Genomic DNA, 115343 nt, shown 5'->3' with positions numbered 1-115343 from the left:
GCAGAGATTGACGTTAAAATGATTGAGCAAAAAGATCGTACAGATGATGCGAATGTGTATGCTGCGAAAATCAAACGTAAACTTGAAAAAGTATTAGTTGGAGCAAAAGTAAAAACAGTTCCTGTAGGTATTTTAGGTACTGCTGAGGATGCAACTTTAGGATTGATCGTAACTGGTCCATCAACAGAAGCTGCAATGGCTTTTGCAAAACAAGCCGAGGCTTTATTACGTACAATTCCTGGAACAACGGAGATCAAATTAACAGTTGAAGACGGTAATCCTGAAATCAACGTAAAAGTAGATCGTGATAAAATGGCTGCCTTAGGATTGACGCTTCAAACCGTTGGTTTAACCATGCAAACTGCTTTTAGTGGAAATACAGATGGTAAATTCAGAGCTGGAGAATACGAGTACGATATCAATATCAGATACAATTCTTTTGATAGAAAAAGTATTGCTGACGTAAGTAATTTGATTTTCATCAATGCTGCAGGACAACAAATCAAATTATCTCAATTTGCCGATATTACTGAAGGTTCTGGACCTTCTCAATTAGAGCGTAGAGATAAATCAGCTTCTGTAACTGTAAAAGGACAAAACGTTGGGGTTCCATCTGGAACAATCGTTCAACAATGGCAAGCAAAATTAGATAAATTGAAAAAACCAGCTGGAGTTAACTACATCTGGGGTGGTGACCAAGAGAACCAATCGGAAGGTTTTGGTACTTTAGGAATTGCATTATTAGCCGCTATTATTTTGGTTTACCTTGTAATGGTGAGTTTGTATGACAGTTTCGCTCACCCATTCGTAGTATTGTTTGCTATCCCGCTTTCGTTCATTGGAGCGATGCTGGCACTGGCGTTGACAAACAACTCATTAAATATCTTTACTATTTTAGGTATCATTATGTTGATTGGTCTGGTGTGTAAGAATGCGATCATGCTTGTCGATTATACGAACCAAAGAAGAGCTGCGGGAGAATCGATCAGAACAGCATTGATTCAAGCAAACCATGCTCGTTTACGTCCGATCTTGATGACAACAATTGCGATGGTATTTGGTATGTTCCCAATTGCATTGGCGAAAGGAGCTGGAGCTGAGTGGAAAAACGGTTTGGCTTGGGTAATTATTGGAGGTTTGATTTCTTCTTTATTCTTAACCTTGATTGTGGTTCCTGTAATTTATAATATCATGGAGAAATTGATTCAGAAATTCTCTAAAGGAGAAAAAATCGATTACGAAGCTGAAATGGTGGCTGATTATGAGGCAACAGAATTAAGCGAAGACGGTTTTAATCCGAAACATACGCATTAATAGTTTTTAATTTTTGATTTGTAAATCCCAAATTCCTTAATTGGAATTTGGGATTTTTTTTGAATTGAGAAGAAAGTATTTCACGCAGATTTTGCAGATTTAAAAAAGATTTTTCTTCTATATTAAAATATATCCCGTGGTTTCAACCACGGGTACACAATGCATATGATACGTATCCCGTGGTTGAAACCACGGGCTATGTTGAGTAAAAGGATAAAAAATTCAGCAAATCAAATGAAAATATATCTGCGTTTATCGGCATAAATCTGTTTAAAATCTGCGTGAAAAAACGAAAGACAGTTTTCATTATAATTAATTCAAAAATCTGTTTATTTGCATCAACTTATTAAAAGTATTATGCTACAAAAAGATAAATCGGCGGCGATTGGTTTTATTTTCATAACCATGTTAATTGATATTACAGGATGGGGAATCATTATTCCTGTAATTCCTAAATTGATCGAAGAATTGATTCACGGAGATATCAGTGAAGCGGCAAAAATTGGCGGTTGGCTGACTTTTGCGTATGCGATAACACAGTTTGTTTTTGCTCCAGTAATTGGGAATCTGAGTGATAAATTCGGAAGAAGACCTATCATTTTGATTTCTCTTTTCGGTTTTTCATTAGATTATCTTTTGTTGGCTTTTTCGCCAACGATTATTTGGCTTTTCATCGGAAGAATTATAGCCGGAGTTACTGGCGCAAGTATTACAACTGCATCAGCTTATATTGCAGATGTCAGTACCGCCGAAAATAGAGCTAAAAACTTTGGTTTAGTTGGAGCTGCTTTTGGATTAGGATTTATAATCGGACCAGTTATTGGTGGCTTGTTAGGACAATATGGCTCACGAGTTCCGTTCTATGCTGCCGCGATTTTGTGTATGGTGAATTTTCTTTACGGATTTTTTATTTTGCCAGAATCTCTTAAAAAAGAAAACCGTCGACCTTTTGACTGGAAACGCGCTAATCCAGTTGGAGCGATTTTAGGTTTAAGAAAACATCCAGAATTAATTGGATTAATTTCGGCAATTTTCCTTTTATATGTTGGGTCGCATGCGGTTCAAAGCAATTGGAGCTTCTTTACCATTTATCAATTCAATTGGGACGAAAGAATGATCGGAATTTCATTAGGAATAATTGGATTGTTGGTGGGAGTAGTTCAAGGGGGATTAGTTCGTTATATCAATCCGAAAATAGGAAATGAAAAAAGCATATATATCGGTTTGGCTTTATATACAATCGGAATGTTGTTGTTCGCTTTTGCAACCCAAAGCTGGATGATGTTTGTGTTTTTGATTCCGTATTGTCTTGGCGGTATTGCTGGGCCGGCTTTGCAGTCAGTCGTAGCAAGTAAAGTATCGCCAAGTGAGCAAGGAGAAATTCAAGGAACATTAACGAGTTTGATGAGTGCTTCTTCAATTATTGGTCCGCCTATGATGGCCAATACTTTTTACTTTTTCACGCATAATGATGCTCCATTTAAATTTGCTGGATCGCCATTTATTTTGGGTGGCTTTTTAATGTTATTGAGTACGGTTGTTGCTTATTTTTCATTAAAAAAACATTCCACTCCCAAAACTGAAATCGAACAAGAAATAGAGTAATGAAAAAGCCTTCATTTTCACAAATGAAGGCTTTTTTTATGGTTTTTGAAAAATTAATCTTTGATGAATTTTACAGTTTTTTGTTTATTTTCAGCTTTTACTTTTAAGATGTAAACACCGCTTGAAAGATTTGATAAATCTATTTCAGAATACAGCTCATTTATTTTTTTGAATAAAACCGATTTTCCAGAAACGGCGATTATTTCAATTTCGTCAATTATCGATGCATTCTTGATAGTTAAAAGCTGTTTCACAGGATTTGGATAAAATTGGAAAGAAGTCAAATTAAAATCAGGTGTTGCAAGTGAACCATTTACTTTGGCTGTTACCGCAAGACGATTTTTGCTTTCAATTCCGTTTATAGTCTGCGAAGCATAATAAGTTACACCGTCAACTAAAATCGTTGTCAATGGCAAAGGAGTTTCATTTGTTTTGGTTGTTTTTCCAGCTGGTGAAGTCCCTGGGGTACTGTACCATTTAATATCTTGTCCGTCAACAGTTAAATCGGCTAAGGTTTGTCCCGGTTTGAAATCGACAACTATTTCGGTTTTTCCTGCTGCCAAAGGAGCTGGCGGATTAATATCAAATTTAAGGGTCACAAAACACCCATTTGCATCTTGAATAATTACAGTATAGTTACCAACTTCTAAATTGGTAAAGGTATTAACTGTCGAAAATACAGCAAAATTAGGTGAAAGCGCATAAACATAATTACCGGCACCACCAGTTGCATTTACGGTAACAGAATTATCTTTAATGGCAACAGTTGCTACTAAGGCTGCAGGCTCCGTTAAAGTAATAGCCATTGTTGACGAACATCCATTACTATCTTTTACCAATACAGTATAAGTACCAGCAACTAAATTAGTAAAGGTATTGCTGGCTTGAAAAATGCTTCCATTTAATGAATAAAGATACGGAGCTTTTCCTCCAGAAACTGTTGTCTGAATCGCTCCATCATTTCCGCCATTGCAATGTATAGAAGAAGTGATTGCTGTTGTAACCAGTAAAGGAGCGACCTCAGTTAGCGTAGTAGAAAGCGTAAGTATATCACCTCCTGCATCTTTAACTTTTATAGTGTAATTTCCTGCTTGTAAATTTGAAGCAATATTAGATGAGCCGTAAGTAGCACCATTATCAAAAGAATATTGATGCGGGTATTTGCCTCCCGCCGCGTTAATAGTAATTTTTCCTAAAGTTGTGCAAGTAGGCTGCGTTATCATAAGCGTGCCAAAAAGTTTTTGCGATGTGATTGTTATTCCAGATTTATTGACACTGCAACCTCTTGAATCGATTACTTCAATAGTATATTGCCCAACCGATAAACCTTCAAAAACTGGAGAAGTCTGCGGAATAGTGATATTGTCATATTTTAATAGATATTGATAAGGAGCTGTTCCGCCCTCAGCCATCATGGTAATCTTTCCATCATTACTAGTAACAGTTGTACTATTTGTAGCAGTATTTGTTAAAGATAAAATTGCTGGCTGTGTCAATTCTACCGTTAAGGCGACACCACATCCAAGCACATCTTTTACCCAAATAATATATTGTCCGGCTGTTAAACCAGTAAAAATATTTGCAGAAGTATAGATTTTATTGTCTATTGAATAGGTGTAAGGTGCTTTTCCGCCATTGGCAATTACAGTTATAGATCCGTTGCTATCATTAAAACAATATGGAGTTACTAGTGTAGTAGCAGCAGTCACTACAGAATAAGATTCGATCGTCACTGATACAATAACTTGACAGCCATTACTGTCTTTTACATATAAATTATGTGTTCCCGCAGTTAATTCATTAAAAGTATTTACGGATGAAAAAATAATTCCGTCAGCAGAATACATGTACGGTGCTTTTCCTTGAGTAGCGTTGATTGTGACAATATCATTTTCATTACAGCTCGTTGCTTTGGTAATAGTTGCCGTTGCAAATACTGGAGTCGACACTATTAAGTCTACAGTATTCTCCGAATTTATAGTGCCTGCTGCATCTTTTACCCAAACGGTATAAGTACCAGCTGTCAGATTGTTAAAAACAGCATTTGTTTGGTATGTTATTCCTCCATTAATAGAATATTCATAAGGAGCTTTGCCTCCAGAAGCAACAACAGAAATAGTTCCGGCATTGGTTGAACAATCCATTGTTTTGTTGATTTGAGCAGTCAGAGCAACAGGCTCTTCAATAGAGAATGAAATTGCAAATCCAAAACAGCCAAAAGAATCATAAACAGATATGAAACCTGATCCATTCAGATTAGTAAAAACATTACTGGACTGTAATTCACCATCATTAAGAGAATAAAAATAAGTACCGCTTCCGCCTCTTACATTCACAATGCTTGCTGTTTTTCCTTCTACAACTAATCGTCCTATCATATTTGCTGGCTCAGTTATGGTATAAGGCAAAATGAAGATACAATCATTGGCATCTTTCACTTTGATGGTATATATTCCGGATCCAACTTCGTTAAAAGTGTTGCCAGTCGTATAAACATCGTCTTTAAGGGAGTATTGGTAAGGAGCTCTTCCTCCTGATGCAGTAATGGTTACCGATCCATATTCCGATCTACAAAATACAGTATTTGTTGCAGTTGCAGTTAAGGGAACAAGCGGTTCTATTGCTAGAGTATTTGTAAGTGAAACGCAACTACCGCTGTCTTTTACAGAAAATTGATATGTTCCCGCACCTAAATCAGTAAAAATATTGCTAGATGAATATACGCTTCCATTGATAGAATATTGGTAAGCTCCCGTTCCGCCCACGGCATTTATTATTACTGTTGCATTGCTTGTGCAATCTATTGCTTTTATAAGTGTTGCTGTTGTAGCTACAGGTGGAGGGACAATTAAATTAATTGTTGTAGTTGCCTCAATATTTTGGGCATCTTTAACCTTGATCGAATAAGTTCCTGGAAATGCAGTATAAGTATTCAAAGCGCTGTACGTGTTTCCATTATCAAAAGAATAAATATAAGGAGGTGTTCCACCTGTTGCATTAGCTGTTATGATTCCATAAGGGTTAGTACACGTTATTGCAGTTGCAGTTGCAGTTGCTAAAAGTGCTGGAGGTCCTTCAATAATTGAAACTGTTTTTATGGCAACACATCCATTGGCATCCTTAACCTGAACGTCATATGATCCTGCTTGTAAGCCGTCAAAAATATTTGAAGATTGGAAAGCAATGCTTGTAACTCCATTGGTTGATAATGCGTAGATATAAGGAGCCATTCCTCCTGTAGTAGCAACGGTTATTTTTCCGTTAGTACCATTATTCGGATTTGATGTACTCAAAGTTACTTGTATAGGATCAGGTCCATCAATTGTTATAAAATAAGAACTCATACATCCATTGGCATCTTTTACAGCTACATCATAAACACCGACGCTCAAATTTGAAAAAACATTTGTAGAAACAAAAGCGCTGTTGTTTATAGAATAAACATAAGGAGCTTTACCACCTTGCACTTGTATGTCGATACTTCCGTCATTGGCTTGGTAACAGCTTACATTTATTTTTGAAGCCGTTATTGTTGGATAATTTAAAGGCGAAATAGTGACACTATTCGAAGCAACTATTCTATTCTCGGCATCTTTAGTAATTATAGCATAGATTCCCGCTGTAACGTTGGTGAAAACAGTACTAGACTGAAAAGTTACTGCTCCATCTATAGAATATAAATATGGGGCTGTTCCTCCTAAGGTAGTCACAGTTATTGTTCCATTGCTATTGCAATCAATTTCTTTAGTAAGGTGCGCAACTGTGCTTAACTTATTTGAGGCATCAATATATACATTAAAACCATTATTGATACATCCTCTCGAATCTTTTAGAGTAATATAGTGTAGACCATCACTTAAATTTGTAAAAACATTATTGGTCTGCAATAGACCATTGTCAATAGCATATAGGTAAGGTGGTGTTCCAGCCATTCCGTAAATGGTAATAGTTGATCCATCGATAGTAAAATCAGGATAAATAGGCGGTAGTGGATCAATTGTTATCGATTGTGTATATACTTTATTAAAAGGATCTTTTACTGTAATACTATAATTTCCAGCTGCGACGTTAGTAAAAATGTTACTAGGTTGAAAACTTTTTCCACCATTTATAGAATAGATATAGGGAGCAAACCCTCCTGTTGCTGTAATCGTAATTTCTGCGCCACTAGTGCAATCTAGTTCTTTAGTAAGTGAAACTACTGCTGTAATTGGACTTGCAACTTCAGCTGAAAAAACACCAGGTTCGCAATTATTCGAGTCTTTCAGCCTAACGGTGTGTAAACCAGGATTAATATTTGTAAAAATATTTGTGTTTTGAAATGTTCCATTGTCAATAGCATATTGATAAGGTGCCGTTCCTCCGGTTACATCAATGACAGATATGGTTTGGCCTTCAATTAAAATTTCTCCGTTTACAACCGCTGGTTCAATAATAGTATACGGAAGTGTGTTCACACATCCTGCAGCATCCTTAACTTTAATGATATAATTTCCTGCTGTAAGGTTTGCAAATACATTATTGCTCGAATAAATATCATTATTTATCGAATATTGATAAGGCGCTTGTCCTCCTGTTGCTGCAATAGTCAAAGTTGCTTTTTCACCCCAGCACAATATTGGCGTAGCAGCAACATTTGCCATTAATGGTGGTGGCGGTGCCTGTACAGTATTAAATAATGGTGCTGAAACACAACCTTTACTGTCTTTGATCAGGAAAGTGTAATCGCCAGGAGTCAAATTATTGAAAATATTACTGTTGGTATAAGTCTGGCCATTGTCTATCGAATAATAAAATGGAGCCTGACCAGAAGTTGCCTGAACCATAATTGATGCATTACTGCAGTTTGTAGCATTGGTAACAAGTGCAACACCTGTAACATTAACGAGCGGTGTGATAGTCAGTGCATATGGATTTGAAACCGAATTTAAAGCATCTTTAACCGTTATAGTATATGTACCAGCTGTTAGATTATTAAAAACATTAGAGGTTTGATAAACAAATCCATTAATTGAATACGTATAAGGTGCTTGACCACCTGTAGCATTTGCAGTTATAATTCCGTTATTGCCGTTGCCCGAACAATCTAAATCTTTGGTTATAAATGCAGTTGCGTTTAAGAAAGGAATAACAGTTGCGTTTACATTTGTCCCGCATCCTTCGGCATCGTGTACTCGTATATTATAATTTCCAGGAGCTGCAGCTGTAAACCTATTACTAGGCTGATAATTTATTCCATCTAATGAATATTGATACGGTGCTGTTCCGCCATGAGCAGTAATAATTATAATGTTTTGGTCAGTAACCGTTGATGTTGCTACAACTGGAGAAGGCTCTGTAATCGTATAACTAATTGAAGTTTTACAGCTGTTTGCATTGTCTAGAACAGTTATAGTATAAATACCCGCAGCCAAAACGGGATAATAATCTTGATTTGTAAACGAACTGCCATTTAACGAATATAAATAGGAACCACTTCCTCCAGACACATTTATGGATAATGACGCGGTATCTCCTTTACATAAAATAGGTTTGTTTGAAGCAGAAACATTTAAAGATGGAAATGTAGTCAGATTAAAATAATTGGAAGTAATAGTACCATTATTATCAATTCTTCCATAGATTTTTATTGTTCCTGTAGTTCCATAATAAGTTGTTGGATTAGCAATTACATTAGTATTATTTAATGCATCAGCCTCGCTTAAAAAATAAGTTACAGTAGTTGTGGCTGGATTCAAATTGCCAATAAAATCTGCTTTAGTTGTGTTTAAATCAAGAGATTCATTTGGACAAATTGCTATAGAAGTTACTTGAGCATAAAAAAAGTTGGTAAATAATAATAGAAAACAAAGTAGAGTTTTTTTCATAGTATTAGATTTGTTAAAATGGCCTAACAAATATAATAATATAAATATTGTTAAAATTACGGTTTCTCGTAAAAGGGTAAGTTTTAATATTCTATTTTAAATATACATAATGATTATAGTAATCAATTATTGCTTTTCCTTCAAGCAAAACATCAGCGCCAATAATGCCATGAACAGGTTTTGCTTTATGCGATTCCAATGCCTCATTTACGTGAGAAAGATCAAAAATAACGATGCTGAAATCTTTGCTTTTCCAGCTTCCTAATTGCAAAATGTTTTCAGATGAAATTTGCGTTTTCATTCCTGTTGCGCCCGCTCCCGACGCTTTTGTTTTTGATTTTTTTGCCTTTAGTTCAAAACGCTCAATGCTTTCAAATCCAACGCAAGAATTTGATGCTCCTGTATCTAAAATGAAGTCTCCCGAAATGCCGTTAATCTTGGCTTTTATAGCAAGATGCTGTGTTTTGGTAAGCTTGAATTTTATTTTTTTGTATTTCTCTTTTTTGAGGTATTCGTGAAGATTTTCCATTTTCGATTTCGATTGAATATCAAAAATAACGTAATTACAGTCAATAAACTAACAATATAATACATATAATTTCCTGATTTTTCTTCTGCCGAAATAGAGCCATAATAAACAAACGAACTCCAATAATAAGGCGATTTTTTGGCATTCGAAATGGATTTGTCGTTTAAATAATTTCGTTTTGCATTTACATTGGCTTCAAAATAAGAGACATCATTTTTGATGTTTTTATAAAAATCAGCCATAAATACAGAAGTAGTAAAATCATTTACTTTCCATAACGAAAACAGTAAATTTTGTGCGCCGGCAAATTGAAAACCTCTTGCAATGCTCATAGCGCCTTCGGCTTTGTAGAGTTTTCCAATTCCGGTTTCACAGGCGCTTAAAACTACTAAATCGGGATTGATATGCAAATTATACAATTCAGAATAGAAGATTTCCTGATCATAAAATTTAATGCTCGCCGGAGTTTCAATATCGCCCGAAGAAGCATGCGTGCTCAAATGCAGAATGGAATAATTTGATGCATTATTTTTAAAATTGGCAAAACTTGCATCAGCGTTTTCTAAATATTTCCCCTTAAAATTACTTCGAATGGATTCTAATTCTTTCTTGGAATAAGTCAGTTCAAAAGCAGTTTTTTCGAAAACTGGAAACACGCCTAAAACTGTTTTTTCCGATTTCTGAACTGGTTTTGAGTTCAAATAAAAAGTAGCCGAAGTATTATAAGCCATTTTGAAATCATTAAGTAAATAATGCATTTTGGCAAAATTTGTTGTATTGGATTCCTTTGTAATCAAAGCTTCGAAAGGAAGGAAATTCAAAATGCCGTCAGGGACAATTATGAGGTTTTTATAGTTTAAATTTGGCGGTAATTTTAATAAATCATATGCATTTTTTCCATAATAATTGTATCCTGCAATATCATTTGTAATAGCATCTGAGCTTCTAAAATAGTCGAGGAATCTTAAAATTTTAGAAATTGCTGCATCCGTAACATCAAAATAATTTAAGCTAATTCGGTTATTTTGCACAGTAAAGTAATATAGATTTTTAGCACCCATAAAATAATAAACCATAATTGCTTTCTCTTTTTCTAACTTCGAAAATAATGCTTTTACATCAAAATTATCGGGAGTTGAATTTGGATTTTCAGATTGAATTCGCTTTAATGAAAGCATCAATTCATTTTGCTTTTTTATAGCCGAATTTATAGTTGAGATCTTGGCCGAATTCCCTTTTTGCTGTTCTTTTAAAATCGAATTATTGGCATTTTGAAATGCTTGTAAAAGTTGTTTTTCTGCTGTTGAGGCGGTTTTAATATTTGAAAGATGACGCTTCAAAATTCCCGATTTTGTTTTTTCTGCTAATTGAAAAGCTTCTTCTAAATATTCGATTTTATTTTCTTTCTTGTACAATTGATCATAAAGTAAAAGGCATTTCTCAACACGATTTCTAGCGCGGATTTGTGAAATAATTTTAGAGTTTTCATATACTAAGCCACTCATCAATAAGTTTTCAATATGAAAAGAAAGTTTATAACCTTCAAGCGCTTTTTTAGGTTGGTTTTGATTGGCAAAAATTGCCGCCTGTAAATCCAAAATATCCATTAAAACAGTTTCGGCATATATTTCATTTTCAGCAGGAAGAATGTTCTTTACAGTATGATTTGGAAGTAAGATTTTAAAAGCTCCAGTAATTTGTTTGGTGCTTTCTGCATATTTTTTTTCATCAAAAAGCAATAATGCTTTTTCATAATACAGTTTTGCAATTTTTCTCGGTTGTTGATTTGGGATTTTTAGAAAAAGTTCGGTTGCTTTTTCGAAATACGAATCTGCAATTTTAAATCGGTGTGTTTGTCGGCTTACATTTGCAAGATTTCGATAAGAATTAGATAAATTTTCTAAATGATCTTTATCATTTTCTAAATATTTTACCGCGGCTTTAAAAGCATTTTCGGCTTTTTTGTAAAGCTCCTGCGTCATCAGATTTCCTTTAAAAAGCAAATAATTATTGCCTAAATTATTCAGCAAAATCCCTTTTTCTGACTTCGATAATTTCTCTGTTTTTAGAGTGTTTTCCAAAAGTTCAATTGCTCCAATGATTCTGCCTGTATTTTGATAAACATTCGATAAATTCAGAATCGCCGCAAACTTTTGCTTTTCCGCATCAGGATAATTTTTAGAAGTATTTGCAATAAAAAAATACTGTTTTATAGTGTTTTCTGCACTGTCATAATCGCCCAAAACCGTATATAAATTTCCTAAAGGTTTTAGACAAAATTCAATAATATCATAATTGGAAAGTTTCTGTTTCTGATAAATTTGCCAAGCTTTTTCGTAACTTGAAATGGCGTTTTGAGTTTGCCCAAATTGATTTTCATAATACGCTTTATTGCAGTTCAAAACCACAATGGCCAGCAATTCATCTTTGGTTTTTGGTTTCGGATTTTTCCAAAAATCACTTTCTGTATTTTCTAAATTTTGCAACGCTTTCGCGGATGGATGAGCAATAAAACTATCAATGGCATTATATATTTTATCTTCCTGATGCTGTCCAAAAACATTCAGATTTATGAAGAAGAAAATTAAACCATATAAGTGATATAAGTTCATATTAAATTGTTGCGCATAGTTTTAAAGTTAAATTATTAAAAGCAATATAAGCTTATTTGAACTTTAGTTTTTTTAGAGAAACAAACAAAAATCCAGCTTCTTAATATGAACTTATATCACTTATATGGTGAAAAAAAACTAAAACTTCCATATCCCATAAAGCTGAATATAATTGAAATTCTGTTCAAAATTAATCACATAACGCGCACCCAAACTCGGACCAATTCTCGCGAAACCAGCTGTTAAATCAAACAATAAACCCGTTTTAAAATCAGTAAAAGAGTTTTTGATTGTGTTTGATGTTGTTTTGGAATCAATTAAAAAGTTTTCTTTGTCACCTTCATAAAGATCCACTTGTATATTCTGATTTTGTTCAGAAGAAACATTTACATTGAACTGAACTCCGGCGCCAACTCCAATGTAATTATTAATATTATACCGAATCAAAACAGGAATTTCCCAATTGATGTTTTTGTTTTCCGTTGTAGTAGTCGTGCGTTGTAATTGCCTTGTTCCATTGGCGTTGGTCAAAAATTCTTCTTCAATCTTAACCTCGCTGTTGTATTGATTCAAAGCATTCAGCCATTCGGCCTGCCAATAAAAACGATACGATTTAAAAGGCGAAATTGTCGCGCCAACAAAATAACTTGTCGATTTATCCAAATCCGGATAAATATTGTAACCCGCTTTTGCACCAATCGAAATTCCAGGCAAGAATCGGGTAGTGGCGTAGTTCGTGATTATAGGTTCGTTTTTATCAAAAATAATAGCCGTTCGGCTTTTGGTTTTTACTTTATGAAAGTCTTCGGCAAACTTCATTGAATATTTTACAAAACCTTTCGTAGAATCTTTTTCGTGTACATTTTTCTGTTCGCTTCCTGGCAAATAAATGTTTTTGAAAGTAAAAATAATCTGTTTTTGTTTGATAATCGTATCCAGACAACTCACTGTTGGTTCTTCGCCTTTTGGGCAAATCGGGCATTCGGGATACATGCTTTCAATCTGGAAAGTTTTTTTGTCAAACATATCCGGAACATCGGTTTCTAAACGAATTTTTCGCGCTGGTCCTTCGCCGTTGTTCTGAAAACGGGTTTTAAAATTCACTCTTTTAAAACGCACCAATCTGTAATTCATAAAACTTCCGTTCGATCCCATTTTGTTAGGATCGTGAGAAGTTACAATCTCCATTTCGAGATTTTTGATTTTGTGGTTTTTATAACTTCGATTTGGAACAAAAATTCCACGCATCGTAACCGTTGCGCTCGTATCTTTAATCATTTCCGGAGTAGTTTTGAAGGTATAAAAAACATTGCGCGTTTCACCCGGATTCGCATCATCAAATTCTAAAATCGAAACATTATGATAGGTTTTGTTAGCATCTAAAAGTGATGCGTCAAGATCTTCTTCAGTTGTGGTATTTCGGTATTTTTTCTGATTGAAATTCCCTTCAGCGGAAGCCACAAAATTATTTGAATCGTCAATGTCATCAACCGAAGCTACCAGATTTTCTTTTACTTCGCGCTCATTCGCATACGTTCTAAAATCGCTTAATTCGAAATTATTATTCTTGAATTGCTTTTCATTGTAAAACAAATACAGTTTGCCGTTTGAAACATAATTCTCCAGATTTTGATAACTCACTACGACTACCATTTCCTGATCTGGAATAGGATCGCAATTCTTGATTATGGCAAAACCATTTTGATCTGCAATTGATGCAATGTCTTTATAATTGTTGTCTGTTATGTCATTAACAGCTACTTTTTTTGGACGTGTTGCTGGAGGTTTTCCGTTGTCGTAATTGTTGGTAACAGCAAGACGAGTGGTGTACGTACCTTTGTTTTTATAAACATGTTTAGGTTGGGCTTCTTTGCTGTAATGGCCGTCGCCAAGTTCCCACAAATACGAATAGCTTGGTTTTGGCGCACCCGCAATTGGAATCAAAGGTGGTGTTTCGGGTTTAAAAGTAACGGCATTTCCATTTTGGATAAAACCAATATTGGCGCGTCGGGTTATGGTGTCTTTTACTTTGGTTTGTCCTATTGAGAAAATAGAAAATAGAATAAACAAAACAGACAATTGTGGTTTCATAACGAGATAGTTTTGGGTTCTAAAATCTTAATAATCAATTTTAAAACTGGTTTAAATGTAAAAAAAAGTGATGAGCAAATCATCACTTTTTCTTAAAAAAGCATTTCTAACTTATTGAATAGCATTAATTGCTGCTACCAATTGCGCCTCAGTACCGACTACGGTTTCGGCAAGAGTAAAAGTGTAAATATCGTTGGCAGCGACGGTTACAGCTTTGATCGCATAGCGCCATTGACCATTGTCTTCGGTAACAAAAATCACATGGCATTTCAGACCAATCGGGATTTGGCCATAATGTTCGCTGAATAATCCAGCGGCAGTATAAGTATCTAATTTTGCAAGCGCATTTGTTCCTTCGCCATCATAAGACAAATAAATTGCGCTATTGTTGTTGTCATAACCATCAGGAGCATCAACAAGAATGGTTGTTTTTGGTCTTGGATCACTATAAAAACGATCTACATTTGTCCATCCAAAGTTTCCAAAAGTAACATAATAATTGTTTCCTTCACCTTGTACGCCACCTTTTCCGTTAGCGCCGTCAGCACCTGCTTTTGCTTCTCTCCAAGCCAATTCGCCTGCTTCATCAATTACGCCAGTCCATAAAGTCATTGCATTATCTAAACCATTCGTCAAAGCCGTTGGAACAATCATGCTCATTTGACAAGAAGTTTGAAGTTCAACACCACCTTGTGTCGCTTTGATAAAGAATTCTCCTCCCGAAATCAGTAAGTTTTTCTTTCCGTCAGCAGTAATCCCCATTGTTGGTTTGTTGGTAATCAACATATTTCCTTTATCAAAAAGTTCGATATATTCAATGTCAATTTGGCCTGTTACAGCAGTTCCGTTTTTGGTCAAGCAGTTCCCGTTGATGTTCAATTTTACTCCTTTAGCTGATGTTAGGGTAATCATGCCGTTTCCGGCAGTTGCAGTAAATTTTTGCGTGTTTCCTTTAAGGCCTTTTTCACTAATGCTTTTAAAAGCGGCAGAAGTTGGAGGCATAATTTGAATATCATCGCCGTCGCTGTTGTCGCAACTTGTAATCGAAATTAGCAATAAAAATAATAGACTGATAGTTTTAAAATTTGTGTTCATGATTTCTAGTTTTTATAAATCTGTCTTGAAGTTTTCAAGCGGTTTTCAGATTTTGGTTGTTATTTACATTTTTATATCAATTTGGGTTCGATATTGTTACCCTTGTTATCAAATTATTTTTCAGGCTTGTATAACACTATATCAATTCGCTTTAAAATTTGTTACCCCTGCTCTTAATTTTTTATGCTGACAAGCATTTGTCTTCAAAAAGATTTCCGTCTTCATCGACAGCCACCAAAATGTTTGTCTTCTGCGAAAGCACAACGATCAAATACAGCCACACACATGACCAAAGCCCAAATGTGATGCAGGTAAGAAAGAGATGAAAAGAATGATTGAGAGTCTTTTTTTCTTTGGACAAAACTACATACGGCAATTTTTCATTATGTTCGACAACTACAAAACCATTTCTTTTTTTGGCCGAAATCATTTCATAAAATTGATCGAGACTTTTTTCAGGAGTAAATTGATACGTTTCCATTTCTTTTAAGTTTTAGGTTTCAAAAGCGTATTTCAGTTCTATATCAATTTGATTTTGTAATTGTTACCCTAGATTTAAAATTATTTGAGATTTTTTTTAACTTTAGCTTATCAAAAGTTTTTTTATGGAGAAAATTAAAATACATCGTGACCAAATGTATATTGACGGACTTGCAGCAAATGATTCGGAAATTATCGAGTCTATTTACAAAAAGTTCGTGCCTAAGGTTATCTTTTTTGTTCTGAATAATTCGGGCGACAGAGATCAGGCGCAGGATATTGTACAAGAAGTCATGATTTTGCTTTACAATCAGGCCAAAGCGGGTACATTGAAGCTGACTTGTCCATTTGATGCTTACTTTTTTTTATTATGTAAAAGAAAGTGGCTGAATGAATTCAAAAAAATCTCGAACAAAGGGGTAACAATTCATGAAGATGTGGTATCTATCAATGAATCTGCATTAGAATTAATTGCTCAAAATGAGGAATTTGACGAAAAACAACAGCTTTTTGACGCCATGTTTCAAAAATTAGGCGAAAAGTGTCAAGAGTTGTTGAAGTTAAGTTTTTCAATTAAATCAATGGAAGAAGTTGCTGAAAAACTAAACGTAACGTATGGTTATGTGCGCAAAAAGAAATCCTTGTGCATTGGTCAGCTTACAGAGTGGATTCAGGGAGCAAAAAATTTTAATTCTCTAAAAAAATAATTAGTCATGAACGAAGAACGCTACATATTATTCGACCAATATCTGGAAGGCGAACTGACGATCGATCAAAAAAGCGATTTTGAAAAGCAATTGGCTGAAGATGGACAATTTGCTTCAGAATTTGAAACTTTCAAATCAGTGCAGCTGCAACTTCAGAATAAATTTGGATTTGAAGAGGAGAGAGAAGCATTCAAACAAAACCTTAATCAGATCTCCGAAGAATATTTCAATAAAAAACCAAAAGTAATTGGCCTGAAACCTTGGTATTTGGCAGTTGCAGCATCAGTTGCGGTATTGTTTGGATTGTTCTTTTTTAATTACAATCAATATCCGGCTTTTGTCGATTATAATAATCCGGAACAAGCTTCTTTTGCTGAAAGAGGAAGTGAAGATGGCCCTTTGAAAAATGCTGAAAAAGAATTTAACGCTAAAAGATATTCATTGGCAATTCCGTATTTTGAGGAAGTTTTGGAAAAAGGAAAAACACCAGAAATTCAATATTTTTATGGGATTTCACTATTGGAACAAAGTCAGTTTTTAAAAGCAGAAGCTGTTTTAAATGAATTGAGATCAGGAAATTCAGCCTACAAAGAAAAAGCGACTTGGTATTTGGCATTGTCTAAATTGAAACAACGCGATTACAAATCTTGTAAGGAGATCTTGCAAACCATTTCTCAGGATTATGAAGATTATGACGAAGTACAATTGCTTCTTGATGATTTAGAATAAGTTGTTTTTTAGAAAATATTTTTCCCTTTACGGAAAACCGCAATCGAATTTGGAATTTTAATTCTAAATTCGATTTTCTTTTTATGAGAATTAGCCCAAAAACTACTAAACCTAACCGAATTTTTAATAATGAAAAAAATTACACTGTTTCTTTTTATCATTTTTTCTCAAACCATTTTTAGCGCAACCAAAATTACAGAGACTGAAAAACTTGTTGCAACCTGCAAAGTTTGGGGTTTCTTAAAATATTATCATCCAAAAGTAGCTGCTGGAGAATTCAATTGGGATCAGCAGTTGATCGATATTTTACCTAAAATTGAAAAAGCGCAGACCAGAAAAGAATATTCCTTAATAATTTCAAACTGGATAGATTCTTTGGGAGAAGTACCGCTTATTGCGCCAATTGCAGCCCCGAAAGGCGTAGTTTTTTTTGATAAAAATTTTGATTTATCTTGGATAAATTCAAATGCTTTATTTTCTAAAAATCTTTCTGCAAAATTAAAATTTATAGAAGAAAATAGATTTCAAGGCAAGCAGTTTTATATAGAAGCGGCAGAGGGAGTTGGAAATGTTCACCAGATACATGAAAGCGGTTCAAACCCAGATTTTGAGGATAAAAATTCGAAACTGAGAATGGTTTTCATGTATTGGAATTTAATCGAATATTTTTTTCCATATCAATATTTAATGGATGAAAACTGGGATACAGCACTAGAAAAAGCTATCCCTGAAGTTGTCAATTCCAAAGGCGATGTTGCATTTTTTAAGGCAATGAAAAAATTAGCATTTAAGCTAAATGATAGTCACGTGGAGTTTTTTACCTATCAATCTTCGGCACCCAAAAAAGATTGGAAATATTTCCCCGCTGATGGAAGAATAATTGATGAGAAATTCGTGGTTACAGAAATTTTGGGAGACAGTCTTGCTCAAGCTTATAACATTAAAATAGGGACTGTAGTTACCAAGATAGGCCATAAAACAATAAAAGAAATTATTGAAGAATACAGAGGCTTGGTTGGCGCTTCAAACGAGCCAAAGTTTTTAGACAAAATTAAAAATGCTGTATTGTCGGGCGAATCAGAGATTGTTGAAGTCGAGTTTCTGGAAGATGGAAAATATGTTTCAAAAACGATGTATTGGGGCAATTATCACGATTCACACCGAAATGAATTTAAAAAAGGAGCAAAGAAAAAGAGAGAAAAATTCAAGCTTTTAGACGATAATATAGGCTATGTAGATATGGGAATCTTGAAATCTCAAAATGTTCCTGATATGATCAATATGATGAAATCTACAAAAGCGATTGTTTTTGATATGAGAAATTATCCGCAAGGAACGATTAGAGAAATTTCAGATTTCATAGACCCACAAGAAAAATCATTTGCCACATATACTGTTCCAGATTTGACGTATCCGGGAAGATTTAGATGGGGCGAAGTATCGAAAAGTGGTTTTGAAAACAAGGATAATTACAAAGGAAAAGTAGTTGTTTTGCTTAATGAAAAATCGATAAGCCATTCAGAATGGTCGGCTATGTGTTTTCGCGCAGCAGGAAGAGCAACAATCATAGGCAGTCAAACTGCAGGAGCAGATGGCAATGTGTCTCAATTTTATTTTGACTCGTTTAGTACGCTTATTACAGGAATTGGCGTTTATTATCCAGATAAAACGGAAACGCAGAGAATCGGAATTGTTCCAGATATTGAAGTAAAACCAACAATTGAAGGAATTAAGGAAGGAAAAGATGAGGTTCTGGACCGCGCTTTGCTTTTTATTGAAACAGGTAAATAAAACTAGGTTATCGCTCTGAAGAACGAGGGATCGCACGAGCTGATCGAGAGAAAAATTGGGGATTTTCTTCTCGAAGCTTCTTGTGAGGTCCTTTGTTCCTCAGGATGATAAAAATATCGGTAAAACGAAGAAAATGTGCAGAGACCTTTGTCAAAGTTTCAAACTTTGACAAAGGTTTTTTTATTCGAAGCATTATTTCTAAAAAAGAAAAAATCCGTTTTAGTCCGCGTCATCCGCGTGCCATTCCATACAGAATTGCTATTCTTTTAATATTGTCGTAATTTTGACAGCTTTAAAAAATAGACAATTGAATTCAACACCTATTATTACCGATACACATACGCATTTATATTCTGAAGAATTTGATCAGGATCGTGACGCCATGATACAGCGTGCCATTGATGCCGGAATTACACGTTTTTTCATTCCTGCTATCGACGCAGCTGCGACGCAATCCATGTACGATTTAGAGAAAAATTATCCAGAAAATATATTCCTAATGATGGGACTTCATCCCACTTACGTTAAAGATAATTATTTAGAAGAATTGGCGCATGTTGAAACCGAATTGTCAAAGCGAAAATTCTACGCAGTTGGCGAAATAGGGATTGATTTGTATTGGGATAAAACCCATTTAAAAGAACAGCAAATAGCTTTTAAAAGACAAATTCAGTTGGCAAAACAACACAAATTGCCAATTGTAATTCATTGTCGAGAAGCGTTTGATGAAATCTTTGAAGTATTAGAAGAAGAAAAATCTGAAGATTTATTTGGGATTTTTCATTGTTTTTCCGGAACTTTAGAACAAGCTCAGCGTGCGATTTCTTACAAAATGAAATTAGGAATTGGCGGAGTAGTAACGTTTAAAAATGGAAAAATCGATCAGTTTATGGATCAAATCGATTTAAAACATATTGTATTGGAAACAGATTCGCCTTATTTAGCGCCGATTCCGTATCGAGGAAAACGAAATGAAAGCAGTTATTTAGTCAATGTTATTGCCAAATTAAGCGACATTTATGGAGTTTCTGGAGAAGAAATTGCCAAGATTACGACTCAAAATTCAAAGGATGTTTTTGGGATTTAACCCAGACCTTACAAAACTTTAATTTTTTTTTTGTTCTTTTGCCCACTTAAACCCAAATAAATAATGCAGAGATTTGATGCCATTCGACCGTTTTATGATTCCGAAATAAATGAAGCACTTCATGGTGTTGTCAATCATCCGATGATGAAAACCATGATGAACTTTACTTTTCCGGATGTAGAAGATGAGGTTTGGAAGGAACAATTAAAGAAAACACATTCTATTCGTGATTTTCAATGCAACTTTATTTACAATACCATTCAGAAAGTTTTAGAAAAAAGTTCTGAAGGCTTAACTACTTCAGGTTTTGATAAACTGGAGCCAAACACTTCTTATTTGTTTATCTCAAATCATAGAGATATTCTTTTAGATACTACTTTATTGAATGTTTGTTTATTCGAACACGGTTTGGTAATGACTGCTTCTGCAATTGGAGACAATTTGGTGAAAAAAGCGTTCTTGTCAACTTTAGCAAAATTGAATAGAAACTTTTTGGTTTTAAGAGGATTAACGCCTCGTGAAATGTTGCAAAGTTCAAAATTATTGTCTGAATATATGGGACAATTATTGCTTCGCGAAAATCGTTCGGTTTGGATTGCGCAACGAGAAGGAAGAACAAAAGACGGAAATGACGAAACTAATCCAGGCGTTTTAAAAATGATCGGAATGGCTTCTGATGAAGAAGATTTGATGAATTATTTCAAGAAATTGAAAATCGTTCCGGTTTCGATTTCATATGAATATGATCCAACTGATGTTTTGAAAATGCCACAATTAATGGCAGAAGCAAACAACGAAGTTTATGTAAAAGACAAAAATGAGGATTTCATGACCATTATTAGCGGTGTCATGGGAACTAAAAAAAGAATACACATTTCTGTTGGCGATGTTTTAGATTCAGAAATTGATCAGATTGTGGCCGAAAATGATAATGCAAACAAGCAGGTTCAAGCTTTGGCACAAACTATCGATGATGTGATTTTGAAAAACTACCAATTATGGCCAACAAATTTTATTGCTTACGATATTTTAAACGAAACAGACAAATTCGCTCACAAATACAAAGAGAGCGAAAAACAGCTTTTTGAGCGTCGTTTAGAAATGAGAATCGGAAGCGATAATCCTGTGACAAGACAAGGATTTTTAGCAATGTATGCAAATCCTGTTGTCAACAAATTAAAATACCAAGATGTCATCTAAAGCAAAAATATTATTGATTTATACCGGAGGAACCATCGGTATGAGCAAAGACTTTGAAACTGGAGCGCTTAAAGCCTTCAATTTTGGTAAATTAATTCAGAAAATTCCAGAAATCAAGCAATTGGACTGTGAAATCGAATCAATTTCATTCGAACACCCAATTGATTCTTCGAATATGAATCCTCAAATGTGGACCAAAATCGCCACAATGATTGAGGAAAACTACACTTCTTTCGACGGATTTGTAGTTTTACACGGATCAGATACGATGTCGTATTCAGCTTCAGCGTTGAGTTTTATGCTAGAGAATTTGGCAAAACCGGTTGTGTTTACAGGTTCACAATTGCCAATTGGAGATTTGCGTACCGATGCTAAAGAAAATCTGATTACAGCGATTCAGATTGCTTCACTTTTAGAAGATGGAAAACCGGTTATTACCGAAGTTTGTTTGTATTTTGAATACAAATTGTACCGAGGAAACAGAACTTCAAAAGTAAATGCAGAACATTTCAGAGCTTTTACAGCGCCAAATTATCCAGAATTAGTAGAATCGGGAGTACATTTAAAATTGAACCGACATTTATTTCTTCCTTTAAACAAAGATTCAAAACTGATCGTCCATAAAAACTTAGATAATCATGTAGTTATCATCAAAATGTTTCCAGGAATGAGCGAAATTGTTCTGGCTTCAATCCTTGCAACTCAAGGTTTGCGAGGTATAGTTTTAGAAACATACGGTTCAGGAAATGCTCCAACTGAAGATTGGTTTTTAAATTTAATCGAAAAAGCCATCAAATCTGGAATGCATATTGTAAATGTAACGCAATGTTCCGGCGGAAGCGTCAATATGGGGCAATACGAAACCAGTACGGCCTTAAAATCGCTGGGAGTTATTTCAGGAAAAGATATTACTACAGAAGCCGCAATAACCAAATTGATGTATTTATTGGGGCACAATATCCCGCAAAACGAGTTTAAAGATATTTTTGAGACGGCACTCCGCGGGGAAATATCTTAAATTTAAATTCCAAATTTCAATTTGAATACTCATTCATTATGGAATTTGGAATTTTTTATTGTGAGTCATTCCAGATTGTTTGTCATTTCACAAACATAGCCCGTGGTTTCAACCACGGGAAACGTATTCATGCATTGTATTCCTATGGTTGAAACCACGGGTTATGTTTTGAGATTTGTTAAAGGAAAATCTTTGTCGAATATCTAAACAGGATTTCTCTCCCGTAGTTTGGGCATCGATATGACAAAACTGCAGATAATTGGAATTAGGAATTTAAAACTTAGAATTTTTATAAGTAACCGGACAACTTTCCAAATCTTCCTCAGAAGCTTTATGTTTTCTATAATAGACATAAACAATTACCGAAATAATACAAATAATTCCCTGAATGGCAACTGTATTTCTGGTTCCGATAATGTGTGAAACATACCCAACAATCAAACTTCCCACAGGAATCATTCCTTGATACGCCATTAAATAATAACTAATACTTCTGGATCTCATATTTACAGCACTCTGTGTTTGAACATAAATGTTTATAGATGAGGTTTGAGCCATCATTCCCACGCCGCTCAGAGCCATACAAATAAGCGCTATAGTCAAACTATTTGAGTAAGCAAGTATGATAACACTAAAGCCCAATAAAAGACTCGCAGCGACCATTATTTTGCTCATGTTGTCTGATCTTTTCAAATTAGCTAAATAAATTGCTGAAAGGATTGAGCCAATTCCGGCAGCACTTTCAAACCAGCTGAAAGTCTGTGCATTTCCGCTAAAGATATCTTTGGCAAAAACGGGCATCAAAGTATTGAAAGAAATCACGAACAAACTGCTGCACATTAGCATTAAAAGCATTCTTGCCATTTCGGTTTCTTTTTTGACATAATCAAAACCTTCAAGAAAATCGTCAAGCATTTTAAATTTGTCTTCTGCTTTAATGTGTGGTGTGATTCTCATCATTAATAGTGAAATCAAAACCGGAATGTAGCTTAAGAAGTTTCCAATAAAACAAATGTCTTCACCATAATTGTGTAGAATAATTCCGGCTAAGGCAGGTCCGGCAATTCGAGCAAAATTATTCAAAGTAGAATTTAAGGCAACGGCATTTGACAAATCTTCTTTATCATCTACAATGTCTATCATCATGGTTTGTCTGCAAGTCATATCAAACGCATTGATAATTCCCTGAAAAAGACTTAGAGCCAAAATAAAATTGATATTGTAAATTTTTAGGTAAATCAACAAGGCTAAAAGTCCAGCCTGAAGCATTGCCATTGATTGCAAAAAGATCATTGCTTTATGACGATCATATCTTCCAATAATGCTTCCGGCTAAAGGCGCTAGAAATAAGGACGGAATCATACTCAAAAAAGTCGCTAGTCCAAGCAAAAATACAGATCCGGTTACGCTATAAACCATCCAGCTTACGGCTGTTTTTTGCAACCACGTTCCAATTACAGAAACTGATTGCCCGTAAAAGAATAACTTGAAATTTCTTGATTTTAACGCCTTAAACATAACCTTAAATATTTTTTACAAAGGTCGGAATTATGATTACATTAGAAAAATTAATAATTTTACTTATAATAAGTATCAAAACTTATCAATATGGAAATCTATCAATTAGAATATTTTATAAAAACGGCTGAGGTATTGCATTTTACCAAAGCCGCCGAATTGTGTTTTGTAACACAATCTGGACTTTCACAGCAGATTAAAAAGTTAGAAGAAGAACTTGGTTTGCCGTTATTTAAGCGAATTGGAAAAAAAGTACAATTGACAGAAGCGGGCTCAGTTTTTTTGATTCACGCTAAAAAAGTAATCGAAAATGTAGAAAACGGAAAACAGGCAATCGAAGATTTAAATGAAATGATTGGTGGTGAATTGCGAATTGGTGTTACTTATATTTTTGGTTTATTGATTCTTCCGGTTGTCAATACATTTGCTAAAAAATATCAAAACCTTAAAATTGTTGTTGAATACGGGACAACAGAATCTTTAGAGCAAAAACTTCTTGACAACCAGTTAGATGTCGTTTTGGTTATTTCCTCGCATGAAATCGAATCGCCCATTCAGAAAATTCCTTTGTTTACTTCTCATATGGTTTTGGCAGTCTCTAGAACACACGCTTTAGCCGCTTTAAATAAAATAGCTTTTAAAAAGATAGAAGAAATTCCGTTGGTATTGCCCGGAAAAGGATCAAATTCAAGAGAATTTGTTGAGGAATTATTTCAAAAGTTTAATATGAAACCTAAAATTTCAATAGAACTGCATTCAATACACGCCTTATTGCAAATGGTAGAGAATAGTGATTGGGCGACAATTGTCGCAGATATGGCGCTAAAAGGCTGGGATCAGCTAAAAGCATTGCAGATTACAGGCGTTGCCACAAAAAGAGAAGCTTTTATGCTGACGATTGGCGGTTACCAAAAAAAAGCGGTAAAGCTCTTTATGGAAGAATTTAGAAAAAGCATTTAAGTTTGCAGATTTTGTTTTTAAAAACCATTTTTTTTTGTGTTCTTTGCAGACCAACAAAGAAAGGTGTCCGAGTGGTTTAAGGAGCTAGCCTGGAAAGCTAGTATATGGGTAACTGTATCGAGGGTTCGAATCCCTTCCTTTCTGCAGATTTAATTTAAAATATTATGAAACCTCGGAATCGTTATTTCGAGGTTTTTTTATGAATTTGATCAAATTTTTTTTGACTCTTCTAAGTAATTCATATGTGTTTAATTGTTTATAGCGAAAAAAAGAGACCTTGCCGAGATCTCTTTTTGGGTTTCAGAACTTGCTTTCTGTAGAAAAAATTCTACAGAAAGTGGTTAGTATGTTACAAAATACTAGTATTGTCTGAGGTATCTTTGTAAGTGGATATAGAAACAAATTGACTGTTGAAATAAAAACAGGACGATTTAAAAGTTTTTAATTCTGCTGGTTTTTTATAGGTGTTTAATTATAAAGAGACAACAATGATAAAGAAAAAAGTACTTTTATGTGGAAATCAAAAAAGCTTTTCAAGACTCTTAAAACACAAGTTTGAGGATGTTTTAAATATTGAGCTTTGTAGAGATTTTAAAGAAGCAGATGTTCAGTTAAATGTTTATCAGGCAATAGTAATTGTTACGTATAGAGAAGAAGACTTTCTTGATTTTTTTAAGGTTTACGAAAGAAAAATTCCTCTTGCTGTTTGTTGTTTCAATAAACCAGCATCTGATACTTTGAAGAATGACAAAAATGTTTTTTTTATTGACACTTCAAAAGTTAAATCACAAATAGTAAGTCAGTTAAGTGTTTATTTTGAAAAAAACGTGCTCAATTCTCAAAACCTTATTGCAAGTTAAAATCCCACAATTTGACATAGTGAAATTAGGGATTTTTTATTTTTTTTAGTCTCAAAAAAGTTTAATCCTGCAATGCCATTTTTACCTTAGGCAACATTTTCTCAACAAAAATTTTATAAGCAGTTTCAGAAGGATGAAGGCCATCTGAGGCAACTAAACTAGGATTGTTTAAACCTTGTCTTGTAATATCGGTAATGGAAATAAAAGCAACTTGTTTTGTGATGCAATAACTCTCGGCAAAAGAATTATAATGATCTAATTCGGTTGAAATTTTCATTCGGTTTTCACTCGTATAATTCTTAGTGAAGGGCGTGTAAGCATAATCTGGAATCGAAAGTACGATGACATTTTTATTGTCGCCTTTTGCCAATGTAATAGCTTTGTTTAGTAATTGCGGAAATTCTTTTTCATAAACCGAAAAATCTGCATGCTGATATTGATTGTTTACACCGATTAATAGCGTAACCAAATCATAATTAGAATCTGGATTTTGTGAATTTATTGTTGTAATAAGGTCGCTTGTCGTCCAGCCAGTTCTGGCAATTACTTTTAATGAAAAAGCAGTTTCGGGATAAATTGTTTGTAGTTTGGTTTTGAGCTGTTCCGGATATCGGCAAGTTTCACAAACACTTTGTCCAATAGTATAACTGTCACCTAAAGCGAGATAATTAATGGATTTTGATATAGGAGTGGTTGGAACTTCTGTAGTCGGTGGCGTTGTTGCCGGCGGAACAGTATTGTTCTCTGAATCTGATTGATCAGCACTGCAACTCACGAATATGGAGAAGATAACAATAACTATTTGTTTGAAATGCGGTTTCATAATTTGGGAAAATTAGGTTTGTGAACATCTTAAACAAATAGTTACGTTAAATATTTGAATTCGGTTTTAGACCATTTCGGCTTTTAAAAGAATTTCTTCCTCAATGGCATTCCAAAGTCCAATTCGTTTTTCTAAAGCTAAAATGGAAACTTCTTCCACTTCTTTCCATTTTTGAGCGTCATCTTCACATAAATCAGTGATCATTTGCATTGCCATTGGCCCATGTTCGTCAGCATCAAGTTCAATATGTCTTTCGAAGTAATAAAGTAATTTTGCCAAATCGACTTCAGGAAGATTTTTTTGAAAGTTTTTCAGGATTTCGGTAAACATACTCGGAATCAAATCTTCTCTTCCAAAAGTAAAAGCAGCTGCGATTTCGTGTGGTTTTCCTTCTTCAATAACTCTGAAAGTAAAATCCAAGAAAGCTTTTATTTCAGGATGAAGCGAACTTTGTTTGATCGCTACAAAAATATTGTGAAGCGAATTTACTTCAGATAAAAAGGTATTAATTCCTGTTGTATCTGCCCCGCAACCTTCCATTGCTTCAAGATACATTTCGTAATGGCTTTGTCTTCTTCCGTCGATTGTTAAATCTGTTTCTTCAGCAAGAACAATTTCGTTGATCAAATATCTTGTTTCTGGGTTTTTTGTGGCGAACCAAGGCGTTGTTGTACACGTAAGTTTGGCTTGTAAAGCTTTTAACAATGACATAAAATCCCAAACAGCAAAAACATGATTTTCAAGGAAACTGTGCAAGTCATCAATGTTTTGAATTTTGTTGTATAAAGAGTGGTTTAAAAGCTGGTCTTTTTGAGGTTGAATGCTATTGTTTATAGTTTCAATATTCATTTATGTAAATTTTGTGCAAAGATAAAAAGCTTCCCGTTTAGAAGAAGCTTTTTAAATTGATTTTGTATATTCTTTAATAATTGTTTATGATTTAAATGCTGGAATTCCAGTTACATCCATTCCGGTAATCAATAAATGAATGTCGTGTGTTCCTTCATAAGTAATTACGCTTTCTAGGTTCATCATGTGGCGCATAATTGAATATTCGCCTGTAATTCCCATTCCGCCTAACATTTGTCTAGCTTCGCGTGCAATTTCAATTGCCATATTGACATTATTTCGTTTTGCCATGGAAATTTGAGCCGTTGTTGCTTTTCCTTCGTTTCTCAAAACGCCTAAACGCCAAGTCAATAATTGTGCTTTTGTGATTTCGGTAATCATTTCAGCCAATTTTTTCTGTTGTAATTGTGTTCCTCCAATTGGTTTTCCAAATTGAATTCTTTCTTTAGCATAACGTAAAGCGGTATCGTAACAGTCCATCGCTGCGCCGATCGCGCCCCATGCAATTCCGTAGCGAGCTGAATCCAAACAACCTAGCGGAGCACCTAAACCTGATTTGTTTGGTAATAAATTTTCTTTAGGAACTTTAACATTATCAAAAATCAATTCGCCAGTTGATGATGCACGAAGCGACCATTTATTGTGCGTTTCAGGTGTTGTGAAGCCTTGCATGCCACGTTCAACAATTAGACCGTGAATTCTTCCTTCTTCATTTTTAGCCCAAACTACAGCAATGTCAGCAAACGGCGCATTTGAAATCCACATTTTAGCACCATTTAAAAGATAATGATCTCCCATATCTTTAAAATTGGTAATCATGCTTCCAGGATCAGAACCGTGATCAGGTTCGGTTAAACCAAAACAACCCATCCATTCTCCTGTTGCTAGTTTTGGCAAATATTTCATGCGTTGTTCTTCGTTTCCGTATTTCCAAATTGGATACATTACTAAAGATGATTGCACAGATGAGGTTGATCGTACGCCAGAGTCACCTCTTTCGATTTCCTGCATAATCAAACCGTATGAAATTTGGTCTAAACCAGCACCTCCATATTCGACTGGAATATAAGGTCCGAAACCGCCAATTTCTCCAAGTCCTTTTATAATTTGTTTTGGAAATTCTGCTTTTTGAGCATATTCTTCTATGATAGGAGAAACTTCTCTCTTAACCCATGCACGAGCAGATTCGCGAACTAATTTATGTTCGTCAGTTAATAAATCGTCAAGGTTATAATAATCTGGTGCTTGAAATAAATCTGGTTTCATTTTTGATGTGTTTTACGAAAACAAATTTACGTAATAAAAATATAACAAAACAAAGCTAAATTGTTATATTTTTTTAATTTTGTTGTAAAATTAACAAGACTATGGCAAATAAATTTTAGTATATTGAAAATTTATGCGTTATTTTTGGAATCCAAAAACAAATTAATGAGGCTAATCATCTCTTTTTTATTTTTTCTTGTTTTTAATGCGAGTTTTGCTCAACAAACTCAAATTACTGAACAGGAATACTTAGTCCTGCAAGATAAAATTCGATTCAGTTTTAATGACAATGTCGATAATGGTCTTGCATATACTAAGGAATTGATGAAATCGAACAATAATGCACACCTAGCATTTGCTAATGGTGCAGCTTCTTATTTGTATCAAATGAAAGACAATCGTAAAAAATCTGAAGAAACATACAAAAAAGGTTTTCAGTATTTAGAGAAATTGCCTCAATCATCAGAAAAAACAAAACTCACAGCTTATCTTTATAATTTTAGAGGATTAACGGAATGGAGAAGAGGTAATTTGAGTGCTGCACTTGAAAATTATCAAAAAGGGATTAAGTTTTCTTTGGATGTTCAAGATGTTATTCAGGTCGTTAAGTTTAAAAGTAATATTGCCCTTATTAATGAGGAAGTTGGGAATTATCAACTTTCAATCAAGAATTTGAGGCAAAATAATGACTTCATTGACAAAAATGAAAGAGTTTATTCGAAAGAGCAGTTTCAAAATAGCAAAAGCAATATTAATCTAGATTTAGGTGGTTCTTATGAAGGCTATTTCATGAAAAACCGAGACAAGAAATATTTGCTTGACTCGGCGGAATATTTTTACAAAAAATCAGTTACGTATTCTCAAAATTTTGTACGCAATCAAATTACAGCGAAAATGAGTTTGGGGAATATTTACCTGCTGAAAAATGATCAGAAGAACGCTGAAAAAACCTATTATGATATTTTGTTTTTAGCGAAGCAAAATAATTCTGAACAGCTGTATCAAACTGCTAATTATAATTTAGGAGATTTATATTACTCTACTAAAAAATATGATAAGGCATTGGTTTGCTTAAAGAAAGTAGATTCTATTTCACTAAAAAATAAATCCTTGAATGGAAATTATTTAAAGTCAAACTATCTTCAAGCTAAGATTTATAGCGCTATGAATAAGCCAAATGAGGCCTATACGCATTCTAAAATCTACTTGAATACTTATGAAAAGTCTGAAGCAAAATTAAGAGACGAAGCTCAAGAAGTCAATTATAAATTAGGAGTGGAAGATTTGAGCACAGAAATGCTTAATATTCAAGAAAAATATAAATATGATGTTTTAATAAATAAGGCATTAAAGATATTTTACGTACTTCTGGTATTAGGAATTGTATTTTTTCTGATCAAGAACATTCGAGATAAGAATAAGGCGCATAAAAAAATGAATGCTTTAATTGAAGAGTTTAAAGCTAATTTGGAGAAAAAAGAAAATCCTCCAGTTGTGGCCGAAGCTTTAGAAACTTTTGAGACAGAAGAAGTTCATCTCAAAAAGGAAAATGCCAATTTAAGTATCGATGAAGCCAAAGAAAATAAAATCGTTGAGAAATTATTGGCTCTGGAAAACAAACTCGAATATCTCAATGCCGATTTTACTTTGCCGTATGTGGCTAAGAAAATCAAAACTAACACGACATATTTGTCTTATGTCGTAAATAAACGATTTGGCAAATCGTTTGGAGAATATTCAAATGAGTTAAAAATTAATTATGTAATCAATGAAATGATTACAAATCATATGTACCGAAAATATTCTACACAAGCTATTGCTGAAAGTGTTGGTTTTAAAAATGCTGTTTCATTTGCAAAATCATTCCGCAAAAGAACTGGTGTTTCGCCGGCTCAATTTGCTAGCAATATTTAGAGTGCATTAAGAACTGTTTAGGAGTTTCGTGTTCTCTTTTTTTTTAGGAAAAGAATAGCTTGACAAATAGCACTAAAAAAAAACAGCTAAACTTGAATTCTCAGTTTAGCTGTATCATTAGTTTTCAAAATGGTTTTATCCATTTCCTCCTTTATCTTTATTTGGATCATTTTTAGGATCGATTGGATCATCGCCACCGCGTACTGCTTTTTGCTGATTTTTTGATAATTTGTCAGCTTCAAAATCTTCGAATTTTGTTTTTATAGTTTTCATAATCTGATGTATTTAGGTTTATATTTTTATTGATATAGATAATTGTAAAATTCTTTGAACTTGTGCCTCATCTCCGTTTCCTCCTTTATCTTTGTTTGGATCATTTGTTCCGTTTCCGTTTCCATCTCCATCTCCGCCACGAACTATTTTTTGTTCATTTTTTGATAATTTTTCGGCTTCAAAATTTTCGAAGTTTAATGTCTTTTTTGCCATCACTTTAATAATTAGGTTTCTAATATGTCAAAGCTAGAGAAAAAGGAAAACGCTTGGTCGAGATTTGGGTTTTGGCAATTTTTGAATAAAATAAATTGATGTAATTTATTGATTTACAGTTAATTGTAAGTATGTCTTTGACTGGTATAATTTATAAATTGTATGTAGTATAATTGATAAAATGTCTACCAAAGGTCACTTTTTCTCGATAAAAACCACAATCTTTGTACTGTAATTATGATTTAATCGCAATCGAACAGATGTTAAAACTAGTCCAAAAATTTCTACAAATAAATAGATACTCAGAAATCAAAAATGAGTTCAAGGATTTGTTTTTGTCTCATCCTAATTATCCAAGTTTATTTGCGATAACAGATTCGTTAGATTTATTGTCAATAGAGAATGCGGCCATCAGAGTTCCGAAAGAACAAATAGTAGATTTGCCTTCAAATTTTCTAGCTTACTTTAAAGAAGAACTTGCTTTAGTAGAAAGAGCTAAAAACTATGTTCGTATTACTACTATTAAAAAAGGAGTGCAAAAATTAGCTTACGAAAAATTCCTTTTAGATTGGAATGGTGTAATTGTAGCAATTGAGCCTAATAATGTTATTGCGAGAGAAAATCTTAAAGTTGAATTTAGCTGGTTAAAATATTGCCTGCCATTTTTACTAGTAATAGGATTGTCTGTCTTTTATAATTCGTATGATCTTTTTAGCTCGGTTTTCTTGACGACATCGGCATTAGGATTTATAGTTAGTGTTTTTATCGCTCAAGAAAAATTAGGCTTTAAAAACAGCGTTATATCAAAGTTTTGCAATCTGAGTTCAAATTCATCTTGCAATTCTGTAATCAATTCTAATGAAGGAGCAGAAAATAAAGTATTTAATTTTTCTGATTTGCCATTAATGTTCTTTGCTTCAAGTTTTATAGCAATATTGATACAGCCTTTAAGCTCGGCGATTTTTGTTGGCTTTTTAAGTTTGCTTGCAATTCCTATTATAGTATCCTCTATTTGGATTCAAAAGTTTGAACTTCAAAAGTGGTGCGTAATGTGCTTGGTAGTTTCATTTCTGATTTTTGTTCAGAGCTTTATTTGGTTTTCATCGGATTTATTCACTTTGACATTTAGTTTTGAGAGTGTTTTTCCATTTGTTTTTTCATTAGCGCTTCTTGTACCAATTTGGTTAGCAGTAAAACCTATGATTAAAAACGTTTTAAGTAGTGAAAATTCATTAAAAGAGCTGAAAAAATTCAAAAGAAATTATTCTTTGCTAAACTTCCTTGCTAAAAAAGTGCCTTATGTTGATGGATTGGAAGAATTAAGAGGCTTGAATTTTGGTAGCCGAAACGCAGCTGTAAAATTGTCAATTATCATAAGTCCAAGCTGTGAACATTGCCACAAAACATTTCATGAAGCATTTGATCTTGTTTTAAGATTTCCAGATAAAGTTTACTTGAATGTTTTGTTCAATATTAATCCAGAAAATACTGAAAATCCATATAAAATAATTGTTGAAAGAATTTTGACAATTAACAGAGCTACACCAGGAAAAACAGTTGAAGCAATTTCAGATTGGCATATTAAAAAAATGAGCCTTAAAAAATGGCTTAAAAAATGGCACGTTGAGCCTGTCAGCATAATGATAAGCCAAGAAATCAACAAGCAGTACGAATGGTGTTCTAAGAATAATTTTAATTACACTCCAGTTAAAATTGTAAACGAAAAATTGTTTCCAAACGAATATGAACTGAGCGAATTGAAATATTTCTTGAATGATTTTGCTGAAGAAGTAGAAATATTCGAAAAAACAGCATAAGAAATAATTGAGACCGAATTCAAATGTCTTTAAAAACGATTGAATAATACCCCAAAACGAAAAAAAAAGAGTTATGTTAAAAAATATTTTGAACCTAGAAGGAACGCAAGAAATAAGTGCAAGCGAACAAAAATTGATTGTTGGCATTTATGCAAAAGAAATGGCATCAAAATGTAATGCATGGGATTATGTGTCAGCAATGTCATATGAGGACTGTACAGACTATTTTGCGCTAGAAATGAATTATTCTGACGCAATGGCAATCGGATAAATTTTTGGCTCGTAGAGAGGCTTAAATAAAACGTGATTGATTGGGATGTTCTAGAAATAAAAATCAAAATTAATTTGAAAAAGTTATGATAAAGAAAATTTTAAACCTAGAACATGCTCACAAAATCAGCAAAAGTGAGCAAAAAGCAATTAAGGGAGGTATTCCTGAATGTTGGGTTAATGCTCTTGAGGCAGGATGTGTTTTAATACCGGCTGGCGGAGTTTGTCCAATGGATACTTTCCCAGGTATTTGCAACACAAGCCGTTTATGCTGCTAAATATTAATTTTTTTATAGCAAACAATATAAAGCCTTATCAAAAATTTAGTCATGTTTTTTTTTGAACTTGTAGGCGCTCGATCGTGGAACATTGAGCAAATATCCCAACATTGATGATTGGTGTCGGGATTCTCAGGAAATTGGCCGCTGCGTTAATTTTATTTGGTTAGGTTAACCAGTGGCAGATCCTAGAGAAATATGGTTTTACTGAAATTTCATTTTTTTTTAATAGTAACAGAGTCGATTTATTTCTTCTCTGTTTTTTTTTATGAAGAAATATAATGTTTAAATTGCTTTTTATTAAACCAAATAAAAATTGAAAAAATTCACCAACTATAAACAAGCAGATTTTAAAGATTGTGGTCCTACATGTTTAAAAATTATTGCTAAGCATTACGGAAAAACAATCAATATTCAGGAGTTGCGCGATACTAGCGAAACAACTCGTGAAGGAAGCAATTTGCTTTTTTTGAGTGATGCTGCCGAGAAGATTGGTTTTAGGACATTGGGTGTGAAATTAAGCGTTGAACGATTAGAAGAAGCTCCTTTGCCGTGTATATTGCATTGGAACAAAAACCATTATGTAGTTCTTTATAAAATAAAAAAAGAAACTTTTTATATTTCAGACCCAGGTTTTGGTTTGCTTGAATACAATAAGAAGGATTTTTTAAAATTTTGGATTGGAAATAATGCCGATGAGCATACGAAAGAAGGTGTCGCATTATTGATGGAAGCGACCCCAAAATTCTTCCAGTCAGATTTCGATAAAGAAGATAATAAAGGAATAGGATTTGGCTTGTTGGCACAATATGTACTGCGTTATAAATCATATTTGGCACAATTAAGCATTGGCTTGTTTGCCAGCAGTTTGATTATGGCCATTGCACCATTTTTGACGCAAAGTATTGTTGATGTCGGAATTCAGAATCAAAACCTTCATTTTATTTATCTCATTCTTTTTGCACAATTATTTCTTTTCGCTGGAAGAACAGGTTTAGAGCTTATCAGAAGTTGGATTTTGCTGCATCTTTCAACACGAATCAATATTTCACTTATTTCAGATTTTTTTATCAAATTGATGAATCTGCCTATTTCCTTTTTTGATGTCCGAATGACGGGAGATATTCTGCAGCGTATAAATGATCATCGCCGAATTGAAAAAATCCTCACAACATCTTCTTTGAGTGTTTTGTTTTCAATAATAAATATGTTCGTTTTAGGAGCCGTTCTGGCTTACTTTAACTGGAAAATATTTTTAGTTTTTTTTGCTGGAAGTCTGTTGTACTTCGGCTGGATAACGCTTTTCTTAAAACGCCGTGAAGTTTTGGATTACAAGCGATTTGCTGAGGTTTCGCAAGAGCAGAGCAAAGTAATCGAACTCATCAACGGAATGCAGGAAATCAAGCTTCATAATGCCGAAAAGCAAAAACGTTGGGGATGGGAATATGTGCAGGCAAGATTGTTCAGGGTTTCAATTAAAGGTTTGGTTTTAGAGCAAAGCCAGACAATTGGTTCATCGGTAATTAATGAATTGAAGAATATTTTCATTATTTTTCTTTCTGCAAAATTAGTAATCGATGGTTCAATCACACTTGGAGTAATGTTGGCAATCAGTACAATTGTGGGGAGTTTAAACGGACCTATTACTCAACTTATAGAGTTTGTCAGAGAGCTCCAAGATGCAAAAATATCATTGGCGCGATTATCTGAAATTCATGAAAAAGAAGATGAAACGCAACAAGAAGATCACCAGTCAAATGAAGTGCCTTATGATGCCAATATCGAAATCAAAAATGTAAGTTATCGTTATTTAGGATCAGATATTCCAGTTTTAAAAGATTTGAATTTGGTTATTCCGGCAAATAAAGTAACTGCAATTGTAGGTACAAGCGGTAGCGGAAAAACGACTTTGATGAAGTTGCTCTTGAAATTTTATGAACCCGAAAAAGGTGAAATTTCAATAGGAAATTCACAGCTTAGAAATATTTCACAAAAAGCTTGGCGATCAAATATTGGCGCGGTTATGCAGGAAGGTTTTATTTTTAGTGACACAATTGCAAATAATATAGCTTTTGGTGTTGATAAAATTGACAAAAAAAGACTGGTTTATGCTGCTGATGTCGCGAATATTAAAGATTATATTAGCGAACTTCCGTTGGGCTACAATACAAAAGTTGGTGCAGAAGGAACAGGAATGAGTACGGGACAAAAACAGCGATTATTGATTGCAAGAGCAGTTTATAAAAACCCAGAAATTTTGTTTTTTGATGAAGCAACATCGGCTTTAGATGCCAATAATGAAAAGGAGATTATGCAAAAGCTGGATGGTTTTTTTAAAGACAAAACCGTAATCGTTATAGCGCATCGATTGAGCACAGTAATGAACGCAGATCAGATTGTCGTGCTGGATAAAGGGAAAATTATTGAAATTGGAAATCATTCTGCGCTTGTTGAGCAAAAAGGGAATTATTTTGAACTGGTTAAAAACCAATTGCAATTAGGAAATTAAATCATGGCAGAAGATTACAATGCATTAGAATTAAGAAGCGAGGAAGTTCAAGACATTCTCACTAAAGTGCCACACTGGATGATCAGATGGGGGACAGTGCTCATTTTTTTCATTATCTTGATGTTGTTTTTTATATCCTGGTTTGTAAAATATCCAGATGTCGTAAACACTGAAATTGTGATTACAACCAATATTCCGCCAGAGAAAATTGTTTCTAAATCCTCGGGGCGTATTGAAGCTATTTTAGTCAAAAACAAAGCTATAGTTTCTAAAAATACAACGCTTGCTATTATCGAGAATACGGCAAATTATAAAGATGTTTTTTTGCTGAAAAGTATTGTGGATAATTATAACATAAATGATCCTAATAAAGCATTTCCGTTTGCTAAGTTGAAAAATGTCCAGCTTGGCGAAATCGAAAGTGCTTTTGGCGTTTTTCAAAAAGATTATGAGGCGGAAAAATTAAACGAAAATTTAAAGCCTTTTGAAGTTGAAAACAGAGCGCAAATTTCTGAAAAAGTACAGATCAAGGAAAGATTGGAAATTCTGCAACAACAAAAAATAATCAATGAAAGCGAGCTTCAGCTTCAAAAGAATGAGATCGCCCGTTTTGAGACTCTATATAATAAAGGAATTATCTCTGCTCAAGAAATGGAAGCCAAAAAACTGAGCTATTTGCAAGCGCAAAAGAGTTATAAAGGGCTTTTGTCTTCAATTTCACAGTTGAAATCGGCTTTGATTGACAATACAAAATTGAGCCAGACTTCTCAAATTAGTGGTACTAAGGAAGAAGTAAACTTGGGCCGAAACATGGCGCAGTCTTTTTATCAGCTCAAAAAAGTAATCAAAGACTGGGAATTGGCTTATACGTTGAAATCATCGATAAGCGGTGTTGTAACTTTTTTGCAGGTTTGGAATGAAAGTCAGACCATTAATGTTGGGGATAATGTATTTTCTATTATTCCCGATGCAAAAAATGGTTTTATTGGGAAAGTAAAAGCGCCGGCCTTAAATTCAGGTAAAATAAAAGTCGGGCAACGTGTAAATATTCGGCTAGCAAATTATCCTGATCGTGAATTCGGAGTTTTGAAAGGAGAAATTAGAAACATTTCATTAGTTCCGGACAAAGACGGCAATTTATTACTCGACGTTGCAATTCCAAACGGATTAAGAACATCTTATAACAAACAAATTGTTTTTCAGCAAGAAATGAAAGGAAGGGCAGAAATTGTAACCGAAGATTTGCGCTTGATTGAGCGAATTTTGTACCAATTCAAAAGTGTTTTTGAGCAGGTCTAGAATTTCAAATAAAACTCTTTTGTCAATTTAATATATTCAGGAGTATAAACATGACGATCAATTTCGATAATTAATTCGTCGATTTCAATTTCAGAAACTTCATTTCGCCTAAAAGCTAATAAACTTCTTTTAATATCTGATTTTGGGGTTCCTTTTACGCGGGTAATTTTGATTGGAAATAATTCAGCTTCTTTTGCTAAAGCAATAAATTTTTCTTCTTCTTTAAAAGGAATAATAACAGCTAGAATTCCGTTTTCTGAAAGTAATAGATCGGCTGCTTCAACAATTTCTTCAAAAGGCATTGCGTCTTGAAAACGTGCTAAATCACGTTGTTCGTTGTCTGTTTTATAATCTTCAGCATAAAATGGAGGATTAGACACTATCAGGTCATATTCGTCTTCTGGCTCTTCAATAAATTCATCTAAACCAGCATGAAAACAAAATAAACGATCGCCCCAAGGAGAAGCTTCAAAATTTTCGACGGCCTGTTCGTAGGCATCTTCGTCGATTTCAAGCGCATCAATTTGTTCTGCATGACTTCTTTGTGCAAGCATCAAAGCAATAATTCCAGTTCCTGCACCAATATCTAAAACGCTAAAAGGATTATGATGAACGGGAGTCCACGCACCAAGTAAAACACCGTCTGTGCCTACTTTCATAGCGCAACGATCTTGGTTGATGGAAAATTGTTTAAACTTAAACATGATGAATTATTTTGAGTTCAGTTGGAAAACTGAATACAGAAAATTGTGACTGAATACTAAAGATACATTTCAATAAGGCCTTCAGGAAGATCCATGATTACTTTTTTATTCTCGCGATCGATTTTTACAAGAAAGTGATCAATCATTGGAACTAAGATTTCTACTTCGCCATTTAAAACTTCAAAAAGCGGTTGAGCAGTAGAATCATTAATAGAAGTAATTTTTCCGAAGACACCCAAACGTTTGTCTTCAATTTCGAAACCGATAACTTCGTGGTAATAGAATTTGTTGCCAGAAAGTTTTGGCAACATGGATAAAGGAAGATAAATGCCGTTTCCTACTAGAGCATCAGCATCTTCTTCTGTATTTACATCTTCAAAACGAACCCTAAGAAAGTCGTTTTTGTGCAAAGAACTTGTTTCAATAAAAAAAGGAACCAAGTGTTTGTTGTGTTCAACAAACACTGATTCCAGATTTTCGTATAACTCAGGTTCGTCTGTATCTAAATAGATCAGAACTTCACCTTTGAAACTAAATTTTTTAGCGATTTTACCTAAATAAAAACATTCTTCTTTACGCATTATCGCTAAGTAAAATTATGCTTCAGTTGTTTCGTTATTCTCTTCAGCAGCAGGAGCTTCTTCAGTTGCAGCTTCAACTTCAGCAACTTCTTCAGTAGCCTCAGCAGCTTGTGCAGCAGCGATAGCGTCAGCTTCAGCCTGAGCTGCAGCAGCTAAACGCTTAGCGTTAACTTCTTGTTCTGCTTTTAAAGCTTTTGCTTTAGCATCAGCTTGCGCTTTAGATAAACCATCTTTTTTAGCATCAACTTTACCAGCTTTTGCCTCTAACCAAGCTGCTAATTTAGCGTCTGCTTGCTCTTGAGTTAAAGCTCCTTTGCGGATACCTCCATCAAGGTGGTGTTTCAATAAAGCACCTTTGTAAGAAAGGATAGCTCTTGCAGTATCAGTTGGTTGAGCACCATTGTGCAACCATTTAACTGCGCTGTCAAGGTCTAACTCAACAGTTGCTGGGTTAGTGTTTGGATTGTAAGTACCGATTTTCTCTAAGTATCTACCATCTCTTTTTGAGCGTGCATCTGCAGCTACTACCCAGTAAAAAGGTTTTCCTTTTTTACCGTGTCTTTGTAATCTAATTTTTACTGACATAATCTAGTGATTAAATTTTGAGGTACTCGACCTCTGTTAATTAAGGGCGCAAAGATATAATTTTTTTATGAAATATGCGTTCCAAATACTATTAAATGTCATTAGTTTAGATTTTGGCCGTTTTTTTATTGTTTTTAAGTCGAAATTTTAGATATTTATTTCAAATGCAATACTTTTGCATCAAATCCACGAAACATGAAAAAATATTTTTATTTTTTATTACTTCTTTTTGTTGTCGTTTCATGCACTGAAGATGTAAAATTTAATAATCCCGCATTTCAAGGCTTAAAAGACAATGTTTTCTGGAGGGCTAATGCCTATAAATCTGCCGTTTCTATCGAAGGTAATTTTGTGATCGAAGGCTCTTTAGGTTATGAAAATGTGACACTTCAAATTGATAATGTTGCCGAGAAAACCTATATTTTAGGTGTTAATGATATTGTAAAAGCATCTTATGCAAATACTTTTTCTGGGAAAGAAAGCGAATTTTCTACAGGTACAAAAAAAGGAAGCGGGCAAATTGTAATTACAGATTATGATCTTGAAAACAATACCATTTCTGGTACATTTAAATTTAATGCTGTAAATAGCAATACAGCGGATTTAGACAATCCCAAAGTTACTTTTACAGAAGGCGTTTTCTATAAAATTCCAATTACACCAAGAGCTTTATTTTAGTTTTTTCTTTTGCTACATGTTTTTTAAAGGTTTGGTTTTAAATCTAAATAAAAACATAAATAAACTTAGTTATAGTAGATTAGAAAAAAATAAGATTACATTTGCTATATTATTATAAATAAATATCTATGAATATTTTCGTTGGAAGCCTTCCATTCAGTATTGAGGAAGCAGATTTAAGAGAGTCTTTTGAGGCTTATGGAACAGTTGACTCTGTTAAAATTATTACTGATAAATTTACTGGAAGAAGTAAAGGCTTTGGTTTTGTTGAAATGCCAAATGATGCAGAAGCTCAAAAAGCAATCGACGAATTGAACGGTGCAGTAGTTTCTGGACGTACAATTGTTGTAAACAAATCTGAACCAAAACCAGAAGGTGAAAGAAGAAGTTTTAATAACAACCGCGGAGGAAACAATCGTGGTGGTTACGGAAACAACCGTGGCGGAGATCGCGGAAACAGAGGAGATTACTAAAAAGATTTTTTCTAAAATATAAAAGGGATCAACGAAAGTTGATCCCTTTTTTTGTTGTTTAAAATTGTTTCAAGTTTCAGGATTCACGTTCCAACAACTTGAAACTTGAAACTTGAAACTTGAAACCTGAAACAAAATAAACTATTATACATTCGCAGCTAACCAGTCACCAACTTCTTTGGTGCCGTATGCTTTTCCTCCATTAGCTAAATCTTCAGTAACTACTCCAGCTTCTAAAGCTTTGTTTACTGCATCTCTCATTGCTTTTCCTTCTTCCATCAATCCAAAGTTTTCGAACATCATCGCAGCAGATAAAATAGTAGCCATCGGGTTGGCAATGTTTAATCCAGTTGCTTGTGGATATGAACCGTGAATAGGTTCAAATAAAGATACTTCAGCTCCCATAGATGCAGAAGGCATTAATCCCATTGAACCTGAAATTACTGAAGCTTCATCTGTTAAGATGTCTCCAAATAAGTTCTCTGTAATTAATACATCATAAGAGTTTGGCCATTGAACTAAACGCATTGCTACAGCGTCAACAAATTCATAGCTCACTTCAACCTCTGGATAATCTTTTTCCATTGCCTGAACTGTTTCTCTCCACAAACGAGAAGTTTCCAAAACGTTTGCTTTATCAACGCAGCATAATTTTTTAGAACGTGTCATCGCTAATTCGAAACCTTTTTTAGCTAAACGCTGTACTTCAGCTCTTGTGTAAACACAGTTGTCGTAAGCTGTATCTCCGTTGTCTTTTCTTCCTTTTTCTCCAAAGTAAATTCCGCCAGTTAATTCTCTTAAGAAAACCAGGTCAGTTCCTTCGATTCTTTCTCTTTTTAGCGGCGATTTATCTAATAATGAAGGGAATGTAAAAGTTGGTCTTACGTTTGCAAACAAACCTAATGCTTTACGCATTTTTAGCAAACCTTGTTCTGGTCGTACTGGTGCAGAAGGATCGTTGTCGTATTTAGGATGTCCAATTGCTCCAAAAAGAACGGCATCGGCATTTTTACAAACTTCGTGTGTTGAATCTGGATAAGGCTCTCCTACTGCATCAATCGCAGCCGCACCGGTTAAAGCTGGTTTCCAAGTGATTTCATGTCCGAATTTTTTTGCAATAGCATCAGATACTTTTACAGCTTCATTGATTACTTCTGGTCCGATTCCGTCTCCGGCTAAAAGGGCTATGTTTAATTTCATTCTATATGTGTTTTTATAAGGTTCAAAGTGACAAAGTGACAAAGGTTCAAAGTTTTTTAAAGCAGACTGAAATCTTTGTCACTTTGTTACTTTGAAACTTTGCAACTATATTAAGTTATAATATTAAGCATTTTTTGTGTTGCAATAATCGCTGCAACAGTTTGATCCGAGTCTAATCCGCGGGTTTTGAATTCTTTTCCATTGTTTGTCCATGTAATAATGGTTTCACACAACGCATCAGAACTACTTCCCGGCGGGATTCTCACGGCGTAATCAATTAATTTCGGAAGTGTAAGTTTTTTGCTTTTGTAAATCTTTGATAAAGCATTCATAAAAGCATCAAACTGACCGTCTCCTTGAGCATTTTCTTCGATTATTTCTCCGTTTAAATTTAGCGATAAAGTCGTCGACGGGCGCATTCCTTTAGAATGAACCAGCATATAAGAATTGATTGTGATTTTTTCTTCGTAAGTATGACTGTCCAAAACATCTGAAATAATGTATGGAAGATCTTCTTTTGTTACAGTTTCTTTTTTGTCGCCCAATTCGATGATTCTTTGCGTAACCAATTTCAAATCTTCGTTGTTTAATTTTAAACCTAGTTCCTGAAGATTCTTTTCGATATTGGCTTTTCCAGAAGTTTTTCCTAGAGCATATTTTCTTTTTCTTCCAAAACGTTCTGGAAGTAAATCATTAAAATAAAGATTGTTTTTGTTGTCTCCGTCAGCGTGAATTCCAGCTGTTTGTGTAAAAACATTGTCGCCGACAATTGGCTTGTTGGCTGGAATTCTATATCCAGTAAATGTTTCCACTAACTTGCTTACAGAATATAACGAAGTTTCTTTAATGTTGATGCTGACTTCTGGCAGATAATCATTTATAACGGCAACTGTACTTTCTAGAGGCGCATTTCCTGCGCGTTCTCCCATTCCGTTTACCGTTACGTGAAGTCCGTTTATACCGGCTTTGATGGCTTCCATAACATTGGCAACACTTAAGTCGTAATCGTTATGTGCGTGAAAATCGAAATGAATGTTTGGATATTTTGCTCTGATTTCTGAAATAAATTCAAAAGCCAAAGACGGAATCAAAACCCCCAACGTATCAGGAAGTAAAATCCTTTTTATTGGCTGTGTAGATAAGAAATCCAAAAATTGAAAAACATAATCTGGAGAATTTCGCATTCCGTTGCTCCAATCTTCTAGATAAACATTGGTTTCGATATTATTTTCTTTTGCTAAAGCAATAATTTGAGCGATTTCAGAAAAATGCTGTTCAGGCGTTTTTTTCAATTGATGCGTTAAGTGATTCATTGAGCCTTTGGTCAACAAATTCTGCACTTTGGCGCCGGCTTTTTTCATCCAGTCAATTGAAACACCTCCATCAACAAACGTCAGAACTTCGATTCTGTCAATATAGCCGCGTTCTTCAGCCCATGAAGTAATGCCTTTTACAGCTTGAAATTCTCCTTCGCTCACACGCGCCGAAGCAATTTCGATTCTATCAATATTTAATTCCTCCAGCAACAATTGCGCAATGGTTAGTTTTTCTGCAGCAGAAAATGATACTCCTGATGTTTGTTCACCATCACGAAGCGTCGTATCCATTATTTCAATTTTTCTTTTTTCCATTATTATATTGTTAGCTTTTGAATGCTTACTGTTTTATTTTTTTGTAATCAGAATTAAACCAGTTGACCAGCAAATTTTTGTCAATTGGATGTCTTTTCTTTCTTCAAGATTTTGAATCAGAATTTCGACATTTTTGTCATGATTTTGAGGCCAATTTGGTTGAGGAAGCATATCATCAATTAGATAAATTCCACCAGAGTTTAATAAGTTTAATGTTTCGTTTAAAACAACATATTTTCCCGGCCAGGCATCAGCAAAAATCAAATCGAATTTTTCTTCTTTATAATTTAAAATCCATTTTTCAGCATCTTCACAAACAAATGAAACATTTGATTCTTGAAAATACTTTTTTGCAATGTTTTGATATTCTGCAGCATTGTCAATCGAAATCAAATTCGAATTTTCGCTCATTCCTTCAACCATCCATGCAAGTGACAATCCGGTTCCGGTTCCTAATTCTAAAAAACGCCCCTCTTTTTTTGTTGCAACCAATGTTCTAAGAAGACTTCCTGTTTGCAGATCAGAAGGCATTGAAAATGAAATTCTTTCTGAGTCAGTTTTGATCTCTGAATACGATTTTGGCAATTCAATGTTAGTGTCGATCATTTAGAAAGTCGTTAAATTGGTTTTATTCGATAGCAATTCAATCATAAAATTATAAAGCAGTTACCCAGATCAACCTTTAAAGTCGAGCTTGGATAACTGCTTCTTAGTTGGTTGATTGTTAGTACGGAAGTTTATCAGCAAAAGCTTTAATATCTTCCTTCATATCTTGTAAATAATCAATGTCGTCGAAACCATTAATTAAATTGTTCTTTTTGTAACCATTAATAGCAAAAGACTCTTGCTCGCCAGTAGATAACAAAGTAATTGTTTGGTTTGGAAGATTGATTTCTAATTCTGTATTTGGATCAGCTTCGATAGCTTTGAAAATATTAGCTAAAAATTCTGGGCTGATTTGTACTGGCAAAACACCAATATTTAAACAGTTTCCTTTGAAGATATCAGCAAAGAAACTAGAAACTACAGCGCGGAATCCGTAATCGTAAACTGCCCAAGCAGCGTGCTCTCTAGAAGATCCTGAACCGAAGTTTTTTCCTCCAACCAAAATTTTTCCGCTGTAAGTTGGGTTGTTTAAAACGAAATCTGCTTTTGGAGTATCGTCTCCGTTGTATCTCCAGTCTCTAAAAAGGTTGTCTCCAAAACCTTCACGTTTTGTAGCTTTTAAGAAACGAGCTGGAATGATTTGATCTGTATCTACGTTCTCAATTGGCAACGGAACTCCGCTGCTAGTAAGTATATTAAATTTATCGTATGCCATTTTGATTTTTGATTTTAGATTAACGATTTCTGATTTTAGATTTGTTGTCGTGTCTTAAAATCGTAATCGTTAATGTTTTTTGTAAAATGTAAATTGAAATTTTAGAAGATTTTTTAATGAAGCTTATCGAAATCTGAAATCGTTAATCTTCATTCTTAAATCTTTAAAAAAGCTCTCTAGGATCTGTTAGTTTTCCTGTAACCGCTGCAGCTGCTGCCATAATTGGAGAAGCTAAAAGCGTTCTTGAACCAGGACCTTGACGCCCTTCAAAGTTTCTGTTTGAAGTACTTACTGCGTATTTTCCGGCAGGAACTTTATCGTCGTTCATTGCTAAACAAGCAGAACAACCTGGTTGGCGTAATACGAAACCAGCTTCTGTCAAGATATCTAAAATTCCTTCTTCTTTAATCTGAGCTTCAACAACGTGAGAACCTGGAACTAACCAAGCCGTAACATTATCTGCTTTTTTTCTTCCTTTTACAATTTCAGCGAAAGCTCTAAAATCTTCAATACGTCCGTTTGTACAGCTTCCTAAGAAAACGTAGTCAATTTGTTTTCCAATCATTACGTCGTCTTCGTTGAAGCCCATATAAGCCAAAGACTTTTTGTAAGTTTCCTCACCACCTTCAACTTCTTTGGCATTCGGAATATGTTTTGTGATACCAATTCCCATTCCTGGGTTTGTACCATAAGTAATCATTGGTTCGATGTCTTCCGCTTTGATGTTTAATTCAGCATCAAAAACAGCGTCAGCATCCGTTTTTAAAGTTTTCCAGTATTCAACAGCTTTTGTCCAAGCTTCTCCTTTTGGAGCGTAAAGTCTTCCTTCTAAGAAATCGAAAGTAGTTTGGTCAGGAGCAATCATTCCTCCACGAGCCCCCATTTCGATACTTAAGTTACAAACTGTCATACGGCCTTCCATAGTCATGTTTTCAAAAACATCACCAGCATATTCAACAAAATAACCTGTACCTCCAGAAGTAGTCAATTGCGCAATAATATAAAGTGCAACGTCTTTTGGACCAACACCTTTGCTTAATTGACCGTTTACGTTGATACGCATTTTCTTTGGTTTAGGTTGCATGATACATTGTGTAGAAAGCACCATTTCAACCTCAGAGGTTCCGATACCAAAAGCAATAGCTCCAAAAGCACCGTGAGTAGACGTATGCGAATCTCCGCATACAATAGTAGCACCTGGCAAAGTAATTCCGTTTTCAGGACCAACTACGTGTACAATACCATTTTTTTGGTGACCTAATCCCCAGTGCGAAATTCCGTATTCAGTAGCATTGTCTTCAAGAGCCTTAAGCTGATTAGCAGAAAGTGGATCCTGAACTGGTAAATGTTGGTTTATGGTTGGTGTATTGTGGTCGGCAGTTGCAAAAGTACGTTCCGGATATAATACGTTAACGCCTCTTGATTTTAATCCTAAAAAAGCAACAGGACTCGTAACTTCATGAATGAAATGGCGGTCAATAAAAAACACATCTGGCCCATCTTCAATTTTACGCACTACATGTGAATCCCATACTTTGTCAAATAATGTCTTACTCATTTTTTATTTTTTTTAATTGTAATTTCTATAACCACAGCAATTTCCTGTTCATTATAATAGCAAAACAAAAGTAAAAAAAGATAAAAAAGCGTCAATTTCGATATTTCATTTTATACGATACCCAAACTAATTTACAAATTGTGAAACCACTTTTGTAAACTAAAATTTGAAAGAAAAATGATTAAGAAACTGATTTGCTTTTTCTTTTTCGGCTTTAATTTTCCTTGGTTGTTTTTTGTTTTAATAGTTTGCAAATTTACCTCATAATCACTATAAAATATAAGAATTCAATTAAAAAAATCTAACAAATTATACAAAAATAGTAATAATTGTTAGTTTTGAATTAGGATTAAAAAGGATTCTCTTTTAGTTTTTTGAGCCTTTTAAAGGACTTTTTTTGCCATTATTTAGATTCAATAAGGAGGCAAAATACTACGACATCCAAGAACTGTATTTTTATCAAATTTTATGATTTTTAAGAGAAAAACTGACGAATAAATAAGAATGTCATTTTAAGAAATTTCCATTTTCTTTCTCCAAAAAAAGCGTAAATTTGAACTTCTTCCGATTTTTCATTTCGCATTTTGTTATGTTTCATGTTGTCAATGTTTTGCAACATGTAAGATTTGGAATTTGGACTTTTAAAATTTGACTTTTACAACTCTATGTATTTAATATTTGATACCGAAACAACCGGATTACCAAAACGCTGGGATGCCCCGATTACTGACTCAGATAACTGGCCTCGCTGCATACAAATCGCTTGGCAGCTTCATGACGAAATGGGACAGCTTGTTGAACATCAGGATTATTTGGTAAAACCAGAAGGATTTAATATTCCGTACGATGCTGAGCGTATTCACGGAATTTCGACTGAATTGGCGGAAGCCGATGGAATCACGCTGGCGGAAGTTTTAGAGAAATTTAATATCGCTTTAAGCAAAACCAAATATATTGTTGGTCAGAATTTAGGTTTCGACGTTAATATTATGGGGGCCGAGTTTTATAGAATGGGAGTGGATTCTCAAATGAGTTCAATGCCCGTTTTGGATACTTGTACTGAAGTTACGGCTTCATTATTACAACTTCCCGGAGGTCGTGGAGGAAAATTCAAACTTCCAACTTTGACCGAATTACACAGTTATCTTTTTGATCAGCCTTTCGCGGAAGCGCACAACGCAACTGCCGACGTTGAGGCAACTACGCGTTGTTTTCTTGAATTGGTTAGAAGAGAGGTATTTACCAAAGAAGAATTAGATGTTCCAAAGGAATATTTCAAAGATTTTCAGGAAAGAAATCCAGAGCCTTTTAAGTTAATTGGTCTAAAACACATCAACTTAAAAGCGGCTTCTGACAAAATTAGAGAACAGCTTAAAGCTTTAGCTGGAGAAGGAAAAGAGACAGTTGTTTCAGAAGAAGATAAAGCCGATTTTAAAGCAGCAAAATTTGCGCATTTACACAATCATACGCAGTTTTCGGTTCTTCAATCGACTATCGGAATTGGAAATATTGTGGCAGCTGCAGCCAAAAATGGAATGCCGGCCGTTGCCATGACCGATACTGGAAACATGATGGGAGCTTTTCATTTTGTGAGTGCCGTTATGAACCATAACAAAGCTGCGTCCGGAAAAAATAAAGCTTTAGTTGAAGCTGGTGAAGAGCCAACTGAAACCGAAGTAAAACCAATTGTAGGTTGCGAATTTAATATCTGCGAAAATCACTTAGATAAAAGCAAAAAAGACAATGGTTATCAGGTTGTTTTGATGGCTAAAAATAAAGCGGGTTATCATAACTTGGCCAAAATGGCTTCAATTGCCTACACAGACGGTTTTTATTATGTTCCAAGAATTGACCGTGCTATTGTGGAGCAATACAAAGGCGACATCATGGTTTTGTCTGGAAATTTATATGGAGAAATTCCGAGTAAAATCTTGAATATTGGTGAAAACCAAGCCGAAGAAGCTTTGATTTGGTGGAAAGAACAATTTGGCGAAGATTTCTACTTAGAAGTCATGCGCCACAATCAGGAAGATGAAAATCGTGTGAACAAAACTCTGATTGAATTTTCGCAAAAACACAATGTCAAATTAATTGCGACCAACAATACTTATTATTTAAATAAAGAAGATGCCAATGCGCACGATATTTTGCTTTGTGTAAAAGACGGTGAAAAGCAGGCGACACCTATTGGACGTGGGCGAGGTTACCGTTACGGACTTCCAAATCAGGAATATTACTTCAAGTCGCAAGACGAGATGAAAAAACTCTTTGCCGATTTGCCCGAAGCGATTATCAACATTCAGGAAATTATTGATAAGGTGGAAGGATATTCTTTGTATCGTGATGTCTTGCTTCCGAAATTCGAAATTCCAGACGAATTTATGGTTCCCGAAGATGAAGAAGACGGTGGTGTACGTGGAGAAAATAAATACTTGCGACACCTTACGATGGAAGGTGCCAAAAGAAGATATGGCGAAATTACCGAATCGATTCAGGAACGTTTGGATTTTGAATTAATGACGATTTCGAATTCGGGTTATCCTGGGTATTTCTTGATTGTACAGGATTTCATCGCTGAGGCAAGAAAAATGGACGTATCGGTAGGTCCTGGACGTGGTTCTGCAGCGGGTTCTGCAGTTGCATACTGTCTCGGAATTACCAATATCGACCCTATTAAATACGACTTGCTTTTTGAGCGTTTCCTAAATCCGGACCGTGTATCGATGCCCGATATTGATATCGACTTTGATGATGAGGGTCGTGGACGTGTAATGGAATACGTAATCAATAAATACGGCCAAAAACAGGTGGCGCAGATTATCACTTATGGTAAAATGGCAACCAAATCGGCGATTCGTGATACGGCTCGTGTACTGGATTTACCATTGTTTGAAGCCGATAGAATTGCGAAACTGATTCCGGGAATGATGCCGTCCAAATGGAATTTGGCGCGTTTTATTTCGGAAAGTGAAGAAGAAGTCAAAAAAGCGCTTCGTTCTGATGAATTTGATAATGTAAAAGAATTAATCGCGATTGCCAATGAAGATGATTTGGCAGGAGAAACCATTCAGCAGGCAAAAATCCTTGAAGGATCGATGCGTAACACTGGAATTCACGCTTGTGGGGTTATCATTACGCCGTCGGATATTACGAATTACGTTCCTGTAACAACTGCAAAAGATTCGGATTTATATGTAACACAGTTCGATAACTCGGTTGCAGAAAGTGCCGGATTGCTGAAAATGGACTTCTTGGGTCTGAAGACCCTTACACTGATAAAAGATACCGTAAAACTCGTAAAATATAGAACAGGAATTGAACTCGATCCTGATACTTTCCCGATTGATGATGAAGAAACGTATGCGCTTTTCCAAAGAGGTGAAACCGTTGGAATCTTCCAATATGAGTCGCCTGGGATGCAGAAATACATGAAAGATCTGAAGCCAACGGTTTTTGGAGATTTAATTGCCATGAATGCATTATATCGTCCGGGACCTTTGGAGTATATTCCGTCTTTCGTTCGAAGAAAAAACGGTGACGAGGAAATCAAATACGATTTAGATGCCTGTGCCGAATATTTATCTGAAACCTACGGAATTACAGTTTACCAAGAGCAGGTAATGCTTTTGTCTCAGTCTTTGGCAGGATTTACAAAGGGTGAGGCCGACGTCTTGCGTAAAGCGATGGGTAAGAAACAAAAAGACGTACTAGATAAAATGAAGCCTAAGTTTGTGGAGCAAGCAGCAGCGAAAGGTCACGATGCTAAAGTGCTGGAGAAAATCTGGAAAGACTGGGAAGCCTTTGCGAGTTACGCCTTCAACAAATCGCACTCGACTTGTTATGCTTGGATTGCGTACCAAACAGCTTATTTGAAAGCGCATTATCCTGCTGAATATATGGCAGCGGTACTTTCGAATAACATGAACGATATCAAACAAGTTTCGTTCTTTATGGAAGAATGCAAACGTATGGGATTGCAAGTACTTGGGCCAGACGTAAACGAATCGTACTATAAATTTACTGTAAACGATGATTATGCAGTTCGTTTCGGAATGGGAGCAATCAAGGGAGTTGGGGCAGGAGCTGTTGAAACCATTGTAGAAAACAGAAAAGACGGAAGATATAAATCAATTTTTGATTTGGCTAAGCGAATTGATCTTCGTGCAGCTAATAAAAAAGCGATTGAGAATTTAGCATTGGCTGGAGGTTTTGATTCATTTGAAGGAACGACCAGAGCACAATATTTCCACGACGATGGAGACGGAATCACATTCTACGAAAAAGCGATGCGTTACGGATCGAAATTTCAGGAAAATGAAAACTCGTCGCAGGTAAGTTTGTTTGGAGAAACCAGTGAAGTGCAAATTGCTGAACCAGTTGTACCACCATGCGAAGATTGGAGTACAATGGAAAAACTGGCCAAAGAAAAAGAAGTTGTCGGAATCTATATTTCTGGGCATCCGCTAGATGATTTTAGATTTGAGATGAAATATTTCTGCAATTCACGACTGGAAGCTTTAAAAAACATGAATGAATATGTAGGCAAAAATCTAATGTTTGCTGGAATTATCAATAACGTGCAACATCGTGTGGCCAAAAACGGAAAAGGCTGGGCTGCATTCAATCTAGAAGGTTATGATGAAAGTTACGAGTTTAAGATTTTTGGCGAAGAATATTTGAAATTCCGCCATTTCTTGATTCAGAATAATTTTGCTTACATGAAAATTTTGATAAAAGATGGATGGGTAAATCATGATACAGGAAAGAAAACAGAGCCAAGAATGCAGTTTGTCGAGGTTAGACAACTACAGGATATTTTAGAAGCATTTGCTAAAAAACTTATTTTGCTATTAAATATTAAAGATCTCGAAGCTGAATTCATTCATAAATTAAGTCACTTGTTTAATGAAAATAAGGGTGATAATACTGTGAGTTTTGAGATTATGGAGATTGAAAATATAAAGCGTTTTGTAGAAGTCGAAACAACAAGTGAGTTTGATGGTGAGGATGCTGTCTTTGAAGACGAAAATGATGATAATGAAACGGTTTCAGGAGAAGCTAAAATGAAAGAAATGAAAGAGATCGAAGAGGTAAATGTTGTAACCAAATTAAGCATGCCAAGTCGACGCCTTAAAGTGAAGATTTCAGCGGAATTATTGCAACAATTAGAAAAAATGCAGATTAATTTTAAGCTGAATTAGATTTTAACAGTTAAAATTTAATAGAATGTAAAATTTTAATGTTAAAAATATGCACGCATAATACTTTTTTAGTAATATTGCCCGAAATTACAACGATTTCGTTCCAAGTCTAACAATACAGACTAAAAGATTATGTTAAAATACTCTAAGTTTGTATAAATTAATTAAATCAGAATTATGAAAAAGAACCTATTTTTATTAGGATTATTAGTTTGCTCTATGGCTACAATGGCGCAGACACAAAATGCAGACAAGCCAGAAAGCTGGTACTTTAAATTAGGAGGATCTTATTTTAACCAAACAGCTTCTACTGAGTTTCCAGAAGTTGGAGGCCAGGCACCTAACAGAGATGTTTATTCAGGGACTTTGACAAATAATAAATTAGTTTCAAGAGAGAGTATAACTGGGTCTTTTGGACAAGGTTTTAGAAGTGGAATTACTGCAGGTTACCGTTTTTCTACACGTTTAGGAGTGGAGATGTCAGCTAACTATTACATCAGTAATAGCAAAACTATGGCGCAAACTACAGATAGACTTTATTCATATAACCCAACGACAACTGTTGCAACTTACCTTAGTTTTGAAGCTGAAGGCCAAATTAAAGCTTTTGATATTGCGCCAGCAATCGTAATGTTTTTAGGTGAAGCTCATGGTTTTGAGCCTTACACTAAAGTTGGAGTTATTGTTCCAATTCACGGAACATTAGACATTAAGACGGATAGAGAATTTGTTTCTTATGTAGGGAATAATGTTGTAAGTACTTCTAATGTTTATTCTAAAGATGTTGTGAAACCAAACCCAACTATTGGATTTATGGCTGCTTTAGGTACATCTTATAAATTAGGTAAGCATATTTCTGCTTTTGCTGAATTAGAATACCGTAACTTTACAGTACATGGAAAATCTAAAGAAACTACTGAATATACAGTAAACGGACAAGATGCTTTATCAACAAGAAATACGTCACAAATTTATACTAATTACCATAAAACATTAGATTCAAACTCTAATAATGTTTTATTCAATCCTAATACAGCTACTGCTGATACAACCGATACAACAAGACCAAACGAAAAAATGGATGAATTAAGTTCTTACGTTGGTATTTCTGGTTTAGGATTAACTGTAGGATTGAAATATAGCCTATAATTATTTTATACCGTTTTATAGTTTTTTGAAGAAAGGATATTCGTTATGAATATCCTTTTTTTTGTGCTTTGTTGTCATTTCGACTGACAGGAGAAATACACTAGTAATTCCGCAACGATTATCGCCACTCTTTGTCGATCTCCTATTATGATTTCTCCTTTCAGTCGAAATTGACAAAAGAACAATTTTATTATTCATTCAAACTTCTAAACTCTTTTAAAACTTGATCAATAACCCAAGTTGTTCTTGAGCCAGAAACGCCTTTTGATGGAGAAGCTCCTTCATTCCCTAAAAGTTCAGCAATAACTGTTTCAATAAAAGGTTGCTGAATATGCAGCGGATTTTCAATTAAAATACTTTCTTTTTCGCTATTGGTGTATTGAATGTGAATTGGGTCATTCCCAAAAGTAGAGAACGAAATTTTTCCTTTATCGCCAACAATTTCGGTATTGTCGTAGCGCTCGAAACTTGCAAAATTCCAAATTCCTGAACCGTGAATTCCGTTTTCGAATAAAAACGACATTGAAACAGCATCTTCGGCAGGATAAGCCATTAATTGAGAACTTGCATGCCCGCGAACTGATTTTATTGGACCTAAAACAAAATCTAGGAAATCTAAAGTATGGCAAGCCAAATCGACAAAAATTCCACCTCCAGAAATATGCGGTAAAACCGTCCAAGGAAGATTGATTTCGTCATCATAACGTGCTTCAAAAGGATGATATAAAACGCAGTTTACATGTCTGATGTTTCCTAATTTCCCTTCATCTATTATTTCTTTGATTTTTAAAAAACGTGGTAATGCTCTTCTATAATAAGCAACAAATAACGGCACATTATGTTCTTTGCAAGCACTAATCATTTCGTTGCATTCTTCAAAAGTCAGAGCCATTGGTTTTTCGACATAAACTGGCTTTCCAGCTTTGGCACATAAAATAGTATATTCTTTATGAGAAGATGGTGGAGTGGCAATATAAACGGCATCAACTTCTGGATCATTTATTAAATCTTCAGCATTCGAATACCATTTCGGAACGTTATGGCGTTTGGCGTAATCTTCAGCTAGAGCTGCATCTCTTCTCATAACGGCCACCAAAGCAGAATTTGGAGCCTTTTGAAAAGCAGGTCCGCTTTTAACTTCGGTTACATTCCCACAGCCAATAATTCCCCATTTTATAATTTTCATTGTGTAAGTTTTAAGTTTTTCAAATTTAAAAGAAAATTAGCCACGAATTCACGAATTATTTTTTCCCGCAGATTTAGCAGATTCTACAGATTTTTACACATAGCATCAGCTTAATCTGCAAAATCTGCGAGAGGTACTAAAAAATAAAGCCACAAATTCACAAAATAAATTCGTGAATTCGTGGCTAAAAAAAATCAGTTTAAAGTCTTACTTCTTAGGCAAAGCTTTAAAACCCATATTATAAAGTGTAAAAGCTTGGATATCTACATTTTCCTGAATCGTAGCGGCAACAGATTTTCCTGCACCGTGACCTGCTTTAACATCAATTCTAATTAAAACTGGATTGTCTCCTGCTTGTTTTTCCTGTAATTCAGAAGCAAATTTGAAACTATGCGCCGGAACCACACGGTCATCATGATCTCCAGTTGTTACCATTGTTGCAGGATAATTTGTTCCTTTTTTGACATTATGAACAGGAGAATATCCTTTTAAATATTCAAACATTTCTTTATTGTCCTGAGCAGTTCCGTAGTCAAAAGCCCAACCTGCACCCGCGGTAAAAGCGTTGTAACGAAGCATGTCCATAACTCCAACAGCTGGTAATGCTACTTTCATCAAGTCAGGACGTTGCGTCATAGTTGCACCAACCAATAAACCTCCGTTAGATCCTCCGCGAATAGCTAAATAATCTGATGAGGTATATTTTTGTGCAATTAAATATTCTGCAGCTGCAATAAAATCATCAAATACATTTTGTTTTTGCTGTTTTGTTCCTGCATCGTGCCATTTTTTTCCGTATTCACCGCCACCTCTTAAGTTGGCAACAGCGTAAACTCCTCCGTTTTCCATCCAAACAGCATTGGCAATGCTAAAACTTGGTGTCAAACTAATATTGAATCCACCGTAACCGTAAAGAATTGTCGGGTTTTTGCCGTCTAATTTTGTTCCTTTTTTATACGTAATAATCATCGGAACTTTTGTGCCATCTTTTGAAGTATAGAAAACTTGTTTTGATTCGTAATCTTCACTTTTGAAATCTACTTTTGGTTTTTGGTAAATTTCAGACTTTCCAGATTTTGGTTCAAATGAGTAAATACTGGTTGGCGTTGTATAATTAGTAAAACTGTAATACAACATTTTTTCATTCTTTTTTCCACCAAATCCGCCAGCAGTTCCAATTGCAGGAAGTTTGATTTCACGAACTAATTTTCCGTTGTAATCATATTGCTGTACAAACGAAACAGCATCTTTTGTATAATTAGCAAAGAAGTATCCTGCTCCTGTTGAAGGCGATAAAATATCCTGAGTTTCTTTGATAAAGTCTTTCCAGTTTTCTGGTTTCGGATTTACGGCATCAACCGTTACAACACGTTTGTTGGGAGCATTAAAATCGGTTTCGATGAACAATTTGCTTCCTTCGTTTGCTATGATAACGCTGTCGCTATTAAAGTTGTCAACAATCGTAACAATTGGACTGTTTGGTTTAGTCAAATCTTTAATATACAATTCGTTTCCATAAGTCGAATTCGCGGCCGTAATTACCAAATAACAATTGTCTTCGGTCACATAACCTCCTACATATCTTCTTTTTTGATCGGCACCAAAAATCACTTTGTCGTCTTTTTGAGAAGTACCTAATTTGTGGAAATATAATTTGTGCTGATCAGTTTTTGCTGAAAGTTCGCTTCCTTTTGGTTTGTCATAACTTGAGTAGTAGAAACCTTCATTTCCGTGCCAAGAAATACCGCTGAACTTTACATCCACTAAAGTGTCTTCCAAAACTTTTTTAGAAACAGCATCAATGATAATTACTTTTCTCCAGTCGCTTCCGCCTTCAGAAATTGCATACGCTGCTTTGTTTCCGTCTTCAGAAAAATCAAGTCCGCCAAGAGAAGTTGTTCCGTCTTTAGAGAAAGTATTTGGGTCTAAGAAAACTTCTTCTTTTCCATTTTGATCTTTTCTATAAATAACAGATTGGTTTTGAAGTCCGTTGTTTTTAGAATAATAAGTAAATTTTCCTTCTTTAGATGGCGCTCCGATTTTTTCGTAGTTCCAAAGTTTTTCCATACGAGTTTTAAGCTCATTTCTAAACGGAATTTTATCTAAATATCCATAAGTAACTTCATTTTGAGCTTTAACCCAAGCCCCAGTCTCAGCCGATTTGTCGTCTTCAAGCCAACGGTAAGGATCGTTTACTTTAGTGTCAAAATATACATCGACAGTTTCGCCTTTTTTGGTTTGCGGATATTGGATTTTATTTTGTCCAAATGAAATTCCAGCTGTTGTAATCGCCATTAGTAGAAATGTTTTTTTCATATTTAAGTTTGTCGGTTTTAACAAAAATAGCATTTTTTGTGTCATTGCTGAATTTTTAACCGCAAAGTACGCAAGAGTTTATGCAAATCACTCAATATTAATCTCGCAAAGTCGCGAAGTCGCAAAGAAATTTTAAAACTTTGCGCCTCTGCGTCTTTGCGAGATTTTTTACCACTAAGCTAAAATAAAAACTTTGCTCCCGATAGCTATCGGGATTACGTAACACTTAGCGTCTTTGCGGTTAAATAAAAATTATAAATTGAAATTAACTCCTAAAACGATGTTTCTTCCAATGTTTGGAATACCGTCTGTTTTTAATCTTGAAAGGTGCGCAATGTATTTTTTATCAAATAAATTGTTTCCGTTCAGGTTAACGTCAAAAGCAGTTTTTCCAAGTTTTACCGTTCCTCCAAAACCTAAATTCACCAAAGTATAACCTTTAGAAGCCGTTTCAAATCCGCTGACATTATCTTGACTGAAAGTCGAAGAAACATTCAATGAAGCAAACCCTTCACTTAGCCAGTTTTTGATATTGAATTCTGTTCTAAGTGTGTTGTTCCAATTGTTGGCTGGAATCAAAGGCAAATAATCATCATTGTCTTTTTTGCCTGTTACGGTTTCAAAACTAGTTTCAAAATGCAACCAATCCAAAGGATGTGGGTGAATATGCAAGCCCGCTTCACCTCCAAATAATTTCGCATTGTCCTGAACATAAGCAAAAACATCATTGTTGTCTAAGGTCTCTCCCGTTGGCGAAGTGTAGATATAATTGTTCACATGATTGTAGAATCCATTGATGAAAAACTCGAAATGTGTGTTTTTGTACTCTAAATTAACATCCGTCTGAACGTTTTGTTCAGTTTTTAAATTTGCGTTTCCAATTTCATATCGGTTTGTTCCTTCATGAACGCCGTTTGAAGTCAACTCGGCTAAATTTGGTGCTCTAAATCCTGATGCAACATTTAAGCGAAGTGTCAATGGTTCAGCCAATTTCGTTTTGTATCCCAAAGATGCATTGAAGCTGTCAAAAGAGCGGTCTAAAGCTTGAAAATAGCCTTCTTCGCCTTCGGTTCCGTGAGCAATAGAAGTAATATTTCGGTTGTCAAAACGCAATCCGGCTTGTAAAACGCTGTTGTTCCATTCGTAATTTGCAGTTCCAAAAACCCCAAAATCGTTGGTTGTTGCATCCGGAATCAAATATTCTTCACCCGAATTTTTATTCGTTTGATGCATTCCTTGAACGCCTAAAATAGTTTCAATTTTTCCAAATTTTGGGAAATGGTATTTTGCGTTGTAATTGAAAGTATTCAATTTCATGTGAAGAGAAGCTTCGTTGCTGTCTTCAAATTCGCTTCGGTCATTTGCAATATAACCTAAATCAACATCCAGTTTTGAGTTTTCAAAAAAGACAACATTGTTTAAACTCAATAAATGATTGAAAATACCCTGTCTAGGAAATTCAGTGTCTTTGCTTGACGATTGTTCAGCAATTCCTTCTTCCGGAATTCCAATATCCAATTTATTGTAATTGTATCTTAAAACACTTGAAAAAGTTGAATTGCTGTACCCAATTCCGGTTTTAAAATCGGTTTCATTATAACGTGAATTAGTCACGCGATCACCACCAGAAATCTTATAATCTGAATGTGTATTGTAGCTTCCTCTTGCTAAAAATTTCCAGTTATCGGTAGAAGTTTTTAACCCAATTGATGAATTGCTTCCTTGCGTATTCGTGAAATATTTTTGACTGAAATTAGCTTTGAAATCGCCAGCATCAGCAAATTTTTCTGGATTAAAGTATAAAACACCACCAAGTGCATCAGAGCCATATAATAAGGAAGCTGGTCCTTTGATAACTTCAACGCTTTCAATTCCGGCATCATTTAAGCCTAATCCGTGTTCGTCTCCAAACTGTTGATTTTCGATACGAACGCCTTGTGAATAAACCAAAACACGATTACCGCTAAGTCCGCGAATAACTGGTTTTCCAATCGAAGTTCCTGTTGAAATTTGCGCAACTCCAGGAATCGTCGCCAAACCTTCAATCAAAGTAGATGTTCCTTTTTGTTGTAATGTTTTGATGCTTTCGTGTTCAATTTTCATTACGTTTTGCGATTGCAGTTTGTTGAACGGAGTCGAAACGACAACTTCGTCCATTTCCATAATAGATTCTACAAGTGTAATGTCTAAAGTGTTTTGCTTTAGTAATTTGGCAATAGTTTGATTTTGATTAGCGTAACCAACAAAATTGAAAGAAAGACGTAAACTTCCGCTCGGAAGATTATTCAATTCATATTTTCCGTTTACATCTGTTGTCGTTCCTTTATGTAGTTCGGGTGCATATACAGAAACGCCTGGCATTGGCTGATTTTGATTATCGGTAACAATTCCTGAAACCGAATTTTGAGCAGAAAGTATGCTCGAGAAACCCAAAATTAGGGCTAATATTAGTTTTTTCATTTGAAAATGATGCTATAGTTATTTGATTTTTTCCTTTTAAATAAAAAACCAAAAGCAACAGTAAAGCATTCTGATTCTGATTATTTAAACAGAATTAGAAAACTCAATGCAATTTGAATTTTAAATTAAAAGAATGAGGTTTTTTCGAACAATCGAAATCTAAGAAACTATAGCAACTGGAGGTCCCCGAAGTAAATAAGCGTTTTCTGAAATCGAACTGATATTTTCTGAAAACGAAAAGAAATACGGAATTTCTTTATGAAAAACTTGAATTTGAAAAGCAAAAGTTTCGGTAATCGTATAACTTCCAAAAGCAAAATTACAAACATAACATAAGTCGTAATTATGATGCTGGTGCGTTATTTCACCACTTGGATCATTGTAAGCGTGATGACATTGCTTTTCTGAAAGCTGCTTTACAATATGCTCAAAACTGTGTATGGACTGAAACAATATTGTGAACAATATTGTCAGCGTCATGGAAACACTTAATATGAGCTGCTTTCTTTTCATGCAAGGCAAAGGTATAAAAGCGGAATGAAAAAATGGGGCATTTTTTAGTTTCTGTCGCAGATTTATTGAAAAAAGTGCAACAAATGTGTTTATTCGTGCTGAAAAAGAGAATAATTGTTTTCAAATCTCATCTTCAAGTGGCATTATATTATATTTGTATGTGAAATAAATTTACAGCAAAAAACGTTTAAACTTGAAAACCTCCTTAAAACCAAAATTCGATATGCGATTATTTTTTACTTGTTTGTTTTTTGTTTCGTTCTTTAACGTTTTTGCGCAAGAAGAAGTGAAGCCAGAAATTAAGCCCGTAATCAAAATTGATTCGTTGTATCGCGAGGATCAGTTTTATTTTTCTGTGACGTATAATCTTTTGGTTAATACGCCTGAAAAATTGAAACAGGATAAGTTTTCTGCAGGACTTTCAGCAGGTTTTTTGCGCGATATGCCAATTAACAAAAAGAGAACGGTTGCCATTGCTGCTGGATTAGGACTGACGTATCAAAACTTTTACCAAAATTTCACCATTTCTGAAGATATAAAAGGAGCTCCAATTTACGGTGTAAATGATTATGATGAATTTGTTTCAAACCGATTCAGACAATATTCTGTTGATCTGCCGATAGAATTCAGATGGAGAAATTCGACTTATGAAAGCACTAAGTTTTGGAGGATTTACGGAGGTGTGAAAATGAGTTATATTTTTTCCAGCAAATCGATATTAAACGATGGAGAGAATACCTATAAAATAACCAATAATCCTGATGTCAATACTTTTCAATACGGGGTTTATCTTGCGACAGGATATAATACTTGGAATGTTTATGCTTATTATGGTTTAAATCCGCTTTTTGATTCGGTTTCTACACTTTCTGCTGAAAAAGTAAAAATGAGAGCTATGAATATCGGAATCATTTTCTATATTTTATAGCCATAAGAATACAAAAAGTATTTGTGGCAATACACCAATAAACAGTCCAATAAGTATTTCTTTAGGAGTATGCGCTTGCATTTCAAGTCGAGACGAAGCAACAATTCCAGTAAGTAAAATTAAAAGTGCCGGCCAATACGGATTTTGCATTTGCAAATGCATATTCAAACCAATTACAAAAATGGCAAAACCACTAATTGCAGCTACATGAAGACTTGCTTTAATCTTGAATAAAGAGCAGACCAAAGCTAATATTGTTGTGAATAATGCGCCGAGAAAAAAGAAATGCAGTTCAGGATAACGTGTCACTATTATACTTCGTTTTACCAATAATATGTACAAAAAGCATTGCAAGATCAGCGGAATTTTTCGTTGTGAAGTTTCATGAACCATGATGGAAGTAACATGCCCTGTTGATTTTAACAGTAAGAAAAACAAAATCGGAACCAAAACAGTAATAATCAGAATTTGAAATAAAACAAAATACTTTTCCTGATTGGTAAAGGCATCTTCTTTGCAAAAAAGATAAAATAAAGTAGCATACATCGAAATAAAAATCGGATGTAATATATAAGAGAATAAAGGCAATATTTTTTTCAAAACGCGGTTATTTTGTGGTGTAAAACAAATATAATCAAATAATGGTTTTTGCCACGAATTACACGAATTTTCCCGAATTGCATTTTGTTAATTAATATTTGAAGTTTTATTTCCTGTCTGAAAATTTTAAAACAGGCATTTGCTTTTAAACAAAAAATTAGCGCAAATTGGTGTGATTCGTGGCAAACCTTTTTTTAAATTTGACAAAAAGAATTTCTAAATGAGCATAAATCTTAAAAGCCTTATCCCGGTTCTTGATGCCGAATGGATTGGCTCAAATTCGGATATTTTTATCGATCATATTTCGATCGACAGCCGTTCACTTCAAAACGGATCCAAAACTTTGTTTATCGCTTTGTCTGGCGTTAACAACGATGCTCATTTATATATAGCAGAATTAATTGATAAAGGTGTTCAGAATTTTGCTGTTCAATATATTCCAGAAAATGTAAAAGGAAAAGCTAATTTTTTGGTCGTAAAAAATACCTTAAATGCATTACAGCAATTTGCAAGTTATTACAGAGATTTATTTGATTTTCCAGTTATCGGCTTGACCGGAAGCAATGGCAAAACGATTGTAAAAGAATGGCTTAACTTTTTGTTGAGTCCAGATTATAATATTATCCGAAGTCCTAAAAGTTACAACTCTCAGGTTGGTGTTCCGTTGTCTGTTATTGCCATAAATGAAAAACACAATCTGGGCATTTTTGAAGCCGGTATTTCAACGGTGAATGAAATGGAAAAACTTGAAAAAATCATCAAACCCACAATAGGAGTGCTTACTAATATTGGAACTGCACATGATGAAGGTTTTTTAAATTTAGTCCAAAAGATTGATGAAAAACTCCTTTTATTCAAAGATTGTCCGATAATTATATATCAAAAAACAGAAGTTGTAGCGTCATGTTTAACTCAGTTTGTTGCAGAATATATGATCCATCCCCGAAAACTTTTTTCGTGGAGTTTTACAGATAATTCTGCCGATGTTTTTATTCTGAAAAAAGAAATTAGAAACGAAATTACAACTATTCAATACCAATATAAAAACGAAATTTCAGATTTAGAGATTCCTTTTAATGATTCTGCTTCAATAGAAAATGCGATTTCATGTCTGTTGGTTTTGCTTTATTTTAAATATGATTCTAAAACCATTCAAAATCGCGTACAAATGTTGTATCCGGTTCAAATGCGTTTGGAAGTAAAAAACGGAATCAATAATTGCAGTATAATTGACGACAGTTACAGTTCCGATTTTCAATCGCTTAAAATAGCTTTGGATTTCCTGGAAAGCCAACAAAAAAAGAACGCTACAAAAACAGTAATTCTTTCAGATATTTTTCAGAGCGGATTTTCAAATGAAGAATTGTATTCTAAGGTTTCGCAATTAGTTTCAGCTAATAAAATTAATCGCGTAATTGGCATTGGCCCAATAATTTCTTCTTTTGCAGCTAAGTTTTCTAACTGTATTGCATTTCAAGATACAGCTTCGTTTATTGAAGCTTTTGAAAGTTTAAATTTTAATAATGAAACGATTTTGATTAAAGGCGCAAGATCTTTTCAGTTTGAAGAAATTGTTTCACTTCTTGAAGAAAAAACACATGAAACAGTTCTAGAAATAAACTTGGATTCCATTAGCCATAACTTAAATTATTACAAATCTAAACTTGCCGAAGATGTAAAAATCATGGTCATGGTAAAAGCTTTTGGTTATGGAAATGGCGGTTTGGAAATTGCAAAATTACTGGAACATCATAAAGTAGATTATTTAGGTGTGGCTTTCGCCGATGAAGGAATTTCGCTAAAAAATGGCGGAATCAAATTACCAATTATGGTTTTAAATCCAGAATCCACAAGTTTTCCATCGATTATTCAATACAAATTAGAACCAGAAATTTATAGTTTAAAAGGATTAAATGCCTTTTTGAAAATTGCTAAAGAAAAGAATCTAAAAGATTTTCCGATTCATATTAAAATGGATACCGGAATGCATCGTTTAGGTTTTGAAGAAAATACAATTGATGAGTTGATTCAAACTTTAAAAAATAATTCAACGGTTAGAGTTCAAAGTGTATTATCACATTTGGCAACAAGCGATGATCCAAAACATTTTGGTTTTGTTGAAAAACAAATAGGTTTGTTCGAAAAATTATCTTCCAAATTAATGTCAGAATTAAATATAAATCCGATTCGTCATATTCTGAATACTTCGGGAATCAGTAATTTCCCAAATGCACAATATAATATGGTGCGTTTAGGAATTGGTTTGTACGGAGTTTCCAACGATTCATCGGAACAAAAATATTTGGAAAATGTTGGAACATTAAAATCGATTATTTCACAAATCCGAACAATTCCAAGTGGCGACAGCGTAGGTTATGGACGTCGTTTTATGGCTGAAAAGGAAACAAAAATTGCGACAATTCCAATTGGTTATGCCGACGGAATTTCGAGATTATGGGGAAATGAAGTTGGTTTTGTAACCATAAAAAATCAAAAAGCCAAAATCGTAGGAAGTGTTTGTATGGATATGTTGATGGTCAATGTTTCTGATATTGATTGCAAAGAAGGCGATTCAGTGATTATTTTTGGCGAAAGCCCAACTGTTATAGAAATGGCTGAAGCATTAAAAACAATTCCCTATGAAATTATGACCAGTATCTCGCAGCGCGTAAAACGGATATTTTTCAGATAGAATTTTTAAACCATATAAGTTATATAAGTTCATTTTAGTTGAACTGCTTTTCTTTTTTTTACTTAATTATATCATTTCGACAGCATCAAGCTTATGTTTTATATGGTGCAAAAGAGAAAAGAATGTGGTTTTTTCAAGAAAATTGCGTATTTTCGGTATTCACTAATTATAAATGTAAATAGATACGGTATGGGATTTTTTTCAGAATTTAAACAATTTGCAATGAAAGGCAACGTAGTCGATTTGGCTGTCGGTGTTATCATTGGTGCTGCTTTTGGTAAAATTGTCAGTTCATTTATCGAGAATGTTATTACACCACTATTATTAAAACCAGCTTTAGATGCTGCTCATTTGTCGACGATCGAAGAATTGACTGCCTTTGGAGGTGTTAAGTATGGATTGTTTTTATCAGCTGTAATTAACTTTATAATCGTTGCTTTTGTTTTATTCTTGATTATTAAAGGAATAAACAAACTTAAAAAAGAAGAAGCTCCAGCTCCACCTGCAGGGCCAACTCAGGAGGAATTGCTTACACAAATTAGAGATTTATTGAAAAATAAATAAAAATATAATACCGCTACACTAAGTCTAACTTAACCACCTTCTAAAGAGGTGGTTTTTTTACAAAATGTTTATTTTATAACAATTTGTTATTTTTTGTGAATCACCTTGCCAAGACTTTTATTATACTTATTTTTGCCGTATAAATTTGATTATAGAATTATTTAAAGATATAAAAATGAGAATTGCAGTTGTAGGTGCTACCGGAATGGTTGGCGAAGTAATGCTTAAAGTTTTAGCAGAAAGAAATTTTCCTGTTACAGAATTAATTCCTGTTGCATCAGAAAGATCAGTAGGAAAAGAAATTGAATACAAAGGAACAAAATATAAAGTAGTAGGATTGCAAACAGCTGTTGACATGAAAGCTGACATCGCAGTATTTTCTGCTGGAGGAGATACTTCATTAGAATGGGCTCCAAAATTTGCAGCTGCCGGAACAACCGTTATTGACAACTCATCTGCTTGGAGAATGGATCCAACTAAAAAATTAGTAGTTCCAGAAATCAACGCTTCTGTTTTGACTAAAGAAGATAAAATTATTGCAAACCCAAACTGCTCTACTATTCAAATGGTATTGGCTTTGGCGCCTTTGCATAGAAAATATAATATTCAGAGAATTATTGTTTCTACTTACCAATCAATCACTGGAACTGGTGTAAAAGCGGTAAAACAATTAGAAAACGAGTACGCTGGAATCCAGGGTGATATGGCTTACAAATATCCAATTCACAGAAATGCTATTCCACATTGCGACAGTTTCGAAGAAAACGGATACACTAAAGAAGAAATGAAATTAGTTCGCGAAACTCAAAAAATTCTTGGTGATAATACTATTAGAGTAACTGCTACTGCAGTTCGTGTTCCAGTTGTTGGAGGACATAGTGAAGCAGTAAATGTTGAGTTTACAAATGATTTTGATGTAAATGAAGTTCGTGAAATTTTACACCATACAGATGGAGTAGTGGTTCAGGATAATTTAGATACGTTCACTTACCCAATGCCATTATACGCTGAAGGTAAAAATGATGTTTTTGTTGGAAGAATCCGTCGTGACGAAAGCCAGCCAAACACATTAAACATGTGGATTGTTGCTGATAACTTAAGAAAAGGTGCTGCAACAAACACAATCCAAATTGCTGAATATTTAATTCAAGCAGGTTTGGTTTAAGCCGAGAGATTAAATTAAATTGTTATAAAGAAAAAGCCGTAATTGCAGTGATGTTATTACGGCTTTTTTGATTTATCTGAGTACAGAAAACCCGACAGGTTTTTTAAACTTCATAGTTTTGTCATTTCTGACTGAAAGGAAAAGATGTAAAAACATTAAAAAAAAAAGGCGAGAATTTTTGGTTCTCGCCTTTTACTATTTTTTAATATTCCGGAGCCAATTCTAATTCCAGACCTTCTAATTCTTCAGTAATTGGAATTTGGCATCCTAAACGGCTGTTAGACTTAACGTAAAATGCTTCCGAAAGCATAGCTTCTTCTTCATCTCCCATTTCTGGTAATGCAACATCATTTAGAACATAACATTGACAAGATGCGCACATTGCCATTCCGCCACAAGTTCCTTCAACAGGAAGTTCGTATGCTTTGCATAACTCCATTATATTCATTGCCATGTCAGTTGGAGCCTGTAATTCATGAATAACTCCTTCTCGATCTTTAATCTTTATTAATACATCCATTTTAATTATGGGAATTTTATTGTAGGATTTTATAACTTGAAAAAATCCCTGTTTTCAATTTAACTTGTTGGTTTTAGGCTGAATGCATATTCTTTTCTTGTGCTATCTTTAAGATGCATTTTTACACCCAGCATGTTGCCGCTTTTTTCAAGCAACGTAATTATTGCAATTACAGAATAATAATCTTTACCGCCTTGAAAAACTAATGTTCCTTCGTATGTTGAATTTACAACTCCCTGTTTGTCTGTTGTTACAGAAACTTTTCTAGGATGCGAAAATTCAGCGGTACTGTAAGTTGCTTTATTTGCAAATTTTGCTTTTCCTTCAGCAAAATCATATAAAAAATCATAATTGCCAATTCTCAAACTGCCTTCGTCGCTACCAGGGGTAGTGTTAAAAACAATTTGTCCTGAATATTGAAAATCCGACCATTCTTCTGCTTCATTTACCCAAGCCTTGTCAACAATTAGAGTTTGTGCTTGCTGAGCATAATTTACAGATACAAAAAACAACAATAAAAATAAAGTGTAATAGTGTTTCATAAATTTAAGATTTAGGGTTATTTTACAAATTTAAGTTAAATAAGTAATAATAGCCCCACTAAGCTTCTTAAATCTTTGTGTTCTTTTTTGCTAAATTCACAATATTTGATATGATTTAGATTATTTTTGTTGTTAAATGCAAGAAAAACACTCAAAAGAGCTATTATTCTTGTTAATAATCTAAAATCATAAACGGTGGCAAATTTAGATTTTATTACATAATATTTACGACAGTTTCAATTTGCGGTGCATATTTTTTAATCGTCGTTTCAACTCCAGCTTTTAAAGTCATTTGGTTAACGCTACAGCTAATGCATGCGCCTTCTAGACGAACTTTTACATGTTTATCTTCATCGATAGAAATTAGCGTAATATCGCCTCCGTCAGATTTTAAAAACGGCCTTATTTCATCTAAAGCCAATAAAACGTTATTTGTTAATTCTTCTGTTGTCATGATATTTAATGTGTCAATTATGAAAATGTGTCAATTAGAAAATTTAATTCATTATCTAATTGGCACATTATCTCATTATCTAATTATTTTTTCACTGCCGAACATCCTGCCATAGTTGTAATTTTAATGGCTTCTGTTGCTGGCAAACTTTCGTTTCTGTTTACAGTTTCTTGTACCACATTTCTAGTGATTTCTTCAAAAACAGTTTCAATTAATGATGCTGTTTGCAAAGCAGCTGGGCGTCCATAATCTCCTGCTTCACGAATAGATTGTACAATTGGAACTTCACCTAAAAATGGTACATTTAAATCAGCTGCAAGGTTTTTTGCTCCTTCTTGTCCAAAGATATAATATTTGTTTTCTGGTAATTCTTCTGGTGTAAAGTAAGCCATGTTTTCAACAATTCCTAAAACCGGAACATTGATGTTGTCTTGCATGAACATTGACACTCCCTTTTTAGCATCGGCAAGTGCAACGGCTTGTGGTGTACTTACTACAACAGCACCTGTGATAGGAAGCGATTGCATGATCGAAAGGTGAATGTCTCCGGTTCCTGGAGGCAAATCTAAAAGCATGAAATCAAGTTCTCCCCAATCAGCATCAAAAAGCATTTGGTTTAAAGCTTTTGCTGCCATTGGACCTCTCCAAATCACAGCTTGGCTTGGCGCTGTGAAAAATCCAATAGAAAGTATTTTGATCTCATAACTTTCAATTGGTTTCATTTTTGATTTTCCGTCAACCGTAGTCGAAATTGGTTTTTCGTTTTCAACATCAAACATAATAGGCATTGAAGGTCCGTAGATATCAGCATCTAAAATTCCAACTTTGAATCCCATTTTTGCAAGAGTTACAGCAAGGTTTGCAGTAACAGTTGATTTTCCAACTCCTCCTTTTCCAGAAGCAACGGCAATAATATTTTTGATTCCTGGAATTGCACGACCTTTGATTTCGACTTTTTCAGGAACTTCAACTTTAATATTTACTTTGATTTTTGCATCAGCCGAGATTAAGTCATGGATTGTTTTTTTAACATCGTCTTCTGCTCTTTTTTTGATGTGCATTGCTGGAGTGTGAAGTACTAAATCTACTACAACTTCATCGCCAAATGTAATAACGTTGGCAACAGCACCGCTTTCAACCATATTTTTTCCTTCTCCAGCTATAGTGATTGTTTCTAGAGCTTTAAGAATTTCTTTTCTATCTAATTTCATTTTTAATGTAGGTGTTTTCTAATGATGAAACTTATTTAAGCACTATGTTTATTTAAACCTGTTTCAGACTGCAAAGATAACAGATTAAGTTCGGATTCTTACTTTTTTTGAATCGTATTTATTGATATCGAAATTATTCAAAATGATGGAGTTGTATTTTGTTTAAGCGATTTTAAAAAGAAGAAACAAAATTAAACTAAAGAAAAGTAAAATTTAAGCTTAAAATTGAAAAAAGAAACCCGCCAAGATTCTGATTTGGCGGGTTTCCTAAAAAAAATGGTCTACAAGTTATTCGTATTTTAAATATTTCAAAACATCAATTTTAGTTACTTGATAGGCTTTTGTCAAAACAATCACCAAAGTAAAAAACAGTAATGAAACTAATGCGATTGAAAAAGGCAAAGTCGAAATATTGATTCTAAATGCATAATCTTCAAGCCATTTTTGTAATAAAATATAAGCCGGTACGATTCCGATTCCAAATCCAAGCAGGCAGAAAAGAACATATTGTTTTGATAATTCTTTCAATAAAATATCTGTTTCTGCGCCGAGTGTTTTTCTAATTGCAATTTCTTTCAGTCTTCTCTCCATCGAAAATGATGCCAAAGCAAACAATCCGAACACAGCAATTATGATTACAACTAGATTTAGAATAAAAAACAAGTTTTTTTGCTTGATTTGTTCCTGATATGTTCTTGCAAATCCTTTGTTAACAAATTCATATTCAAAAGGGTAATCTGGATTTACATTTTTTGCCCAATAGGTTTTTAATTTTTCTAAAGTTTCTGTCAAATTGTTTGGAGACACTTTTACAAAAATATTGTTGAAATTATTCCATCCCAAAGTTTTTATGTTTACAAAAACCATTGGAGGCACTTTGTTTTGTAAACCCGTAATGTGGAAATCTTTTACGATTCCAACAATTTTAAATTTCAAATTCCCACTATCGTTTTTAGACCAGCCCGAAGTAATTATTGTGTTTATTGGGTTTTTTAAATTCAAAGTTTTAGCAAGTGTTTCATTGATCAACATGCTGCTCACGGTGTCTGAAGCAAATTTTGGAGATAAATCACGTCCTTCGACAATTTTAATTTTCATCATTTCCAGAAAACCAAAATCCATTTCTACATTTCGAGGCTGAACAAAAATACCATTATGTGTAAATCCAGAACTTGAGTTTGTGCTTCCGCCAAAACTTCCAGCAAAAGTAGAAACATCAACTACGCCTGGGATTTTTTTGATTTCTGGTTTATCAACACCATATTGTTGTGTTCTTTTTTGTCTGTCTGGTTTGTTGTACGGAATTGAAATTACTTGATCCCCACTAAAACCAAGATCTTTGTTCATCATATAATTTACCTGCGAATTGACAATCAAGGCACCGATGATAAAAAAGGCTGCAATTCCGAATTGAAAAATAAGCATTGAATTTCGAATCCAAATACCGCTTTTGCTTCTTGAAAAATTGCCTTTCAATACTTTTAAAGTCTCAAAATTCGAGATATAAATGGCAGGAAAGATACCTGCAAGTATGATTACTAATCCAAAAATCATAATTAGCTGCAGGTAAAATTCGCTCCCATTCATGGTTAAAGTCTTCTTCAAAAATGTATTATAATACGGCAACGAAAGTTCTACGATTGCAAGTGCAAACACAATAGCAAGTATAACAATTATTGCAGTTTCAAATATAAATTGAGAAATGATTTGGTTTTTGGTAGCACCCACAATTTTGCGGACACCAACTTCTTTTGCGCGTTTGATTGCTGATGCTGTTGCTAAATTAATGTAGTTTACCAATGATAAAACCAAAATCAAAATAGACAGCCCTCCCATAATATAAAGCAGTTTTAAATTACCAACTCCTTCTGGGTAATTTTGTCCTGCCGAACTTTTTGTTCCGTGCAAGCGGGATGTCTTTAATTGGTCAATAATAACCTCTACTTCACCGTTTTCTTTTACATATTGTTCTGGTGTTTGTCCATTTTCTTTGGCATCTTTTAAAGTTCGGTTTACATAATTTACATTTTGCATTTTTTTCAAAACAGCCACTGGATCAGCACCTTTTTTGATTTTTACTAATAAACCATAATTGAAATTTCCCCAACTGTTAATGTCATTTTCACGTTTTACACCGCTAAAAACATAATTTGGCTCCATTGAAGAAGGTTTGGTAATTCGATAAACTGATTTTACAGTGTAAGCATTTGTGCCATATGTGATCGATTTGTCAATAGGGTCTTCGTTCTTGAAAATCAATTTTGCCTGATCTTCGGAAATTGCAACGCTGTTTTTCTCTTTTAAAACATTGGTTTTAGCACCTTTTAAAATCTCAAAAGGGAAAAAATCAAAAAAACTTTCGTCGCTTACAGTAATCTTTTTAGCCATTAATTTTTGACCTTGATATTTGATGATATCTTCATCGTACCAAGTGTTAAAGAAGCAGATTTTTTCAATATCAGGAATTGTAGCTTTGCAGGTTTCTCCAAACGGAATCGAGTTGGATCCCCAAGTGTCGCCCGTTGCGCCAATTTTGTTCAGAACCATATAAGCGTTTTCTTTATTTGGATTCCATTGATCATAAGCATGTTCATTGTTCCAATACAAAATTGCGAAGATTACGCTGGCAACCCCGATGCTTAATCCCAAAACATTCAAAAACGAAAACAGTTTGCTTTGTTTTAAATGATAAATAAATATTTTAAACCAGTTAGAAATCATGGTATTAGTTTTTGTAGTTATTTAGGTTTTTCAACCCGATTAGTGTTTTAAATTAAAGCCCATATTTTGCAGACAAATTCTACCAGAATTACAATTGCTGCTACGATAAATTTTACCATTTTTCTCTTATTTAGCGTCCATAAAAACATCTACATTTCTCTGATTTAATTTTTCAGAGAATATCACACCGTCTTTCATATGAATGGTTCTTTGTGAGAACGAAGCATCATAATCTGAGTGGGTTACCATCAAAATTGTTGCGCCTTTTGCGTGCAAATCGGTTAAAAGTTCCATTACTTCGTTACCGTTTTTACTGTCTAAGTTTCCTGTTGGCTCATCGGCAAGAATGATTTTTGGATCATTAACCAAAGCTCTCGCAACGGCAACTCTTTGTTGCTGACCTCCTGAAAGCTGTTGCGGGAAATGTTTCAAACGATGTGAAATATTCAATTTCTCGGCAATAGCTTCAATTTTTTGTTTTCTTTCTGATGCTTTTACGTTGTTGTAAAGCAAAGGCAATTCGATATTGTCATAAACAGAAAGTTCGTCGATCAAATTGAAATTCTGAAAAATGAATCCGATATTTTCCTTGCGAACCTGCGCTCTTCCTTTTTCTTTAAGACCAATCATTTCTTGGTCTAATAATTTATAACTTCCATCAGTAGCGCTGTCTAAAAGCCCAATGATGTTTAATAAAGTCGATTTTCCACAACCTGAAGGCCCCATGATAGTTAAAAAGTCCCCTTTTTTAATTTCTAAAGAAATACCGCTCAATGCTGATGTTTCTACTTCTTCCGTTCTAAAAACTTTGGTTAAATTTTGAATCGTTATCATTTTTGTTAAGGTTTTAAATGTTGTTAATTACGTTTTTTGATTGATGATTGAAATGATGATTATTTTTATTTGTTTCAGGTTTCAGGTTTGAAGTTTCAGGTTGTTTCGTTGCGCAAAACTTGAAACGTGAAACTTCGAACTTGAAACATTTATTCATTACTAATTGAAAGCTCCTCAATATCCTTATAATCTGAATACGATGACGTAACTACAGATTCGCCTTCTTTTAATCCTTCAAGAACTTCATAATACGACGGATTTTCTCTTCCTAATTTTATATTTCTTCTTTCGGCTTTATTTCCTTTTACTACAAAAATCCATTTTCCTGCGGTTTCTTGGTTAAAACTTCCTTTTGGCAGCACCAGTATTTTGTTTCTTTCAGATAAAATCAGTTTTACGCCAAAACTAAGTCCGTCTTGTAGCACGATATTTTCTTTAGATGTAAAAGCCAATTCTACTGTAAAGTGCCCGCTTTTTACTTCTGGAATTACTTTGGTGACAATAACTTCAAGATTTTTTCCTTTAAATTCAACTTGGCCTTTTAAACCTTCACGAACTTTTTCTAAATAAAATTCATCTACATCGGCAGCAAGTTTGTATCCACGTTTTGAATCGATTTTTCCGATACTTTCACCAGCTTGAAATGATTTTCCTAAAACAGGTTCAAAAGAAGTTAACCGACCTGTTTCTGGAGCTGTAATCAGGAAATTCTTTTTGTTGTTTCTTAAAATTTCCAAACTTTTTTCCATAGTCTGAATCGAGCGATTGATTTGCGAAATCTGAACTTGATTGGATTGTTTTTCTTTCTGAATACTTTGCTGAATGGTTCTTTTTCGTTCTTCTTGAAAGCGAAGACTTTCTTTAAAAGTATTCCAGTCGTTTTTAGAAATCACATCTTTGTCATACAATTTCGAATTCATATCATATAATCTTTTGGCGTCGTTGTAATCATGCTCGATCAAAACCAAATCTTTGTTTAAATTCAATTCCTGATTTCTAATATTTAGTTTTCCGGTATTCAAATTGTTGATTTGCTCAATAATTGCAGTTTCCTGAGTCAAGTAATTCAACTCTGTATTTGGGTTGTATAAACGAGCAAGTGATTGTCCTTTTGTTACCATTGCGCCGTTTTCAACAAAAATCTCTTTTACTGATCCTCCTTCTGTAACGTTTACCAGCATGACATTCAAAGGTTCGACTTTTGCTTGAAAAACCACAAAATCTTCAAAAAAAGCTTTTTCAACTTTTTGGATTGAAAGTTCTTCGGCTTTTACATTCAAGCTTCTTTTGGTATTAAAAGAAAAAAAGATGATTGTGCCCAAGGCTAAAAAAACTCCAATTGCTATTGTGAGATATCTAATTTTTCTATTTTTACGAGGAATTACCTTGTCCATTTTTTTAATATTTTACTGATAATCAATAGGTAAATACTGTGCCATAAAATTTATTATTTGTAAAGTATTGATTTTAAAGAAGCTTTAAAAAACACTTAAAAAAAGTAGTGTTCGATAATGAACAGTTGACCGTTCAAAACCGGACAAAAAAAATCAACATGAGAAAAAAACAAGCTCAAATATTAATTGTTGACGATCAAGAAGAAATTCTCTTTTCGGCAAAAATGATTCTGAAAAAATATTTTGAAACCATTTTTACCACTAGTAGTCCGAAACAAATTATTTCAATTTTGAATGAAAATGAAATAAATGTGGTTTTGCTCGACATGAATTACCGAATTGGTTTTGAAGATGGGCGCGAAGGAATTCATTGGCTAAAAGAAATCAAAACACTTTCTCCCAATACCATTGTGATTTTAATGACGGCTTTTGGTAAAATTGATACCGCAGTCGAAGGAATTAAAATGGGCGCTTTTGATTATGTTTTAAAACCTTGGAACAACGAAAAGTTACTTGAAATAATTGATAAGGCTGTCGCCGAAAGCCGAAAAAATAGTAAAAAGCCAATTGTTGAAAAAGTCGAGAAAAGATATTTTGTTGGAACTTCTCAAAAAATAAAACAAGCGTATTCTATTGCCGAAAGAGTGGCAAAAACAGACGCCAATGTTTTGATTTTAGGCGAAAACGGAACTGGAAAATATGTTTTTGCAGAATTCATTCATCAACATTCAGAGCGAAAGAATGAACCTTTTGTGCATGTTGATTTAGGTTCTTTGAGCGATAATTTATTCGAAAGTGAACTTTTTGGATACGTAAAAGGTGCGTTCACCGATGCTAAAACCGATACTCCAGGGCGCTTTGAAAATGCGCAAAACGGTACTATTTTCTTGGACGAAATTGGTAATATTCCGCTTCATTTGCAGTCAAAATTATTGCACGTTTTGCAGACAAAAACAGTGACGCGTTTGGGAGAAAGCAAAGCAAGACCTTTGAATGTTCGAATTATTTCGGCAACCAATAATGATATTAAGGCCGAAGTAAAAAATAAGATTTTTAGAGAAGATTTGCTGTACCGAATCAATACTATGGAAATTAATTTACCGCCTTTGCGCGAACGAAAAGAAGACATTGTTCCGATGGCAAATTTTGTTTTGGAGCAAATTGCAGAAAAATACAATCAAGAAAACTGGCGATTTGAAGAAAATGCTGCGCCATATTTAGAAAAATATCCGTGGAAAGGAAATGTTCGTGAAATGGAAAATAAGATTGAGCGCGCGCTAATTTTGGCCGACAACAATACTATTTCGGTTCATGATTTGGATATTTTGGATTTTGAGGAAATTCAGGAAAATGACGAAAATCCGTTATCTGAATTGGAAAAAACAGCAATTGAAAAAGCACTTTTCAAACATCACGGAAATATCTCAAAAACTGCTGAAGAATTAGGATTATCAAGAGCGGCTTTGTACAGGAGAATTGAGAAATACGATTTGAAGAATTAAAGGAAAAGAAGAAAGAGCCAAGAATCAAGATTTTTTTGAGCCACAGATTTGCTTCGCCTGTTCGCTATCGCTCGGGTCACAGATTAAAGGGATTTTTGCTTTGTCTTAATTTTTAGTTTACCGCAGATTCTGCAGATCTAGCAGATAAAAGGGAATTTAATTTAATCCGCCAAATCTGCAGAATCTGCGAGAGAATTACATCAACAAAATTATCTTAATCATTTTATCCCGATAGTTATCGGGAGTGGCAAGAAAAAAAATAAAAAAAATGAAAAACTGGAAATTTTATAACGCTTTGTTTGTGAGAGTTTTATTTGTAATGATGCTCTTTTTTTTCTGCGTTTTTCTGATTTATAAAATGTTTTATTACAATGCGATTTTGGTTGGCGTTTTTGTTTTTATAATGTTGGCTGAAATGTATTTCTATGTCAAAAATCAATTGCAGTTTTATGACAGAACGTTGTTTTCAATCTTGAAAAATGATTTCACCACCAATTTTCCCGAAGAGAATAGAAGAGACAATTTTGAGAGTTTGTATCTTTTGTATGAAACATTGAAAGTGCAACAACAAGAACAAACATCAAAAGAATTGATTTATCGTTCGCTTTTGAACAATATTGATACTGCAGCTCTGATTTTGGAAAAAGAAAATGATGATTGGAATATTTTCTTGATGAACGATTGCTTCTCGGATATGTTTAAAGTGCCAAAAGTAAGCCATTGGAAATACCTTAAAAATTACCTTCCCGCGCTTTGTTTGGAAATTGAGAAAACAGAATTCAGTGAATTAAAATCGGCAATTTCGATAAAAATTGAAGAACAGGATTTGCAGACTTTTATGCTTCAAACTTCAAGAACGCAAAGTTATAACAAAGAATATTTTATCATTTTATTAGATAGTATTCAGCGCGTTATTGAGAAAAAAGAAAAAGAAGCTTGGATTAATTTGATGAAAATTATTTCGCATGAATTGATGAATTCCTTAACGCCAATTCGTGCGCTTTCGCAAAATTTACTCCATATTGTCGATCAGGAAAAACTAGAAGAAGATGATTTTGATGATATAAAAAGCAGTATTTCTACGATTATAAATCGAAGCGATCATTTGCAGGTTTTTGTCGAAAATTACCGCAAATTGGCCATGTTGCCAACGCCAACAAAAGTAATGACACCAATAAAAGAACTTTTTGACGATTGTCTTAAAGTGATGAGTCCGATTTTGAAATCTGAAAATATCGAGTTGATTAATGATATTCACAGTTCGCGTTCTATTTTGATCGATAAAAACCAAATGGAACAAGTAATTATTAATTTGATTACCAACAGTATTTATGCGTTAAAAGAAAAAACAGATAAGAAGATGTTTGTTTCAAGTTACACTGAAAATAACCGCTTTTTTATCTCCATTTCTGATAACGGAAAAGGGATTCCTTCTGAAATTCAAGATAAAGTCTTTCTTCCGTTTTTTACTACAAGAAAAGACGGCGCAGGAATCGGCTTAACACTTTCAAAAAATATCATCGAAGCGCACGGCGGTTACTTAAGCTATCAAACCGATGAAGATAAAACGAGTTTTGTGATTTGCCTGATTTAAAAAAATGAACCATATAAGTCATATAAGTTCATTTTATGTGTTGCGCAAAAATCTCTCGCAAAGTCGCGAAGTCGCAAAGAAAATTTAAAAATAAGCTTTGCGACTTCGCGACTTTGCGAGATTCAATGACAAAGTAAATCACATCAAACTTAATATGAACTTATATAACTTATATGGTTTAAAAATCAATTTCAGGTTGCCAAAAGTGTTTTTCGAAATCTACAATTTGGTTGTCTACAACTTTAACGCCTTCATTTTCTAAAAGTTGCTGCATTAAATTGGTTCCGTCAAAATGGAATTTACCGGTTAAAAGTCCTTTTTGGTTTACGACTCTGTGTGCTGGAATATCATCCATATTGTGAGAAGCATTCATTGCCCAGCCGACCATACGTGCAGAACGCGCAGTTCCTAAAGCTTTTGCGATTGCGCCATAAGAAGTCACTTTTCCATAGGGAATTTGTCTTGCAACAGCATAAACTCTTTCGAAAAAATTTTCCTCAGCCATAGTTTCGTTTTCTTAGCCACAAATTACGCTAATTTTCACAAATTATTAAATTGTCTTAATCTGTCCGATTTTTATTAATTATATGAATCTAAAAACTAATTCGTGGAAATTAGTGTAATTCGTGGCAAACTAATCTTTATCCGAAATAATAATTCAAAATATTAAAAAGCGTTGCAACAGCTACTAAACCAGTAATACTTCCGATAATAGTATTCATGTTGCGCATAAAGTAATCTGTTTTCTTTTCGATTCTTCCAAAGAAAGCAATGTAGCTGTATAAAATTCCGAAAGCGCCAAGAACAGAACCCAATACAAATGTTAGAATAACGGTGTTTTCAAATACAAAAAGATTGTATGAGGCCAGTGTTACGCTTACAACAACGTAATACGGAATTGGAAAAAAATTCAATCCAGAAAGCAACATTCCGAGAAAGAAACGGCTTTTTTTGCTGCTCTTTTTGATTTTCGTTTTTTTCTTTGCTACTGGATCTTTGGCAAAAAATAAAAAGTAAATGGTTAAGATCGAAAAAATGACAAAACCAACTTCACGTAAAAGCGTTACAACATCTGGACGATTATCTATTACACGAGCAAATAATACCGCAACAAAAGCTTGGAAAAAAATAACAAAAACAGCACCGACTACAAATGACAAAGCATTCTTTTTTCCCTCTTTCATTTTTATTTTGGCTGCTGTCATGTTGAGCAATCCTGGCGGAATTGTTCCAATCGCAGCGGCAATAAAACCTGAAAGTAATGGCGTAAGGTAAGTCATTTAGTAATTAAAATCGGTTAGGATAAAAGTTTCAAAATCAAGGTTAGTCCTTAATTTTGAAACGAATATACGTAATTGCCTTGTTAATTTCTAAATATTGTTTTTCGTAAAATGTCTGAATTGAAGTTACGACTTCTGGACTTCCTTCGTTTTTGTAAACATTATGGTTGGCATAAAGTACTTCATGTCCTTCGCCATGAAGCAATCCAAGCGTGTAGCCGTGCATAAATTCGCTGTCGGTTTTTAAGTTTACGACACCGTCTTTTTTCAGGATTTTTTTGTATAGTTTCAAGAACTCAGAATTTGTCATTCTGTGTTTTGTTCTTTTGTATTTGATTTGTGGATCTGGGAAAGTAATCCAGATTTCGTCTACTTCGCCTTCAGCAAAGATATGATTGATCAATTCGATTTGAGTTCGAACAAAAGCCACATTATGAAGTCCGTTTTCAACAGCGGTTTTAGCACCTCTCCAGAAGCGAGCGCCTTTAATATCAATTCCGATAAAATTTTTGTTTGGATATTTTTCTGCTAATCCAACAGAATATTCACCTTTTCCGCATCCTAATTCTAAAACTAATGGATTATCATTTTTAAAGAAATCAGAATTCCATTTTCCTCTTAAAGGCATTAAATCGCCTACAACTTCTTCTCTGGTTGGTTGAAAAACGTTTTGAAATGTTTCGTTTTCTCTGAATCTTTTTAGTTTATTTTTACTTCCCACTTTTACAAAAATTTTCCGCAAAATTAAGGAATATAAACGAATGAAAATAGTGTAATTCGGTTTAAAAAGTTTTCCGCCACGAATTCACGAATTTTCATTTTAAAATAATTCGTGAATTGCTTCGCCAATTCGCTGTCGCTCGGGGCGTGGCGAAAAAAAATATTTTTAACCGTAATGCGGTTCTGTGATTGGTTTTGATTTTGGATCTAAAGTTTCATCGTGTTGTGATAAATCCAGACCAATATGTTCTGATTCTTCAGAAACTCTCAGCGGAATAATAAAGTTGGTTACTTTAAACAAGAAATAAGCTCCGAAGAAAGTGAAAATTGAAACTAAAACCAGTGCCATCATGTGATGCCCGAAAACATTCCATCCGCCGTGGAGCAAACTTGCATCTTCGCCGTGAGCAAAAATGGCAGTTAAAATCATTCCCATAATTCCGCCGACACCGTGGCAAGCAAAAACGTCAAGCGTATCGTCGAATTTTTTAGAATATTTGCAGTTTACTGCAGTGTTAGAAACCAAAGCTGTGATAAAGCCAAAGAACATACTTTCTGGAACAGACACAAATCCTGCAGCAGGCGTAATAGCAACAAGGCCAACTACGGCTCCAATACAAGCGCCAAGTGCCGAAACTTTTCTTCCGTTCATTCGATCAAAGAAAATCCAAGTCAACATTGCGGCGGCAGATGAAGTTGTGGTGGTCGCAAAAGCCATAGCGGCAGTTCCGTTGGCAGCAAGCGCAGATCCAGCGTTAAATCCAAACCATCCAAACCACAACATTCCAGTTCCTAATAATACAAATGGAATATTAGTTGGAATATGCTGGCTGTTTTTTCTTTTTCCTAAAACAATAACTCCGGCCAAAGCTGCAAAACCAGAACTCATGTGAACTACAGTTCCTCCAGCGAAATCTTTAACGCCAAAATAGCTTCCTAAAACTCCCGTTGGATACCAAACAGCGTGGCATAAAGGGGCGTATATGAAAACAGTAAATAAACTGATGAAGACCAAATAAGAGATAAAACGAACACGCTCTGCAAATGAGCCTGTGATAATTGCTGGTGCAATAATCGCAAATTTCATTTGGAACAAAGCAAAAAGCATAAACGGAATCGTGCTTGCCAATTGTTTATGAGGCAAAACGCCCACATAATCCATAAAAGCAAAAGTGGTTGGATTTCCGAAGAAACTATAAAAATGATCGCCAGAACCAAAACCGACAGGTTCTCCAAAAGCCAAACTAAAAGCAACCACAACCCACAAAAGTGTTACAACGCCAAGGCAAATAAAACTCTGAAGCATCGTTGAAATTACATTTTTCTTGCCTACCATTCCGCCGTAAAAGAAAGATAATCCAGGCGTCATGATTAAAACCAGACAAGAAGAAGTCAGCATCCAGGCAACATCGGCTGGAACGATGTGATCAGTTGTGCCAAATTCAGACAATACATAACTATTTTCAGTCATTGCTGGCCAAAATGCACCGGTGATACACACAATGCTTATCATAATAAAGGAGATGATCCAGCGTTTTTCTATTTTCATTTTTTAAAATACTTAATGGAACCCTATTTTTTTTGGGGTCAAAGTTAAAAAAAATTAAATATTCTGATTTCTAGGGCTGTTAAAATAGTGGTATAGTTTTTATTTTAGCTAATTTTGCAATTTATGAATAGGTTTTTTGAGAGTATTTGATTTTAGACTTCTAAATTTACGTCAATATTGTCAATTTTGCTATAATTCTTTCGATAATATGTTTTGTAAAGCCTTATAAAAGTTAGGATTATAAGAATAAAACCGAAAAATGTTTATTTTTTTTGAAGCTTCGCAATCAAAGCATCTTCAATAGGTGCTTTTATTTTAGTTACGGCATCGACTTTATCATTTGGAATTGTCATTGATAGTACATAATGTTGGATTTTCCATTCTTTTCCAACTTTAACCAAAACACCAGAACCACGACAAATTTTCATTTGTGTATTCAGCAATTCATCAAACCAAGCGATAGTTCCAGTTTTGTCAAAAAATATGTGACGTTCTAAAGCGGTAAAATTCCAAGTTTTTCCTTTATCGAAATGCGGTTTTGCCCAAATTTTGAAATCTTTTTTGGTCCAATTTTCGGTAGCGTCTGTCCCAATGAAAATTGCATCGTCAGTCATGAGAGCAAAATAAGGTTCAAATTTAACATCGGCGGCAGCTTTGTGCCAAGTATCTAAAGTTAGATTGATTTTGTCTTTGTCGGTTTGGGCATTTGCAAAAGATGCAACGAATAATAGAAGCAGGAATGTTTTTTTCATGATTAATTAATTATTTGACCTTAAAGATATTAATTTTTTTAACCATATAAGTGATATAAGATAATTTAAAGACTTGCTGGGAAAGGGTTGCATGCAGATTTATTTTAATCTCTTGTGGTTTGTAAAATCTTTGTGAAGAAATACGCATTAAAAAATAGAAATCATTTTTAAATCTGCTCAGATCTGCATAATCTGCGTGAAACCAAAAGGCACAGTAATAAAGGTAATTTATACCAAAAGTTAAACTTTAATTATCTTATATCACTTATATGGTGGAAACCCAAAAACGAGTATATTTGAGTGCTTTAAAATATCACAATCATGAATCCGAAAATCTTTATAAGTTCGCTGGCTTTTTCGTCATTGCTTTTTATTTCTTGCAAAAAGGAATTAGAGCCTCAGGAAAACACAGCAACATCAGAATTGGTTCGATTAGGACTTGCAAAAGATACTACAAAATCAGCCACAACGACACCAGTTGTGCAGACGCAAACTGCGAATCCAAACACCGTTTTAGGAGAAACAAAAGGACTAAATCCTGCTCATGGACAACCAGGGCACCGTTGTGATATAGCTGTTGGAGCGCCTTTAAATTCGGCTCCGCCACAGCAAGGACAAGTTGTAGCGCAACCGCAAGTGGTTCAAGTAAACCCGAATCAGAAAAATGTGGTGACTACAACTACAACAGCTCCAGTAAAAGTAGCAAAAGGAATGAATCCGCCACATGGCCAACCAGGTCATAGGTGTGATATTCCGGTAGGTTCTCCTTTGAATTCGCCAGTAGTAAAACCTGCTGCGTCAAATACTGCGCAAAGCGGAAGCGCTTCACAATCGTTTACTGTAACGCCACCAGCTGGAAATAATCCAACTCCGGCGCTATTAAGTACAGAAACGACACAAACAGTAGCAGAAGGCATGAATCCGCCACATGGACAAGCAGGACACAGATGTGATATTGCTGTTGGAGCGCCTTTGCCGAAATCTTAAAAAAAGATTCTAAGGCACTAAGTGGCTAAGTTACAAAGTAAAAAAACTTAGAATCTCAGATTCTTAGTAACTTAGCATCTTTCAAAATAGACAAAAAAAAAGACGTTTCAAATTGAAACGTCTTTTTTTTTGTCTATTTTGAAATTTAAAAAGCTTTTTGTTTTTCGAAGGTTGTCGTTAGTGATTTTTTGATTTTGCTTAATGCGCCATTAAAAGCTTTTTCTAATGTTTCGGCGTGTTCTGTAACGGTAATAGGCTGTAATTTTTGCGGACGTACTTCGATTAAGCATTTTTTGTCGTGCAGACCAAATTTTTCTCCATTTTCATCCCCAAAGTGAACTTCAATGCGGGTAATTTTGTCTTCAAAACGGGTTAAACCTTTTTCTAATTCTGCAGAAAAGTAGCTTTCTAATCTAGCGTGTCCCTCAATGTTTTTGTCGGTGTTGATTTGAATCTTCATAATGGTTTAAATTTTATGATTGTCTCTCAAAGCTATCTTTTTTAGGATAAAAAGCCAAGCGAGTTAATAAAACATTATGAAATTTTTTTGCTATTCCCAAGAAGGCGGAATTTTGGATAATTGTTTTGTCCTTAAATTAATAACATTCATAATTTCTACCATGCAAGAACCTAGATTTTTCTTTATATCAGTGCTCCAAAAACGCAAGACTTTCCAATTCTGAGATTCTAAATATGCGTTTACTTCGAGGTCGCGTTGCATGTTGCGCTCGATTTTTTTGATCCAATATTCAGAGTTGGTTTTTGGTTTTTTCTTGATCTCCCAATCTTTTCCATGAAAGAATTCGCCGTCAACAAAAATGGCAATTTTTAAAGAAGTAAAAGTCAAATCTGGACAGCCAAAAACCTTTTTATTGTTTTTCCGATAACGCAATCCAATATGCCATAACGCTTTTGCCAAACGAACTTCGTCTTTGGTATTCGTGCCACGAATCATACTCATGACTTTGGATCGTTGTTCTGGTGTAAAACAGTCCATGGAAATTTAATTATTAAAGGGTTGAAATTTAATAATTAGTGGTATTTAATTGGTTATAGGTTGTTGGGGTAAAGTTATGTTATTATGGCATTTGTTTGTCTAAAATTATGTTTGATTTTTATTGTTTATCTTAAAATAGCTTCTTAAAAATCAATGCTTAAAACGAGTTTCATTATGATATTTAAGAAATTCAGGATCTGGTAGAAATCTTGATGGTAAAATTATATTTTGATTTTCTAGCTTCAAGAAATAATCGTCAACAGATTGTGATTTCTTTTGCTTGAATAATGTTGGAGAAATTTTGATTTTAAATTCAGTCGTAATAGTTAATAAACCATTTTCAAAAGCTTTATCGTGAAGTGCGTTAATTGCAAGTCCATTTTGAGGATTTAATCTGTTTTTTTTATCAACACTCCAAGGTTTTATATGACTAGCAATTAAAAGTTCTGGCTGTTGAATCCCAGTGATACAACAAGTATTGTTATATGATGCTAATATTGAGCTTCTGAAAAAAGATTGATTAACTCTGGCTTTTATAAGCTGTTCTCTAGTTTTTCCTTCCTTTAATAATTCAAATTCTGGAATATGATTTAATTGTTCAATAGGTGTATTTTCAAAATTTGATAGTAAAGTCTCACTTTCAAAAGCTAAAATATTCAAATTATTAAAAAACTCGTTCCATATTTCGACATCTAATTTACTTGTATTTGATGCGCCTTTAATTCCTCTTTCTTTCAAGCTTGGATCAAGACTTGCAAAATTTACAAGTTTGTAGGCAACTGCGTCTGGTGTTCTTCCAATAAGATTAGCGAGATGGATTACTTCAGGATTTAAACGATGTAATCTACCAAATGGTAATTTGTAATACAAATTAATGGTAAGAATTAGTTCATTTCTAGTCCAAAGTTTTTGTCCTTCTTTCATGTATTATTATTGTTGTTGTCAAATTCTAAAATAAATTTAAAACTGCATTCTGTGTTAAGACATTTATGTTTTTGAGAGAATTCAAATTCTTCAAGTATTTCTGTTCTGTTTCCGCATGTAGGGCAGGTGGTTGGCTGTTCAGAACTTAAAAACATTTCTAATTCTGTCATTGTATTGCTTGCTTTAAGAAGTTAGGGATTAAAGTTAGAAAAAACTTTGTGAGAGACAAATCAAATTTGGTTGTCGACACGATAATGGTATTTGCTTTCTAACTTAGAGTTATAAAAAATGATATTTCTTTTGAAACCGAGTGCCCTAGCCCTAATGGGAACGGCATCCTTTTGTGCCGGGGTTCGGCACAAAAGATATAGTGGACAGCAGGAAACAGCTTCAAATAAAAAGACTACTTCTCCTTCTTCCCCCGTTTAATCTTCATCTTTCCATTATCATCATAAGCAACCAAACGAAGAATAATCCCTTTTTCACGTACAGCATCACGTTCTGCCTTGGTAGCGAGTTTGGCGTCGTCTTTAGAATTTCGAAGTGGGATTGTCAGGGCTAAATTAGTGCCTCGACCAAAGGAATAAACGCCTTTTGCATCAAGATTTAAAACACTCGAACTTATCGTCAATTTATTGACATCGACCATTTCGCCGCGTAGTTTGAAATCACCAGACAAATCACTGAAGGTAATATTCTTGACGTCGCGAAACGGAAAAGCATATTTTCCCACTTTCATAATGGGTTCAAAGTTGACCAAAGCGCCTTGAGTGACGGTGAAATTCAGACTGCCGTGAGTAGAATTGGTGATTAATTCGCCATTGCGGTTCATTAAACCCGTAACATTGGCATTGCTGGTTAATTTTCCATGAATGTTGTTTGGTGTAAATGATTTGATTCCGAAGTTGTTGAACGATCGTAAAAAACTTGCAATATCAACTCGGTTTACTTGTGCGGTTGAACCAAAAGCGAAATTTTTTCCGCTTGGCGAGATTTCTGCATTAAAAGCGATATTACCTCCTGAAGTCTGGAGAAAACCGTTTTTAATAACAAGTTTTGAATTCAGCATCTGAACTGTTGCCGTTGTATTGGTCGCAGTCAATTTATTGTAATTCATTTTGTCTGCTTTAATACCAATTACGACGGAACATTTCTCAATTACATCTCGCAAATGACTCGAAATAGTAGGTTTTCTGTTTTTCATATTCGATTTCCTTTTTTGGGAAGTGGCTATAGCGCCCAAAAATTGTTTAATGTCTAAATTTGGACAATAAATTTTCCAGTTTACAACCATGCTTTCAGGTGCATCATAATATAAGTTGAGGAAGTTGTCGATTTTTCCTTCCATGAAAATGGTGTTTTTTTTATGCTTGTAGGCAATTTTTTTGATCAAGAGCGCTTGTTGAGTAAACTCCAGCTGTACGCTGACTTTTTCGGCATGAACATTCTTCGGGATAAAATGAAATGATGTATTCGTGATGTTTACATTTCCCAAAAACTTAGGTTTATTAATGTACAAATCAACAATGTCAAACTGAAAATTCAAGTTGGCTGTTGCGTGTCCTTCTGTAAACTGAATCCATTTCTCGTTGCTGATTTCGTTGAGCTTATCGACGTCAAAATCAGAACTTACAGTTCCTGTTGCAATTGGTTTCTCGAGATTATTGATCGACAATTGCGGAATCTTCAACGGAATATTTTGATAAGTTGCTGAAAAGCGAGTCAAAATTACAGCCGAATTGGCATCGGTAAAACCTTCTTTTGGTTTGAAATTATTAGTGAAAATTCCTTTGAAGTTGCAATCATTAAGTTGTCCGTCTGGAATGCTTAATTCATTGTCTTTAATAATGGCTTGAACCACAATTCTAGGATCGCCTGCAGCGTTCAAGTCGCCTTTAATGTCGCAATTCACGTCGATTGGTTTTTTTATATTGAATCGGTTTAATTTCGAGCTGATATTTCCAGACAGTAAATTAGATGCATTTTGCCATAAAATTGTTGTTCCGATATTAATTCCGAACAGAGAATTGTTTTTGGCAATATTGAAAAAAGCAACAATATCAAAAGAGTCAGTTCCAATTTTCAAGCCATCGGTCTTAACATCAATTTTTTGCTTTTCAGAAGAATAAGCAACTTTCAATGTTCCTTTGAGTCTTTTTTGTTTGGCAAAACTTCCGTGAACGGTATTAAAAGCCAAACTGTTGATTTGGGTATCTAGAAAAAGATCCGTTTGCCAATTATCGTCGTCATAATCTACTTTTGATTTTAGGCTGGCAACCGCAAAATCAAATAATTTATGTCCAACTTGATTATTAATCGTAAATCGAACATTGTTAAGATCAATCTGGTCAATTGTGGTTTCGGGCTTCTCTTTGTTTTCAGGTGTTTTTTTCTTTTTTGGCTTAAAAATATTGGAGTTCGAATACCCATCAGCCGCTTTGTAGATATAGATTTGTGCATCGTTGATTAGAACTTTGTGGATATTGATTTCCTTTTGAAGCAAACTGATGATATTTAAGCGCACTTCTATTTCCTGCGCTTTCAATAAAGTATGTTTGTGTTTTTCCCATTGATTGTCTTTAATCTCTACATCTTTTAGGGCCAAAGTGAAATTGGGAAAGCCAGTTAAAAATTTATACTGAAAATCGCCAATATGAAATTTACCATTGATATTGTTATTGATTTTGGTGTTTACTTTGGCTATTATTTCGGCTTTATTTCGATTGAAATAGATCGACAAACCTCCGCAAGCAATCAGCAAGAGTGCTATTAACCCTAAAATTAAAAACCCAAAACGTTTGGCGTATTTTTTAAAACCAGCCGATTGGAAAAAGACTTTTATGCGATGTAAAGTTTCTTTCATTTGGAAAATTTTAATGTTTGATTAAAGATACTACAAAAAAGAATCATATTTAATAAATTGATTTTCAAATTGCTGCTATGATGAATTTGCGATATCAAACCTGAATTTATGATATAATTATTTACAATACTTTTATAATCAAAACTAATTTGCGAATGGTGTTTGATTAGTTTTTAATTTTTAACTTTGTACCTCAGTTTAGGAAATAACAAAAAACGAGTCTCTCGAGACTAAAGCTGAAATAACATTTAAAGATAAATTATTATGGCATTAGCAATAACAGATGCTACTTTTGACGAAGTAGTTTTAAAGTCAGATAAACCAGTAATGGTAGATTTTTGGGCAGCATGGTGTGGTCCTTGTAGAATGGTTGGTCCAATCATTGACCAATTAAGCGAAGAATATGCTGGTAAAGTAGTTGTTGGTAAAGTAGATGTAGATGCTAACCAAGAATTCGCTGCAAAATATGGTGTGCGTAACATACCAACCGTTTTGGTATTTCAAAATGGTGAAGTAGTAGGAAAACAAGTAGGAGTAGCTCCGAAACAAGCCTACGCAGATAGTTTAGACGCTTTGTTGTAATCGTAAGATTATGATTTATATAAAAGAGGTTTGACGAAAGTCAAGCCTTTTTTATTTGTTTCCAGCAGTAGTTCTTTTTTTGCCACAAATTGCACAAATTGCACAAATTAGGACTGTTATATTTTTACACTAGATGTCTTAATGAAATAATTTTGAGACTCTATTTTTTTATGAGTTTGTGCAAAGTAAAATTTGCGAAAATTTGTGCAATTTGCGGTTACCTTAATTATTTAAAATTTATGCAAAAGAATAATTCGTGAATTCGTGGCGGAATTTTTTATTTTTAACGAATCTTATATTCCTTAAAAAATGAAAATTCTTCACGGCTTTTTTGCCTTTTTTATAATGACGACGATTGGCTTTTCTCAATCAAAACAAAATGAAAATTTTATTGTAGAAAATGGCGTTTCTGAGCAATTGGCTCAATTTCGTAAAAAACAGATTTCTGATGTTCAATACGAATTGTCTTTTGAAATCCCGAATCAGAAAAACGAAGATATTAATTCGAGTTTAACGGTAAATCTGAATTTATCAGACTTAGACAAACCGCTTGTTTTGGATTTTAAAGAGAAAACTCAAAACGTAAAATCAGTTTCGGCAAATGGGAAAAACATATCAATTATTCATGAAAATGGACATATTGTTATTCCTGTTGAAAATTTAATTTCCGGAAAAAATGCTATTTCAATTTCCTTCATCGCTGGAAATTTATCGTTGAATAGAAACGACGATTTTCTTTATACCTTATTAGTTCCGGATCGCGCAAGTACTTTATTTCCGTGTTTTGATCAGCCCGATTTAAAAGCGACTTATAAACTGAGTCTTTCTGTTCCAAAAGATTGGTCGGTTTTGGCTGGAGCCGATGTAAAAGAGAAAGTCGAAAAAGGTGATTTTACTTCGTACGCTTTCGGAGAATCGGACAAAATGAGCACTTATTTGTTTTCTTTCGTTGCTGGAAAATTCAAAAGCGTGACACAAAAACCAGGTTTGGAAATGACATTTTTATACCGCGAAAATAATCCTGAAAAGATAAAAGTCAGTACCGATACAATTTTCAATCTGCATCAACAATCGCTAGACTTTTTAGAAAAATATACCAATTATAAATTTCCTTTTCAGAAGTTGGATTTTGCCTCAATTCCGGTTTTTCAATATGGCGGAATGGAGCATGTTGGCGCAATTCAGTATAGAGAATCAACTTTGTTTTTGGATAACAGCGCAACCGACAGCGAAAAATTAAACCGAGCAAAATTAATCGCGCATGAAACCTCACACATGTGGTTTGGCGATTTGGTTACGATGAAATGGTTTAATGATGTCTGGATGAAAGAGGTTTTTGCCAACTTTATGGCAGACAAAATCATGAATCCGATTTTCCCTAAAATCAATCACAATCTACAGTTTTTTAGCACGCATTATGCCAGCGCTTACGCGGAAGACCGATCATTGGGAACACATCCGATAAGACAGCATTTGGCAAATTTAAAAGATGCCGGATCCCTTTATGGAGCTATGATTTACAACAAAGCGCCAATTATGATGCGCCAATTAGAAGTTTCAATGGGAAAAGATGCTTTCCAAAAAGGAATCCAAAAATACATTCAGAAATACGCCAATGACAATGCCGATTGGAATAATCTTGTAGAAATTCTGGATGCCGAAACGCCTTTGGATATGAAAAAATGGAGCGAGGTTTGGGTAAACAAATCGGGTAGAGCTATTTTCTCCGATAAAATTGAATATGATACGCAAAACAAAATCAAAAAGTTTGAGATTTTTCAAAAAGCAGAAGATAAATCCAATAATGTTTGGCCTCAGAGAATACAAATAGGATTTGTTTATCCAAAATTTGTAGAGTTTTTTACGATTAATATCGAAGATAAAAAGACTTCAATATTACAGCCAATTGGTTTTAAAAAACCAATCGCAATTGTTTATAATTATGATGGTTTTGGATATGGTGTTTTTCCAATTAATGGGAATAATTTGGATTATATTTCTGAATTGAAATACGAAATGCCACGAGCTTCTTCTTATAGTAATCTTTACGAAAATACTTTAATTGGAAACGTTTCTCCGGAAAAAGCTTTTGATTGTTTTTTTAAAGGAATCCAAACGGAAGAAAATGAATTGGTTTTACGAATAGTTTCTAATAATTTGAATACTATTTATTGGAGATTTTTCACAGAAAAACAGCAAAGCAAAGTTCAAAAGCAACTTGAAGATGTTTTGTACAGTCGTTTGCAAGCTAATTTATCTGCTAATATCAAAAAAAAATTATTCGGATTATTTAGTTCGATTGCGTATTCAGATTCGACGAAAGCCAAATTATATCAAATTTGGAATAAGGAAATCGTGATTCCCAATTTGAAATTGAATGAAGACGATTTTACAAATATGGCAATGAGTCTGGCGATTTTCAAACATGAAAAAGCCGAAGAAATTTTAGAGAAAACAAGGACGACAATCGCAAATCCTGATAAAAAGAAACGATTTGAATTTTTGCTTCCGTCCTTGTCAAAAGACGAATCCGTTCGATCTGCCTTTATAGAATCGTTAAAAGACGATGCCAATCGTGAAAAAGAAGCATGGGTTTCTGTGGGATTGGCGAATGTAAATCACCCGCTTCGTCAGGAAAGTGCACAAAAATATATTAGATTTTCATTAGATTTGGTAGAAGAAATCCAGCGCACGGGAGATATTTTCTTTCCGAAAGACTGGCTCGATAATACAGTTGGAAGATATTCGTCGAAATATGCTTTTGATGAAGTAGAGCGATTCTTAAAAGAAAACCCTAATTTTAGTCCGATCTTGAAGCGTAAATTATTGATGTCGACAGATTTGCTTTATAAAGCACAAAATATTAAAAAAGAAACCGAATGAAAATTGAATCGGAAATAGAGAAAGTCTCCAGTTTTCAGCATCTCGAAATGCTGGCAAATCAGGTTGTGGAAGGTTTTATATCGGGAATGCACAAGAGTCCGTTTCATGGATTTTCGGCCGAATTTGCAGAGCATAAAGTGTATAACGCAGGCGAAAGCACCAAACATATCGACTGGAAATTATTCGCTAAAACCGATCGTTTGTACACAAAACGTTTTGAGGAAGAGACTAATTTGCGTTGTCATTTGATTGTCGATAATTCGTCGTCAATGCATTATCCGGAATTAAAATCGAATCAACCTTTTTATGAAAAGAAGATTGGATTTGCCGTTTTAGCTTCAGCAGTTTTGATGAATATCTTAAAGAAACAGCGCGATGCCGTTGGTTTGAGCGTTTTCTCAGATAAATACGAATATTACGCGCCCGAAAAAGGAAGCGATCGTCATCACCGAATGCTTTTGAACAAACTGGAAGAATTATTAGTCCAGCCAAAAGTCAAAAAAACGACCGATACGATTACTTATCTGCATCAGATTGCTGAAAAAATGCACCGTCGTTCGATGATTATTTTGTTTACCGATATGTTTCAAACACAAGATGATGAGAAATTATTCAACGCTTTGCAACATTTAAAACATAATAAACACAAAGTGGTTTTGTTTCATGTGGTTGATAATGAGACCGAATTGAAATTTGATTTTGACAATTCACCAAGAAAATTCATCGACTTAGAATCGGGAGAAGAGGTTTCTATTTTTGCTGATAATGTGAAAGATGCCTATGAAAAAAGGGTAGAAGCATACTTCAAAAACTTAGCTTTAACCTGTGCGAAGAACCAAATTAAGTACGTTCCGGTAAATGTGGGCGATAATTTTGAAAAAATATTGACTACATATTTGGTTGAAAAACAAAACTTTGGGTGATATTTTAAAAAATAATTTCATTTTTTTTATAAAAACACTTGCAGAAACAAAATTCTGTTATATCTTTGCAACCGCAATAACGCAGAGGTTTGGTAGTTCAGTTGGTTAGAATACATGCCTGTCACGCATGGGGTCGCGGGTTCGAGTCCCGTCCAGACCGCAATATTGGGAGAAGCCTTTCCTTCATGGAAAGGCTTTTTTGCCCAAAAACGGTATCTAAGATTAGTTGTGTTGTTTTGCTACGACTTTGTAACTCGTAGCTGGTTTAGTAGTTAGACCAATGAAAAGCTTTCCACTTTTGTGGATGGCTTTTTTGATTTAAGACTGTTTTGGTTTTTTGTTTTTAACCGCAAAGAGCACTAAGATTTACGCAAAGTTCACAAAGATTTTTTTTAAAGAATGCAAAGTTCGCAAAGCTTAGAATTGATTAAGTTTTGCGTTTTTTTTTGCTTAATTCTTATTTTAACCCATAGTTTGTCTTTCTGAGGAACGAAGCCACGAGCGAAAGCGAACTGGCGAAGCAATCTTTGCAAGTAGCTCTACAAAGATTTCCTATTTATAATATTAAAACGTAGCCCGTGGTTTCAACCACGGGAAACGGATTGTGATTATGATTGTGTACCCGTGGTTGAAACCACGGGCTATGTTTGCCAATATGATGGATTTTTTCTGTGTAAAGAACATTTAACAAGGTTTCCACACGACACACCAACTATCCCACGTTTAATTAAGCTTCGCGAACCTTTGTGCAAAATTTTAGCGTGCTTTGTGGTTAAAAAGAAAGAAACTTCTTCTTTTTTGATTTTGTTGACAATTTTTAAAATGTTGGAATTTAACCAATTAAAAATTTCTCAATTTTTATTCGCAAAAACGCTTGCAGAAACGAAAATCTGTTGTATTTTTGCACTCGCAATAACGCAGGGTTTGGTAGTTCAGTTGGTTAGAATACATGCCTGTCACGCATGGGGTCGCGGGTTCGAGTCCCGTCCAGACCGCCTAAGTTGTTAAAAATGCCTATCATTATGATAGGCATTTTTTTTACATTAAATTTTGATTTATGTTTTACGTTTATATAATTTATTCTAAAACTTTTGATCTTTATTACAAAGGATTTAGTGAAGATGTTGCTCAAAGATTATTATATCATAATGAGAATAGAAGCAGGTATACTTCAAATAAAGGACCATGGGAGTTGGTTTATTCGAAATCATTCGAAACTAAAAAAGAAGCTTTGATTGAAGAATTGAGATTGAAAAAGTTAAATAGAAAATCAATAGAGACTTTAATTAAAGAATATAAATAAGAAAGATAAAGTTGGTTAGAATACATGTCTGGCATCTCGTCTAGGGACGAGACGGGTTCGAGTCCTCTCGTTTTCAAGAACGAGACCAAGTTGTTAAAAGCCTTTCTTAACGGAAAGGCTTTTTTTGTTTTTATAATTTTAACGGCAATCCCGATAGCTATCGGGAGCTAAGATTTGCGCAAAGTTCGCAAAGGTTTATTCATATAGCTTTGCGAACTTTGCGTTTATATGTGTAATCGTAGAAAAAAGCCTTGCGTGCTTTGCGGTTAAATTTCTTCCTATCTTTATATTATGGAACAATCAACATTCAAAGTAGACAAATATTACATCAAGAAAGTAGATGCCGATAAAAAAAGCATTTACTGCCATCATGATATAATGGGCGAATTGTTTGTTCCGTGGCATAAACACGATAAAGCGCAAATGTTATATGCCGAAGGCGATGTGGTTTTTGTGACCACTGAGACAAAATCTTATTTTTTGCCTGCAAGACATTTTATCTGGATTCCGGCTGGATTGGAACACAGCATTGAACCAAAGTCGGAACATGTGATGATGCGAAATTTATATTTTCCGGTTGAAAAAGATGAAGATCAATTCTATAAAAGAGAAGGCATTTATCCGGTTAATAATTTGCTGCTCCAAATGATGATGTTTACGAATCAATGGAACGGTGATTTAAAAAAAGGCTCTCCGAGTTTTACAATTGCAAAAGCCATAAAAGCGATTCTGCCTCAAATTTGTACTAACAATCTCCCTTTAGAGTTGCCACAGCCAAAAGACAAACGACTTGGAAAAATTCTGCGTTATGTGGAGAATAATCTTGGCGAAACAATTCTGTTTGCCGATGTTGCACATGAATTTGGTTTCAGCGAACGCTCTTTGTATCGCTTGTTTCAAAAAGATCTTAAAATGTCTTTCATTCAATATTATACTATTCGAAGAATTCTCAAAGCGATCGAACTTTTGTTAGAAAGAAAGCTTTCGGTAAAAGAGGTAGCTTTAGAAGTTGGCTATAATAGTGTTCCGACTTTTAGCAACACATTTTTCAAGATTTTAGGACAAAGACCTTCCGATTACTTAAATGGTGAGGAGATCTTAGAAAGAAAATGATTTATTTTTCTCTCGCAGATTTAGCAGATCAAGCAGATAATTAATGTGTTAGAATAAAATCTGCACAATCTGCCAAATCTGCGAGAGGGGAAAAAATAATCTATGCTCATCTGCTTAAATCCTTTTTAAATCTACATGAAACAACCTTGGCTTGTAATTATTTGTTTTTCAATATTTTAATATAACGTTTTCGGAAAATGGAATTTTAACATTTGTCCGAAATGAATATGTTGTTGGCTTTTTAGAATCATCTGCCAAGAAAAAAATGAAGGAACTTTGCACCATAAAATATTTATGTATTCATGTTCCTTACAAATTTAAAAGAAGATTGTTTCCCCAGAAGCTTGTGGATGTTATTGTTTGTGTTGACATTCAGTAGTTTACAAGCGCAAGAGATTCGTTCGGTTTCTTTACAAGAAGCGATGAAACTGGCGAAGGAAAGCAACAAAAAAGTACTTAAATCTCAAATGGAGATTACACTCGCTGAGCAAAACATCAAAGAAAGAAAAGAACTTAGATTGCCAGATGTAGAATTAAATGGCATGTACTCAAGAATTACCAACATTACCGAATTTAAAGGAAATGGTTTCTTGAACGGAAAAGAAGTTACAAAAGCAATTCCTGAAATCTACGAAGTCAATTCGACTTTTAAAATGCCAATTTACGCTGGAAACAAGATTAACAACGCGATTAAAATCGCGAATCAGGAAAACGAAATTGCCAAAATTAAATCGGAAAAAACAGAAAATGATATTGAACTGGAAGTGGTAACAAATTATCTGGCGATTTATAAAATGATGGAACTTCAAAAAATATTTGAAGAAAACATCAAAGAAGAAAAAAACCGATTGAAAGAAGTGCAATCGCTTCAAAAACACGGAACTGTTACGAAAAATGAGGTTATCCGTGCCGAATTACAGCTTTCGGACCGTGAGCTGAATGCGCTTACAAATTCCAAAAACATTAAAATAGCGCTTCACGATCTGAAAACTTTAATTCAGATTCCAGAAAACGAGGAAATTGCAATTGATACAACGTCGAATTTGGATGAAAAGGAAAATTTGGATCCGTATGATTTTTATTTGAATAAAGCGTTGCAAAACGAAGAAATGCGAATTGCTAGTCAGGAATTAAACATCAGTAAAACCGAATTGCAATTGGTGAAAGGTAATTATCTACCAAGTGTAAATTTCTTTGGGAACTATGGTTTTTATTATCCAAACTACAAATTTTTTCCGCCAAATCCGTATTTGTACACTTTGGGTCAGGTAGGAATCGAGGCGCGTTTTGATATTTCGGCTTTGTATAAAAACAAAACGAAAGTTGCGAAAGCGAATACAAAAATTGATTTGCAGCAAATGCAGACTGAAATTATAAAAGATGAAATTCAGGATCAGCTTTACAAAGAACATACACAATATCAGGAAATCCTTGAAAAGTTTGTTGTTGTTGACAAAGCTTTGGATTTAGCTGAAGAAAACTACCGAATTGTAAAGCTGAAATACTTAAACCAATTGGTTTTAATTACCGAAATGGTTGATGCTGATAATGCTTTGCTTCAGGCGAAATACAACAAAATTTCTACCCGTTTGGATGCTGTTTTGAAACATTACGAAATGATGCACACGGCTGGGATAATGCCTAATGCTGGAAGTTAAAAGTTAGAAGAAAGAAGCAAGAGACAAGAAAATAGAATTTAGAGAATAGAAAGATATGGTTAAGATAAAAAATGAAACTAAAAGAAATAGAACGTTTCATATACTAATAACAGTTATTGCTTGCACGCTGGTTGTAAGTGGAGTTATTTTAGGAATTTGGTTTTATGTGTTTAACCGAAATCACGAAGAAACCAATGATGCTCAAGTTGAGCAATACGTTACGCCAATTATGTCGAGAATTACGGGTTATGTGCAAGAAGTTCGTTTTGATGAAAATCAATTTGTGCACAAAGGCGATACTTTGGTGGTAATTGACAATAGAGAATATAAATCGAAATTGAATGTGGCTTTGGCAGATGTTCAAAACGCAAAGCAAAATAGTGTTGTGGCGCAGAAAAATGTCATTAATACGGCAAGTGCAACTGCAATCAACGAATCGCAATTAGAAGCTGCAAAGTCGAATCTTTGGAAAACAAAATTAGAATACGAAAGATATAAAGCTTTGGTAAGCGAAGAAGCGGCAACTTCTCAACAATTAGAAAAAGTTAAAGCAGATTACGAATCGGCACAAGCACATTTTTCAGAAATGAAAAACAGAATTCATTCGGCTTCTTTGAGCACTTCTGTTGCCGAAGCAAATGTTCCGACAACGCAAACGAATATTGCTTCGAAACAAGCTGTTGCCGATAATGCAGCATTATTTCTTTCGTATGCAATCATTACAGCGCCTTATGACGGATGGGTTGGAAAAAGAACTTTACAACCAGGACAAATGGTAAAAGAAGGCCAGTCATTGCTTTCAATCGTGAGCAAAGAAAAATGGATTACGGCCAATTTTAAAGAAACGCAATTGCAATATTTAACGGTAGGCCAAGAAGTTGAAATTAAAGCTGATGCTATAGATGATAAAGTTTTTGTGGGAGTAATTGCTTCGTTATCGCCTGCAAGTGGTGCGAGATTCTCGTTGCTTCCTCCAGACAATGCGACAGGAAACTTTGTGAAAATAGAACAAAGAATTCCAGTTAGAATTCAGTTAAAAGAACAAGACAAACAAACCGATTTTTTAAGAGCAGGAATGAACATTACGGTTGTTGCTGCACACAAATAAAATGGAAGATAAAAGTATATTTAAATCCTGGGTTCCAAAATGGGCGATCATTGTTATTTTGTTCGTTTGTTTGCTGCATTCCATGATTTTATTGGGCGTTTATTCCTCAAACGTAACGTATGCGGCAAGTTTTTTGGATATCGAGCCCGAAGATTTGCAGTTCGCAATGTGCGTTACGTATGGAACGCTGCTGGCAACGATTTTAATCGAAGGGCGATTCTCGAGTTTTTTTCCTGCAAAAAATTACTTGATGGTTGTTTATTCCTTAATCGGAATTACGATTGTTTCATCGGCTTACATTACCAATTTTTCAGTTTTTTTATTAATGAGAGTTGCCGAAGGAATCCTGATGGCGCTTCCGGTAATTACGATCAGACAATTGCTTATAGAGCAGTTTAATTCTAAAAATGCCATTATTATTGGGTTTTCATTTTACTACGGCGCGCTGTTGTTGTCTACGCCATTTATTATGAATATCGCCGTGTGGTTTCTCGACCATTACGACTGGAAATACATGTTGTATGTTTCGGGCGGACTGCAGGTTTTAAACGTCTTTTTAATCTTAGTTACTTTCAGAGGGCACCGAATCACAAAGAAAATCCCGTTATATCAAATTGATTGGATGAGTTATTTTTTGGTTTTAATTTCTATTCTTTGCGGTGCCTACTTTTTTGTTTATGCTGAGAAAAAATATTGGCTACAGTCTTCAGAAATGGTTTTAATATTGATGATTTCGCTCATTACAGGCGGATTGTTCATTTTTAAAGAACGTTTGGTGAAAAGACCAAGTTTTGATTTTGAAGTTATAAAATACGCCAATCTGCGAATAGGATTTTTATTGTTTTTCCTTTTCTATATCAGCAGGGCGACGTTGAGTCTTTGTCATTCGGCGATGTTTTCCATCTGGAATTGGGATCCATCGCGTGTGGCAGGCGTACAGTACATAAACGGATTAGGAAATGTAATCGGACTAATTTTAGCTGCCTTTTTCTTGATGAAATCCGTTTCGACTAAAATTATTTTTATGATTGGTTTTGCGCTCATTGCTATTTTCCACTTCTGGTTTACGTTTCTTTTTGTACCAGATGTTGCGCTGAGCGATATTATCATTCCCTATATTTTGCAAGGAATCGGTGTGGGGTTTTTATTTGTTCCGCTCATCTTATTTACCACATCATCGGTTCCGGCAAATATGGCGGTTTCTTCGGGAATTGTTGGAGTTTCGGGACGTTTTTGGGGAAGTACAATTGGTTTTTGCGTCATGCAGAATGCAATGGTTTTTCTAAATAAAAAACATTTCTTGAAACTAAGCCAATTCGTAACAGGCGAGAATCCCGAAGCGCAGCAAACCATAGCAAGTACAACACAAAGCTTTATTTCCAAAGGATATTCAGCAGATAATGCAAATGTTTTAGCCATGAAAAAGGTTTTCGGAAGTATTGCCAAACAATCTACTCTTTTGGCTGATATGGAAATTTACACGATTGTAGGTTACGGTTTGGTAGTTTTGATTATTCTGATTGCATGTAATCAGCATTTAAGGCAAACAATGACTTTGGTGAAAAGCAAAATTTGGATTGGATAAACAGTAAATTCCAATTTTTTAAATTCCAAAATAGAAGGAGAAGAAAATTTGTCTCTCGCAGATTTGGCAGATTGAGCAGATTGTTTTTTTTTATCATGATAATAATAATGCCCGTAATCTGCCAAATCTGCGAGAGGTAAAAAAAAATCTTAGCGTCTTCGCGCCTTTGCGAGATTCAAAAAAAATCTTAGCGATCCCGATAGCTATCGGGACTGCGGAATAACTTATCTTGCATACGTTAAAAACAACAAACAAAATTATGAGCCAGCAATGTGTAATTTTTGATATGGACGGCGTGATTTGCCACACCAATCCGCATCATGTAGTCGCTTTTGAAAAGTTTTTCGATAAATATAAAATTCCGTACAGCAATGAAGAATTTGAAGAACATATGTACGGAAAACACAATAGTTATATCATGACGCATTTCTTCAAACGCCCAATTACGGGAGAAGAATTGATAAAACTTGAAGATGAAAAAGAAGGAATGTTTCGTGAGATTTATAAAGATAAAGTCGAAACGATTCCGCATTATATGCAGTTTTTAGAAGAACTAAAATCTCGCGGATTCAAAACAGCCGTAGCAACATCGGCGCCAAGAGCCAATTTGGATTTGATTGCCAATTTCTTGAAATTAGATCAAAAAATGGATTCGATGATGTCAAGCGAAGACGTTACGTTTCATAAACCAAATCCAGAAGTATATTTAAAATCAGCAGAGCGTGTTGGAGTTTCTCCATCAGATTGTGTGGTTTTCGAAGATTCTTTTTCGGGCATTACCGCAGGACTAAATGCCGGAATGAAAGTGGTTGGCGTTTTGAGCACGCATACAAAAGAAGAATTGCCGCCTTGCGATTTTTATATCAATGATTATAGCGAGGTGAATGTGGATAAAATAATTGAGCTATTAAACAGCTAGAATTTTATACCATATAAGAAATATAAGTTCATTTAAATAAATGAACATAATTTAAATTGCCTCCAGTTTCAACTGGAGGTTTTTTTGTTTGAAAGTGAATGGCTTTAGATAGCTTCAAATTTAAACTAGAAGTTTTTATCTTTTCTTAAGAAACAATCCATTGTCGCCTATCGCAAATACAGCACCACCTTTAGTAATAATTTTAAAGATTCGTTCTGTATTTTCATTATAAACTATTTTCCAATTTAAGCCACCATCTCTTGTTGCGTAAATTTTCCCGTCATCTGTTGAGTAATATCCTGTTTTTTCATTAATAAAACAAACAGACGATGTAGAGCCAGACAAGTTTGATACTTTTGTCCAACTAGTTGATCCGTTAATAGTTTTATGTAATTCATGTCTGGAATTAATATAATAACCAATATTGTCTGAAATAAAAGAAATGGAATGAATGTTTGAATCCGAATTCAATGTGTTGGTCCAGGATTTTCCTCCGTCAATAGTTTTGATAATTGTTCCATTATCTATAGTGCCTCCTCCAGTAAAACCAATTGCAGTATAGCCACCGTAAGCATATGCAACTAAATCTGAGGTTATTTCTAAGTTATCGACACTAGGACCTTCATAGATTTTCGTCCAAGTATTTCCAGAATCATCTGATTTTAAAATTGAGCCGGATCTTGTTAGTAATCCCTTAGTTGGGCTAAAAAATTTGATATCAAAAATAGTTGGGCCGCCAGAAAGACTTTCGATTTTGCTAAATGTAGCACCAGAATTTGAAGTAACAAACAGGTCTATTCTTGCGGTATAGAATTTTTGTTCATTTACCATGCAGGCGCTCATAAAGGTTTGTTTGTCTCCTACATTTAAGGTAGTCCATGTTTTTCCGCCATTATTGGTTTTTGCTAAAAATCCGAAACTGCCAGAAATTATTCCTTGATTTTTATTTATAAAGGAAATGTCAGTCAAGCTTTGAGTAGTATTGGTATTCATTTTTTCAAATGCATTAGCACTACTGTCGATTTCAGAAGAACAGCCAAGAATTCCCAAAGTAAAAGTCAGGAAACAGATCAATTTTTTCATAAGTAATTTTTGAGTTGGTTAGTTGATTATCAAAAAGGTTGGTTGAATGGTAAGTCTTTTAAAGATGTTTTTTCAGTTTTCTTTCTGAAATATTTTCTAGTAATGTTCTACTAAAAACAGGCTAGTGCTTCCGTCGTTGTTTGTTGTTTTTACAATATCAAAAACAGTAGGATCTTTATAATCAGCACTTCTGCCTGTACCGCACCAGTTCCAAGGTAGTCCGTAAAAAGGTGTAGCCGTAAATTTTGTCTTGTTAGAGATAGCGCTTATTTCCCCAGATGAATTCCCGTCAGTTTGGAATTGTTTTACATCAAGGAAAGCCGTCGAACTTCCGTTTTTTAAAGAACCAATAAAAGTTTTGCCGATAACCAAGAAATCAATATCCTCGCCGGTTTTGTTGTAAAATTTCACATCAGTATTTTCTGTTGCTTGAGCACTTTCTTCCGGGGAACAAGCTACAATTCCTAAAGTCAGAATTAGGAAACAAATCATTTTTTTCATAACAATCTTTTCTAGGTAGATGATTGAATGTCAAAATGGTTGCGTAGAATTAGGAAGAAATTTTTTGTTTAAATTTTATTTCGAAATATTTTTTATTTGAATGTTTCTGAAATCAATTGGCGAACGCTCATAATTTAAGGAAATTTTCCCTTCAGTTGCCGAAGCTTCTGTGCACTCGTTTACCAGTTTTCCGTTCAAATATTGCGTGATTTTTCCGTTTAAAGATTTAATTACGACCAAATTCCATTCGCCATATGGTTTTTCATTTTCCAAAAATTTTGGAGAAACCACACTTGCGCCGGCTTCAATTGGTTTTCCATTTACTTTAGCCGTTACTTGATCCAAAAAGATTAAATCACCCGTAGTTTTTTCTTTGATTTGAAACTGAATTCCTTTTGGCCAGATTTTGTCCGACGCGTCTAATGGAATATTATACATTACACCGCTGTTTTTTGTGCCTTTCATTTTGTATTTCTCGTCAAGATTCCATCTGTATTCAAGCGCGAGCTCAAAGTTTTTATAGCTTTTTTTCGTCATCAAACAGCTTGGATCTTCACCGTGCATACGAATCATTCCATCTGCAAATTCATATACTTTTGATGGTTCTTGTTGTGCTGTATTTGTTTTGGTAAAAGCATACCAATCACTTATTTCTAAGCTTTTTTGCTGAACGAGACATGAGTTTAGAATAAAAAGTAGAGCAAAAGCAAAAGTTGATTTTTTGAACATGATTATGAGTTTGAAATGAAATAGATTCGTTTGGTTGACGATTTCTAAAAAGTAAAAATAATTATATCGGATAATATAAAAACATGAAGTTCCGGTTTTTTTGTTTTGAAAATTATAAAAAGTTCCAAAGGAACGGAACATTTTGTAGGGATGGATTTTAATCCATCTTCGCAATCATAATCGCCATTTTTGTCATTCCGAGGCACGAGGAATCTCCATGAGAAACTAGATAACAGTGGATTCTGAGTGCAAAATGATTTTTGATTCGAATAACAAATATTTGGATTAATCTGTGAATATTATTAAACATTAAACGTTGAATTTTATTCAATTTCATAATTACTTTCAATGTCTTCGAAAATAGATTTATATTTAAATATAATTTCCCCTATAGGTTTTAATCGTTTAAAATTTGTATCTTGTCCTTTTTCAACGAGTCCAAACTCTGTCATTTCATTTAGAATCGTTTGAGATATTGTTCCTCCACCTTCAATAAACGATGCAGCTTTTAAAAATTCATCCCATTTATTCGCTTTTTTCAATTCTCTAACCTTATCTATAATTACATTTGGAAATTTATACGGGGAATCCCAGAATGGTCTATTTTCTTCATAAAAAAATAGGCTTCTAAATTCAGATAAATCATTCATTGTAGTTGTTAAATTTGCTCTCTGTTTTTTTGCTTCAGATTCCAATTCCTCAACTGTGTTAGTTGACCTTTGTAGTTCATTTGTAGTATTTCGAAGTTTTTGCTCAGAAGAATTAAGGTCTCTTGATAGCTGTGAAATAGATTCTCTTGAATTGGCTAATTCTTCATCTTTATTTTTAATCTGTTCAGTTTGATCATCATAATTTTTAGACAACAGGCGGACATTTTTTCTTTGCTCCTCATACTTTTCAGCATATTCATCTCTTTCTAAAACTGTTTCATCATGAGTTGATTTTAGAACAACATTCTTATTGATGATTTTTCCAGTTATAAATGGCATGATTCTAAACTCAATTAGCATTGATAGAGTTCTAGTTCCTACAATAATGAAGTATCCGCATAATGATATAACTACGGCATATCCAATGTCAATAAAAATATTTTTTGTGGTTAATTCATGACTAGCAAGATTTTTTATTAGTGAAACTTTTGCATTCCTATTATAGCTTTCGTCAAAGTTGAATAAGGAGTACCAAAGTTCCCAATGATGGATGATTAGGATAAATATAAGTGTACCAAAAAAAGGATTGCTTAATTTGTCTTTAATATTCTGGAAAAATGAGTTTAAATAATCCATTAGTTAGTAATATGTTTTGCTAATTATTTGAGATTTTTAATCAAGTATTTGTGAAAAACTTTAATCGTTTCTCAAAAATAAAATATAGAAAACAAAGATTTGATATTGTAGTAAATTGCTTATCAACAACTTTAGTAACAAAAAAGTGAAATGCAGTAAAAACAAAAAAGCTCCTGAAAAAATCTTTCAGAAGCTTTGTTTAAGTGCACCACATAGTACAAAACTCGAACCATTTGCTCGAAGATTTGAGGCTTATGAGTGAAATATTGATTGTTTAGATGGTAATGTAATATACTACCTTATGTGTGAAATCAGCATGACGGATTCCAAAGTTTTACGTTCTACTTAAGATCATCTTATTCGTTTATGCTTAGTAACTTTGTGAAAAGCAACGTGGATTTGAATCAGTTTTTTTTCCAATCCAACCGGAACATGATAACCGTTCAAAGTTAGTGCAAAAAAAGGTCTTTTTTTAAAAGGCCTTTTTGCGGGGTGGCAGGGTTTGGCTTTGGAAGGCAGGGTTTGGCCTGAAACAAATCCATAGCGAAGGATTAATTTGTGTTTTTGTAGAATTAAGCCCTGCTTATAAGCTAAATAGGGATGCGTTATTTGTTCCTATTACCAATGCTCAAAAACAACGATAGTAATCAAAATGAAATACATAAATAAAAAACAAAATGTACGTTCAAATACAGTGTTTTTTTGAAAAAATTATTCGTGCTGCATTCGCATTAAGACTTGAGGACATTACATCTATCGTGACTTCTATTTTAGGTAAAAAATCTTTATGTTAATAAACTGTAATCCATATAATAACAATTATAAATCTAGTAAAGCGTAATTTTTCGTTGATAATAAAAAAGTACCAAGAAGCACTTAATTCCAGAGTATTTTAATTTCAAAATTAGGTTTACATATTATGAATGAAAATGGTCAAAACAGCAGTAAATTTTCCAGTAAATTTTTACCTTTATCCCCAAAATAAAAATGACCAAATGAAATTAGAAGAATTGCTAAGAAAAAGAAGTGGAAATGTATGTGAATTAAGTGATAGCGCCGACAATCTCATCGCTTATGAAGTTCCGCCTACTCAAAATAATGGTGCAGACAGTTGGATTTTAATCAATGAAAAATGCCTTAATCAGATTGAAAAAAAAGAAGAACTAGATGATGTTTTCTGGAAAAATTTTCTTTTGACATCTATGTGGAGTGAGGTACCGGCTGTGCAGGTGGTTTCATGGCGTATGCTTAACCGTTTTCGCAATGAGAGCTGGGCTGCTGATGCGCTGGAAATGATGTATTTAGATGATGAAAATCTGGAATGGGCAAAAGCAACGGGAGACCATACCGGTGACGGATCCATTAATTTTCACAAAGATAGTAATGGTAATATTCTTCAAAATGGTGATACGGTAACACTTACGAAAGATTTGGATATAAAAGGATCTTCCCTGAATGCGAAAGTTGGTACAGCAGTTCGAAATATCCGTTTAGCTCACGACAATCATGAGCAAATTGAGGGAAAAATAGATGGACAGACCATAGTAATACTAACTAAATATGTAAAGAAATAATAATACTATAGTTTCTTCTAACTATAAATAATAAAATCTTCTCTATTTAAACTGTTGTACATCAAGATTTTTTACAAGATAATATTAGAATTAATTAAATTTATAGAAATAAAAAAAGCTTAACCTTTGTTTAAAGAATTCATCCCTATATTAATTGGGAATATTTATTATATAGGGATGAATTTATTTAGGTTGTTTTTATTTTTTTTCGTCTGCGACAATTAGGGTTGAGGGAATATCAGACAACCAGGGAAATTTGTTATTAATTAAATATCTCCATCCTTCTACGCTTATTAGCATAAGACTATGCTGAAGCAAAAAATCTTTCTCAACTGTTTGTTTTTTCCTAAATGTAAGATTGGAGGTGCTCTGTTGAATCGCATGTATTTTTTCCATGGTTGGTGAATCGTCCATTATTTGCCCTTGCACATCCAGAACTACTATTTTTGCATTGCTGTTATAAATAAATTTCTGAATGTAAATTACAATTTGCTCCCAATCTTTTGTATCAAATATTGGAAAAAGAATAAGAGAGGTATCCGTAAAATTTTTATCGATAAAAACACCTACTGATATTTTTGATTTGGATACTATTTCTCTTGTGCCTTCATCAAAATGCAAGCTGTCTATCTTGTTTTCTTTCCCTGTTACGGTATTGATGAATTTTTCAGGATTGATTATTCGGGTTGTAAATCCGAGTATTTTACCCAATAGACTACCTTCATATATAGATTGTCCCTCACCAATCAGAAGTAAATCATGATTGCTTTTATTGGCTACATTTACAATTTCATTATCAATGTCTGAGGAGGCTTTAAACATAGTAGTGATATTCCTTCTGAGAATCCTTGACTGCTCAATAACATCTTTAAAACTTTCTGTTTCATAAACTTCGGTATCGTAATGATGCAGTTCATCGGTAGGCAGGAAATGCATGGCGGTAATCTCAGAGTTAGCTTGCCTTTTATGAGTAAGGCTATCTGCTAATATCAATAATGCTTTTGCGGATTCAGGTTTATTAAATGATAGTAAAATTCTATATTTATTAATTAGCTGCGTTTTGTTTTTGATCTCGAGCTGACCGGATTTAAAAAAACAATTTATCAGATCGAGGGCTGGTCCTGTCATAAATGTAGTTGCCAGAGCCATTATTACCATCATAGAAAATAATTCCGGACTCAATACTCCTAAATCATACCCAATATTTAAGGCAACCAGTTCGGTCAATCCTCTGGTATTCATCAAGGCTCCTATAGACAGGCTGTCTTTCCAGGTCTGTCCAACAAATTTTGCCGCCAAAGCACTGCTAAGAAATTTACCTAACACAGCAACAAGAAAAATCAATCCTGCAATTTTCCATAAATAAGGTTCATTTAATAAACCTATTTGTGTTCTGAGTCCTGTAATCACAAAAAATAAAGGAAGTAAAAGAACCAAGGCTACATCTTCTACTTTCTCGATAAAAAGATTTCTAAATCTGATGTTCTCAGGCATGATTACTCCGGCTATAAAAGCTCCAAATAAAGCATGAATCCCTATAATTTCTGTTAAGTAAGAGGAAAGGATAAGAGTTAGAAAAAATATGGCAACAATGGGCTTGCCCAATTTCTCTTTGGTAATATAAAGATCCCCTATTCGTTTTAAAAATGGACGAATTATATTTAGCATCAATACTACGTAAATTAATGCTAAAACAACGGTGTAAATGGCGCTTGCGAATGAACCGGCTTTTACGATAGCAATAACCACTGCCAATATACACCAGGCAGTAATATCATCAGCCGCTGCACAGGTAATCACGACGGTGCCTAATCTGGTCTTATGTATGCCCCTTTCCTGTACTATCCTCGCCAGAACCGGAAAAGCAGTTATACTCATGGCAATTCCTGTAAATAATCCAAAAGAAATAAATTGAACATTCAAAGGTGCAAACTCATTATATAAAAAGTAAGCAAGTCCCATCCCCAAAACAAACGGAATGATGATACTTGCATGACTGATAACTACAGCATCATGTGCTTTATTTCTTAGAATTTTCATGTCAATCTCCATTCCTACAATATACATGAAGAGGATTAATCCAATTTGGCTTAGAAATTGAAGATTTCCTAACGATTCTAAAGGAAATAAAATTTTAGAAAACTCCGGAAAATACATTCCTATCAAGGAAGGCCCCATTACAATTCCCGCAATCATTTCCCCTATTACTGCAGGCTGTCTTATTTTGATGCATACCCAGCCAAAAATACGAGCCACAAAGATAATGGTAACAATTTGTGCCAGTAAAAGCGCTAAAGGATGTTGTAGATTGTCCAGAAGTGAACTCGTAAATTCGCCCCATTGACTTTTCCCTGATTGCGGAGTATTGATATTTCTTCCTGATTCAAGTTTGATGCCCAATAAAATAATCCAATACATTAAAATGGAAAATACCCCAATAATTCCAATGTAAAAAATACCATTTCTAAATTTTTTCATTTAATTTTTTTTTCCAATACTCACTTCGCTAAATTTTCATTTTTAATCTCATTTAAAAAATCAAACTAGGTAATCTCATTACACTTTGAAAACGTATTGTATTTTTTTAAGTTAATCAACCCTCTTTGAGTGGGCATGCTTTAGCTAATAATTTTCAGAGCAGTTTTAATTGATTCTATATGATTTAGTGTTTTTTATTTTTTAAATATTATTGTTGCAATATGACCTCCAAATCCAAATGTATTATTGAGTCCATACTTGATTTTTTTACTGATCGATTTTCCTATAACAATATTTAAGTCATCAGAAATTAAAGGATCCAGATTTTGAACATTTATTGTTCCGGGAACAATATCATTTTTAACAGCTAAAATAGTGATGATACTTTCAATTGCTCCTGCGGCTCCCAGCAAATGGCCTGTCATTGATTTTGTGGCGCTTATTGATACAGGCAGATCACCAAAAATAGTGTGTATGGCCTTAAGTTCACTAAGATCTCCCTGAGCAGTAGAAGTAGCATGGGCATTAATATAGTCGATATCTGAGGTGTCAATATTGGCTTCAGTCAATGCATTGTTAATTCCTATTGATGCGCCGTAACCATCAGGGTGAGTTCCGGTAAGATGGTAGGCATCAGCCGCCATCCCGCCTGCAACCATTTCGCCATATATTTTTGCACCACGATTCACAGCATGATCGTAGTCCTCTAAAATTAAAGCTCCGGCACCTTCTCCTGCAACAAAACCATCCCTGTCCTTATCAAATGGTCTTGAAGCCTTTTCTGGGTTAGCATTATTTTTTGAAAGGGCATGAGATGCATTAAATCCGCCAATGGAAGATGCAGATATTGCTGCTTCGGAACCTCCAGTAATAATTATTTTTGCTTTTCCGAGGCGTATGGTATCAAAAGCACAAATTATAGCCGTGCTAGATGAGGCACATGCAGAAACTGTTGCATAATTTGGCCCATAAAGTTTATGTTTTATTGATATTACGCCAGCAGCAATGTTAACTATGATTTTAGGAATAAAATAAGGATTAAAATGTGGTGTTCCATCCCCGGAATTAAACTCCGTTAATTCTTTTTCAAAAGTAGTTATCCCACCATATCCCGATGCCCAAATAACACCAATCTCAGAACGGGTTTCTTCATCCATTGATGCAAAGTCTAAATTTGCATCCGATATAGCCTGTTCGCTGGCGGCAATGGCATATTGGGTAAAGAGATCAAACTTTTTTATTTCTTTTTTATCCATGTAAAGTTCAGGATTAAAATCTTTCACCTCACAGGCAAAATTTGTCTTAAATTTTGAGGTATCAAATTTAGTAATTGGCGCACTGCCGCTTTTTCCCTGAACTATATTTTCCCAGAATTCCGCGACTGTATTTCCCAGAGGAGTTATAACTCCCATGCCAGTTATGGCTACTCTTTTCATAATTGCAATTTTTATTAATAATTTATTTAAAGGTTATTTTCTGAAGAACCATCAGGCATTTAAATGAAGTAGGGAAATAGTGTTTTTTCGTAAATTAGGTTTTGTTCAACTAGTGCGGTTGCTTTTTGTAATAGCTAATTTCCCATGATATCACACGCTCAGAAGTGAATACTGTCAACTATAATTGCTTTGAATTATTTTTTACTAATTAGATTTTCTAAAACAATTACCCAAACTCCACCATCTGCGTTTTAAATTTTCAATGACAATTGCTGAGACCCCGCCATCTTCGTTGCAGACTGCGGCTACTCCATATTTACCATATTCCTGAGTTAAAACAGAGATTAATGCTGTAATGATTCCTGCTCCTGAATTACAAATAGAATGACCAACAGCGATACTTCCTCCATAAGCGTTAATTTTTTCAGGATTTAATCCTAATCTTTTTTGTTTGGCAAGTATTACATTGGCATAGGCTTCATTGATTTCAAAATAATCAACTTTTCTCATAGTCAAACCTGCCTGCTGCAGTACTTTAGGAATAACAATATCGGGGGTAGCGGTAAGCCGTTCTGAAGCTTTCGAGGTATCGGCATAGCTAAGTATCTTTGCAATTGGGATTAAATTATAGAGTTCTAAAGCTTTCTTTGATACTAAAATTAAAGCGGCAGCACCATCATTTAAATTACTCATATCAGCAGTCCTGACGATATTATTTTGTTCAAAAACAGATTGAAATCTGTTTGTTTTTTCAGGAATTATCTCATTAATATCTTCATCATCCGAAATGGTAATAAAGCCTGTCTTTTGTTTTATTTCAATTGGAATAATTTCCTTATTAAATTTACCGGCCTTAGAAGCTGCCTTTGCTTTTGCATAACAAGAATGTACAAATTTGTTCTGATCTTCCAGAGTTAAATTATATTTCCTGATATATAATTCAGCCAGCTCTCCCATATCCTGATCATTGTAGGTATTGATATGGTGGTCATTGAGCAGCCTGCTGGTGAGATTAGTGTGTTCTGACTTATTTTTATTTCTCTTCAAAGAGGAAGGAGGTACATTACTCATGCTTTCTGTACTGCCAGTAATCACGATATTTTCTATTCCTAATTGAATCTGCTCAATCCCCAGCATTACAGCTTTCATTCCTGAAGTACAGACTTTGTCAATTTTTATGGAATGTAATTTACTTGAAATCCCTGAGGATTTAGATGTTTGTTTTGCAGAGGACTCATCAAGGCTGACAGAAAATGAATTCCCCATATAGACAGAATCAATATCCTTTGATTTTAGGTTTGTTTCGTTCAGAGCACCGTTAATGGCAATTTGTCCTAGCTGCAAAGCTGAAAAATCAGACAGATTTCCAAGAAATCCTCCCACAGGAGTTCTTTTAGCAGCTACTATAAATACTTCTTTCATAAAATTAATCTGTAGCTTTGATATGTTTGTTTAAATAAAATCAGATATTGACCTAAAAGAAAAGGCACCATTACACATTGTTAATACATCGGTTTTTTAACTCAAAAAAAAAGAAACCACAGGTACAGATTTAGCCAATGGGAGAAACATTATGATTTAATAATGCCTTTTTCTTATTTTAAATCAGTGAGTTTAAGGTCCAGAAACTCCAATAAAGGATATCTGTTTTTTATGTAAATCCTTCGTTTGTCAATTTCAATAATTTCCTCTTCTTTAAGCTGCTTAAGGCTTCGTCCCAAACTTTCCTGCGATGTACCAATAATATTTGCCAGATCGTCCCGGGTCAGGTCAATTCCCTGAATCTTTTCGGAATTTTGACTGAATCTCTTCTCAAGAAGCAGTAAAAATATTGCTAATCGGGTTTTTTGATCTTTTTGTGCCAGAACAGCGATGGTATTGGCGAGTACCCCAAATTCATGGCTAATGTTTTTTATAAAAGTGTGCTGCAGAGAGGGGATTTCTTTTAGCAATCTTAAAAAATCATTCTTAGCAATAAAATTTACTTCTAAGTCTTCTAAGGCCTGACAGGAATCCTGATATCGCTCTTCACCCAGCAGGGCATGATACCCCAATACATCGCCATTGGTATAAATGTAAAAGATCTGCTCTTCACCGCTAAAGCCACGCTTGAATTTTTTGGCTTTACCATGTTTTATTTGGAAAATTCCGGTGGGAATTCCCTGTTCGTAAAAGAGCATATTTCCTTTTTTGATGGTAAGTGGCTCCATAACATTGAAAACCAGCTGATTTTCTTCAGGTGTTAATTCCTTAAAAAGCAGGTTACTCTGAAAATCAAATTGTGTAAAAAAGTCTTTCATGCAGCAAATATAACAAATTTAATAAATAAGTATAACTTATAATATTTTTATTTATAACAAATGTTATATATTTGTAGTAATTATTAACAGAACTGATTTTCTTAAAATCATAATGGAATTGTTTTTTATATAGAAGAAAGGCTGAAATAAATTAAAAAGTAACTATTAGTACATAAATTATGAAACAAAACAAGATCAGCATTCAAAATGGAAAATTATATGTTCCTTCACATCCTATCATCCCATTTATTGAGGGAGATGGTATAGGGCCAGATATTTGGAAAGCTTCAAAATTAGTTTTTGATGCAGCGGTAGAGAAGGCTTACGGCGGTGACAGAAAAATTCAATGGAAAGAAATATATGCAGGAGAGAAAGCTTTTGAAAAAACAGGAAGCTGGCTGCCTGATGAAACAATTGAAACTATAAAGGAGTATCTGGTAGCTATCAAAGGACCGCTGACAACACCAGTTGGAGGAGGGATGAGATCCCTTAATGTTGCATTAAGACAAAAGCTTGATCTATATGCCTGTGTTAGGCCTGTAAAATGGTATCAAGGGGTTCCTTCTCCGGTAAAAGCACCTGAAAAAGTAGATATGATTATCTTCAGGGAAAATACAGAAGACATTTATGCTGGTATAGAATGGATGGCAGGCACGCCGGAATTAGAGAAGGTTAAGGATTTTTTAATCAATGAGATGGGTGTTAAGGATATTCGATTTCCTAATTCGACTTCAATTGGAATAAAACCAGTCTCAAAAGAAGGAACAGAGCGCCTTGTCAGGGAAGCCCTTAAATATGCCATTGAGAACAGAAAAGACTCAGTCACTATTGTACATAAAGGAAATATCATGAAATTTACTGAAGGTAAATTTAAAGAGTGGGGATATCAATTGGCTAAAGATGAATTTGGAGCCAAAGACTATGAAGGCGGACCCTGGCAGGTTATTGAAAAATACGGGCATAAAGTTATTGTAAAAGATGTAATAGCCGATGCTTTTCTGCAGCAGATCATATTAAGACCTGAGCAGTATGACGTGATTGCTACTTTGAATCTTAATGGGGATTATATCTCAGATGCACTGGCCGCTATAGTGGGCGGAATAGGCATTGCACCTGGAGCAAACATTAATTATACAACAGGTGTTTCCATATTTGAGGCGACACACGGAACAGCTCCAAAATATAAAGACCAAGATAAAGTGAATCCCTCTTCAGAAATTCTTTCAGGAGTCATGATGCTCGAATATCTTGGCTGGCAAGACGCTGCGGATCTAATCGTAAAAGGAATGAACGGAGCTATTAATAAAAAAACGGTAACTTATGATTTTGAACGTTTGATGGATGGCGCTACTTTACTTAAATGCTCTGAATTCGGTCAGGCTATTATAAATAATATGTAATGGACTCAAGAATACCGTTAAAGTATATCCTAAAACTTAAATGCCCAAGATGCCATAAGGGAAATTTATTTACCAATCCCGGACTCGTTGTAATGAGCGGATTTCTTAAAATGCCTGAAAATTGTAAGCATTGCCATCAGGACTTTAGGATAGAACCCGGTTTTTATTCAGCAGCTTTATGGATCAGTTATCCCATAGTATTGATTGTTTTTATACCGCTGTTGTTTTTTGGTTTATATTTAAATGAAAACTATGAGATTCCTTTTAAGGTATTGATACCGGCTCTGGTGATTTTATGCTTTGTTTTACAAATCCCAATAATGCGAATATCAAGAGCCATTTTACTTCATTTAACTGTTAAATATTTTGGAGGGAATAAAAAGAAGTAATACTGCCCAGGAGTTTAAAAAAATCAAACTATTACAGCCAGTAGAAAATACGTTCTGAAAGATCAATTCAGAAGTAAAACCTCTTTCTAATTGTGATGGCCTGTTTAAAAGAGATGTGTAGGTTGAGTCCGTGTCACTCAAAAGTAATAGAACAGTTTATGTCAGGTAAGTACTCGTTAATTAAATTAAAACGGAGGATTTTATGGCTGTCCTTAAAGCTCCTCCGTCTTTTAAACAGATAAACCCAGAACTTTCAGTATATGTTAGAAAGTTTCAAAATTAAAACCATTGCTCATTGAATTGAGCTTAAAATAGATTATAAGCAGATGAAAAAGGGATCTAAATTAAATAGTATTATAACAGGAAGTTGTCCTAAATGTCAGAATGAAAGTATGTATTTGGATAAAAATCCACTGCATTTAGGTTCTGTTCTTAAAATGCACGAGAAATGCAGCCATTGCTCGCTAAGATATCAGATAGAGCCTTCTTTCTTTTTTGGCGCAATGTATGTAAGCTATGCATTAAATGTTGCTGTGGGAATTGCAGCTTTCATGATCTCATATCTTATCTTTAATTCCAGTCTAAAAACATCCTTTATTGCAATTATTGTAACGCTGATTATTTTATTTCCAGTTTTGCTGAGATTATCGAGAAATATTTACATCAATATGTTCATTTCCTATAGTCCAAAAACAAATATAAAATAGATTTAGTCATTCTAAAAAACACCTAACTTAGAAAGGGAGAGCCTTTAATTAATGCTCTCCCTTTTTTAAGTTAGTTATCAGAACATTGGGGATTGTTCTGTGTGCATTATTATAATTTTACCCATGATTGACAAGTTCTATAACTATAGCACTTGCGCCACCACCTCCATTGCAGATACTAGCTACTCCATATTTGCTGTTGTTCTGCTTAAGTACATTTATTAATGTAACTACTATACGCGCGCCGGAACAGCCCAGTGGATGTCCCAAGGAAACAGCACCACCATTTACATTTACTTTTTTAGGATCCAGTTTTAGTTTCTGAATATTAACAATTCCAACGGTGGAGAAAGCTTCGTTTAATTCAAAATAATCAATATCTTCAATTTTTAACCCTGCTTTGTGAAGGGCTTTGGTTATAGCCAGTGCAGGGGAAGTAGTGAACCATTCTGGTGCCTGTTCGGCATCGGCATAGCCCCTTATAATTGCAATGGGCTTGGCATTTAATTGTAAAGCTTTTTCTTTACTCATCAGTAAAAGCGCTGCCGCGCCATCGTTCATGGTAGAGGAGTTAGCGGCTGTCGCAGTACCTGTTTGGGAAAATACGGGTTTTAAGCCCGCTATCTTATCAAATTTGACATTCTTATATTCTTCATCTTCCTTAAAAATAATTGGTACGCCTTTATAGTGTGGCATCTCCACTGGTACAATTTCATTGTCGAACTTTCCATTTTCCCATGCTATTTGAGAACGCTTGTAAGATTCAATGGCAAAAGCATCCTGTTCTTCTCTTGAAATAGTATGTTCTTTGGCGCATAAATCAGAAGCATTGCCCATAGGATAGTTGTGATAAACATCGGTTAAACCATCTTTGGCAATACCATCTATCATAACCACATTTCCATATTTATTTCCCCAACGGGTGTTTTCGGAATAAAAAGGTACCTGGCTCATGTTTTCCATTCCACCTGCAACGACTACATCGGCATCACCACAGAGAATACTTTGTGCAGCTATTGAAATTGCTTTCATTCCAGAAGCACATACTTTGTTGATAGTCGTACATCGTACTGTGACGGGCAAACCTGCAAAAATTGCTGCCTGGCGTGCCGGGGCCTGCCCTAAATTGGCTTGCAAAACGCAGCCCATATACACCTCCTGAATTTCATCTACATCAATACCTGCCCTTGCAACAACTTCCTTTATTGTTATTGCCCCTAATGTAGTGGAATGCACATTTTTTAAAGCTCCACCAAAACTGCCTATTGGGGTACGAACTGACGCAACTATAAATATATCTTTCATTTTTACCTCTATTTTTAATTTGAAACTTCTCAAAAAGCGAATGTGTTTTCATCTTGCAGGGTATTCCAGTTCTGATAATTCTGTTCAGAACTATCTCCAGACTAGCCAGTAATTGCTTTACCAGTAAAGACCTTAAAGAATCAAATGCCTGCAGACACAACAACTGCAGTCCATGAGCTGTTCCTGGTATGTCATAATTTGAATCAAGCTAACCAAGCCAATAGGTTCCACAAGATATTTTAGTTCGATGCTGCTTCTGCGGCCCATTCTTGTGTCGGATTGCAGGAACAAATTAAATTCCTGTCACCATATGCATTATCTATCTTGCTTACAGATGGCCAGAATTTATTATCCTCAACCCATTTTAGAGGGAACGCCGCTTTTTGTCTGCTGTATACCTTGTTCCACTGATCATTTAGAAGTGTTTTTGACGTATGCGGCGCATTCTTAATTACATTGTCATCTTTATCATATTTTCCTATTGCAATCTCATTTATTTCTTCCCTAATGGCAATCATAGCTTCACAGAAACGATCCATCTCTGCTTTGCTTTCGCTTTCGGTAGGTTCCACCATTAGCGTATCGTGTACGGGGAATGCAATGGTTGGGGCATGAAATCCATAATCCATTAATCGCTTACCAATATCACCTACTTCTATATTTGTTTCTTTTTTAAAGGAAGCACAATCCAAAATCATTTCATGTGCACAAAATCCATTTTTGCCTGTGTATAAAATAGGATAGTGGCCTTCAAGTCTGGTTTTAATATAATTAGCATTTAAGATAGCGGTCTTAGTTGCCTCAGTGAGGCCTCTGGCGCCAAGCATTTTAATATAACCATACGAGACCAGCAGAATTAAAGCACTGCCATAGGGTGCTGCTGATATTGCTGATATTGCGTTTTTATCCTTGATTTCTGCGTGAGAATGAGAAGGCAGGTAGGGAGCAAGATGTTTGGCAACCCCTATTGGTCCAACTCCGGGTCCTCCACCTCCATGCGGTATAGCAAATGTTTTATGCAGGTTTAAGTGACATACATCCGCACCGATTTTTCCTGGACTGGTGAGACCTACCTGTGCATTCATGTTGGCACCATCCATATAGACCTGACCTCCATTATCATGAATAATTTTAGTGATATCTTTTATTCCTTCTTCATAAACGCCGTGAGTGGAAGGATAAGTGATCATCAGACAAGCTAAATTTTCTGTATATTCTTCCGCCTTTAGCTGCAGGTCTTCCGCGTCAATATTTCCTTTTTGATCACATTTAATAATTACTATTTTCATGCCGGCCATAGCTGCCGATGCAGGGTTTGTTCCATGGGCAGAAGAAGGTATCAGCACTACGTTTCTGTGTTTATTTCCCATTGCTGCATGATAAGCGCGTATGACCATTAGTCCTGCATATTCTCCCGAGGCACCTGAATTTGGCTGAAAGGAAAGAGCAAAAAAACCAGTTATTTCACAAAGGTCTTTTTCTAATTGATTAATTATTTCTGTGTATCCTAAAACCTGATCTAATGGAACAAAAGGATGGATATTTGCAAACTCTGGCCATGTAATGGGCAATAATTCTGATACTGCATTGAGTTTCATTGTACATGAACCCAGTGAAATCATACTGTGTACCAGTGAAAGGTCTTTATTTTCGAGACGTTTAATGTAACGCATCATTTCGGTTTCATTGTGGTACTCATTGAAAATTGGATGAGTCAAATATTTCGAGGTTCTATTACACGCAGTTGCAGAGATCAACTTGGAGTCAATTCGATGTATTTTGGTTGTCTGTTTGTCAAATACGAATGTGAAAACATTCAGTATATTTGAAATATCTTTTTCACTAGAGGTTTCATCCAAAGAAATAGCTATTTGTTTTTCACTTAGATATCTAAAATTCAGTTCATTTTTTTCTGCTATTTTTCGGATAAATTTTGCGTCTTGAACCTCTACCACAATCGTATCAAAAAATATACTAGTTTTAATTTTAAAACCTGCTTTTTTTAATTCTTCAGCAAGTGAAAATGTAAGATCATGTATTTTTTGCGCAATTGCCTTTATTCTTTCCGGACCATGATATACGGCATACATACTGGCCATGATAGCAAGCAAAGCTTGCGCGGTACAAATATTTGAGGTTGCTTTTTCTCTCTTGATATGCTGCTCACGGGTCTGCAATGCCATTCGTAATGCTTTGTTTCCTGTTGAATCAAGCGAAACACCAATAATACGCCCAGGAAGTACCCGCTTATATTCGTCCCTGCAGGCAAAGAATGCTGCATGTGGACCTCCGTAACCCATAGGAACTCCAAAGCGTTGTGAATTTCCAACAACGCAATCCGCACCCCATTCCCCCGGGGGAACTAAAAGTGCCAAAGCCATAAGATCGCTTGCTACACATACCTGTATTTTATACCCCTGTGTAGTAGTCATGAAAGAGGAATAATCATTTATTTCTCCATTGACATCAGGATATTGAATAAGGGCACCAAAATAACTGTCATCAAAACTTACTTTAGTATGACTGCCAATAATCAGTTCAATATTAAATGGTTCTGCACGAGTTTTTAAAACATCAATAGTTTGTGGAAAACAGTGTTCGGAAACAAAAAATTTCTTTGCCCCATTGGCTTGTTTTTCTTTACTTCTGCTGCCAAAGAACATTAACATAGCTTCAGCCGCGGCAGTTGCCTCATCCAAGAGGGAAGCATTGGCCAAGGGCATTGCAGTTAAGTCCATTACCATTGTTTGAAAATTAA

At 34.5% G+C, this 115343-nt stretch carries 93 protein-coding genes, 3 tRNA genes and 1 pseudogene (2 of these 97 running past the window's edge); 44 read left to right on the top strand and 53 right to left on the bottom strand.

The features are described 5' to 3' along the window. Nucleotides 1-1314: the 3' end of an efflux RND transporter permease subunit gene (locus H600_RS0101285; protein ID WP_026727087.1), read on the top strand. The gene continues 1863 nt to the left of window position 1, outside the view; the window shows 1314 of its 3177 coding nt (coding positions 1864-3177); its start codon lies beyond the left edge, outside the window; the stop codon is at nt 1312-1314. 357 nt (nt 1315-1671) lie between these two features. After that, nucleotides 1672-2919, top strand: a complete 1248-nt coding sequence (locus H600_RS0101280) for a TCR/Tet family MFS transporter (RefSeq protein ID WP_026727086.1) — start codon at nt 1672-1674, stop codon at nt 2917-2919. A 53-nt stretch (nt 2920-2972) separates the two neighbouring features. Here H600_RS0101280 and H600_RS0101275 read toward each other — a convergent pair whose 3' ends face one another. The 6 genes from H600_RS0101275 to H600_RS0101250 all read right to left on the bottom strand — a co-directional run bounded on the left by H600_RS0101275 (nt 2973) and on the right by H600_RS0101250 (nt 15594). Further along, a complete protein-coding gene (locus tag H600_RS0101275; RefSeq protein ID WP_026727085.1) occupies nt 2973-8786 on the bottom strand; it encodes a T9SS type A sorting domain-containing protein in 5814 nt (1937 codons plus the stop codon). A gap of 91 nt (nt 8787-8877) precedes the next feature. After that, nucleotides 8878-9315, bottom strand: a complete 438-nt coding sequence (locus tag H600_RS0101270) for a retropepsin-like aspartic protease (protein WP_026727084.1) — start codon at nt 9313-9315, stop codon at nt 8878-8880. Then, on the bottom strand, nt 9267-11927 hold the full coding sequence (locus tag H600_RS0101265) for a CHAT domain-containing protein (RefSeq protein WP_026727083.1): 2661 nt from the start codon (nt 11925-11927) through the stop codon (nt 9267-9269). The genes H600_RS0101270 and H600_RS0101265 overlap by 49 nt, the downstream gene beginning before the upstream one ends. Before the next feature lie 138 nt (nt 11928-12065). Then, a complete protein-coding gene (locus tag H600_RS0101260; protein ID WP_026727082.1) occupies nt 12066-14018 on the bottom strand; it encodes a DUF7849 domain-containing protein in 1953 nt (650 codons plus the stop codon). Between the two features lie 111 nt (nt 14019-14129). Beyond that, nucleotides 14130-15113 (bottom strand): hypothetical protein, encoded by a 984-nt coding sequence (locus H600_RS0101255; RefSeq protein WP_026727081.1) that lies wholly within the window; start codon nt 15111-15113, stop codon nt 14130-14132. Nucleotides 15114-15294: 181 nt separating this feature from the next. Then, nucleotides 15295-15594: a hypothetical protein gene (locus H600_RS0101250; protein ID WP_026727080.1), complete on the bottom strand. Its 300-nt coding sequence runs from the start codon at nt 15592-15594 to the stop codon at nt 15295-15297. A 124-nt stretch (nt 15595-15718) separates the two neighbouring features. Between H600_RS0101250 and H600_RS0101245 the strand changes: the two genes are divergently transcribed. From H600_RS0101245 to H600_RS0101210, 6 genes are all read left to right on the top strand, one after another. Then, nucleotides 15719-16300, top strand: coding sequence for an RNA polymerase sigma factor (locus H600_RS0101245; protein ID WP_026727079.1), 582 nt, complete (start codon nt 15719-15721; stop codon nt 16298-16300). A 6-nt stretch (nt 16301-16306) separates the two neighbouring features. Next, nucleotides 16307-17029 (top strand): hypothetical protein, encoded by a 723-nt coding sequence (locus tag H600_RS0101240; protein ID WP_026727078.1) that lies wholly within the window; start codon nt 16307-16309, stop codon nt 17027-17029. A 129-nt stretch (nt 17030-17158) separates the two neighbouring features. Beyond that, nucleotides 17159-18820, top strand: coding sequence for a S41 family peptidase (locus H600_RS0101230; RefSeq protein WP_026727077.1), 1662 nt, complete (start codon nt 17159-17161; stop codon nt 18818-18820). 307 nt (nt 18821-19127) lie between these two features. Next, nucleotides 19128-19907, top strand: a complete 780-nt coding sequence (locus H600_RS0101220; RefSeq protein WP_026727076.1) for a TatD family hydrolase — start codon at nt 19128-19130, stop codon at nt 19905-19907. Between the two features lie 63 nt (nt 19908-19970). Then, a complete protein-coding gene (locus tag H600_RS0101215; protein ID WP_026727075.1) occupies nt 19971-21107 on the top strand; it encodes a 1-acyl-sn-glycerol-3-phosphate acyltransferase in 1137 nt (378 codons plus the stop codon). Beyond that, complete coding sequence (locus H600_RS0101210; protein ID WP_026727074.1) at nt 21097-22125, top strand: asparaginase; 1029 nt, start codon at nt 21097-21099, stop codon at nt 22123-22125. Before H600_RS0101215 ends, H600_RS0101210 begins: the two co-directional genes overlap by 11 nt. A gap of 273 nt (nt 22126-22398) precedes the next feature. Here the strand turns inward: H600_RS0101210 and H600_RS0101205 are convergent, their stop codons facing one another. Then, nucleotides 22399-23643 carry an MFS transporter gene (locus H600_RS0101205; RefSeq protein ID WP_026727073.1) on the bottom strand — a complete coding sequence of 415 codons (1245 nt, stop codon included), beginning with the start codon at nt 23641-23643 and terminating at the stop codon, nt 22399-22401. 90 nt (nt 23644-23733) lie between these two features. Here H600_RS0101205 and H600_RS0101200 point away from each other — a divergent pair, with 90 nt between their 5' ends. The 3 genes from H600_RS0101200 (at nt 23734) to H600_RS0101190 (ending at nt 25463) form a co-directional block, all read left to right on the top strand. Beyond that, nucleotides 23734-24603 carry a LysR substrate-binding domain-containing protein gene (locus H600_RS0101200; RefSeq protein WP_026727072.1) on the top strand — a complete coding sequence of 290 codons (870 nt, stop codon included), beginning with the start codon at nt 23734-23736 and terminating at the stop codon, nt 24601-24603. A gap of 57 nt (nt 24604-24660) precedes the next feature. After that, nucleotides 24661-24747, top strand: a tRNA-Ser gene (locus H600_RS0101195). A 344-nt stretch (nt 24748-25091) separates the two neighbouring features. Next, entirely contained in the window at nt 25092-25463 is a 372-nt protein-coding gene (locus tag H600_RS0101190) for a hypothetical protein (RefSeq protein ID WP_026727071.1), read from the top strand. Nucleotides 25464-25524: 61 nt separating this feature from the next. Here H600_RS0101190 and H600_RS0101185 read toward each other — a convergent pair whose 3' ends face one another. The 3 genes from H600_RS0101185 to H600_RS0101175 all read right to left on the bottom strand — a co-directional run bounded on the left by H600_RS0101185 (nt 25525) and on the right by H600_RS0101175 (nt 28401). Continuing rightward, entirely contained in the window at nt 25525-26286 is a 762-nt protein-coding gene (locus tag H600_RS0101185) for an SGNH/GDSL hydrolase family protein (protein ID WP_026727070.1), read from the bottom strand. A 66-nt stretch (nt 26287-26352) separates the two neighbouring features. After that, a complete protein-coding gene (locus tag H600_RS0101180; protein WP_026727069.1) occupies nt 26353-27135 on the bottom strand; it encodes a DUF3050 domain-containing protein in 783 nt (260 codons plus the stop codon). 84 nt (nt 27136-27219) lie between these two features. After that, a complete protein-coding gene (locus H600_RS0101175; protein WP_026727068.1) occupies nt 27220-28401 on the bottom strand; it encodes an acyl-CoA dehydrogenase family protein in 1182 nt (393 codons plus the stop codon). Nucleotides 28402-28566: 165 nt separating this feature from the next. On the opposite strand from H600_RS0101175, the pseudogene H600_RS23270 reads away from it, so the two are divergent. Together H600_RS23270 and H600_RS23265 are read left to right on the top strand one after the other, a co-directional pair. Next, nucleotides 28567-29487: pseudogene (locus tag H600_RS23270) on the top strand (tetratricopeptide repeat protein); the annotation flags it as partial. A 408-nt stretch (nt 29488-29895) separates the two neighbouring features. After that, nucleotides 29896-30315 (top strand): helix-turn-helix domain-containing protein, encoded by a 420-nt coding sequence (locus H600_RS23265; protein WP_425337358.1) that lies wholly within the window; start codon nt 29896-29898, stop codon nt 30313-30315. Between the two features lie 135 nt (nt 30316-30450). On the opposite strand, the gene H600_RS22835 is transcribed toward H600_RS23265, so the two are convergent. Together H600_RS22835 and H600_RS23090 are read right to left on the bottom strand one after the other, a co-directional pair. Next, nucleotides 30451-30588 (bottom strand): rSAM-modified peptide, encoded by a 138-nt coding sequence (locus tag H600_RS22835; RefSeq protein WP_157509862.1) that lies wholly within the window; start codon nt 30586-30588, stop codon nt 30451-30453. Nucleotides 30589-30606: 18 nt separating this feature from the next. Next, complete coding sequence (locus tag H600_RS23090) at nt 30607-30801, bottom strand: hypothetical protein (RefSeq protein WP_026727066.1); 195 nt, start codon at nt 30799-30801, stop codon at nt 30607-30609. Between the two features lie 260 nt (nt 30802-31061). On the opposite strand from H600_RS23090, the gene H600_RS0101155 reads away from it, so the two are divergent. The 5 genes from H600_RS0101155 to H600_RS0101135 all read left to right on the top strand — a co-directional run bounded on the left by H600_RS0101155 (nt 31062) and on the right by H600_RS0101135 (nt 36974). Beyond that, complete coding sequence (locus H600_RS0101155) at nt 31062-32618, top strand: vitamin K epoxide reductase family protein (protein WP_026727065.1); 1557 nt, start codon at nt 31062-31064, stop codon at nt 32616-32618. Nucleotides 32619-32706: 88 nt separating this feature from the next. After that, on the top strand, nt 32707-32889 hold the full coding sequence (locus H600_RS0101150) for a hypothetical protein (protein WP_157509861.1): 183 nt from the start codon (nt 32707-32709) through the stop codon (nt 32887-32889). Nucleotides 32890-32974: 85 nt separating this feature from the next. Next, the gene (locus tag H600_RS0101145) at nt 32975-33166 is read left to right on the top strand and encodes a hypothetical protein (RefSeq protein WP_026727063.1); all 192 of its coding nucleotides are present in this window, start codon (nt 32975-32977) and stop codon (nt 33164-33166) included. A gap of 316 nt (nt 33167-33482) precedes the next feature. Further along, a complete protein-coding gene (locus tag H600_RS0101140) occupies nt 33483-35675 on the top strand; it encodes a peptidase domain-containing ABC transporter (protein WP_026727062.1) in 2193 nt (730 codons plus the stop codon). Nucleotides 35676-35678: 3 nt separating this feature from the next. Further along, on the top strand, nt 35679-36974 hold the full coding sequence (locus H600_RS0101135; RefSeq protein WP_026727061.1) for an HlyD family secretion protein: 1296 nt from the start codon (nt 35679-35681) through the stop codon (nt 36972-36974). Here H600_RS0101135 and H600_RS0101130 read toward each other — a convergent pair. The 3 genes from H600_RS0101130 to H600_RS0101120 are packed head-to-tail and all read right to left on the bottom strand — an operon-like array spanning nt 36971 to nt 38844. Continuing rightward, nucleotides 36971-37678 carry a tRNA1(Val) (adenine(37)-N6)-methyltransferase gene (locus H600_RS0101130; protein WP_026727060.1) on the bottom strand — a complete coding sequence of 236 codons (708 nt, stop codon included), beginning with the start codon at nt 37676-37678 and terminating at the stop codon, nt 36971-36973. The two genes, H600_RS0101135 and H600_RS0101130, sit on opposite strands and share 4 nt — an antisense overlap. Before the next feature lie 56 nt (nt 37679-37734). Further along, nucleotides 37735-38259, bottom strand: a complete 525-nt coding sequence (rimM, locus tag H600_RS0101125; protein ID WP_026727059.1) for a ribosome maturation factor RimM — start codon at nt 38257-38259, stop codon at nt 37735-37737. Between the two features lie 15 nt (nt 38260-38274). After that, nucleotides 38275-38844 carry a 30S ribosomal protein S16 gene (locus tag H600_RS0101120; RefSeq protein ID WP_026727058.1) on the bottom strand — a complete coding sequence of 190 codons (570 nt, stop codon included), beginning with the start codon at nt 38842-38844 and terminating at the stop codon, nt 38275-38277. Nucleotides 38845-39039: 195 nt separating this feature from the next. Between H600_RS0101120 and H600_RS0101115 the strand changes: the two genes are divergently transcribed. Beyond that, complete coding sequence (locus tag H600_RS0101115; RefSeq protein WP_026727057.1) at nt 39040-39522, top strand: DUF6252 domain-containing protein; 483 nt, start codon at nt 39040-39042, stop codon at nt 39520-39522. A gap of 128 nt (nt 39523-39650) precedes the next feature. Then, entirely contained in the window at nt 39651-39995 is a 345-nt protein-coding gene (locus H600_RS0101110; RefSeq protein WP_026727056.1) for an RNA recognition motif domain-containing protein, read from the top strand. A gap of 144 nt (nt 39996-40139) precedes the next feature. On the opposite strand, the gene leuB is transcribed toward H600_RS0101110, so the two are convergent. From leuB to H600_RS23215, 6 genes are all read right to left on the bottom strand, one after another. Next, complete coding sequence (gene leuB, locus H600_RS0101105) at nt 40140-41195, bottom strand: 3-isopropylmalate dehydrogenase (protein WP_026727055.1); 1056 nt, start codon at nt 41193-41195, stop codon at nt 40140-40142. A 110-nt stretch (nt 41196-41305) separates the two neighbouring features. Next, nucleotides 41306-42826 carry an alpha-isopropylmalate synthase regulatory domain-containing protein gene (locus H600_RS0101100; protein ID WP_026727054.1) on the bottom strand — a complete coding sequence of 507 codons (1521 nt, stop codon included), beginning with the start codon at nt 42824-42826 and terminating at the stop codon, nt 41306-41308. 33 nt (nt 42827-42859) lie between these two features. Beyond that, the gene (locus H600_RS0101095) at nt 42860-43432 is read right to left on the bottom strand and encodes an O-methyltransferase (RefSeq protein WP_026727053.1); all 573 of its coding nucleotides are present in this window, start codon (nt 43430-43432) and stop codon (nt 42860-42862) included. A gap of 118 nt (nt 43433-43550) precedes the next feature. Further along, nucleotides 43551-44147 (bottom strand): 3-isopropylmalate dehydratase small subunit, encoded by a 597-nt coding sequence (leuD, locus tag H600_RS0101090; protein ID WP_026727052.1) that lies wholly within the window; start codon nt 44145-44147, stop codon nt 43551-43553. 163 nt (nt 44148-44310) lie between these two features. Next, entirely contained in the window at nt 44311-45705 is a 1395-nt protein-coding gene (gene leuC / locus H600_RS0101085) for a 3-isopropylmalate dehydratase large subunit (RefSeq protein WP_026727051.1), read from the bottom strand. A 475-nt stretch (nt 45706-46180) separates the two neighbouring features. Next, a complete protein-coding gene (locus tag H600_RS23215; RefSeq protein ID WP_280648011.1) occupies nt 46181-46303 on the bottom strand; it encodes a hypothetical protein in 123 nt (40 codons plus the stop codon). Nucleotides 46304-46370: 67 nt separating this feature from the next. On the opposite strand from H600_RS23215, the gene dnaE reads away from it, so the two are divergent. Beyond that, on the top strand, nt 46371-50906 hold the full coding sequence (gene dnaE, locus H600_RS0101075; RefSeq protein ID WP_026727050.1) for a DNA polymerase III subunit alpha: 4536 nt from the start codon (nt 46371-46373) through the stop codon (nt 50904-50906). A 177-nt stretch (nt 50907-51083) separates the two neighbouring features. Beyond that, on the top strand, nt 51084-52055 hold the full coding sequence (locus H600_RS0101070) for an outer membrane beta-barrel protein (RefSeq protein WP_026727049.1): 972 nt from the start codon (nt 51084-51086) through the stop codon (nt 52053-52055). Between the two features lie 190 nt (nt 52056-52245). Here H600_RS0101070 and H600_RS0101060 read toward each other — a convergent pair whose 3' ends face one another. The 4 genes from H600_RS0101060 to H600_RS0101045 all read right to left on the bottom strand — a co-directional run bounded on the left by H600_RS0101060 (nt 52246) and on the right by H600_RS0101045 (nt 58497). Then, on the bottom strand, nt 52246-53241 hold the full coding sequence (locus tag H600_RS0101060) for a Gfo/Idh/MocA family protein (protein ID WP_026727047.1): 996 nt from the start codon (nt 53239-53241) through the stop codon (nt 52246-52248). Nucleotides 53242-53448: 207 nt separating this feature from the next. Next, nucleotides 53449-55557 carry a prolyl oligopeptidase family serine peptidase gene (locus H600_RS0101055; RefSeq protein ID WP_026727046.1) on the bottom strand — a complete coding sequence of 703 codons (2109 nt, stop codon included), beginning with the start codon at nt 55555-55557 and terminating at the stop codon, nt 53449-53451. 252 nt (nt 55558-55809) lie between these two features. Beyond that, nucleotides 55810-58017 carry a TonB-dependent receptor gene (locus tag H600_RS0101050; protein WP_026727045.1) on the bottom strand — a complete coding sequence of 736 codons (2208 nt, stop codon included), beginning with the start codon at nt 58015-58017 and terminating at the stop codon, nt 55810-55812. A gap of 159 nt (nt 58018-58176) precedes the next feature. Then, a complete protein-coding gene (locus tag H600_RS0101045; RefSeq protein ID WP_245176526.1) occupies nt 58177-58497 on the bottom strand; it encodes a hypothetical protein in 321 nt (106 codons plus the stop codon). Nucleotides 58498-58753: 256 nt separating this feature from the next. Here H600_RS0101045 and H600_RS0101040 point away from each other — a divergent pair, with 256 nt between their 5' ends. Continuing rightward, a complete protein-coding gene (locus H600_RS0101040; RefSeq protein WP_026727043.1) occupies nt 58754-59458 on the top strand; it encodes a porin family protein in 705 nt (234 codons plus the stop codon). On the opposite strand, the gene H600_RS0101035 is transcribed toward H600_RS0101040, so the two are convergent. After that, complete coding sequence (locus H600_RS0101035; RefSeq protein ID WP_026727042.1) at nt 59453-60058, bottom strand: hypothetical protein; 606 nt, start codon at nt 60056-60058, stop codon at nt 59453-59455. The two genes, H600_RS0101040 and H600_RS0101035, sit on opposite strands and share 6 nt — an antisense overlap. A gap of 220 nt (nt 60059-60278) precedes the next feature. On the opposite strand from H600_RS0101035, the gene H600_RS0101030 reads away from it, so the two are divergent. The 3 genes from H600_RS0101030 to H600_RS0101020 all read left to right on the top strand — a co-directional run bounded on the left by H600_RS0101030 (nt 60279) and on the right by H600_RS0101020 (nt 64479). Next, nucleotides 60279-62750: a bifunctional UDP-N-acetylmuramoyl-tripeptide:D-alanyl-D-alanine ligase/alanine racemase gene (locus H600_RS0101030; RefSeq protein ID WP_026727041.1), complete on the top strand. Its 2472-nt coding sequence runs from the start codon at nt 60279-60281 to the stop codon at nt 62748-62750. A gap of 189 nt (nt 62751-62939) precedes the next feature. Next, the gene (gene mscL, locus H600_RS0101025; RefSeq protein WP_026727040.1) at nt 62940-63314 is read left to right on the top strand and encodes a large conductance mechanosensitive channel protein MscL; all 375 of its coding nucleotides are present in this window, start codon (nt 62940-62942) and stop codon (nt 63312-63314) included. Between the two features lie 175 nt (nt 63315-63489). After that, complete coding sequence (locus H600_RS0101020; RefSeq protein ID WP_026727039.1) at nt 63490-64479, top strand: aspartate-semialdehyde dehydrogenase; 990 nt, start codon at nt 63490-63492, stop codon at nt 64477-64479. A 202-nt stretch (nt 64480-64681) separates the two neighbouring features. Here the strand turns inward: H600_RS0101020 and H600_RS0101015 are convergent, their stop codons facing one another. From H600_RS0101015 to H600_RS0100980, 7 genes are all read right to left on the bottom strand, one after another. After that, on the bottom strand, nt 64682-64999 hold the full coding sequence (locus H600_RS0101015) for a 2Fe-2S iron-sulfur cluster-binding family protein (RefSeq protein ID WP_012023404.1): 318 nt from the start codon (nt 64997-64999) through the stop codon (nt 64682-64684). 59 nt (nt 65000-65058) lie between these two features. Further along, complete coding sequence (locus H600_RS0101010; RefSeq protein WP_026727038.1) at nt 65059-65541, bottom strand: hypothetical protein; 483 nt, start codon at nt 65539-65541, stop codon at nt 65059-65061. 214 nt (nt 65542-65755) lie between these two features. Then, a complete protein-coding gene (locus tag H600_RS0101005; RefSeq protein WP_026727037.1) occupies nt 65756-65995 on the bottom strand; it encodes a NifU family protein in 240 nt (79 codons plus the stop codon). Nucleotides 65996-66078: 83 nt separating this feature from the next. Beyond that, nucleotides 66079-67206: an Mrp/NBP35 family ATP-binding protein gene (locus H600_RS0101000; RefSeq protein ID WP_026727036.1), complete on the bottom strand. Its 1128-nt coding sequence runs from the start codon at nt 67204-67206 to the stop codon at nt 66079-66081. A 288-nt stretch (nt 67207-67494) separates the two neighbouring features. Beyond that, nucleotides 67495-69927, bottom strand: a complete 2433-nt coding sequence (locus tag H600_RS0100995) for an ABC transporter permease (RefSeq protein ID WP_026727035.1) — start codon at nt 69925-69927, stop codon at nt 67495-67497. A 126-nt stretch (nt 69928-70053) separates the two neighbouring features. Further along, complete coding sequence (locus H600_RS0100990; RefSeq protein ID WP_026727034.1) at nt 70054-70761, bottom strand: ABC transporter ATP-binding protein; 708 nt, start codon at nt 70759-70761, stop codon at nt 70054-70056. Between the two features lie 149 nt (nt 70762-70910). After that, complete coding sequence (locus tag H600_RS0100980; protein ID WP_026727033.1) at nt 70911-72155, bottom strand: efflux RND transporter periplasmic adaptor subunit; 1245 nt, start codon at nt 72153-72155, stop codon at nt 70911-70913. A gap of 158 nt (nt 72156-72313) precedes the next feature. On the opposite strand from H600_RS0100980, the gene H600_RS0100975 reads away from it, so the two are divergent. Together H600_RS0100975 and H600_RS0100970 are read left to right on the top strand one after the other, a co-directional pair. Next, nucleotides 72314-73657 (top strand): sigma-54-dependent transcriptional regulator, encoded by a 1344-nt coding sequence (locus H600_RS0100975; protein WP_026727032.1) that lies wholly within the window; start codon nt 72314-72316, stop codon nt 73655-73657. A 268-nt stretch (nt 73658-73925) separates the two neighbouring features. After that, nucleotides 73926-75251 (top strand): sensor histidine kinase, encoded by a 1326-nt coding sequence (locus tag H600_RS0100970; RefSeq protein ID WP_026727031.1) that lies wholly within the window; start codon nt 73926-73928, stop codon nt 75249-75251. A gap of 178 nt (nt 75252-75429) precedes the next feature. Here the strand turns inward: H600_RS0100970 and H600_RS0100965 are convergent, their stop codons facing one another. From H600_RS0100965 to H600_RS0100945, 5 genes are all read right to left on the bottom strand, one after another. After that, entirely contained in the window at nt 75430-75756 is a 327-nt protein-coding gene (locus H600_RS0100965; RefSeq protein ID WP_026727030.1) for an MGMT family protein, read from the bottom strand. 136 nt (nt 75757-75892) lie between these two features. Further along, entirely contained in the window at nt 75893-76531 is a 639-nt protein-coding gene (locus tag H600_RS0100960; protein WP_026727029.1) for a LysE family transporter, read from the bottom strand. 43 nt (nt 76532-76574) lie between these two features. After that, a complete protein-coding gene (gene trmB, locus H600_RS0100955) occupies nt 76575-77252 on the bottom strand; it encodes a tRNA (guanosine(46)-N7)-methyltransferase TrmB (RefSeq protein ID WP_026727028.1) in 678 nt (225 codons plus the stop codon). 165 nt (nt 77253-77417) lie between these two features. After that, complete coding sequence (locus tag H600_RS21740) at nt 77418-78800, bottom strand: ammonium transporter (protein ID WP_035108232.1); 1383 nt, start codon at nt 78798-78800, stop codon at nt 77418-77420. A 263-nt stretch (nt 78801-79063) separates the two neighbouring features. Then, nucleotides 79064-79552, bottom strand: a complete 489-nt coding sequence (locus tag H600_RS0100945) for a nuclear transport factor 2 family protein (protein ID WP_026727027.1) — start codon at nt 79550-79552, stop codon at nt 79064-79066. A 321-nt stretch (nt 79553-79873) separates the two neighbouring features. On the opposite strand from H600_RS0100945, the gene H600_RS0100940 reads away from it, so the two are divergent. Further along, complete coding sequence (locus H600_RS0100940; RefSeq protein WP_026727026.1) at nt 79874-80539, top strand: hypothetical protein; 666 nt, start codon at nt 79874-79876, stop codon at nt 80537-80539. A 145-nt stretch (nt 80540-80684) separates the two neighbouring features. Here the strand turns inward: H600_RS0100940 and H600_RS0100935 are convergent, their stop codons facing one another. From H600_RS0100935 to H600_RS0100915, 5 genes are all read right to left on the bottom strand, one after another. After that, nucleotides 80685-80999, bottom strand: a complete 315-nt coding sequence (locus H600_RS0100935; protein ID WP_026727025.1) for an HPF/RaiA family ribosome-associated protein — start codon at nt 80997-80999, stop codon at nt 80685-80687. Between the two features lie 90 nt (nt 81000-81089). Beyond that, nucleotides 81090-81536, bottom strand: a complete 447-nt coding sequence (locus H600_RS0100930; RefSeq protein ID WP_026727024.1) for a very short patch repair endonuclease — start codon at nt 81534-81536, stop codon at nt 81090-81092. Between the two features lie 150 nt (nt 81537-81686). Beyond that, nucleotides 81687-82460, bottom strand: a complete 774-nt coding sequence (locus H600_RS0100925) for an HNH endonuclease (RefSeq protein WP_026727023.1) — start codon at nt 82458-82460, stop codon at nt 81687-81689. Further along, a complete protein-coding gene (locus tag H600_RS23085) occupies nt 82457-82630 on the bottom strand; it encodes a hypothetical protein (RefSeq protein ID WP_209320110.1) in 174 nt (57 codons plus the stop codon). The genes H600_RS0100925 and H600_RS23085 overlap by 4 nt, the downstream gene beginning before the upstream one ends. A gap of 233 nt (nt 82631-82863) precedes the next feature. Then, complete coding sequence (locus H600_RS0100915) at nt 82864-85323, bottom strand: AsmA family protein (protein ID WP_026727022.1); 2460 nt, start codon at nt 85321-85323, stop codon at nt 82864-82866. A gap of 264 nt (nt 85324-85587) precedes the next feature. Here H600_RS0100915 and trxA point away from each other — a divergent pair, with 264 nt between their 5' ends. From trxA to H600_RS0100855, 11 genes are all read left to right on the top strand, one after another. Next, complete coding sequence (gene trxA / locus H600_RS0100910; RefSeq protein WP_008466289.1) at nt 85588-85905, top strand: thioredoxin; 318 nt, start codon at nt 85588-85590, stop codon at nt 85903-85905. Between the two features lie 309 nt (nt 85906-86214). Further along, on the top strand, nt 86215-88788 hold the full coding sequence (locus H600_RS0100905; protein WP_026727021.1) for a M1 family aminopeptidase: 2574 nt from the start codon (nt 86215-86217) through the stop codon (nt 88786-88788). Continuing rightward, nucleotides 88785-89711, top strand: a complete 927-nt coding sequence (locus tag H600_RS0100900) for a DUF58 domain-containing protein (protein ID WP_026727020.1) — start codon at nt 88785-88787, stop codon at nt 89709-89711. Before H600_RS0100905 ends, H600_RS0100900 begins: the two co-directional genes overlap by 4 nt. Before the next feature lie 86 nt (nt 89712-89797). Then, nucleotides 89798-89871: transfer RNA gene (locus H600_RS0100890), tRNA-Asp, on the top strand. A gap of 761 nt (nt 89872-90632) precedes the next feature. Further along, a tRNA-Asp gene (locus H600_RS0100885) sits at nt 90633-90706 on the top strand. A 62-nt stretch (nt 90707-90768) separates the two neighbouring features. Next, nucleotides 90769-91014 (top strand): GIY-YIG nuclease family protein, encoded by a 246-nt coding sequence (locus H600_RS0100880; protein ID WP_026727019.1) that lies wholly within the window; start codon nt 90769-90771, stop codon nt 91012-91014. Between the two features lie 291 nt (nt 91015-91305). After that, nucleotides 91306-92127 carry a helix-turn-helix transcriptional regulator gene (locus H600_RS0100875; protein ID WP_026727018.1) on the top strand — a complete coding sequence of 274 codons (822 nt, stop codon included), beginning with the start codon at nt 91306-91308 and terminating at the stop codon, nt 92125-92127. A 302-nt stretch (nt 92128-92429) separates the two neighbouring features. Then, entirely contained in the window at nt 92430-93785 is a 1356-nt protein-coding gene (locus tag H600_RS0100870; RefSeq protein ID WP_035108227.1) for a TolC family protein, read from the top strand. A gap of 55 nt (nt 93786-93840) precedes the next feature. Further along, nucleotides 93841-94893: an HlyD family secretion protein gene (locus H600_RS0100865; protein WP_026727016.1), complete on the top strand. Its 1053-nt coding sequence runs from the start codon at nt 93841-93843 to the stop codon at nt 94891-94893. Nucleotide 94894: 1 nt separating this feature from the next. Beyond that, a complete protein-coding gene (locus H600_RS0100860; RefSeq protein ID WP_026727015.1) occupies nt 94895-96478 on the top strand; it encodes an MFS transporter in 1584 nt (527 codons plus the stop codon). A gap of 259 nt (nt 96479-96737) precedes the next feature. Continuing rightward, complete coding sequence (locus H600_RS0100855) at nt 96738-97397, top strand: HAD family hydrolase (protein ID WP_026727014.1); 660 nt, start codon at nt 96738-96740, stop codon at nt 97395-97397. Nucleotides 97398-97532: 135 nt separating this feature from the next. Here the strand turns inward: H600_RS0100855 and H600_RS0100850 are convergent, their stop codons facing one another. The 4 genes from H600_RS0100850 to H600_RS0100830 form a co-directional block, all read right to left on the bottom strand. Then, on the bottom strand, nt 97533-98480 hold the full coding sequence (locus tag H600_RS0100850) for a WD40/YVTN/BNR-like repeat-containing protein (protein ID WP_026727013.1): 948 nt from the start codon (nt 98478-98480) through the stop codon (nt 97533-97535). Between the two features lie 96 nt (nt 98481-98576). Beyond that, nucleotides 98577-98981, bottom strand: a complete 405-nt coding sequence (locus tag H600_RS0100845; RefSeq protein WP_026727012.1) for a hypothetical protein — start codon at nt 98979-98981, stop codon at nt 98577-98579. A 75-nt stretch (nt 98982-99056) separates the two neighbouring features. Then, nucleotides 99057-99710, bottom strand: coding sequence for a 3-keto-disaccharide hydrolase (locus H600_RS0100840; RefSeq protein WP_026727011.1), 654 nt, complete (start codon nt 99708-99710; stop codon nt 99057-99059). Between the two features lie 323 nt (nt 99711-100033). After that, a complete protein-coding gene (locus H600_RS0100830) occupies nt 100034-100996 on the bottom strand; it encodes a coiled-coil domain-containing protein (RefSeq protein WP_026727009.1) in 963 nt (320 codons plus the stop codon). A 995-nt stretch (nt 100997-101991) separates the two neighbouring features. Between H600_RS0100830 and H600_RS0100820 the strand changes: the two genes are divergently transcribed. After that, on the top strand, nt 101992-102570 hold the full coding sequence (locus H600_RS0100820) for a PhnA domain-containing protein (protein ID WP_026727008.1): 579 nt from the start codon (nt 101992-101994) through the stop codon (nt 102568-102570). A 198-nt stretch (nt 102571-102768) separates the two neighbouring features. On the opposite strand, the gene H600_RS0100815 is transcribed toward H600_RS0100820, so the two are convergent. From H600_RS0100815 to H600_RS0100800, 4 genes are all read right to left on the bottom strand, one after another. Beyond that, a complete protein-coding gene (locus tag H600_RS0100815; RefSeq protein WP_026727007.1) occupies nt 102769-105048 on the bottom strand; it encodes a cation:proton antiporter in 2280 nt (759 codons plus the stop codon). Nucleotides 105049-105242: 194 nt separating this feature from the next. Continuing rightward, the gene (fabF, locus tag H600_RS0100810) at nt 105243-106484 is read right to left on the bottom strand and encodes a beta-ketoacyl-ACP synthase II (RefSeq protein WP_026727006.1); all 1242 of its coding nucleotides are present in this window, start codon (nt 106482-106484) and stop codon (nt 105243-105245) included. A 204-nt stretch (nt 106485-106688) separates the two neighbouring features. Then, complete coding sequence (locus tag H600_RS21735; RefSeq protein WP_051234342.1) at nt 106689-107906, bottom strand: acetyl-CoA C-acyltransferase; 1218 nt, start codon at nt 107904-107906, stop codon at nt 106689-106691. A gap of 173 nt (nt 107907-108079) precedes the next feature. Continuing rightward, complete coding sequence (locus H600_RS0100800) at nt 108080-108784, bottom strand: Crp/Fnr family transcriptional regulator (protein WP_026727005.1); 705 nt, start codon at nt 108782-108784, stop codon at nt 108080-108082. Nucleotides 108785-108963: 179 nt separating this feature from the next. Between H600_RS0100800 and icd the strand changes: the two genes are divergently transcribed. The 3 genes from icd to H600_RS0100785 all read left to right on the top strand — a co-directional run bounded on the left by icd (nt 108964) and on the right by H600_RS0100785 (nt 111280). Further along, a complete protein-coding gene (gene icd, locus H600_RS0100795) occupies nt 108964-110184 on the top strand; it encodes an NADP-dependent isocitrate dehydrogenase (RefSeq protein ID WP_026727004.1) in 1221 nt (406 codons plus the stop codon). Beyond that, nucleotides 110184-110573 (top strand): DUF983 domain-containing protein, encoded by a 390-nt coding sequence (locus tag H600_RS0100790; protein ID WP_026727003.1) that lies wholly within the window; start codon nt 110184-110186, stop codon nt 110571-110573. The genes icd and H600_RS0100790 overlap by 1 nt, the downstream gene beginning before the upstream one ends. Nucleotides 110574-110899: 326 nt before the next feature. Next, entirely contained in the window at nt 110900-111280 is a 381-nt protein-coding gene (locus tag H600_RS0100785) for a DUF983 domain-containing protein (protein WP_035108224.1), read from the top strand. A gap of 117 nt (nt 111281-111397) precedes the next feature. On the opposite strand, the gene H600_RS0100780 is transcribed toward H600_RS0100785, so the two are convergent. Then, on the bottom strand, nt 111398-112585 hold the full coding sequence (locus tag H600_RS0100780; RefSeq protein WP_026727001.1) for a thiolase family protein: 1188 nt from the start codon (nt 112583-112585) through the stop codon (nt 111398-111400). Between the two features lie 239 nt (nt 112586-112824). Next, nucleotides 112825-115343 carry the 3' portion of an aminomethyl-transferring glycine dehydrogenase gene (gcvP, locus tag H600_RS0100775; RefSeq protein ID WP_026727000.1) on the bottom strand. Its footprint extends 358 nt past the window's final position, so 2519 of the gene's 2877 nt are visible here — the last part of the coding sequence; the start codon falls outside the window, past its right edge; the stop codon is at nt 112825-112827.

The sequence above is a fragment of the Flavobacterium denitrificans DSM 15936 genome, assembly GCF_000425445.1.
Taxonomy (GTDB): domain Bacteria; phylum Bacteroidota; class Bacteroidia; order Flavobacteriales; family Flavobacteriaceae; genus Flavobacterium; species Flavobacterium denitrificans.
The sequence above is the reverse complement of the archived record's forward strand: the minus strand, read 5'-3'. Positions and strand labels throughout refer to the sequence as shown.

Bases quoted from the DNA above. Each gene is read 5' to 3' on its own strand.
- H600_RS0101015 (WP_012023404.1), bottom strand. From the start codon at position 64,999: ATGGATGTATTAATAAAGATTAAAGATCGAGAAGGAGTTATTCATGAA.
- H600_RS0101135 (WP_026727061.1), top strand. From the start codon at position 35,679: ATGGCAGAAGATTACAATGCATTAGAATTAAGAAGCGAGGAAGTTCAA.
- H600_RS0101055 (WP_026727046.1), bottom strand. From the start codon at position 55,557: ATGAAAAAAACATTTCTACTAATGGCGATTACAACAGCTGGAATTTCA.
- H600_RS23085 (WP_209320110.1), bottom strand. From the start codon at position 82,630: ATGACAGAATTAGAAATGTTTTTAAGTTCTGAACAGCCAACCACCTGC.
- leuC (WP_026727051.1), bottom strand. From the start codon at position 45,705: ATGAGTAAGACATTATTTGACAAAGTATGGGATTCACATGTAGTGCGT.
- H600_RS0100970 (WP_026727031.1), top strand. From the start codon at position 73,926: ATGAAAAACTGGAAATTTTATAACGCTTTGTTTGTGAGAGTTTTATTT.
- H600_RS0101000 (WP_026727036.1), bottom strand. From the start codon at position 67,206: ATGAAATTAGATAGAAAAGAAATTCTTAAAGCTCTAGAAACAATCACT.
- dnaE (WP_026727050.1), top strand. From the start codon at position 46,371: ATGTATTTAATATTTGATACCGAAACAACCGGATTACCAAAACGCTGG.
- H600_RS0101205 (WP_026727073.1), bottom strand. From the start codon at position 23,643: ATGTTTAAGGCGTTAAAATCAAGAAATTTCAAGTTATTCTTTTACGGG.
- leuB (WP_026727055.1), bottom strand. From the start codon at position 41,195: ATGAAATTAAACATAGCCCTTTTAGCCGGAGACGGAATCGGACCAGAA.
- H600_RS0101095 (WP_026727053.1), bottom strand. From the start codon at position 43,432: ATGATCGACACTAACATTGAATTGCCAAAATCGTATTCAGAGATCAAA.
- H600_RS0101180 (WP_026727069.1), bottom strand. From the start codon at position 27,135: ATGAATATTGAAACTATAAACAATAGCATTCAACCTCAAAAAGACCAG.
- H600_RS0101045 (WP_245176526.1), bottom strand. From the start codon at position 58,497: ATGACGCTGACAATATTGTTCACAATATTGTTTCAGTCCATACACAGT.
- H600_RS0101100 (WP_026727054.1), bottom strand. From the start codon at position 42,826: ATGGAAAAAAGAAAAATTGAAATAATGGATACGACGCTTCGTGATGGT.
- H600_RS0101280 (WP_026727086.1), top strand. From the start codon at position 1,672: ATGCTACAAAAAGATAAATCGGCGGCGATTGGTTTTATTTTCATAACC.
- H600_RS0100875 (WP_026727018.1), top strand. From the start codon at position 91,306: ATGGAACAATCAACATTCAAAGTAGACAAATATTACATCAAGAAAGTA.
- H600_RS0100850 (WP_026727013.1), bottom strand. From the start codon at position 98,480: ATGAAAAAATTGATCTGTTTCCTGACTTTTACTTTGGGAATTCTTGGC.
- H600_RS21740 (WP_035108232.1), bottom strand. From the start codon at position 78,800: ATGAAAATAGAAAAACGCTGGATCATCTCCTTTATTATGATAAGCATT.
- H600_RS0100915 (WP_026727022.1), bottom strand. From the start codon at position 85,323: ATGAAAGAAACTTTACATCGCATAAAAGTCTTTTTCCAATCGGCTGGT.
- H600_RS0101265 (WP_026727083.1), bottom strand. From the start codon at position 11,927: ATGAACTTATATCACTTATATGGTTTAATTTTCTTCTTCATAAATCTG.
- H600_RS0101115 (WP_026727057.1), top strand. From the start codon at position 39,040: ATGAAAAAATATTTTTATTTTTTATTACTTCTTTTTGTTGTCGTTTCA.
- H600_RS0101190 (WP_026727071.1), top strand. From the start codon at position 25,092: ATGATAAAGAAAAAAGTACTTTTATGTGGAAATCAAAAAAGCTTTTCA.
- H600_RS0101030 (WP_026727041.1), top strand. From the start codon at position 60,279: ATGAGCATAAATCTTAAAAGCCTTATCCCGGTTCTTGATGCCGAATGG.
- H600_RS0100980 (WP_026727033.1), bottom strand. From the start codon at position 72,155: ATGGACAAGGTAATTCCTCGTAAAAATAGAAAAATTAGATATCTCACA.
- H600_RS0100990 (WP_026727034.1), bottom strand. From the start codon at position 70,761: ATGATAACGATTCAAAATTTAACCAAAGTTTTTAGAACGGAAGAAGTA.
- H600_RS0100780 (WP_026727001.1), bottom strand. From the start codon at position 112,585: ATGAAAGATATATTTATAGTTGCGTCAGTTCGTACCCCAATAGGCAGT.
- H600_RS0101070 (WP_026727049.1), top strand. From the start codon at position 51,084: ATGAAAAAGAACCTATTTTTATTAGGATTATTAGTTTGCTCTATGGCT.
- H600_RS0100815 (WP_026727007.1), bottom strand. From the start codon at position 105,048: ATGAAAAAATTTAGAAATGGTATTTTTTACATTGGAATTATTGGGGTA.
- rimM (WP_026727059.1), bottom strand. From the start codon at position 38,259: ATGCGTAAAGAAGAATGTTTTTATTTAGGTAAAATCGCTAAAAAATTT.
- H600_RS0100940 (WP_026727026.1), top strand. From the start codon at position 79,874: ATGAATCCGAAAATCTTTATAAGTTCGCTGGCTTTTTCGTCATTGCTT.
- H600_RS0101130 (WP_026727060.1), bottom strand. From the start codon at position 37,678: ATGTTTAAGTTTAAACAATTTTCCATCAACCAAGATCGTTGCGCTATG.
- H600_RS0101040 (WP_026727043.1), top strand. From the start codon at position 58,754: ATGCGATTATTTTTTACTTGTTTGTTTTTTGTTTCGTTCTTTAACGTT.
- H600_RS0101185 (WP_026727070.1), bottom strand. From the start codon at position 26,286: ATGAAACCGCATTTCAAACAAATAGTTATTGTTATCTTCTCCATATTC.
- H600_RS0100905 (WP_026727021.1), top strand. From the start codon at position 86,215: ATGAAAATTCTTCACGGCTTTTTTGCCTTTTTTATAATGACGACGATT.
- H600_RS0100860 (WP_026727015.1), top strand. From the start codon at position 94,895: ATGGAAGATAAAAGTATATTTAAATCCTGGGTTCCAAAATGGGCGATC.
- H600_RS0100830 (WP_026727009.1), bottom strand. From the start codon at position 100,996: ATGGATTATTTAAACTCATTTTTCCAGAATATTAAAGACAAATTAAGC.
- mscL (WP_026727040.1), top strand. From the start codon at position 62,940: ATGGGATTTTTTTCAGAATTTAAACAATTTGCAATGAAAGGCAACGTA.
- H600_RS0101230 (WP_026727077.1), top strand. From the start codon at position 17,159: ATGAAAAAAATTACACTGTTTCTTTTTATCATTTTTTCTCAAACCATT.
- H600_RS0100800 (WP_026727005.1), bottom strand. From the start codon at position 108,784: ATGAAAGACTTTTTTACACAATTTGATTTTCAGAGTAACCTGCTTTTT.
- H600_RS0101145 (WP_026727063.1), top strand. From the start codon at position 32,975: ATGATAAAGAAAATTTTAAACCTAGAACATGCTCACAAAATCAGCAAA.
- H600_RS0100845 (WP_026727012.1), bottom strand. From the start codon at position 98,981: ATGAAAAAAATGATTTGTTTCCTAATTCTGACTTTAGGAATTGTAGCT.
- H600_RS0100945 (WP_026727027.1), bottom strand. From the start codon at position 79,552: ATGAAAAAAACATTCCTGCTTCTATTATTCGTTGCATCTTTTGCAAAT.
- H600_RS0101155 (WP_026727065.1), top strand. From the start codon at position 31,062: ATGTTAAAACTAGTCCAAAAATTTCTACAAATAAATAGATACTCAGAA.
- H600_RS0100935 (WP_026727025.1), bottom strand. From the start codon at position 80,999: ATGAAGATTCAAATCAACACCGACAAAAACATTGAGGGACACGCTAGA.
- H600_RS0100820 (WP_026727008.1), top strand. From the start codon at position 101,992: ATGAAATTAGAAGAATTGCTAAGAAAAAGAAGTGGAAATGTATGTGAA.
- fabF (WP_026727006.1), bottom strand. From the start codon at position 106,484: ATGAAAAGAGTAGCCATAACTGGCATGGGAGTTATAACTCCTCTGGGA.
- H600_RS0101215 (WP_026727075.1), top strand. From the start codon at position 19,971: ATGCAGAGATTTGATGCCATTCGACCGTTTTATGATTCCGAAATAAAT.
- H600_RS0101200 (WP_026727072.1), top strand. From the start codon at position 23,734: ATGGAAATCTATCAATTAGAATATTTTATAAAAACGGCTGAGGTATTG.
- H600_RS0101175 (WP_026727068.1), bottom strand. From the start codon at position 28,401: ATGAAACCAGATTTATTTCAAGCACCAGATTATTATAACCTTGACGAT.
- H600_RS0101275 (WP_026727085.1), bottom strand. From the start codon at position 8,786: ATGAAAAAAACTCTACTTTGTTTTCTATTATTATTTACCAACTTTTTT.
- icd (WP_026727004.1), top strand. From the start codon at position 108,964: ATGAAACAAAACAAGATCAGCATTCAAAATGGAAAATTATATGTTCCT.
- H600_RS0100855 (WP_026727014.1), top strand. From the start codon at position 96,738: ATGAGCCAGCAATGTGTAATTTTTGATATGGACGGCGTGATTTGCCAC.
- H600_RS0100960 (WP_026727029.1), bottom strand. From the start codon at position 76,531: ATGACTTACCTTACGCCATTACTTTCAGGTTTTATTGCCGCTGCGATT.
- H600_RS0100965 (WP_026727030.1), bottom strand. From the start codon at position 75,756: ATGGCTGAGGAAAATTTTTTCGAAAGAGTTTATGCTGTTGCAAGACAA.
- H600_RS0101050 (WP_026727045.1), bottom strand. From the start codon at position 58,017: ATGAAAAAACTAATATTAGCCCTAATTTTGGGTTTCTCGAGCATACTT.
- H600_RS0101255 (WP_026727081.1), bottom strand. From the start codon at position 15,113: ATGAACACAAATTTTAAAACTATCAGTCTATTATTTTTATTGCTAATT.
- H600_RS0101210 (WP_026727074.1), top strand. From the start codon at position 21,097: ATGTCATCTAAAGCAAAAATATTATTGATTTATACCGGAGGAACCATC.
- H600_RS0101110 (WP_026727056.1), top strand. From the start codon at position 39,651: ATGAATATTTTCGTTGGAAGCCTTCCATTCAGTATTGAGGAAGCAGAT.
- trxA (WP_008466289.1), top strand. From the start codon at position 85,588: ATGGCATTAGCAATAACAGATGCTACTTTTGACGAAGTAGTTTTAAAG.
- H600_RS0101240 (WP_026727078.1), top strand. From the start codon at position 16,307: ATGAACGAAGAACGCTACATATTATTCGACCAATATCTGGAAGGCGAA.
- H600_RS0100785 (WP_035108224.1), top strand. From the start codon at position 110,900: ATGAAAAAGGGATCTAAATTAAATAGTATTATAACAGGAAGTTGTCCT.
- H600_RS0100975 (WP_026727032.1), top strand. From the start codon at position 72,314: ATGAGAAAAAAACAAGCTCAAATATTAATTGTTGACGATCAAGAAGAA.
- H600_RS23215 (WP_280648011.1), bottom strand. From the start codon at position 46,303: ATGAAACATAACAAAATGCGAAATGAAAAATCGGAAGAAGTTCAAATT.
- H600_RS0101120 (WP_026727058.1), bottom strand. From the start codon at position 38,844: ATGTCAGTAAAAATTAGATTACAAAGACACGGTAAAAAAGGAAAACCT.
- H600_RS0101250 (WP_026727080.1), bottom strand. From the start codon at position 15,594: ATGGAAACGTATCAATTTACTCCTGAAAAAAGTCTCGATCAATTTTAT.
- H600_RS0101245 (WP_026727079.1), top strand. From the start codon at position 15,719: ATGGAGAAAATTAAAATACATCGTGACCAAATGTATATTGACGGACTT.
- H600_RS0100880 (WP_026727019.1), top strand. From the start codon at position 90,769: ATGTTTTACGTTTATATAATTTATTCTAAAACTTTTGATCTTTATTAC.
- H600_RS22835 (WP_157509862.1), bottom strand. From the start codon at position 30,588: ATGAAAACTATAAAAACAAAATTCGAAGATTTTGAAGCTGACAAATTA.
- H600_RS0100865 (WP_026727016.1), top strand. From the start codon at position 93,841: ATGGTTAAGATAAAAAATGAAACTAAAAGAAATAGAACGTTTCATATA.
- H600_RS0101010 (WP_026727038.1), bottom strand. From the start codon at position 65,541: ATGAAACACTATTACACTTTATTTTTATTGTTGTTTTTTGTATCTGTA.
- H600_RS0100840 (WP_026727011.1), bottom strand. From the start codon at position 99,710: ATGTTCAAAAAATCAACTTTTGCTTTTGCTCTACTTTTTATTCTAAAC.
- H600_RS0101060 (WP_026727047.1), bottom strand. From the start codon at position 53,241: ATGAAAATTATAAAATGGGGAATTATTGGCTGTGGGAATGTAACCGAA.
- H600_RS0101270 (WP_026727084.1), bottom strand. From the start codon at position 9,315: ATGGAAAATCTTCACGAATACCTCAAAAAAGAGAAATACAAAAAAATA.
- H600_RS23090 (WP_026727066.1), bottom strand. From the start codon at position 30,801: ATGGCAAAAAAGACATTAAACTTCGAAAATTTTGAAGCCGAAAAATTA.
- H600_RS0100925 (WP_026727023.1), bottom strand. From the start codon at position 82,460: ATGAAAGAAGGACAAAAACTTTGGACTAGAAATGAACTAATTCTTACC.
- H600_RS21735 (WP_051234342.1), bottom strand. From the start codon at position 107,906: ATGAAAGAAGTATTTATAGTAGCTGCTAAAAGAACTCCTGTGGGAGGA.
- H600_RS0100930 (WP_026727024.1), bottom strand. From the start codon at position 81,536: ATGGACTGTTTTACACCAGAACAACGATCCAAAGTCATGAGTATGATT.
- H600_RS0100995 (WP_026727035.1), bottom strand. From the start codon at position 69,927: ATGATTTCTAACTGGTTTAAAATATTTATTTATCATTTAAAACAAAGC.
- H600_RS0100900 (WP_026727020.1), top strand. From the start codon at position 88,785: ATGAAAATTGAATCGGAAATAGAGAAAGTCTCCAGTTTTCAGCATCTC.
- H600_RS0101260 (WP_026727082.1), bottom strand. From the start codon at position 14,018: ATGAAACCACAATTGTCTGTTTTGTTTATTCTATTTTCTATTTTCTCA.
- H600_RS0101020 (WP_026727039.1), top strand. From the start codon at position 63,490: ATGAGAATTGCAGTTGTAGGTGCTACCGGAATGGTTGGCGAAGTAATG.
- H600_RS0100790 (WP_026727003.1), top strand. From the start codon at position 110,184: ATGGACTCAAGAATACCGTTAAAGTATATCCTAAAACTTAAATGCCCA.
- leuD (WP_026727052.1), bottom strand. From the start codon at position 44,147: ATGGCATACGATAAATTTAATATACTTACTAGCAGCGGAGTTCCGTTG.
- H600_RS0101005 (WP_026727037.1), bottom strand. From the start codon at position 65,995: ATGACAACAGAAGAATTAACAAATAACGTTTTATTGGCTTTAGATGAA.
- H600_RS0100870 (WP_035108227.1), top strand. From the start codon at position 92,430: ATGTTCCTTACAAATTTAAAAGAAGATTGTTTCCCCAGAAGCTTGTGG.